The sequence below is a fragment of the Citrobacter enshiensis genome, from assembly GCF_029338175.1.
GTDB lineage: Bacteria > Pseudomonadota > Gammaproteobacteria > Enterobacterales > Enterobacteriaceae > Citrobacter_D > Citrobacter_D enshiensis.
Window position 1 is genome coordinate 3,564,997 of sequence record NZ_CP119862.1, and the last position, 115,343, is coordinate 3,680,339.

Annotated in this window: 110 protein-coding genes and 1 other RNA gene (2 of these 111 only partly in view); 45 read left to right on the forward strand and 66 right to left on the reverse strand. The window is 53.3% G+C overall.

Going from position 1 to position 115,343, the window contains the following annotated elements:
• The 3 genes from dnaX to P2W74_RS17100 all read right to left on the reverse strand — a co-directional run.
• Positions 1 to 214, reverse strand: partial view of a DNA polymerase III subunit gamma/tau gene (gene dnaX / locus P2W74_RS17090; protein ID WP_276292551.1) — the 5' end (the start) only. 1,715 nt of this gene lie to the left of the window's left edge; the window shows 214 of its 1,929 coding nt (coding positions 1-214); it begins with the start codon at positions 212 to 214; the stop codon falls past the left edge of the window.
• A 271-nt stretch (positions 215 to 485) separates the two neighbouring features.
• Positions 486 to 1,037 (reverse strand): adenine phosphoribosyltransferase, encoded by a 552-nt coding sequence (gene apt, locus P2W74_RS17095; protein WP_203358637.1) that lies wholly within the window; start codon positions 1,035 to 1,037, stop codon positions 486 to 488.
• Positions 1,038 to 1,188: 151 nt separating this feature from the next.
• Positions 1,189 to 1,566, reverse strand: a complete 378-nt coding sequence (locus P2W74_RS17100; RefSeq protein ID WP_203358638.1) for a DUF454 family protein — start codon at positions 1,564 to 1,566, stop codon at positions 1,189 to 1,191.
• 69 nt (positions 1,567 to 1,635) lie between these two features.
• On the opposite strand from P2W74_RS17100, the gene priC reads away from it, so the two are divergent.
• Positions 1,636 to 2,163 carry a primosomal replication protein N'' gene (gene priC / locus P2W74_RS17105; protein WP_276292552.1) on the forward strand — a complete coding sequence of 176 codons (528 nt, stop codon included), beginning with the start codon at positions 1,636 to 1,638 and terminating at the stop codon, positions 2,161 to 2,163.
• 14 nt (positions 2,164 to 2,177) lie between these two features.
• Positions 2,178 to 2,333, forward strand: coding sequence for a pleiotropic regulatory protein RsmS (gene rsmS / locus P2W74_RS17110; protein ID WP_276292553.1), 156 nt, complete (start codon positions 2,178 to 2,180; stop codon positions 2,331 to 2,333).
• Between the two features lie 30 nt (positions 2,334 to 2,363).
• Here the strand turns inward: rsmS and mscK are convergent, their stop codons facing one another.
• Positions 2,364 to 5,726, reverse strand: a complete 3,363-nt coding sequence (gene mscK / locus P2W74_RS17115; protein WP_276292554.1) for a mechanosensitive channel MscK — start codon at positions 5,724 to 5,726, stop codon at positions 2,364 to 2,366.
• A gap of 119 nt (positions 5,727 to 5,845) precedes the next feature.
• Positions 5,846 to 6,499, reverse strand: coding sequence for a multidrug efflux transporter transcriptional repressor AcrR (gene acrR / locus P2W74_RS17120; protein ID WP_276292555.1), 654 nt, complete (start codon positions 6,497 to 6,499; stop codon positions 5,846 to 5,848).
• A 139-nt stretch (positions 6,500 to 6,638) separates the two neighbouring features.
• Between acrR and acrA the strand changes: the two genes are divergently transcribed.
• From acrA to P2W74_RS17150, 6 genes are all read left to right on the forward strand, one after another.
• Complete coding sequence (gene acrA, locus P2W74_RS17125) at positions 6,639 to 7,832, forward strand: multidrug efflux RND transporter periplasmic adaptor subunit AcrA (RefSeq protein WP_276292556.1); 1,194 nt, start codon at positions 6,639 to 6,641, stop codon at positions 7,830 to 7,832.
• 22 nt (positions 7,833 to 7,854) lie between these two features.
• A complete protein-coding gene (gene acrB, locus P2W74_RS17130) occupies positions 7,855 to 11,004 on the forward strand; it encodes an efflux RND transporter permease AcrB (protein ID WP_276292557.1) in 3,150 nt (1,049 codons plus the stop codon).
• 501 nt (positions 11,005 to 11,505) lie between these two features.
• Complete coding sequence (gene tomB / locus P2W74_RS17135; RefSeq protein WP_012133514.1) at positions 11,506 to 11,880, forward strand: Hha toxicity modulator TomB; 375 nt, start codon at positions 11,506 to 11,508, stop codon at positions 11,878 to 11,880.
• Between the two features lie 27 nt (positions 11,881 to 11,907).
• Positions 11,908 to 12,126, forward strand: coding sequence for an HHA domain-containing protein (locus tag P2W74_RS17140; RefSeq protein WP_002892050.1), 219 nt, complete (start codon positions 11,908 to 11,910; stop codon positions 12,124 to 12,126).
• Positions 12,127 to 12,309: 183 nt separating this feature from the next.
• A complete protein-coding gene (gene maa, locus P2W74_RS17145) occupies positions 12,310 to 12,861 on the forward strand; it encodes a maltose O-acetyltransferase (protein ID WP_276292558.1) in 552 nt (183 codons plus the stop codon).
• A gap of 114 nt (positions 12,862 to 12,975) precedes the next feature.
• Entirely contained in the window at positions 12,976 to 13,446 is a 471-nt protein-coding gene (locus tag P2W74_RS17150; RefSeq protein WP_276292559.1) for a YlaC family protein, read from the forward strand.
• A 72-nt stretch (positions 13,447 to 13,518) separates the two neighbouring features.
• On the opposite strand, the gene ykgO is transcribed toward P2W74_RS17150, so the two are convergent.
• Together ykgO and P2W74_RS17160 are read right to left on the reverse strand one after the other, a co-directional pair.
• Positions 13,519 to 13,659 (reverse strand): type B 50S ribosomal protein L36, encoded by a 141-nt coding sequence (ykgO, locus tag P2W74_RS17155; RefSeq protein WP_192611404.1) that lies wholly within the window; start codon positions 13,657 to 13,659, stop codon positions 13,519 to 13,521.
• A 1-nt stretch (position 13,660) separates the two neighbouring features.
• Complete coding sequence (locus P2W74_RS17160) at positions 13,661 to 13,921, reverse strand: type B 50S ribosomal protein L31 (RefSeq protein ID WP_203358647.1); 261 nt, start codon at positions 13,919 to 13,921, stop codon at positions 13,661 to 13,663.
• A 214-nt stretch (positions 13,922 to 14,135) separates the two neighbouring features.
• On the opposite strand from P2W74_RS17160, the gene P2W74_RS17165 reads away from it, so the two are divergent.
• On the forward strand, positions 14,136 to 15,686 hold the full coding sequence (locus P2W74_RS17165; protein ID WP_276292560.1) for an EAL domain-containing protein: 1,551 nt from the start codon (positions 14,136 to 14,138) through the stop codon (positions 15,684 to 15,686).
• Positions 15,687 to 15,725: 39 nt separating this feature from the next.
• Here P2W74_RS17165 and P2W74_RS17170 read toward each other — a convergent pair whose 3' ends face one another.
• A complete protein-coding gene (locus P2W74_RS17170; protein ID WP_192611401.1) occupies positions 15,726 to 16,079 on the reverse strand; it encodes a DUF1428 domain-containing protein in 354 nt (117 codons plus the stop codon).
• Positions 16,080 to 16,144: 65 nt separating this feature from the next.
• On the reverse strand, positions 16,145 to 16,774 hold the full coding sequence (gene yczE, locus P2W74_RS17175) for a membrane protein YczE (protein ID WP_276292561.1): 630 nt from the start codon (positions 16,772 to 16,774) through the stop codon (positions 16,145 to 16,147).
• An 85-nt stretch (positions 16,775 to 16,859) separates the two neighbouring features.
• Here yczE and yczR point away from each other — a divergent pair, with 85 nt between their 5' ends.
• Positions 16,860 to 18,287 (forward strand): MocR-like transcription factor YczR, encoded by a 1,428-nt coding sequence (gene yczR / locus P2W74_RS17180; RefSeq protein ID WP_276292562.1) that lies wholly within the window; start codon positions 16,860 to 16,862, stop codon positions 18,285 to 18,287.
• A gap of 28 nt (positions 18,288 to 18,315) precedes the next feature.
• Here yczR and ffs read toward each other — a convergent pair.
• An RNA gene (ffs, locus tag P2W74_RS17185) (signal recognition particle sRNA small type) lies at positions 18,316 to 18,412 on the reverse strand.
• An 84-nt stretch (positions 18,413 to 18,496) separates the two neighbouring features.
• On the opposite strand from ffs, the gene P2W74_RS17190 reads away from it, so the two are divergent.
• Positions 18,497 to 18,886 carry an MGMT family protein gene (locus P2W74_RS17190; protein ID WP_276295216.1) on the forward strand — a complete coding sequence of 130 codons (390 nt, stop codon included), beginning with the start codon at positions 18,497 to 18,499 and terminating at the stop codon, positions 18,884 to 18,886.
• Positions 18,887 to 18,918: 32 nt separating this feature from the next.
• On the opposite strand, the gene P2W74_RS17195 is transcribed toward P2W74_RS17190, so the two are convergent.
• Positions 18,919 to 19,440, reverse strand: coding sequence for a YbaY family lipoprotein (locus P2W74_RS17195; protein WP_276292563.1), 522 nt, complete (start codon positions 19,438 to 19,440; stop codon positions 18,919 to 18,921).
• 211 nt (positions 19,441 to 19,651) lie between these two features.
• Between P2W74_RS17195 and tesB the strand changes: the two genes are divergently transcribed.
• On the forward strand, positions 19,652 to 20,512 hold the full coding sequence (tesB, locus tag P2W74_RS17200; RefSeq protein WP_276292564.1) for an acyl-CoA thioesterase II: 861 nt from the start codon (positions 19,652 to 19,654) through the stop codon (positions 20,510 to 20,512).
• Positions 20,513 to 20,589: 77 nt separating this feature from the next.
• On the opposite strand, the gene amtB is transcribed toward tesB, so the two are convergent.
• From amtB to decR, 5 genes are all read right to left on the reverse strand, one after another.
• A complete protein-coding gene (gene amtB, locus P2W74_RS17205; protein WP_276292565.1) occupies positions 20,590 to 21,876 on the reverse strand; it encodes an ammonium transporter AmtB in 1,287 nt (428 codons plus the stop codon).
• A gap of 32 nt (positions 21,877 to 21,908) precedes the next feature.
• The gene (gene glnK / locus P2W74_RS17210; RefSeq protein ID WP_192611395.1) at positions 21,909 to 22,247 is read right to left on the reverse strand and encodes a P-II family nitrogen regulator; all 339 of its coding nucleotides are present in this window, start codon (positions 22,245 to 22,247) and stop codon (positions 21,909 to 21,911) included.
• Between the two features lie 244 nt (positions 22,248 to 22,491).
• A complete protein-coding gene (locus P2W74_RS17215; RefSeq protein ID WP_276292566.1) occupies positions 22,492 to 24,270 on the reverse strand; it encodes a SmdB family multidrug efflux ABC transporter permease/ATP-binding protein in 1,779 nt (592 codons plus the stop codon).
• Positions 24,263 to 26,035, reverse strand: a complete 1,773-nt coding sequence (locus tag P2W74_RS17220) for a SmdA family multidrug ABC transporter permease/ATP-binding protein (RefSeq protein WP_276292567.1) — start codon at positions 26,033 to 26,035, stop codon at positions 24,263 to 24,265. Before P2W74_RS17220 ends, P2W74_RS17215 begins: the two co-directional genes overlap by 8 nt.
• A 44-nt stretch (positions 26,036 to 26,079) precedes the next feature.
• Entirely contained in the window at positions 26,080 to 26,538 is a 459-nt protein-coding gene (gene decR / locus P2W74_RS17225) for a DNA-binding transcriptional regulator DecR (RefSeq protein ID WP_276292568.1), read from the reverse strand.
• A gap of 115 nt (positions 26,539 to 26,653) precedes the next feature.
• On the opposite strand from decR, the gene P2W74_RS17230 reads away from it, so the two are divergent.
• On the forward strand, positions 26,654 to 27,706 hold the full coding sequence (locus P2W74_RS17230) for a PLP-dependent cysteine synthase family protein (protein ID WP_276292569.1): 1,053 nt from the start codon (positions 26,654 to 26,656) through the stop codon (positions 27,704 to 27,706).
• 59 nt (positions 27,707 to 27,765) lie between these two features.
• Here P2W74_RS17230 and cof read toward each other — a convergent pair whose 3' ends face one another.
• The gene (cof, locus tag P2W74_RS17235) at positions 27,766 to 28,584 is read right to left on the reverse strand and encodes an HMP-PP phosphatase (protein WP_276292570.1); all 819 of its coding nucleotides are present in this window, start codon (positions 28,582 to 28,584) and stop codon (positions 27,766 to 27,768) included.
• Positions 28,585 to 28,682: 98 nt separating this feature from the next.
• Between cof and P2W74_RS17240 the strand changes: the two genes are divergently transcribed.
• Positions 28,683 to 30,419: an SgrR family transcriptional regulator gene (locus P2W74_RS17240; RefSeq protein ID WP_276292571.1), complete on the forward strand. Its 1,737-nt coding sequence runs from the start codon at positions 28,683 to 28,685 to the stop codon at positions 30,417 to 30,419.
• A 26-nt stretch (positions 30,420 to 30,445) separates the two neighbouring features.
• Positions 30,446 to 31,141, forward strand: coding sequence for a 7-cyano-7-deazaguanine synthase QueC (gene queC, locus P2W74_RS17245; RefSeq protein WP_276292572.1), 696 nt, complete (start codon positions 30,446 to 30,448; stop codon positions 31,139 to 31,141).
• A 100-nt stretch (positions 31,142 to 31,241) separates the two neighbouring features.
• On the opposite strand, the gene P2W74_RS17250 is transcribed toward queC, so the two are convergent.
• The 9 genes from P2W74_RS17250 to bolA all read right to left on the reverse strand — a co-directional run bounded on the left by P2W74_RS17250 (position 31,242) and on the right by bolA (position 41,597).
• The gene (locus P2W74_RS17250; protein WP_276292573.1) at positions 31,242 to 31,640 is read right to left on the reverse strand and encodes a YbgC/FadM family acyl-CoA thioesterase; all 399 of its coding nucleotides are present in this window, start codon (positions 31,638 to 31,640) and stop codon (positions 31,242 to 31,244) included.
• A 104-nt stretch (positions 31,641 to 31,744) separates the two neighbouring features.
• Positions 31,745 to 32,119, reverse strand: a complete 375-nt coding sequence (locus tag P2W74_RS17255; RefSeq protein ID WP_276292574.1) for a helix-hairpin-helix domain-containing protein — start codon at positions 32,117 to 32,119, stop codon at positions 31,745 to 31,747.
• A gap of 145 nt (positions 32,120 to 32,264) precedes the next feature.
• A complete protein-coding gene (ppiD, locus tag P2W74_RS17260; RefSeq protein WP_276292575.1) occupies positions 32,265 to 34,139 on the reverse strand; it encodes a peptidylprolyl isomerase in 1,875 nt (624 codons plus the stop codon).
• Between the two features lie 202 nt (positions 34,140 to 34,341).
• Positions 34,342 to 34,614, reverse strand: coding sequence for a nucleoid-associated protein HU-beta (gene hupB, locus P2W74_RS17265; protein ID WP_003021629.1), 273 nt, complete (start codon positions 34,612 to 34,614; stop codon positions 34,342 to 34,344).
• Between the two features lie 208 nt (positions 34,615 to 34,822).
• Complete coding sequence (gene lon, locus P2W74_RS17270) at positions 34,823 to 37,177, reverse strand: endopeptidase La (RefSeq protein ID WP_276292576.1); 2,355 nt, start codon at positions 37,175 to 37,177, stop codon at positions 34,823 to 34,825.
• A 184-nt stretch (positions 37,178 to 37,361) separates the two neighbouring features.
• The gene (gene clpX, locus P2W74_RS17275) at positions 37,362 to 38,636 is read right to left on the reverse strand and encodes an ATP-dependent protease ATP-binding subunit ClpX (RefSeq protein WP_276292577.1); all 1,275 of its coding nucleotides are present in this window, start codon (positions 38,634 to 38,636) and stop codon (positions 37,362 to 37,364) included.
• Between the two features lie 126 nt (positions 38,637 to 38,762).
• A complete protein-coding gene (clpP, locus tag P2W74_RS17280) occupies positions 38,763 to 39,386 on the reverse strand; it encodes an ATP-dependent Clp endopeptidase proteolytic subunit ClpP (protein ID WP_003021624.1) in 624 nt (207 codons plus the stop codon).
• A gap of 247 nt (positions 39,387 to 39,633) precedes the next feature.
• Positions 39,634 to 40,932, reverse strand: coding sequence for a trigger factor (gene tig, locus P2W74_RS17285; protein ID WP_276292578.1), 1,299 nt, complete (start codon positions 40,930 to 40,932; stop codon positions 39,634 to 39,636).
• A 347-nt stretch (positions 40,933 to 41,279) separates the two neighbouring features.
• The gene (gene bolA, locus P2W74_RS17290) at positions 41,280 to 41,597 is read right to left on the reverse strand and encodes a transcriptional regulator BolA (protein ID WP_276292579.1); all 318 of its coding nucleotides are present in this window, start codon (positions 41,595 to 41,597) and stop codon (positions 41,280 to 41,282) included.
• 319 nt (positions 41,598 to 41,916) lie between these two features.
• On the opposite strand from bolA, the gene P2W74_RS17295 reads away from it, so the two are divergent.
• The 8 genes from P2W74_RS17295 to P2W74_RS17330 all read left to right on the forward strand — a co-directional run bounded on the left by P2W74_RS17295 (position 41,917) and on the right by P2W74_RS17330 (position 50,777).
• Positions 41,917 to 42,495: a lipoprotein gene (locus P2W74_RS17295; RefSeq protein WP_162378947.1), complete on the forward strand. Its 579-nt coding sequence runs from the start codon at positions 41,917 to 41,919 to the stop codon at positions 42,493 to 42,495.
• 43 nt (positions 42,496 to 42,538) lie between these two features.
• The gene (ampG, locus tag P2W74_RS17300) at positions 42,539 to 44,014 is read left to right on the forward strand and encodes a muropeptide MFS transporter AmpG (protein WP_276292580.1); all 1,476 of its coding nucleotides are present in this window, start codon (positions 42,539 to 42,541) and stop codon (positions 44,012 to 44,014) included.
• Between the two features lie 456 nt (positions 44,015 to 44,470).
• On the forward strand, positions 44,471 to 45,418 hold the full coding sequence (cyoA, locus tag P2W74_RS17305) for a cytochrome o ubiquinol oxidase subunit II (RefSeq protein WP_276292581.1): 948 nt from the start codon (positions 44,471 to 44,473) through the stop codon (positions 45,416 to 45,418).
• A gap of 19 nt (positions 45,419 to 45,437) precedes the next feature.
• Entirely contained in the window at positions 45,438 to 47,429 is a 1,992-nt protein-coding gene (gene cyoB, locus P2W74_RS17310; RefSeq protein ID WP_276292582.1) for a cytochrome o ubiquinol oxidase subunit I, read from the forward strand.
• On the forward strand, positions 47,419 to 48,033 hold the full coding sequence (locus P2W74_RS17315) for a cytochrome o ubiquinol oxidase subunit III (protein WP_276292583.1): 615 nt from the start codon (positions 47,419 to 47,421) through the stop codon (positions 48,031 to 48,033). Before cyoB ends, P2W74_RS17315 begins: the two co-directional genes overlap by 11 nt.
• Positions 48,033 to 48,362: a cytochrome o ubiquinol oxidase subunit IV gene (locus tag P2W74_RS17320; protein ID WP_162378952.1), complete on the forward strand. Its 330-nt coding sequence runs from the start codon at positions 48,033 to 48,035 to the stop codon at positions 48,360 to 48,362. The genes P2W74_RS17315 and P2W74_RS17320 overlap by 1 nt, the downstream gene beginning before the upstream one ends.
• A gap of 11 nt (positions 48,363 to 48,373) precedes the next feature.
• Positions 48,374 to 49,264, forward strand: coding sequence for a heme o synthase (gene cyoE, locus P2W74_RS17325; RefSeq protein WP_162378953.1), 891 nt, complete (start codon positions 48,374 to 48,376; stop codon positions 49,262 to 49,264).
• 148 nt (positions 49,265 to 49,412) lie between these two features.
• Positions 49,413 to 50,777, forward strand: a complete 1,365-nt coding sequence (locus P2W74_RS17330) for an MFS transporter (protein WP_276292584.1) — start codon at positions 49,413 to 49,415, stop codon at positions 50,775 to 50,777.
• A gap of 98 nt (positions 50,778 to 50,875) precedes the next feature.
• On the opposite strand, the gene P2W74_RS17335 is transcribed toward P2W74_RS17330, so the two are convergent.
• Positions 50,876 to 51,367 (reverse strand): YajQ family cyclic di-GMP-binding protein, encoded by a 492-nt coding sequence (locus P2W74_RS17335; protein WP_276292585.1) that lies wholly within the window; start codon positions 51,365 to 51,367, stop codon positions 50,876 to 50,878.
• Positions 51,368 to 51,480: 113 nt separating this feature from the next.
• On the opposite strand from P2W74_RS17335, the gene panE reads away from it, so the two are divergent.
• From panE to P2W74_RS17350, 3 genes are read left to right on the forward strand one after another with little or no spacing between them, the layout of a single operon-like run.
• Positions 51,481 to 52,392 carry a 2-dehydropantoate 2-reductase gene (gene panE, locus P2W74_RS17340; protein ID WP_276292586.1) on the forward strand — a complete coding sequence of 304 codons (912 nt, stop codon included), beginning with the start codon at positions 51,481 to 51,483 and terminating at the stop codon, positions 52,390 to 52,392.
• A complete protein-coding gene (yajL, locus tag P2W74_RS17345; RefSeq protein WP_203358673.1) occupies positions 52,355 to 52,945 on the forward strand; it encodes a protein deglycase YajL in 591 nt (196 codons plus the stop codon). The genes panE and yajL overlap by 38 nt, the downstream gene beginning before the upstream one ends.
• 49 nt (positions 52,946 to 52,994) lie before the next feature.
• Positions 52,995 to 54,074, forward strand: coding sequence for a hypothetical protein (locus P2W74_RS17350; protein ID WP_276292587.1), 1,080 nt, complete (start codon positions 52,995 to 52,997; stop codon positions 54,072 to 54,074).
• Between the two features lie 86 nt (positions 54,075 to 54,160).
• Here P2W74_RS17350 and P2W74_RS17355 read toward each other — a convergent pair whose 3' ends face one another.
• The 3 genes from P2W74_RS17355 to P2W74_RS17365 are packed head-to-tail and all read right to left on the reverse strand — an operon-like array spanning position 54,161 to position 57,844.
• Positions 54,161 to 54,949, reverse strand: a complete 789-nt coding sequence (locus P2W74_RS17355) for a dimethyl sulfoxide reductase anchor subunit family protein (RefSeq protein WP_276292588.1) — start codon at positions 54,947 to 54,949, stop codon at positions 54,161 to 54,163.
• A 10-nt stretch (positions 54,950 to 54,959) separates the two neighbouring features.
• Complete coding sequence (locus P2W74_RS17360) at positions 54,960 to 55,508, reverse strand: 4Fe-4S dicluster domain-containing protein (protein ID WP_328517915.1); 549 nt, start codon at positions 55,506 to 55,508, stop codon at positions 54,960 to 54,962.
• A gap of 2 nt (positions 55,509 to 55,510) precedes the next feature.
• A complete protein-coding gene (locus P2W74_RS17365; protein WP_276292589.1) occupies positions 55,511 to 57,844 on the reverse strand; it encodes a molybdopterin-containing oxidoreductase family protein in 2,334 nt (777 codons plus the stop codon).
• Between the two features lie 171 nt (positions 57,845 to 58,015).
• Here P2W74_RS17365 and P2W74_RS17370 point away from each other — a divergent pair, with 171 nt between their 5' ends.
• Positions 58,016 to 58,711 (forward strand): IclR family transcriptional regulator, encoded by a 696-nt coding sequence (locus P2W74_RS17370; RefSeq protein WP_276292590.1) that lies wholly within the window; start codon positions 58,016 to 58,018, stop codon positions 58,709 to 58,711.
• Positions 58,712 to 58,747: 36 nt separating this feature from the next.
• On the opposite strand, the gene thiI is transcribed toward P2W74_RS17370, so the two are convergent.
• On the reverse strand, positions 58,748 to 60,196 hold the full coding sequence (gene thiI, locus P2W74_RS17375; RefSeq protein ID WP_276292591.1) for a tRNA uracil 4-sulfurtransferase ThiI: 1,449 nt from the start codon (positions 60,194 to 60,196) through the stop codon (positions 58,748 to 58,750).
• A 193-nt stretch (positions 60,197 to 60,389) separates the two neighbouring features.
• Between thiI and xseB the strand changes: the two genes are divergently transcribed.
• The 4 genes from xseB to yajO all read left to right on the forward strand — a co-directional run bounded on the left by xseB (position 60,390) and on the right by yajO (position 64,498).
• Positions 60,390 to 60,632: an exodeoxyribonuclease VII small subunit gene (xseB, locus tag P2W74_RS17380; protein WP_192611365.1), complete on the forward strand. Its 243-nt coding sequence runs from the start codon at positions 60,390 to 60,392 to the stop codon at positions 60,630 to 60,632.
• A 4-nt stretch (positions 60,633 to 60,636) separates the two neighbouring features.
• On the forward strand, positions 60,637 to 61,536 hold the full coding sequence (gene ispA / locus P2W74_RS17385) for a (2E,6E)-farnesyl diphosphate synthase (RefSeq protein ID WP_162378961.1): 900 nt from the start codon (positions 60,637 to 60,639) through the stop codon (positions 61,534 to 61,536).
• Positions 61,537 to 61,604: 68 nt separating this feature from the next.
• Positions 61,605 to 63,467 (forward strand): 1-deoxy-D-xylulose-5-phosphate synthase, encoded by a 1,863-nt coding sequence (dxs, locus tag P2W74_RS17390; protein WP_276292592.1) that lies wholly within the window; start codon positions 61,605 to 61,607, stop codon positions 63,465 to 63,467.
• A 56-nt stretch (positions 63,468 to 63,523) separates the two neighbouring features.
• A complete protein-coding gene (gene yajO, locus P2W74_RS17395) occupies positions 63,524 to 64,498 on the forward strand; it encodes a 1-deoxyxylulose-5-phosphate synthase YajO (RefSeq protein ID WP_276292593.1) in 975 nt (324 codons plus the stop codon).
• 104 nt (positions 64,499 to 64,602) lie between these two features.
• Here yajO and pgpA read toward each other — a convergent pair whose 3' ends face one another.
• From pgpA to nrdR, 6 genes are all read right to left on the reverse strand, one after another.
• Positions 64,603 to 65,118: a phosphatidylglycerophosphatase A gene (gene pgpA / locus P2W74_RS17400; RefSeq protein ID WP_192611362.1), complete on the reverse strand. Its 516-nt coding sequence runs from the start codon at positions 65,116 to 65,118 to the stop codon at positions 64,603 to 64,605.
• Complete coding sequence (gene thiL / locus P2W74_RS17405; protein ID WP_276292594.1) at positions 65,096 to 66,073, reverse strand: thiamine-phosphate kinase; 978 nt, start codon at positions 66,071 to 66,073, stop codon at positions 65,096 to 65,098. Before thiL ends, pgpA begins: the two co-directional genes overlap by 23 nt.
• Positions 66,074 to 66,149: 76 nt before the next feature.
• Positions 66,150 to 66,569 carry a transcription antitermination factor NusB gene (nusB, locus tag P2W74_RS17410; protein ID WP_192611360.1) on the reverse strand — a complete coding sequence of 140 codons (420 nt, stop codon included), beginning with the start codon at positions 66,567 to 66,569 and terminating at the stop codon, positions 66,150 to 66,152.
• A gap of 19 nt (positions 66,570 to 66,588) precedes the next feature.
• Positions 66,589 to 67,059 (reverse strand): 6,7-dimethyl-8-ribityllumazine synthase, encoded by a 471-nt coding sequence (gene ribH / locus P2W74_RS17415; protein WP_203358681.1) that lies wholly within the window; start codon positions 67,057 to 67,059, stop codon positions 66,589 to 66,591.
• Positions 67,060 to 67,147: 88 nt separating this feature from the next.
• On the reverse strand, positions 67,148 to 68,251 hold the full coding sequence (ribD, locus tag P2W74_RS17420; protein ID WP_276292595.1) for a bifunctional diaminohydroxyphosphoribosylaminopyrimidine deaminase/5-amino-6-(5-phosphoribosylamino)uracil reductase RibD: 1,104 nt from the start codon (positions 68,249 to 68,251) through the stop codon (positions 67,148 to 67,150).
• A 3-nt stretch (positions 68,252 to 68,254) separates the two neighbouring features.
• Positions 68,255 to 68,704 (reverse strand): transcriptional regulator NrdR, encoded by a 450-nt coding sequence (gene nrdR, locus P2W74_RS17425; protein WP_162378968.1) that lies wholly within the window; start codon positions 68,702 to 68,704, stop codon positions 68,255 to 68,257.
• Positions 68,705 to 68,857: 153 nt separating this feature from the next.
• On the opposite strand from nrdR, the gene P2W74_RS17430 reads away from it, so the two are divergent.
• On the forward strand, positions 68,858 to 69,397 hold the full coding sequence (locus P2W74_RS17430; protein ID WP_192611358.1) for a SadB/YajI family lipoprotein: 540 nt from the start codon (positions 68,858 to 68,860) through the stop codon (positions 69,395 to 69,397).
• Positions 69,398 to 69,697: 300 nt separating this feature from the next.
• A complete protein-coding gene (locus P2W74_RS17435) occupies positions 69,698 to 70,576 on the forward strand; it encodes a nucleoside-specific channel-forming protein Tsx (RefSeq protein ID WP_276292596.1) in 879 nt (292 codons plus the stop codon).
• A gap of 125 nt (positions 70,577 to 70,701) precedes the next feature.
• Here P2W74_RS17435 and yajD read toward each other — a convergent pair whose 3' ends face one another.
• The 3 genes from yajD to P2W74_RS17450 all read right to left on the reverse strand — a co-directional run bounded on the left by yajD (position 70,702) and on the right by P2W74_RS17450 (position 72,217).
• On the reverse strand, positions 70,702 to 71,049 hold the full coding sequence (gene yajD, locus P2W74_RS17440) for an HNH nuclease YajD (RefSeq protein ID WP_192611356.1): 348 nt from the start codon (positions 71,047 to 71,049) through the stop codon (positions 70,702 to 70,704).
• 85 nt (positions 71,050 to 71,134) lie between these two features.
• Positions 71,135 to 71,827: a helix-turn-helix transcriptional regulator gene (locus tag P2W74_RS17445; RefSeq protein WP_276292597.1), complete on the reverse strand. Its 693-nt coding sequence runs from the start codon at positions 71,825 to 71,827 to the stop codon at positions 71,135 to 71,137.
• A gap of 24 nt (positions 71,828 to 71,851) precedes the next feature.
• Positions 71,852 to 72,217 carry a VOC family protein gene (locus P2W74_RS17450; protein ID WP_276292598.1) on the reverse strand — a complete coding sequence of 122 codons (366 nt, stop codon included), beginning with the start codon at positions 72,215 to 72,217 and terminating at the stop codon, positions 71,852 to 71,854.
• Positions 72,218 to 72,551: 334 nt separating this feature from the next.
• Between P2W74_RS17450 and P2W74_RS17455 the strand changes: the two genes are divergently transcribed.
• From P2W74_RS17455 to P2W74_RS17465, 3 genes are read left to right on the forward strand one after another with little or no spacing between them, the layout of a single operon-like run.
• Positions 72,552 to 73,589 (forward strand): extracellular solute-binding protein, encoded by a 1,038-nt coding sequence (locus P2W74_RS17455; RefSeq protein ID WP_276292599.1) that lies wholly within the window; start codon positions 72,552 to 72,554, stop codon positions 73,587 to 73,589.
• Positions 73,573 to 75,261 (forward strand): ABC transporter permease, encoded by a 1,689-nt coding sequence (locus P2W74_RS17460; protein WP_276292600.1) that lies wholly within the window; start codon positions 73,573 to 73,575, stop codon positions 75,259 to 75,261. Before P2W74_RS17455 ends, P2W74_RS17460 begins: the two co-directional genes overlap by 17 nt.
• Positions 75,262 to 75,271: 10 nt before the next feature.
• Complete coding sequence (locus tag P2W74_RS17465; RefSeq protein WP_203358687.1) at positions 75,272 to 75,955, forward strand: ABC transporter ATP-binding protein; 684 nt, start codon at positions 75,272 to 75,274, stop codon at positions 75,953 to 75,955.
• A gap of 169 nt (positions 75,956 to 76,124) precedes the next feature.
• Here the strand turns inward: P2W74_RS17465 and secF are convergent, their stop codons facing one another.
• The 5 genes from secF to queA form a co-directional block, all read right to left on the reverse strand.
• Entirely contained in the window at positions 76,125 to 77,096 is a 972-nt protein-coding gene (gene secF / locus P2W74_RS17470) for a protein translocase subunit SecF (RefSeq protein WP_276292601.1), read from the reverse strand.
• Positions 77,097 to 77,106: 10 nt separating this feature from the next.
• Positions 77,107 to 78,954, reverse strand: coding sequence for a protein translocase subunit SecD (secD, locus tag P2W74_RS17475; protein ID WP_276292602.1), 1,848 nt, complete (start codon positions 78,952 to 78,954; stop codon positions 77,107 to 77,109).
• 27 nt (positions 78,955 to 78,981) lie between these two features.
• Entirely contained in the window at positions 78,982 to 79,314 is a 333-nt protein-coding gene (gene yajC, locus P2W74_RS17480; RefSeq protein WP_203358689.1) for a preprotein translocase subunit YajC, read from the reverse strand.
• A 22-nt stretch (positions 79,315 to 79,336) separates the two neighbouring features.
• Positions 79,337 to 80,464 (reverse strand): tRNA guanosine(34) transglycosylase Tgt, encoded by a 1,128-nt coding sequence (tgt, locus tag P2W74_RS17485; protein WP_276292603.1) that lies wholly within the window; start codon positions 80,462 to 80,464, stop codon positions 79,337 to 79,339.
• A gap of 91 nt (positions 80,465 to 80,555) precedes the next feature.
• On the reverse strand, positions 80,556 to 81,620 hold the full coding sequence (gene queA / locus P2W74_RS17490; protein WP_276292604.1) for a tRNA preQ1(34) S-adenosylmethionine ribosyltransferase-isomerase QueA: 1,065 nt from the start codon (positions 81,618 to 81,620) through the stop codon (positions 80,556 to 80,558).
• A 217-nt stretch (positions 81,621 to 81,837) separates the two neighbouring features.
• On the opposite strand from queA, the gene acpH reads away from it, so the two are divergent.
• Complete coding sequence (acpH, locus tag P2W74_RS17495; protein WP_276292605.1) at positions 81,838 to 82,419, forward strand: ACP phosphodiesterase; 582 nt, start codon at positions 81,838 to 81,840, stop codon at positions 82,417 to 82,419.
• Between the two features lie 200 nt (positions 82,420 to 82,619).
• Positions 82,620 to 83,222 (forward strand): peroxiredoxin, encoded by a 603-nt coding sequence (locus tag P2W74_RS17500; protein WP_003021524.1) that lies wholly within the window; start codon positions 82,620 to 82,622, stop codon positions 83,220 to 83,222.
• A gap of 49 nt (positions 83,223 to 83,271) precedes the next feature.
• Here P2W74_RS17500 and P2W74_RS17505 read toward each other — a convergent pair whose 3' ends face one another.
• The 5 genes from P2W74_RS17505 to P2W74_RS17525 form a co-directional block, all read right to left on the reverse strand.
• Positions 83,272 to 84,666: a DUF3999 domain-containing protein gene (locus P2W74_RS17505; RefSeq protein WP_276292606.1), complete on the reverse strand. Its 1,395-nt coding sequence runs from the start codon at positions 84,664 to 84,666 to the stop codon at positions 83,272 to 83,274.
• Positions 84,663 to 87,278: a DUF2339 domain-containing protein gene (locus tag P2W74_RS17510; RefSeq protein ID WP_276292607.1), complete on the reverse strand. Its 2,616-nt coding sequence runs from the start codon at positions 87,276 to 87,278 to the stop codon at positions 84,663 to 84,665. The genes P2W74_RS17505 and P2W74_RS17510 overlap by 4 nt, the downstream gene beginning before the upstream one ends.
• 145 nt (positions 87,279 to 87,423) lie before the next feature.
• The gene (locus tag P2W74_RS17515; protein ID WP_276292608.1) at positions 87,424 to 89,292 is read right to left on the reverse strand and encodes an amidohydrolase; all 1,869 of its coding nucleotides are present in this window, start codon (positions 89,290 to 89,292) and stop codon (positions 87,424 to 87,426) included.
• Between the two features lie 21 nt (positions 89,293 to 89,313).
• Complete coding sequence (locus P2W74_RS17520; RefSeq protein WP_203358696.1) at positions 89,314 to 89,862, reverse strand: antibiotic biosynthesis monooxygenase; 549 nt, start codon at positions 89,860 to 89,862, stop codon at positions 89,314 to 89,316.
• A 49-nt stretch (positions 89,863 to 89,911) separates the two neighbouring features.
• The gene (locus P2W74_RS17525; protein ID WP_276292609.1) at positions 89,912 to 90,553 is read right to left on the reverse strand and encodes a hydrolase; all 642 of its coding nucleotides are present in this window, start codon (positions 90,551 to 90,553) and stop codon (positions 89,912 to 89,914) included.
• 273 nt (positions 90,554 to 90,826) lie between these two features.
• Between P2W74_RS17525 and P2W74_RS17530 the strand changes: the two genes are divergently transcribed.
• A complete protein-coding gene (locus tag P2W74_RS17530) occupies positions 90,827 to 91,729 on the forward strand; it encodes a LysR family transcriptional regulator (protein WP_276292610.1) in 903 nt (300 codons plus the stop codon).
• On the opposite strand, the gene malZ is transcribed toward P2W74_RS17530, so the two are convergent.
• From malZ to phoB, 5 genes are all read right to left on the reverse strand, one after another.
• Positions 91,723 to 93,540 carry a maltodextrin glucosidase gene (gene malZ, locus P2W74_RS17535; RefSeq protein WP_276292611.1) on the reverse strand — a complete coding sequence of 606 codons (1,818 nt, stop codon included), beginning with the start codon at positions 93,538 to 93,540 and terminating at the stop codon, positions 91,723 to 91,725. The two genes, P2W74_RS17530 and malZ, sit on opposite strands and share 7 nt — an antisense overlap.
• A 181-nt stretch (positions 93,541 to 93,721) precedes the next feature.
• The gene (gene proY / locus P2W74_RS17540) at positions 93,722 to 95,095 is read right to left on the reverse strand and encodes a proline-specific permease ProY (RefSeq protein WP_276292612.1); all 1,374 of its coding nucleotides are present in this window, start codon (positions 95,093 to 95,095) and stop codon (positions 93,722 to 93,724) included.
• 82 nt (positions 95,096 to 95,177) lie between these two features.
• On the reverse strand, positions 95,178 to 96,497 hold the full coding sequence (gene brnQ / locus P2W74_RS17545) for a branched-chain amino acid transporter carrier protein BrnQ (RefSeq protein ID WP_276292613.1): 1,320 nt from the start codon (positions 96,495 to 96,497) through the stop codon (positions 95,178 to 95,180).
• A 408-nt stretch (positions 96,498 to 96,905) separates the two neighbouring features.
• Positions 96,906 to 98,201, reverse strand: a complete 1,296-nt coding sequence (gene phoR, locus P2W74_RS17550) for a phosphate regulon sensor histidine kinase PhoR (protein ID WP_276292614.1) — start codon at positions 98,199 to 98,201, stop codon at positions 96,906 to 96,908.
• 56 nt (positions 98,202 to 98,257) lie between these two features.
• Positions 98,258 to 98,947, reverse strand: a complete 690-nt coding sequence (gene phoB, locus P2W74_RS17555) for a phosphate response regulator transcription factor PhoB (RefSeq protein WP_162380135.1) — start codon at positions 98,945 to 98,947, stop codon at positions 98,258 to 98,260.
• 192 nt (positions 98,948 to 99,139) lie between these two features.
• On the opposite strand from phoB, the gene sbcD reads away from it, so the two are divergent.
• Both sbcD and sbcC read left to right on the forward strand, forming a co-directional pair.
• Positions 99,140 to 100,342: an exonuclease subunit SbcD gene (gene sbcD / locus P2W74_RS17560; protein WP_276292615.1), complete on the forward strand. Its 1,203-nt coding sequence runs from the start codon at positions 99,140 to 99,142 to the stop codon at positions 100,340 to 100,342.
• Entirely contained in the window at positions 100,339 to 103,482 is a 3,144-nt protein-coding gene (gene sbcC / locus P2W74_RS17565) for an exonuclease subunit SbcC (protein ID WP_276292616.1), read from the forward strand. Before sbcD ends, sbcC begins: the two co-directional genes overlap by 4 nt.
• A 51-nt stretch (positions 103,483 to 103,533) precedes the next feature.
• Here the strand turns inward: sbcC and mak are convergent, their stop codons facing one another.
• Positions 103,534 to 104,442 (reverse strand): fructokinase, encoded by a 909-nt coding sequence (gene mak, locus P2W74_RS17570; protein ID WP_276292617.1) that lies wholly within the window; start codon positions 104,440 to 104,442, stop codon positions 103,534 to 103,536.
• 249 nt (positions 104,443 to 104,691) lie between these two features.
• On the opposite strand from mak, the gene rdgC reads away from it, so the two are divergent.
• Entirely contained in the window at positions 104,692 to 105,603 is a 912-nt protein-coding gene (rdgC, locus tag P2W74_RS17575; protein WP_276292618.1) for a recombination-associated protein RdgC, read from the forward strand.
• A 39-nt stretch (positions 105,604 to 105,642) separates the two neighbouring features.
• On the opposite strand, the gene ppnP is transcribed toward rdgC, so the two are convergent.
• The 5 genes from ppnP to P2W74_RS17600 all read right to left on the reverse strand — a co-directional run bounded on the left by ppnP (position 105,643) and on the right by P2W74_RS17600 (position 108,318).
• Positions 105,643 to 105,927 (reverse strand): pyrimidine/purine nucleoside phosphorylase, encoded by a 285-nt coding sequence (gene ppnP, locus P2W74_RS17580; RefSeq protein ID WP_203358707.1) that lies wholly within the window; start codon positions 105,925 to 105,927, stop codon positions 105,643 to 105,645.
• A 71-nt stretch (positions 105,928 to 105,998) separates the two neighbouring features.
• On the reverse strand, positions 105,999 to 106,676 hold the full coding sequence (locus P2W74_RS17585) for an AroM family protein (RefSeq protein WP_276292619.1): 678 nt from the start codon (positions 106,674 to 106,676) through the stop codon (positions 105,999 to 106,001).
• 234 nt (positions 106,677 to 106,910) lie between these two features.
• Positions 106,911 to 107,102, reverse strand: a complete 192-nt coding sequence (locus P2W74_RS17590; RefSeq protein WP_276292620.1) for a YaiA family protein — start codon at positions 107,100 to 107,102, stop codon at positions 106,911 to 106,913.
• Between the two features lie 30 nt (positions 107,103 to 107,132).
• Positions 107,133 to 107,678, reverse strand: a complete 546-nt coding sequence (aroL, locus tag P2W74_RS17595; RefSeq protein ID WP_276292621.1) for a shikimate kinase AroL — start codon at positions 107,676 to 107,678, stop codon at positions 107,133 to 107,135.
• A 181-nt stretch (positions 107,679 to 107,859) separates the two neighbouring features.
• A complete protein-coding gene (locus P2W74_RS17600) occupies positions 107,860 to 108,318 on the reverse strand; it encodes a YaiI/YqxD family protein (RefSeq protein ID WP_276292622.1) in 459 nt (152 codons plus the stop codon).
• Positions 108,319 to 108,467: 149 nt separating this feature from the next.
• On the opposite strand from P2W74_RS17600, the gene proC reads away from it, so the two are divergent.
• Positions 108,468 to 109,277 (forward strand): pyrroline-5-carboxylate reductase, encoded by an 810-nt coding sequence (proC, locus tag P2W74_RS17605; RefSeq protein WP_276292623.1) that lies wholly within the window; start codon positions 108,468 to 108,470, stop codon positions 109,275 to 109,277.
• A 15-nt stretch (positions 109,278 to 109,292) separates the two neighbouring features.
• Here proC and adrA read toward each other — a convergent pair whose 3' ends face one another.
• The 4 genes from adrA to iraP all read right to left on the reverse strand — a co-directional run bounded on the left by adrA (position 109,293) and on the right by iraP (position 112,819).
• The gene (gene adrA / locus P2W74_RS17610) at positions 109,293 to 110,408 is read right to left on the reverse strand and encodes a diguanylate cyclase AdrA (RefSeq protein ID WP_276292624.1); all 1,116 of its coding nucleotides are present in this window, start codon (positions 110,406 to 110,408) and stop codon (positions 109,293 to 109,295) included.
• Between the two features lie 111 nt (positions 110,409 to 110,519).
• Entirely contained in the window at positions 110,520 to 110,840 is a 321-nt protein-coding gene (gene psiF / locus P2W74_RS17615; RefSeq protein WP_276292625.1) for a phosphate starvation-inducible protein PsiF, read from the reverse strand.
• A 152-nt stretch (positions 110,841 to 110,992) separates the two neighbouring features.
• A complete protein-coding gene (phoA, locus tag P2W74_RS17620; protein ID WP_276292626.1) occupies positions 110,993 to 112,408 on the reverse strand; it encodes an alkaline phosphatase in 1,416 nt (471 codons plus the stop codon).
• A 150-nt stretch (positions 112,409 to 112,558) separates the two neighbouring features.
• Positions 112,559 to 112,819 carry an anti-adapter protein IraP gene (gene iraP, locus P2W74_RS17625; RefSeq protein WP_276292627.1) on the reverse strand — a complete coding sequence of 87 codons (261 nt, stop codon included), beginning with the start codon at positions 112,817 to 112,819 and terminating at the stop codon, positions 112,559 to 112,561.
• Positions 112,820 to 113,419: 600 nt separating this feature from the next.
• Between iraP and ddlA the strand changes: the two genes are divergently transcribed.
• A complete protein-coding gene (ddlA, locus tag P2W74_RS17630) occupies positions 113,420 to 114,514 on the forward strand; it encodes a D-alanine--D-alanine ligase (protein WP_276292628.1) in 1,095 nt (364 codons plus the stop codon).
• Between the two features lie 77 nt (positions 114,515 to 114,591).
• Here the strand turns inward: ddlA and P2W74_RS17635 are convergent, their stop codons facing one another.
• Positions 114,592 to 114,807 (reverse strand): DUF2754 family protein, encoded by a 216-nt coding sequence (locus P2W74_RS17635; RefSeq protein ID WP_276292629.1) that lies wholly within the window; start codon positions 114,805 to 114,807, stop codon positions 114,592 to 114,594.
• Positions 114,808 to 115,068: 261 nt separating this feature from the next.
• Here P2W74_RS17635 and P2W74_RS17640 point away from each other — a divergent pair, with 261 nt between their 5' ends.
• Positions 115,069 to 115,343, forward strand: the 5' portion of a protein-coding gene (locus tag P2W74_RS17640) for a YaiY family protein (protein WP_276292630.1). 34 nt of this gene lie beyond the right edge of the window; the window shows 275 of its 309 coding nt (coding positions 1-275); the start codon lies at positions 115,069 to 115,071; its stop codon lies beyond the right edge, outside the window.

Genomic DNA, 115,343 nt, shown 5'->3' on the forward strand with positions numbered 1-115,343 from the left:
GGGTGGCGGTAATGCCGGTTTCACAATTCAGCCCTTTCGCCAGCAAACGGGCGATAGAGGTTTTCCCGACGCCACGGGTGCCGGAAAAAAGATAAGCATGATGAATACGCCCTAACGACAAGCCGTTCGCCAGTGCGGTCAGCACATGTTCCTGGCCGACGACGTCAGCAAAGGTTTGTGGGCGCCATTTTCGGGCTAAGACCTGATAACTCATTGGCAGGCTCTGAAACGCTGGAAGGTGGATTCACGAAGGGGTAATGCTAACACAACCTCGCAGATACAGCGAGGTTGACAGGTGATATTCAGGCGTTATCGTTGCAGCCAGTTTGGTTACGGACAGCGCGCAGAAACCGGAGCGTACACGCAGTACGTGAGGATTTATTCGCTACGCTCACCCTTTCGGGCCGCCGCAAGCGCCGTTCAAAACGCAAATGCGTTTTGTCGAGCACTGCCCGGGGCCAAAATGGCAAATAAGATAGCCTGAATCAGTGTCCCGGGAAAGGCACCAGGCTATAGCAAGTTAGTCCCTGTTTTTCCAGGCGCTGCTCGCCGCCGAGATCGAACAGATTGATGATGAACGCCGCATCTGTCACTTCACCGCCCAGACGACGGATCAGTTTTACGGTCGCTTCAATGGTTCCACCTGTTGCCAGCAGATCATCAACGACCAGAACTTTGTCGCCCGGTTTGATGGCATCTACGTGAATTTCCAGCTGATCGGTGCCGTACTCCAGTTCATAGCTTTCAGCGATCGTTTCACGTGGCAATTTACGTGGTTTACGTACGGGAACAAACCCAACGTCCAGGCCCAGTGCTACCGGCGCGCCAAACAGGAAGCCACGCGCTTCGGTGCCGACGACTTTGGTGATGCCCGCATCTTTGTATCGCTCAACCAGCAATTCAATGCTAAGCGCGTACGCTTTCGGGTCTTCCAGTAAGCTGGTGACATCACGGAAAAGAATGCCCGGTTTTGGGTAGTCGTGAATGCTTTTGATGCTATTTTTAAGAAACTCAAGCTGCTGTGCAGTCGCGGTCATGGATGTATGCCTGCTAAGAACGGTGTTACTCACGGCGCAATCATATCAGGTCAAGGTAACGATTGTTTAACCTTTGACCGCCTGCGCCTGTGCTCGAAAACGGTCGAATTTACTGGCTGTTGGCAACAATTGCAACAGCGATTATGGTGCTTCAGTGCTTTTGTTGCTTTTCATCAATCACCGGGATCCGCCACAGAAAAATCAGCAGACAGCTTAAGATTGCCAGTAACAGTATCCGGACCCACATCATATTGACCAGCCACAGAGAAACGCCGAAGGTGATCAAAATAAGGATGATCGCCCGTGGCTTAGCGCCAGGAGGCATCGCGTGATGCTGTTGCCAATAGCGAAGGTATCCGCCAAACCACGAGCGATAGAGCAACCAGTCGTGAAAGCGTGGCGATGAACGGGCGAAGCACCAGGCCGCCAGCAAGATAAAAGGCGTGGTGGGCAACAGCGGCAGTACAACACCCAATGTTCCCAGCACTACCGCCAGCCAGCCAATAATGATTAAAATAATACGTTGCATAATAAGAGTATCTGGAACACCTGAATGCTACTTTAGCATAACGGTTATCATTTTCATCGGAGTGTTAAATTGAAAACCGACATGCTGTTACAGAAGCTGGAAGAGCAACTCATAAACCTGCGCCAGCGTTGCGCTCCGCAGGCGTTGCATGCAACCCTCAGCCCTCGCTTTGACCGCCATCTTTTTCATACACGCAGCACATTGCTACAGGCCTATCTGGAGGAAGCCGGGGAAAACCTGACCGCCCTGCGTCATGCTGTTGATCAGCAGCAGTTGCCCCAAATCGCCTGGCTCGCCGAACATCTTGCCTCCCAGATGGAAGCGATTTCACGTGAAACCGCCTCGTGGTCACTCCGGGAATGGGACAGTGGCTCTCCGGCACTCACCCGCTGGCAACGCAAACGTATTCAGCACCAGCAATTTGAGCGCCGTCTGCTGGAAATGACGCAAGAGCGTAAAGCCCTGCTCGCCAGGGCCACCCGCCTGGATGAACAACAGAAATTGCATCGTGAAGTTGAAGCCTATGAGGCCCGTCTGGCACGCTGTCGCCACGCGCTGGAAAAAATAGAAAACGTTCTGGCACGTTTAACCCGCTAACCCCCGGAGAATCTATGTCGCTTGAAAACGCCCCTGATGAGGTCAAACTGGCCGTTGATTTGATTATGTTATTAGAAGAGCACAACGTCGCACCCGACACGGTACTGAAAGCGCTGGAGATTATAAAGCGGGACTATGAAAGGAAAACTCAGCAGCTCGCCTCCTCGTAGGAAGAGAGCCGCTGAAAGAAGAGAACTTGTTTACCCTATCGCTGGCGTCGGATCGTCGCCTTTGATCTCGCGTTTCACTTCTGTCACCTCATCCCCCTTCTCGTTGCGCAGATGCACTTCAAGCTGGTTAAAGGCGATGTCGATATTGTTTTCACGGCACAGACGATCGATCGCACGGTTCAGCTCATCTACCGTATGGCTACGATCGCGCAGTTCACGCACATATAAGCGCAGCTCGTGATCCAGCGTGCTGGGGCCAAAGGTGGTAAAGAATACCGCCGGTTCCGGATCGTGCATCACTTTCGGGTGTTCCGCCGCTGCCTGCAACAGCACTTTTTTCACTTTGTCCAGATCCGAACCGTAGGCCACACCAAGGCGGATCACCAGACGCGTGGTGGTATCCGAGAGCGACCAGTTGATCAGACGCTCGGTCACAAACGCTTTGTTCGGGATAATCACTTCTTTACGATCAAAGTCGGTAATGGTGGTGGCGCGAATGCGGATCTTGCTTACCGTTCCCGAGAAGGTACCGATCGTGACCGTATCCCCAATACGTACCGGGCGTTCGAACAGAATAATCAGACCCGAAACAAAGTTACCGAAGATCTCCTGCAAACCAAAACCAAGACCGACCGACAGAGCCGCTGCCAGCCACTGCAGTTTGTCCCACGATACGCCGAGCGATCCAAACACCGTCATTGCGCCAATGGCAATGATCGCATAATTGAGGATCGTGGTGATGGCGTAAGACGCGCCCTGGCGCATTTTCAGGCGCGAAAGCACCAGCACTTCCAGCAACCCCGGCAAGTTTCGGATCAGCGCCCAGGCCACCATGGAGGCAATAATGGCAAACAGCAGACTGCCCATGGTGACGTTTTTCACCACCGCCGCACCCGCTTCCGTGCCGTTGTAATGCCAGAGCGTAATGCTATCGAGATAGCTGAACACGGTAATCAAATCAGACCAAATTGCCCAGAACAGCACGCCGAACAGCGCGATCATCAGCAACATGGTGATACGCAGCGTTTGCTGGTTAACCTGTTCGAGCGCAATGGTCGGCTCTTCCTGCGGTTCGGCACCTTCCGCGCCTTCTTTGACCAGATTCTGACGACGCGCCAGCGCGCGACGCCAGGCAATACGGCGGGCGGCAACGCTCAATCCACGCAATACCGTCTGATACAGCAGATTCCAGATAATCACCAGATAGACCGTTTCAATCCAGCGGCCAGACAGACGCAGCGTCGTATAGAAATAACCAGTCGCCGTTAAGACCATCAGCGCAATAGGCACGATTGATAACACCGTGATGGTGACCAGTCGCAGCCCGTGCGATTCCTTGTCGCGCCAGCTTTCACGGCACATCGGCCACACCAGGAAAGCAATCAGCAGCAGGTTCAGGAAAATGACTACCTGACCCAGCACATCGTCCATCAGATGCAGCGGTGAGAGTTCCGCCACCACCGACCAAAAATTCAGGGGTAGTAGCGCGAGGCTGATACGCACGATCTGGCGACGCCAATGGCTGGTCAGTTGTGCTGGCATACCAAAGTGGCGTACTGCGACGCCCTCTTTCTCCAGCACTTTCCAGCACAATCCAAACACCAGCCAGAAAAGCGCCATTTTTTTACTGAACGCCCACAGGAGATCGCTGATGTTAAGCTGCATGGTGAGCAGGATCAGACCGGCGGCAAGGATGACCAGACACACCGGTAAGGCGCGGATCAGATCAATGAGAATCGCTTTTGGCGTGTTGAGCTGGCTGTCATTACGTAATGACCCCACCGCTGCGGCTAATTTCTGCTGGTACGCTTTGAGCCATCCCAGCCGCCAGCGTATCAGTCCGGCGATCAGTAATAACGGTAATCCCGCCAGAAAAGCAATAAACACCGCAGGCCAGGCCTTTTCCCAGTTTACGGTGATTTTCATCGACTTAAACTGATCTTTCAGCGTCTGCGGGAAGGCTTTAATCCAGTCCCAGTCCATCGGACGGTTACTGTTAACCCAGAAAATTTGCTGGGTGAGGATCTCTTTCAGGTTTTTGGAGACGCTCATTAACTGCTGCTGATTGATCTGCAGGTTAATGGCCATCATCAATTGATTGCCGAGCTGTTTGTTCAGCTGATCGAGCAGTTCGCGGCGCATTTCGACCACCTGTAGCAGCGCGTCGTGAACTTCATCATTAATTTCTTTGGCGTGCCCTTCTTCCAGTTTGGCGACAAAGGCATCGCTCTGAAACAGCGCGTCACGCTGCTGGTTGACTTCAAATTGCTCAAGACGCAAATCCGCAATGCGGTTGGTCATATCTTTCAATTCGTCGGCTGACGGCAGGGTTTGCTGTTGCTGATAAAGGATACGAGACAACAGCAGGCTGCCTTTGAGGACCGCGATTTGTTCCTTAATATTGCGTTCCGATTGCAGCGCGCGGTCAAGCCAGTTTTTGACCTTAATATTTTGCTGCATCAGCGAGTTGCCGTTTTCCGTGGCAGAAATCAGCCGCTGGCTCAGTTGGTGGTTGATCTCCAGCTCCTGATTCACCAGCGGGTTCGTCTGGATACGCGCTGTCTCATCCGGAGTGACCGCTTCCTGCGCCGTTTTCTCCGTTAACGTAAGGCGTTTGCTGTTTACCGCTTCCTGTAAGAGCTGAAGCTGATGTTCCAGTCGGTTGCTGTTTGCCGTCACATAATCGCGCTGCTTTTGCAGGGTATCCTGCAAGACTGTATTGCCTTCCAGACTCTTACGCTGTTGATCTATCTGCGCATTGAGCAACACCTGCTGCGTCAGGAGCAACACCTGCTGGCTTGGGCGTAGCGCCGCTTCGCCCACATTGGTACCATCCAGGCGATTACGAATTTGCTGCAGTTGCTGAGAGGCGGTGTACATGGCGTTTTGCACCCGCTCTGGCTGTGTCTGGAGGGAGACGAGTTGGCTGTTATAGGTCGCCAGATCGTTTTGCGCGCTTTGCAAATCATCCAGCACTTGCGCAACGCGCAATTCAAGCTGACGCAATGAAAGTGTGCTTAATGTTTTTCGCGTTTCATCATCATTGTCGACGTCGCTCAGCGCATTGAGCGCATCAGACGCCTGGCGCATTTTCTCCGGCGCCTGCGCCACTTTCTGACGCAACTGAACGGTTTCGTCTTTCACCCGCTCAATTTTGTCGAGCGTCTCCAGTGTTTCAAGGAGGTCCTGCTGTACCAGTTTGTCCTGTGCGGTGAGGTCTTTTTGTTTGCTCAGCGCATCCAACTGGCTTTGCACATCGGCTTTCGTCGGCAGGTCACCATTCGATTGCGCGCGCGCAAATGCAGATGACTGGCAGGACAGCAACAGGATGAAGAAAAAAGTCGTTATAAAAACAAGATGCTGTAAACGTTTATTAAGCTGCAACATAGTCATGAGAATGAAGGTTTCTGAACCGGAAGAACGACCGAAAATAGCCAGAGCGCAAGAATATCACGGCTCACACAGACAAAATAGCAGGATGGAAAGCGTCCAGGAAAAATCCTGGGATGGCATCAGGAGCTTTCACCAGATAACGGTACGCGCAGCGTTGGACAGAATTGATACATCTCCAACAGAATAGCGACATAATCGCGCGCCTCCTTTTTAAGGTCAAAGGACTGCGGGGCGAATAACCAGTTTTCCATTATGCCAGAGATATAACTGCGCATTAATATCGCCGCCCGGCGGGTGTTAAGATTTTCGGGTAACATTTGCGCATGAATACAATGCGTTAGCGTTTGTTCAATGCGATCATAACTTTCCAGACAGAGGCTTCGCTGCGCCTGTTGAACGACAAACATCTCCCCAACGAACTCGCATTTATGGAATATAATCTCCATCAGCAACCGTCGGCGCTCTTCTGTCACAGTGGCTTCAAGAAGATAGACTAGAATCTCTCTTAATACTGATAGTGGATCGTCGGGGAATTTTGCCTGATACTCAATCTCAAGCTCACCAATATTGGATTCTGATAGTTCCCAGATTTCGCTAAATAAATCCGACTTGTTTTTGAAATGCCAATAGATTGCACCGCGTGTGACGCCAGCAGCTTTTGCAATCTCCACGAGCGAGGTGGATGATACACCTTGTTGCGAGAACAAACGCAGAGCTACATCCAGTATGTGTTGTCGTGTTACCAGCGCTTGTTGTTTGGTTTTTCGTGCCATATGTTGGTGAATTTACAGGCGTTAGATTTACATACATTTGTGAATGTATGTACCATAGCACGACGATAATATAAACGCAGTAATGGGTTTATGGGCTAGACCATTGATCAATTTGAAATCGGACACTCGAGGTTTACATATGAACAAAAACAGAGGGTTAACGCCTCTGGCGGTCGTTCTGATGCTCTCAGGCAGCTTAGCGCTAACAGGATGTGACGACAAAGAGGCCCAAAAAGGGGGCCAGCAGAAGCCAGAAGTTGGAGTTGTGACGCTCAAAACTGAACCTCTGCAAATCACGACTGAACTCCCGGGTCGCACCAGCGCTTTCCGTATTGCGGAAGTTCGCCCTCAGGTAAGTGGCATTATCCTGAAGCGCAATTTCACGGAAGGCGGTGACGTCGAAGCGGGTGTGTCTCTCTATCAGATTGATCCTGCGACTTATCAGGCCGCTTACGAAAGTGCAAAAGGTGATTTAGCCAAAGCGCAGGCAGCGGCGAACATCGCACAGCTGACCGTTAAGCGTTACCAGAAACTGTTGGGTACCAAGTACATCAGTCAACAGGATTACGATACCGCGCAGGCGGATGCGCAACAGGCGAACGCTGCTGTTGTTGCCGCAAAAGCTGCCGTCGAAACCGCACGTATCAATCTGGCCTACACCAAAGTGACTTCGCCTATCAGCGGTCGCATTGGTAAATCGTCTGTCACGGAAGGTGCATTGGTACAAAATGGTCAAGCCACTGCGCTGGCCACCGTCCAACAACTCGATCCTATCTATGTTGATGTGACACAGTCGAGCAATGACTTCCTGCGTCTGAAGCAAGAGCTGGCAAATGGCACGCTGAAGCAAGAGAACGGAAAAGCCAAAGTCGATCTGGTCACCAACGACGGCATTAAATTCCCGCAGTCCGGTACGCTGGAGTTCTCTGACGTGACCGTTGACCAAACCACTGGGTCGATTACGCTGCGCGCCATCTTCCCGAACCCGGATCACACCTTGCTGCCAGGCATGTTCGTTCGCGCCCGTCTGGAAGAAGGGACGAATCCAACCGCACTTCTGGTTCCGCAGCAGGGTGTAACGCGTACCCCGCGTGGTGAAGCCAGTGCACTGGTTGTTGGGGCGGATGACAAAGTGGAAACCCGTCAGATCGTCGCCACTCAGGCGATCGGCGACAAGTGGTTGGTGACAGAAGGTCTTAAGTCGGGCGACCGCGTGATTGTAAGTGGGCTGCAAAAAGTGCGTCCTGGCGCGCAGGTAAAAGCACAAGAAGTGACGGCTGATAACGAACAGCCAGCCACGAGCGGAAGCCAGCCTGAACAGTCTAAGTCTTAACTTAAACAGGAGCCGTTAAGACATGCCTAATTTCTTTATCGATCGCCCTATATTTGCGTGGGTGATCGCCATCATCATCATGTTGGCAGGGGGACTCGCGATCCTCAAGCTGCCGGTAGCGCAGTATCCTACGATTGCGCCGCCAGCAGTATCGATATCCGCGACCTACCCTGGCGCGGATGCCAAAACAGTGCAGGATACTGTGACACAGGTTATCGAACAGAATATGAACGGTATCGATAACCTGATGTACATGTCCTCAAACAGTGACTCCACGGGTACCGTGCAGATCATCTTAACCTTCCAGTCTGGTACCGATGCGGATATCGCACAGGTTCAGGTGCAGAACAAACTGCAGCTGGCAATGCCGTTACTTCCTCAGGAAGTTCAGCAGCAAGGTGTTAGCGTTGAGAAATCATCCAGTAGCTTCCTGATGGTAGTGGGCGTCATCAACACTGACGGCACCATGACTCAGGAAGACATCTCGGACTACGTCGGCGCCAACATGAAAGACGCCATCAGCCGTACTTCCGGTGTGGGTGACGTTCAGCTGTTCGGTTCTCAGTACGCGATGCGTATCTGGATGGACCCGAACAAACTGAACGATTTCCAGCTGACGCCGGTTGATGTGATTACCGCGATCAAAGCGCAGAACGCCCAGGTTGCAGCCGGTCAGTTGGGTGGTACGCCGCCGGTGAAAGGCCAGCAACTTAACGCATCAATTATCGCGCAAACGCGTCTGACCTCCGCTGATGAGTTCAGCAAAATTCTGCTGAAAGTGAATCAGGACGGTTCTCAGGTTCGCCTGCGTGACGTCGCGAAAGTGGAGCTTGGCGGTGAGAACTACGACATTATTGCGAAGTTCAACGGCAAACCGGCTTCCGGTCTGGGGATCAAACTGGCGACCGGCGCAAACGCGCTGGATACCGCTGCGGCGATCCGTGCCGAACTGAAAAAGATGGAGCCGTTCTTCCCATCGGGTCTGAAGATTGTTTACCCGTATGACACCACCCCCTTCGTGAAGATCTCTATTCACGAAGTGGTGAAAACACTGGCGGAAGCTATCATCCTCGTGTTCCTGGTAATGTATCTGTTCCTGCAGAACTTCCGCGCGACGTTGATTCCGACCATTGCTGTTCCGGTGGTGCTGTTGGGTACCTTTGCCATCCTCGCGATATTCGGCTTCTCGATAAACACCCTGACGATGTTCGGGATGGTGCTCGCCATCGGCCTGTTGGTGGATGACGCCATCGTGGTGGTCGAGAACGTTGAACGTGTTATGGCGGAAGAAGGCCTGCCGCCGAAAGAAGCCACGCGTAAATCCATGAGCCAGATTCAGGGCGCACTGGTCGGTATCGCGATGGTGCTGTCTGCGGTATTTATTCCGATGGCCTTCTTTGGCGGCTCCACCGGTGCAATTTATCGTCAGTTCTCTATCACCATCGTTTCGGCAATGGCCTTGTCGGTACTGGTGGCCTTGATCCTGACGCCAGCCCTGTGCGCCACCATGCTCAAACCTATCGCCAAAGGCGATCACGGCGAAGGCAAGAAAGGCTTCTTCGGCTGGTTTAACCGCATGTTTGATAAGAGTACGCACCATTACACCGACAGCGTAGGCAACATTCTGCGCAGTACTGGTCGTTATCTGCTGCTCTATCTGCTCATTGTGGTCGGTATGGCATACCTGTTCGTTCGCCTGCCAAGCTCCTTCTTACCTGATGAAGATCAGGGCGTATTCATGACGATGGCCCAGCTACCGGCGGGTGCGACACAGGAGCGTACGCAGAAGGTGCTGGACGAAGTCTCGGACTACTATCTGACCAAAGAAAAAGACAACGTTGAATCGGTCTTTGCCGTTAACGGCTTCGGTTTTGCGGGTCGTGGTCAGAACACCGGTATCGCGTTCGTCTCTCTGAAAGACTGGAGTCAACGTCCGGGTAAAGAGAACAAGGTAGAGGCAATTACGGGTCGAGCCATGGGGGCGTTTTCGAAGATTAAAGACGCCATGGTATTTGCCTTTAACCTGCCTGCGATTGTTGAACTGGGTACAGCGACCGGCTTTGACTTCCAGCTGATTGACCAGGCGGGATTGGGTCACGAGAAACTGACCCAGGCGCGTAACCAACTGTTTGGCGAAGTGGCTAAGCATCCAGATTTGTTGGTTGGCGTACGTCCTAACGGTCTGGAAGATACCCCGCAATTCAAGATCGACATCGATCAGGAAAAAGCGCAGGCGCTTGGCGTTTCCATCAGTGACATTAATACAACGCTTGGCGCAGCATGGGGCGGAAGCTATGTAAACGACTTTATCGACCGTGGTCGTGTGAAGAAAGTTTACGTCATGTCTGAAGCCAAATACCGTATGTTGCCGGAAGATATTGGTAACTGGTATGTGCGTGGTAGCAATGGACAGATGGTGCCGTTCTCCGCCTTCTCCACTTCTCGTTGGGAATACGGTTCACCGCGTCTGGAACGCTATAACGGCCTGCCTTCAATGGAAATTCTCGGCCAGGCAGCAGAGGGCAAGAGTACCGGTGAAGCCATGGCGTTGATGGAACAGCTGGCCAGCAAACTGCCATCTGGTATTGGTTATGACTGGACGGGTATGTCTTATCAGGAACGCTTGTCAGGCAACCAGGCCCCTGCCCTGTATGCGATTTCACTGATCGTCGTGTTCTTGTGTCTGGCAGCGCTGTACGAGAGCTGGTCAATTCCGTTCTCCGTTATGCTGGTGGTTCCGCTGGGTGTTATCGGTGCATTGCTTGCCGCCACCTTCCGCGGCCTGACCAACGACGTTTACTTCCAGGTGGGCCTGCTAACAACCATTGGGTTGTCGGCGAAGAACGCGATACTGATCGTCGAATTCGCCAAAGACTTGATGGATAAAGAAGGCAAAGGTCTGATTGAGGCAACGCTGGACGCCGTTCGTATGCGTTTACGCCCAATTCTGATGACGTCTCTGGCGTTTATCCTGGGTGTTATGCCGTTGGTTATCAGCTCCGGCGCAGGCTCCGGCGCGCAGAACGCCGTCGGTACAGGCGTAATGGGCGGGATGGTTACTGCAACCGTGCTGGCAATCTTCTTCGTACCGGTCTTCTTTGTGGTGGTTCGCCGCCGCTTTAGCCGCAAGAATGAAGACCTTGAACATAGCCATTCGGTAGAGAATCACTAATTCATCGTCTTAACAAAGGCCGCGCAAGCGGCCTTTTTATTGGATAAAATTCATAAAAAGCGCTTATTGTCAGTTCATTTATTTTATCCAGGATAAATAAGGCATATAATCCACAGATCGCCAAAGGCTATTCCTGGCCTGTCTGGTAATTTCTTATTTTCTCATTAATTAAGAAATATTAAGACTATTCCTGGTACTTTCTACGTTGCGACAGGCAGTTACCGCAGGTTGTGACGACCAAAAGGGATAACTTGATGAATTACAAAAGTAATAAAGATTTTCCCTCATTCCGCGCCAGCGCATATGTCTGCTAAAACGCGTAAAATTGGCTACAGTGGCCTAATTCACCCTAATTGTAATTTTTCGTAATATGACGATGAAATCTTTTTTAGAGTGGATTATAGTTAAATCATCAGGAGAGAGGGTAAGTTCCAGGTCAGTTAGTTGTATCCATCCCGAAAGGTGTTCGGTTAGTTAAAGCCACTAAGAAGGGGATGCGTTATGGATGAATACTCACCCAAAAGACATGATATCGCACAGCTTAAGTTTCTCTGTGAAACCCTGTATCATGACTGTCTTGCAAACCTTGAAGAAAGCAACCATGGCTGGGTTAACGACCCAACATCGGCGATCAATCTTCAGCTTAATGAGCTGATAGAGCATATTGCAACCTTCGCACTTAATTATAAAATTAAGTACAATGAGGACAATAAGCTGATTGCGCAGATAGATGAATATCTGGACGATACGTTTATGTTGTTCAGCAGTTATGGCATTAATGCGCAGGATCTTCAGAAATGGCGAAAGTCGGGAAACCGCCTGTTTCGCTGTTTTGTGAACGCCACCAGGGCTAATCCTGTTAGTTTGTCTTGTTAAAAACTATTACAATCATAGGTAAGATTTATGTCCGATAAACCATTAACTAAAACTGATTATTTGATGCGCTTGCGACGCTGTCAGACTATTGACACGCTTGAACGTGTTATTGAGAAAAATAAATATGAATTATCTGACAATGAATTGGCTGTATTTTACTCAGCAGCAGACCACCGTCTCGCAGAATTGACGATGAATAAGCTTTACGACAAGATCCCCACCTCGGTCTGGAAATTTATTCGTTAATTGGTTATGCATTTTTCAGGGAAGATTTGCGTGCAGCCAGACCGGCTGATTTTCCGTATTTACTGTTAATTCTTACGTTTATTCACGTGAGCGGGATCACACCAGCTTAATGGGAACGTTCCCTTTCGACGTGTTGCGTTTTACTGTATTGCGACATTCAGGCAACCCACAGGAGAGCGCGAGATGAGTGAAGAAAAACAAAAGATGATTGCTGGCGAGATGTATCGCCCGGCAGACGAGACCTTACGCAGAGACAGCCTGCGGGCGCGTCAGTTAACCCATCGATACAATCACACCGCGCCTGATGAAAAGCATGAACGTCAGGCAATCCTGAATGAACTATTGGGGCGCGCAAATGGCGCCTGGATCGAACCCTCGTTTCGCTGCGACTACGGCTATAACATTTTTCTCGGGAAAGATTTCTACGCTAACTTCGACTGCGTGATGCTTGATGTCTGCCCCATTCATATCGGCGATAACTGCATGCTTGCGCCCGGCGTGCATATCTACACGGCCACACACCCTCTGGACGCGACTGAACGCAACAGCGGCAGGGAACTGGGGAAACCCGTCAGCATCGGAAATAACGTCTGGATCGGCGGACGCGCCGTGATCAACCCTAGCGTGACCATTGGCGATAATGTGGTTGTTGCGTCAGGCGCGGTGGTGACTAAAGACGTTCCGGCAAATGTGGTTGTTGGCGGTAATCCTGCTCGCGTCATCAAAACACTGTAAAGTGAAATGTAACTGTTATGCTAAATTGAGGTTAATCTGTTACTTTTTTCATCCGGCACACCCTTTTAAAATGGGCTGTTCCCCTGAATGTTGCTGATATCACGAAGGCAAAAGATGAAAGAAATACAACGCCTGCTTACCGAAACCATTGACGATCTCAACACGCGTGAAAAGCGCGATAACAGACCGCGTTTTAGCATTAGCTTCATTCGCAAACATCCTGGACTGTTTGTGGGCATGTATATCGCCTGGTTTGCCACGCTGGCCGTGATGCTCCAGTCCGAAACGCTGGTGGATTCCGTCTGGCTGCTGGTGGTCCTGTTTGTATTGTTAAACGGCTTTTTCTTTTTTGACGTCGCGCCACGCTACCGTTACGAAGATATCGACGTGCTGGATTTTAGAGTTTGTTATAACGGTGAGTGGTATAACACACGCTTTGTCCCTCCGACGCTTATCACCGCCATTCTTCATTCACCGCGTGTAGACAGCGATCATAAAGCGCAATTGCAAAAAATGATATCGCGTAAAGGTGAACTCTCCTTCTACGATATTTTTACGCTTACACGCGCTCAGGCAACCCCGTAGCCCTCCTGCTGCCAGAAAAAGTGCGCCCCTTCCCTGGTGCGCACCGGATTCCCTGAAATGTTGGCAAAACCGTTAACGTCTTTTTTTACGCCCCTGTACCGCTTTAAAACGCGGATTCGTTTTACAAATCACATACACGCGTCCTTTGCGTCTGACAACCTGGCAATCCGGATGCCGTTGCTTTGCACTGCGAAGTGAATTCACTACCTTCATCTTATCCCCGCTTTGTTCCAATAAAATGCCCAAAACGTTTCTGGAAACGCGCTGCGCTGCCCTCATTGTCGAACGTTTTCTGTTTTCCGGTGTAGTACGGATGTGATTTGGAAGAAACATCAATAGTGACATACGGGTATGTCACGCCCTCCAGTTCGATTTCCCGTTCGGTTCGGATGGTCGAACCGACTTTAAAATATGCATTCACGCTGGTGTCATGGAATACCACGGTGCGATAAACAGGATGAATTTCAGGTTTCATAGTCGCCCTCATATTTAATGTTATAACATAACAATACTCTGTCGGCAGCGGCAATTCAACCTTGCTAAATCAGGGGGAATTAAACCAAAATGACGCTTTCTCTGGCGATGGAAGACAAGTTATCCAAAAAAATCATAGAATAACGATATCAACGAAAGGAGATCTTTCGCGATCAGATATACTTTGCCTACGCTTCGTAAATAGAGGTAGCAACGTGACGACACGACATCTGGCCGGCCTGGTGACGGGTGTGCTTATTATATCTGTCCTTGTTCCTGTTGGATTAAGCCTTTGGCTGGCACATCGTCAGGTTGAACAGAAATTTATTGAAGAGCTGAATACCTATTCATCACGTGTCGCTTTACGTGCAGATAAAGTCGCCTCTCAGGGAAAACTCGCGCTAAAGCAGATGGAGCGCTTCGAGGGCGAGCCTTGCAGCAATGCGCATTTACTGGCGATGCGCCGGGTATCCTATAGCAACCGTTACATTCAGGAAGTCTTATATATTGAAAATAATGTTCCTGCCTGTTCATCGCTGGAGCAAAAAAGCCACGCCGCCGCACTGCCTGAACCCGGAAAAATCTTCCGCGGCGGCTACCGTGCATGGCTAACGGCACAGAATGATTTAGGGATAAAACGCTATATGGTTGCGTTGGGCACAGATCGCTACATCGTGATGATTGACCCTGCATCATTCATTGACGTGATCCCCTTTGGTTCCTCGCAAATTGATGCGGCCATTATTGGGGAAGCGCACAACATCGTGATCGCCAGCAGCGATCGCCTCAAACCCGAGATTATTCAGCAATTGCAGCAGGCCGCGAGCCCGCATATGGAAAATAACGGGACGCTCTATAATATCCAGCCTTTCCCAGAAATGCGTATTTCTATTGTGACCTGGTCTTCCGCGCTTTCGCTGCAAAAAAACTGGTATCGTCAGGCCTTTATTTGGCTCCCGGTAGGTCTGGCGATAGGTCTACTGAGCGCCGCGTTTATTCTGCGCATTCTGCGCCGTATACAATCGCCCCGCCATCGCCTGCAAGATGCCATTCAAAACCGCGACATAAAGGTCCACTACCAGCCGATTGTTTCATTAAGTAGCGGTAAAGTTGTCGGCGCCGAAGCGCTGGCTCGTTGGCAGCAAACCGATGGCAGCTACCTCTCGCCAGACATTTTTATCGCGTTGGCAGAAGAGACCGGACTGTCAGAATCGCTCAGCCATCTGATTATCGACACGGTATTTGAGGAGATGGGAAAATGGTTGCACCAACATCCAGGCCAGCATATTTCGATAAACCTGGAGCCCAGCGATCTGGCCTCGCAGACGCTGCCATCGCATTTGAGCAAGCTGCTAAATCGGCATCACGTTGCCCCATCGCAAATCGCACTGGAGCTGACAGAACGCGAATTTGCCGACCCGAAAACCTGCGCGCCGATCATTACCCAATACCGTAAAGCGGGACACGCAATCTATATCGACGATTTTGGTACTGGCTACTCCAGCCTCAGCTATTTGCAGAATCTGGAAGTGGATATCCTGAAGATCGACAAGTCGTTTGTCGATGCGCTGGAATATAAGAATGTCACGCCGCACATCATTGAAATGGCAAAAACCCTCAAACTGAAGATGGTAGCCGAAGGTATTGAGACTCCCCGTCAGGAGAGCTGGTTGCGTGAGCACGGCGTGCAGTACGGTCAGGGTTGGCTCTACAGTAAAGCCCTCCCCAAATCAGAGTTTATCCTGTGGGCTGAACAACATCTGTGATGTCGGGATGGCTGGCGGCACGCCGCACAGCCAGTCACATCAGTCATCCAGAATGGGAGAGAATCCACCGTAAATCATGCGCTTGCCATCAAACGGCATCGACTCGCCAAACTCTTTCATTCGTGGATCCGACATCATCTTTTGATTCGCCGCGTCGCGAACCTCTTTCGAGGGGTATTCAATCCAGCTAAAGACCACTTCCTCATGCTCCTCCGCTTTCACCGCCATCCGAAAATCGGTCAGTTTGCCGTCCGGAACGTCATCGGCCCAGCACTCAACCACGCGTAATGCCCCAAATTCCTTAAAGAGCGGGACAGCTTTTGCCGCCATTGCCACGTAGGCCTCCTTGTTTTCGGCAGGTACGGCAACCACAAAACCATCAACATACTTCATGAGATAAACCTCCGAAGTGTTACTGCACGGCAAGACAATTCTGGCCGTGTCAGTCGCAGTTAAGTTTAGTCGCCATCGCGGCACTGTGCCGTAGATGCATTGCGCGGCGGAATGCGCGCCGCTGGCGAATAACGAAACCAGGGCAGACAAATCTGGATCAACGGTCCAATCGCCAGCGCATACAGCACTGTTCCGACACCCAGTGCGCCCCCAAGGAGCCAGCCGCTCAACAAGACGGAAACCTCAATCGCAGTACGAATAGAGCGCACGGGCCACCCGGTGCGTGCATGAATCCCTGTCATCAGGCCGTCACGCGGACCGGCACCAAAGCCTGCGCCAATATACATACCGGTTGCCAGCGCATTGACGATCACCGCAGAGACTAACAAAACAGTGCGCACAAGCAGAGATTCAAATCCCGGCAGGATCGCCAGAGCGGCATCTGCCGCCAGGCCTATCACAATAACGTTACTCAGTGTTCCAAGCCCTGGACGTTGGCGCAAGGGTATCCACAACAGCAAGACCAGAACGCCAACGCCAATCATCACAATGCCGATGTTCATCGACAGCAGATTCGCCACACCGAGATGAAAGACATTCCAGGGGTCGGCGCCTAAATCCGCGCGCACAAACATAGCCGTCGAGACACCGTAAAGCGCCAGCCCCAGATACAATTGAACCAATCGACGCAGCATAATTTCCCCCTCCTCGCCAGATAACGTTCATCTTCTCCGCAATTGGCACTATGATTAATGTCCAGTTTTCAGAAAGTGGACTGTTATGTCATCTCGCCGTCATGGAAGCCAATCTCTGCAGCGCTTGCTCGGACACTGGCAGGAAACCGCTTCACGTATCCCTCTCTGGCGTCAGCTTGCGAGTGCGCTGCGTCTGCTCATTCTGGATGGTCGTCTGGCGCTTGATAGCCGTCTTCCCGGTGAGCGCGAACTGGCCGCCGTGCTGAACGTGAGCCGAACCACCATTGCCAGCGCGCTGGCGCAACTGCGTGAAGAAGGTTATCTGGAAAGCCGCCAGGGGAGTGGCTCGCGAGTCATCCTGCCAGAACATATCCACCGGGTTCCCACCCGCACCAGCACCAGCATGGCGCTGGATCTTTCCACCGCCGCGCTGAGTGCCGGCCCCGAAATTCATCAGGCCTACCACCAGGCGCTGTGTGCCATGCCCCAGCATCTGCTGAGTTCGGGCTATTTACCGCAGGGATTATTGTCGCTACGCGAAACCATTGCCGGGCACTACTGCGAACGAGGGTTGCCCACCCACCCGGATGAAATAATGGTCGTCAATGGTGCGGTGAGTGGTCTGGCGTTAATTTTGCGTCTGCTGACAGGGCCAGGCGATCGTGTCGTTGTGGATCACCCCACCTACCCGCTCGCCATCGCTGCCATTCAGGGCGCGTCGTGTCGTCCGGTGGGCGTCTCTTTACCTGAGCAAGGCTGGGACACCGCCGGTCTGGTCGCCACTATCGCGCAGACTTCGCCAAGAATGGCTTATCTGATGCCGGATTTTCATAACCCAACCGGGCGCTGTATGGATGACGCGACACGTCAGACAGTGGCGGATATTGCCGCCAAAACGCGCACCACCCTGGTGGTGGATGAAACGATGGTGAATCTTTGGTTTGATGCCCCGCCGCCGCCGCCGCTCCCCTGCTACAACGCCGATGCGCCCATTATTATGCTGGGATCAGCAGGTAAGAGTTTCTGGGGAGGACTGCGTCTGGGCTGGGTTCGCGCATCGTCACGCACCATTGCCGCGCTGGTGCAAACCCGTGATACGTTCGACCTGGGTTCACCCGTGCTGGAACAACTGGCGACCGCCTGGCTGATTGAAAACGCCGGAACCTTCCTTCCTGAACGGCGGCAACAACTGGCCAGGCGGCGCGCGTTATGCGGTGAACTGATGCGTACTCACTTTCCGGAATGGACGTTTTCTCAGCCTGCAGGAGGACTCTCTTTTTGGGTGGAATTGCCTGATACCTTAGCCACTCAGTTCGCCACGCATGCCGAAAGCGCAGGTATTCAGCTCGGCACGGGCACCCGCTTTGGTCTGGCCGGTGCTTTCGATCGCTTCTTGCGGATGCCGTTTACCCACCCGGACGACACATTACGCGCGGCATTTAGCACGTTACAGCCCCTGTGGGACGGATTGCGTTTTCAAACTGGTGTGGGAAAAATGCGTAAGATTATTTGACCTGCCGGACGGCAGAATTGGGTGGGGGCCCTGCCAGCTACATCCCGGCACACACGTCGTCTGCTCTGGCTGCTTCCTTCCGGATCTGACCTGGTAAACAGAGTAGCGTTGCGGGAGAACCAACAGAGCCCCCATTGAGAGCGTTGTTAACCAACGCGCAGGCGCATTATCACTGCTGTCCCCTGTAAATGCAACCTATCCTTCATCGGATGCTGTTTTCTTGTGCAATGTGGCTTCACTCCGCCTCTATTGAGGATTATGCTGAAGGATTAGCGCAGGAATATACCATGGATATACAAGACTCTTTCCCCCAACGCGTCTGGCAAATTGTCGCCTCTATTCCCGAAGGATTTGTGACCACTTACGGTGATGTCGCACGGCTCGCGGGTTCACCCCGTGCCGCTCGCCAGGTCGGCGGCGTGTTAAAACGCTTGCCGGAAGGCAGCACCCTCCCCTGGCACCGAGTCGTCAATCGCCACGGCGCAATCTCGTTGACAGGTCCTGACCTTCAGCGTCAACGCCAGGCTTTATTGTCGGAAGGGGTGATGGTTTCAGGGAGCGGGCAGATCGATTTACAACGATACCGCTGGGTGTATTAACCCTCTCCGTGTCAAAGAGGGTTTATTTCAGATCAGTAATCTGTAGGTGGCGTTGCTATCGCCCCACTGCCAGCCTGCACCGGCACTGCCGTTTGCTGGACCGGTACCAACGTCAGATCGGCCTTTGTCCCCCCCCGATTAATCACTTCCTGGACGGTATCGGTAATGAATACCAGTTTGTCATTAACGGTGATCGCTGCACTCAGCAGGATCCGGGCGTTTGGCTGTACATCTGCCGGGTTGAACGGGAGAACGAAGCTAAACGGCGCCTGTTTGCCTTCAGTACGGACCGCCTGCTGCGACAACACTTTTGACGGCGCATCGGCCAGTGAGGCATCCGACAGTGTCACGGTTAATACGGCATCCGGTGGCAAGGCCACTTTCTGACGGATCCAGACGGTACCTGAAACCGAGGGTTGCTGAATTGCAGGCTGTGTAGCCACACCTGAAGTGCCCGGGTTCGGCGCGGGTGTCTGAACATCTGCGCTTTTGCCTGCGCAGGCCGCCAGAGCAACCGCCATCGCTAACCCGCTTACCATGTGCACAAGTTTCATTAAATTCTCCTTCTCACCAGTGCTCCAGCAAGTTTTTTACTCGCCAGAGTACGGTTAACAAACACATAACGTGATTAAGTTTGGCACAAACTACCTATTTTTTCCTGAAATAAGTCAGTTATTCAGACTATTGCACCCATCGGACCACTTTTAAAATTGCGTTATACTGTGGCTATCTCGCTGCGGCGCCGTCATTACCTGGAGAGTAAGTATGAGTCAGGCACTGAAAAATCTGCTGACATTGTTAAATCTGGAAAAAATTGAAGAAGGACTCTTTCGGGGACAAAGTGAAGACCTGGGGTTACGACAGGTTTTTGGTGGACAGGTTGTCGGCCAGGCGCTGTGTGCCGCCAAGGAGACCGTCTCCGAAGAACGCCATGTCCACTCTTTCCACAGCTATTTTTTACGTCCGGGCGATAGTCAAAAACCGATTATTTACGATGTAGAAGTGCTGCGTGATGGCAACAGTTTTAGCGCCCGCCGGGTGGCCGCGATTCAAAATGGGAAGCCCATCTTTTACATGACCGCCTCTTTCCAGGGCCAGGAAGAGGGATTTGAGCACCAGAAAAAAATGCCCGCCGCACCTGGGCCTGAATCCTTGAAATCGGAAACCGAAATTGCCCGCTCGGTGGCGCATTTGCTGCCGCCGATGTTAAAAGAGAAATTTCTCTGCGATCGTCCCTTAGAGATTCGCCCGGTCGAATTTCATAATCCGCTAAAAGGCCATGTTTCGGAGCCAACACGTCAGGTCTGGATCCGCGCAAACGGCACGATGCCGGACAGCCTCCGCGCGCATCAGTATTTGCTGGGCTATGCCTCCGATCTTAATTTCCTGCCCGTGGCGTTGCAGCCTTACGGTATTGGTTTTCTCGAAAAAGGGATCCAGATTGCCACCATCGATCATTCCATGTGGTTCCATCGTCCTTTCAATATGAATGAATGGCTGCTGTACAGCGTAGAGAGCACCTCTGCCTCCAGCGCCCGCGGCTTTGTGCGCGGTGAGTTTTACACGCAGGACGGCGTGTTGGTTGCGTCTACCGTGCAGGAAGGGGTCATGCGTAATCACAATTGAAAAAAGCCGGATGGCGCTGACGCTTATCCGGCTTTTTGTAGGCCCGGTATGGCGACAGCGCCACCGGGCAATCTGCGTTACGCGTTATAGGCATTCTCGCCGTGGCTGTTCACATCCAGTCCTTCGCGCTCTTGTTCTTCCGGTACGCGCAGCCCCACGGTTAAATCCGCCAGTTTGTAACCGATAAACGCGACCACGCCGGACCAGAGGATTGTAATGCCGATACTTTCTAACTGCACCAGCACCTGATGTCCCATCGTGACGCCTTCGGCAAAGCCCACGCCGCCGAGCGAGCGAGAGGCGAAGACCCCGGTCAGGATACACCCAACGATGCCGCATACGCCGTGAACGCCGAACACATCGCAAGGATCATCAACGCGCAGCAGCCGTTTAAGCATTGTCACGCCCCATAATCCTGCCAGCCCCGCCACAACGCCAATAATTAACGCGCCGCCGACCCCGATGTAGCCACAGGCAGGCGTAACCCCAACCAGACCGGCAATGGCGCCAGAACAGGCCCCCAGCAGAGACGGTTTACCGCGTAGCGCCCATTCGCCAAATATCCATCCGAGGATCGCCGCCGCCGTTGCAACCACGGTGTTGACGAAAGCCAGCGCCGCGATCTCGTTCGCCGCACTGGCGGAACCGGCGTTAAAACCGAACCAGCCAACATACAGGATCGCCGTACCGGTAAAGACCATCGGCAGGTTATGTGGTTTAAACGCCTCTTTGCCAAAACCGACGCGCTTGCCAATCAGATAAGCCCCAACCAGACCGGCAATCGCCGCGTTAATATGCACCACGGTACCGCCCGCGAAATCCAGCGCGCCATGCGATGCCAGCAAACCGCCGCCCCACACCATGTGCGCAATAGGAATGTAGGAAAGCGTCAGCCAGACCACCACGAAAATCAGCACCGCTGAAAAACGAATCCGCTCAGCCAATGCCCCCACGATCAGCCCAACGGTGATACAGGCGAACGAGCCCTGAAACGCAACGTGAATATACTGATAGAAACTGCCCATCACCGCCGTCAGTTCAATATTCTTCAGCATCGTCCAGTGGAAGTTACCGAAGAAATTGTTACCTTCACCAAAGGCCAGCGAATAGCCGTAAACAACCCATAAAATACAGACCAGCGCGAACGTCACGGTGACCTGGGTGAGCATTGACAGCACGTTCTTTCCACGAATCAAACCGCCGTAGAACAGGGCAATGCCGGGGATCGTCATGAACAGCACCAGCGCGGTACAAATCATCATAAAGGCATTATCGGCTTTGTCGGCGACCGCAGGAGCCGCCATCGCCAGACCTGGCAGCAGCGCCAGTGAAGCCAGGCCCGTTTTCATCGTTGCTATCTTCATTTTTTCGTTCCTATCACTGTGTAGCCTGAAAGTTACAGTGCCGCTTCGTCGGCTTCACCGGTACGAATACGAATAACGCGTTGCAACTCAGCGACGAAAATTTTGCCGTCGCCAATTTTTCCGGTCCATGCCGACTTGCTGATGATATCGATCACCTCCTCAAGCTGATCGTCAGCGATGGCCACATCAATTTTTACCTTTGGTAGAAAGTTGACGCTGTATTCCGCGCCGCGGTACAGCTCGGCATGCCCTTTCTGACGCCCGAAACCTTTCACTTCGGTGACCGTCAACCCCTGAATGCCTATGGAAGACAACGCTTCACGAACGTCTTCCAGTTTGAACGGTTTGATTACCACGGTAACCAGTTTCATAGATCCCCTCCTGTCAGAAATGGGTAATAACTGCAGCGACACGAGAGAACTATTGCAAGGGGTGTGCCACATTGAGAAATGCGCCAATCCGGCACGCAATTGCACAAAAAACAGGCAACAAAACAGGAGGAGAGAAATGTGAAGTGCGTCGGAAGCGAAGCGGGAAACGAAAAACGCACCATGCCAGTGCATGATGCGTTTCATTTTTGCACCGCCCGCGGGAGTGGCGGGCAACGCTGGTGCATCAGGCGGTAAGCGATTCCTCGCGCGCGCTGGCGGCCAGCTCTTCCCCGGCTAACTGTAATTGATACATTTGCCAGTAACGCCCCTGCGCTGCCAGCAATTGTTGATGGGTGCCACGTTCAACCGCCTGACCGCGATGCAGCACCAGAATGGTGTCAGCCTCGACGATCGTCGACAACCGGTGCGCAATCACCACCAGCGTGGTGTGCTCACGAACGGCCGCCAGCGCCTGCTGAATCGCTTGTTCGGTCCCCGAGTCGATGCTGGCCGTCGCTTCATCCAGGATCAGCACCTGCGGCGTCTCAACCAGCACGCGCGCCAGCGCCAGGAGTTGCTTTTGCCCCACCGACAAGGTGTTTCCCTGCTCGCCCAGACGCGTATGGATACCGTCGCTCAGGCCGCGCGCCAGTTCCGCCAGTTGGACGGTTTCCAGCGCCTGCCAGACGCGCGCTTCCGAGATATCGCGGCCCAGCGTGACGTTTGCCAGGAAAGTATCTGCCATCACCACCGGATCCTGCTGCACCATCGCCACGCCCTGACGCAGAACGCTGTGACCCAACGTAGAGAGGGGCCGCCCGTCCAGGCGAATCTCGCCCTGAGTCAGCGGATAGTAGCCCATCAACAGGCTGGCGAGCGTACTCTTACCGCTCCCGGTATGCCCGACCAATGCCACAAAACCGCGGGAAGGCACTGACAGGCTGACATCCTGCAGCACCAGATTATTGTCACGGTAGGAGAAAGAAACATGATCCACGTCGATTCGCCCGCTTCGCAGCGGTCTGTTATCTTCACCATAACGTTGGCGAGGGCCATCCATCAGTTCAAAAACGCGCTCACCTGCCACAACCGCCTGCTGCAACATGGATTGTTGCGTCGTCAGTTCAATCAACGGCTCGTTCAGCCGCCCGAGGTAGCTGATAAACGCATATAACACCCCGACTTCGATGGTTCCCGCCGAGGTGAAGCTGAACAACATCAGCAGCCCACACAGAATCAGCGCCGAGAAAAGACTCAGCAACGGGCGCAGTAAAAAACCATCCAGCCTCAGAGTCTGCATTCGCGCCATGTAGTGCGAACGGCTGGCTTCTCCCATGCGTTCCCCGAAGCGCGCCTGTTGGCGAAACTGCTGAATGACGCTCATGCCGTTGATAACTTCATTGAAACCGTCATTGATATCCGCCAGATACGCTCTCACACGGCGTACGATCGGCGTGCTGTAACGCTGGTAAATCACCATCACCACCAGCACGGCAGGGAAAATCGCCATCGCCACCAACGCCATGCGCCAGTCCAGGCTGAACATCGCCACTAACATCGCGCCAATCAACGCGGCGCTGCGCAACACCGTCGCCACCACCGTAACGTAAAGGTCGCGGATCACTTCGGTATCATTGGTCACCCGGGAGATCAACTGCCCGACAGGCTGGGTATCAAACTCGCTCAACGGCTGACGGAGCGCAGCATCCATCACGTCGGTCCGCAGTTGTTGTACGACGCCAACGGCGGCCTGATTAAACAACAGCGACTGCGCATAATGCAGCCCGGCCGCCAGCAGCTGTAAGCCAATGTAGGCCGCGATCAACCCCGCCACCATTGCCAACGGCAGATTGTTTTTCGCCACCAGATGGTCAATGAAATAGCTGATAAGCAGCGGTCCACTCACTTCCGCCACCGCGGCGACCCAGAGCATGACTACCGCAATGGAAAGCGGTTTTCGCCACGGAGAACCGTACGCCAGCAGCCTTTTCAACGTTGGCCATAACTGTCCAAAACTACGCATTCGCCGCCTCCTCTGGCATTTCAGGAGCGTCAGTCAGCGCGGCCTCTAACTGCTGATAGCGGTACATGTCGCGATACCAGCCGGATTGCAGGACCAAATCGTCATGCTCGCCTCGCTGAGCAATGTGCCCATGCTGCATCACGATAATTTCGCTGGCTTCCGTCAAGGCTGACAAGCGGTGCGCGCTAATGATCACCGTACGCCCTTCTCCCCACTGGCGCAGGTTATGTAAAATCTGATGTTCCGTACGGCCATCCACGGCCGACAGGGCGTCATCCAGAATCAGGATCTCCGCATTGAGCAACAACGCACGGGCAATGGAAATACGCTGTTTTTGCCCGCCGGAAAGCATGACCCCGCGTTCGCCGACCTCGGTGTCGTAACCCTGTGGCAGACGTAAAATATCCTCATGAACGCTGGCTAAACGTGCAACATGTTCAATTTCGTCCTGCGTCGCGTTTGGGCGCCCCAGCGCAATGTTGTTGGCGACCGTATCTGAAAACAGAAACGGTGTCTGGCTGACGACAGCCAGTCGGCTACGCCAGCTATCCAGTTGTAAATGCGTTAGCGGAATACCGTGAAAACGAATATCGCCTTGCGTGACGTCAAAATGACGCTGGATCAACGAAAGTACCGTGCTTTTCCCGGCACCGGTAGGTCCACAAATCCCCAGCATTTGGCCGGGCTTGAGGTGAAAATGGACCTCACCCAGCGCAGAATGCGCCGCCTGCGGATAACGAAACTCGCTAATCGCCGCCGTCAGTTCACCGCGCCCTTCCGGTACGGGCTCTGCGCCGTCATTCACCACCGGTGCTTCTGCCAGCATGGCGCGAATTCGACTGTAGGCGGCGCTGCCTCGCTCAACGATATTAAACATCCACGCCAGCGCCAGCATCGGCCAGATCATCAGGCCGAGGTACATCATGAAGCTGGTCAGTTGTCCGAGCGTTAATGCGCCATGGACTACCATCCAACTGCCACCGCCAATCGCCAGCAGATTTGCCATACCAATGGCAATATAAATCGTCGGATCAAATCGGGCGTCGATACGGGCGACCCGCAGGTTTTTCTTGCCGGTATCCGCCGCGTCGGCCGCAAAAAGCGCCGACTGTCGGTCCTCCAGACCAAACGCTTTGATCATCCGAATGCTGGTCAGGCTCTCCTGGGTCCGATTGTTAAGGCTGGAAAATGCCGCCTGCGCAAGTTTGAAACGCTCGTGTAGCCGATCGCCGTAGCGCTTAATCATGAGCGCCATAATTGGCATCGGTAACAAGGCAAACAGCGTCAGCTGCCAACTGATTTGCGTGGACATCACAATCAATACGGCACAGCCCATGACCAATGAGTCCACCAGCGTTAACACCCCTTCCCCGGCGGCAAACACCACGCGGTCCACGTCATTGGTGGCGCGCGCCATTAAATCCCCGGTGCGATGTCGTAGATAAAATTCAGGATGCTGACGACTGAGTTGACGGTAATAATCTTCACGCAACTCCACGGCCAGTTGATAAGACGCCCCAAACAGCAGAACGCGCCAGACGTAACGTAATAGATAGACCACGGCGGCAATCAGCGCGATGGTTCCCACCCACATCAACACCTGCTGAGGGGTAAAGCGTTGTGCGCTTACGCCATCCACAACAATGCCGACCACCTTGGGCGGGATCAGTTGCAGGATAGCAATGATGATAAGCAGGGCAACAGCACCGAGATAGCGACGCCACTCCCGGCGAAAGTACCAGCTTAATTGAACAAATAATCGCACGTATTCTGTCCTGACATGATTTCCGGCAATCAGCGCCGGGAGAATTATTCAATGGGTAGAGCGGTAGTGTATTTAATCTGTTCCATCGCAAAGCTGGATGTGACATCTGACAGTCCGGGAACACTGTTCACCAGGCGTTTGTAGAAGTCGTCATAGCGTTTCATATCCGCCACCTGGACCCGCATCAGATAGTCGTATTCACCCGCCATGCGCCAAAAACCCAGAACTTCCGGCATCCCGGTGACTTCGGTCACGAATCGACAGTACCATTCGCTGCTGTGATGCTGCGTTTTTATCAGCACAAAGGCCGTTAAGCCCAGCCCCAATTTTTCGGGGTCCAGCAACGCGACTTTTCCTATCAGAACGCCGTCATCTTCCAGGCGTTTTAGTCGTTTCCAGCAGGGTGTGGTGGTCAGATTAACGGCATCGGCCAGAGCCTGCAAAGAGAGGGTACAGTCCTGCTGCAGCAAGGCGAGCAGCTTACGGTCAATTTTATCTAACATGCCCACCTCACAGAGAAGAATTTTCTCTCTACATTCTATTTTAAAGGTTAAATGGCAACAATTTTTTCCGTGCTTTTCGCTAATCTGGGCACAAAATGACAAATGGAAAACACCGATGAATAACGCCTGGGTTAAAAACGCCATCAATGAAATTAACGCTGACTACCAGCGTTCAGCAGATACGCATCTCATCCGGCTGTCGCTGCCTGCGTTTCCGGGGATTCAGCTCTATCTGAAAGATGAAAGTACGCACCCCACCGGCAGTCTGAAACATCGGCTGGCGCGTTCACTGTTCCTGTACGGACTGTGCAACGGCTGGATCAAAGAAGGCACCCCAATCATTGAATCATCATCGGGTTCAACAGCGGTTTCCGAGGCTTATTTCGCTCGCCTTCTGGGCCTGCCCTTTATCGCCGTCATGCCTTCCTGTACGGCAAAACGCAAAGTCGAACAAATAGAGTTTTACGGCGGTCGCTGCCATTTTGTACAAAGCGCCTGCGAGATTTACGCCGCCTCAGAGCAACTGGCGCGTGAACTGAACGGTCACTATATGGATCAGTTCACCTATGCTGAACGCGCTACCGACTGGCGCGGGAATAACAACATTGCCGACAGTATTTTTCGCCAGATGCAGTGCGAGCCAAACCCGGTACCCAGACACATTGTCATGAGCGCAGGCACTGGCGGGACCTCTGCCACCATTGGCCGCTACATTCGCTGCCAGGGCTACGACACCCGTCTGATGGTCGTTGACCCGGAAAACTCGGTCTTTTTACCCTACTGGCAGGAACGTGATGCCACATTGCGCAGTGCGGTCGGCAGCAAAATCGAAGGTATCGGCCGTCCACGTGTGGAGCCGTCTTTCATTCCGGATGTGGTGGATGAGATGTTGCGCGTGCCGGATGCTGCCAGCATCGCGACCGCGCACTGGCTGGAAACGCAGTTGGGTCGGAAAGTGGGCGCCTCAACCGGCACCAATATGTGGGGAACGCTGCAACTCGCGGCCCGTATGCGCGAAGCCGGAGAAACAGGTTCTCTCGTTACATTGCTGTGTGACAGCGGCGAACGTTATCTCGACACATACTACAATCCGGCCTGGGTCAGCGCGCAGATCGGCGATTTAACGCCGTGGCAGGCTGAACTTGCCCGGATGCTGAACGTCCGCTAAAGCAGTATAAAAAAAGCCAGACAATGACTGTTCATGTCTGGCTTGCTGGAAGGGATCTCTCATTCGGGGGAATAAGGTAGATGTGGATTATCCAGCCAATGCGTTAAATAGTGAGAGACGGCCTGATTACGACAATGCCCAATCACTGATAAATGAGGCAGCTCGGCAATCAGTTGCGGCATGGCGTTACCCATGATCAAACCGCGTCCGACGCTCCCCAGCATTTCACGATCGTTCATGGCATCGCCAAACGCCATACACTCAGCCATTGTAAAACCCAGATGATTGCTCAGTACCTTCAGGGCGGCACCTTTATTGCAGCCTAACGGCAAAACTTCCAGGCAATCGACTGCGGAAAAACAGAGGTTTGCCCGCTCGCCCAGCGCGTCGTTCAATTGAATACCAAGCCGGATCAGATCATCGTGATCGCCACAGAAACAGATCTTCGTCACCTGGTGGGCCGGGAGCCGTTTGACATCCACGACCTGATAATGAAATCCGCTATAGACGTGCGCGTGCAACATCGCCGGAATTTCCTGCCCGGTGAACCAGCCGTTGTCATTGAAAACATGCATGCTGGCCTGCGTGTCCCACGCCTGCTGCAGCACAATATCCGCGATGGCCGGATCAAGATCCTGACGATGCAACACCTCGCCCTCCAGTGAATGCACTCGCGTACCGTTACCGGTGATCAGAAAGGCTTCCAGCGAAAACGCGCCCAAAATATGCTGCATCTCCAGCACATGTCGACCCGTCGCAAATGTCAGGGTAATGTTGCGTTCGCGCAACCGCGCCAGCGTTGAAAGGGTTTCATCGCCCAGATGGTGGTTTGGCATCAGTAGCGTGCCATCCATATCAAATGCTGCCAGACGAGCCATCTCTTTCTCCACTTTGTGACACGGTTAACTTGTGGTTCAGTATCACCTGAGATATACGGAAGTAATAGTGAATAGATAAAAGGAATTGTTCCGGGTTTATGCGACTTCTCAATCGACTCAAGCAATACCAGCGCCTCTGGCAACCTTCCGCCGGTGAACCTCAGTTTGTCACAGTGAGCGAACTGGCAGAACGCTGTTTTTGTAGCGAACGTCATGTGCGGACGCTGCTTCGCCAGTCGCAGGAAGCAGGATGGCTGACGTGGGAGTCGCAGTCCGGGCGTGGAAAACGCGGGCAGCTCCGTTTTTTGGTCACGCCGGAATCATTGCGCAATACCATGATGGAGCAAGCGCTGGAGAAAGGGCAGCAACTCAATGTGCTGGCGCTGGCGCAGTTAGCGCCTGGTGAACTGCGCGCAATGTTGCAACCGTTTATGGGCGGGCAATGGCAAAACGATACGCCGACGCTGCGTATTCCCTATTATCGTCCTCTTGATCCGCTCCATCCGGGATTCCTCCCCGGACGCGCGGAACAACATCTTGCCGGACAAATTTTCTCCGGATTAACCCGCTTCGACAGTCATAATCAACGCCCTTGCGGAGACCTGGCGCATCACTGGGATATCTCCCCCGACGGTTTACGCTGGGATTTTTATATTCGCTCGACACTTTACTGGCACAATGGCGATGTGGTGGCAACCTCGCAGCTACATGAACGGCTGCTCATGCTACTCAACCTCCCGGCGCTCAATAAGTTGTTCATTAGCGTGAAGCGTATTGAGATCAGCCATCCGCAATGTCTGACATTCATTCTGCATCGACCTGATTACTGGCTGGCGCACCGTCTGGCGAGCTACTGCAGCCATCTGTCACATCCACAGCAACCGCTGGTCGGTACCGGTCCTTTCCGGCTGGCGTTATTTACGCCGGAGCTGGTCCGCCTGGAAAGTCACGATCATTTTCATCGGAGCCACCCGCTGCTAAAGACGGTTGAATACTGGATAACACCGCAGCTTTTCGCACAAGACCTGGGGACCAGTTGTCGTCACCCAGTGCAGATAGCAATCGGGAAACGAGAAGAACTGACCACGCTCAGCCAGGTGAGCAGCGGTATCAGCCTCGGATTTTGCTATTTAACACTCAAGAAAGGACCGAGGCTGAATCTGCAACAGGCGAGAAGATTGGTGGATATCATCCATCACACATCGCTACTGCAAACGCTGCCTGTTGATGAAAATTTGATTACGCCGAGCCAGGCATTGTTACCCGACTGGACCATGCCCCAGTGGGAAAGTCTGGATGAGGTGGAACTGCCGGCAAGGCTCACGCTGGTCTACCATCTGCCCGTTGAACTGCATACCATGGCAGAACAGCTCAAGCACTATCTGGCCACGCTCGGCTGTGAATTAACGATTATTTTTCATAATGCTAAGAACTGGGACAACAGCGCTGTTCTGGCGGATGCCGATTTGATGATGGGCGACAGACTCATTGGCGAAGCGCCAGAGTACACGCTTGAGCAATGGCTACGCTGCGATCAGCTCTGGCCGCATGTCTTAGACGCTCCGGCCTTTTCCCATCTACAGGCAACGCTGGATGCGCTACAGATTCAGCCCGACGAGGGCGATCGTTATGCCGCACTTGCGCTGGTGTTCGCAAATCTGATGAATGATGCCACCCTCACACCGCTCTTCAATTACCACTATCGCATTAGCGCGCCGCCGGGCGTCAATGGGGTCCGACTGAACGCACGTGGCTGGTTTGACTTCACCGAAGCATGGCTTCCTCCCCCTCGCAATGAAGAAGCTGGTCGGCGTCCCCCTCAGACGCTACCATAGCGTTTTATCATTTGTCAGGATAAGCCATGAAACGTGCCGTCGTAGTATTCAGTGGGGGTCAGGACTCCACAACCTGCCTGGCGCAAGCGCTGCATCAATATGATGAAGTCCATTGCGTCACCTTTGATTATGGTCAGCGCCATCGTGCTGAGATTGATGTCGCACGTGACCTGGCCTTAAAACTCGGCGCGCGTTCGCACAAAGTGCTCGATGTAACGCTACTGAACGAACTGGCGATCAGCAGCCTGACTCGCGACAACATTCCTGTGCCGGACTACGAACCGGACGCGGATGGCATTCCCAACACCTTCGTGCCAGGGCGCAATATTCTGTTTTTGACGCTGGCGGCCATCTACGCCTACCAGGTAAAGGCCGAGGCCGTGATCACCGGTGTTTGTGAAACGGATTTTTCCGGTTATCCCGATTGCCGCGATGAGTTTGTCAAAGCGCTAAATCACGCTGTCAGCTTGGGTATGGCAAAGGATATCCGCTTTGAAACGCCGTTAATGTGGATTGATAAAGCCGAAACCTGGGCGCTGGCTGATTACTGGGGCAAACTGGATCTCGTACGTCAGGAGACGTTGACCTGCTATAACGGGATCAAAGGCGACGGCTGTGGGCAGTGTGCTGCCTGTACCCTGCGAGCCAACGGACTGACCCATTATCTGGCGGATAAACCTGCGGTGATGGCGGCGATGAAGCAGAAAACCGGACTGAAGTAATTTCTGTCGGTTTTGCCGGGTGACGGCGTAAACATCTTATCCGGCCTACGAATCATGATCCCGTAGGCCTGTAAGCAAAGCGCCATCAGGCAATCACGCCTTACTTAACCATTTGTTCCAGCTTTTCGCGTAACTCTCCCTCCAAAGGCAGCGCTTTTTGCGTTTTCAAATCAATACACACAAAAGTAATCTGCGCATCCACCACGACTTGCCCTTCTGGCTCCAACGTAATGATCTGACTTAACACACCGCTCTTACCGTTGATTTGCTGCACCTGACTGGTCACGGTCAGCAGGTCACTCAGCACCGCCGGGCGACGGTAGTTAATATTGATGTTTACCACCACAAAAGCGATGTTATGGGCCGTCATCCACTGAAAGCTGTCGCTGTTTTCCAGGCCGTCCCAGCGCGCCTCTTCCAGAAACTCAAGATAGCGGGCATTGTTGACATGCTGGTAGACATCGAGATGATAACCACGGACTTTAATCTGTGTTTGCATAGGGGCAGGAACCTTAGTGTGTTTTTATCGGTAAGACGACTGTATAGAGGTCACAACTGGTATGACCTCTATAGCATGGCAAATTTTTGCCACTACGCAAGTTATTAAAGTGTTAAAACCGCCAGGTTACGTTCCACCAGCGAACTCCCCATCCCAGGCACCTGTTTTAAATCATCAACCGTTTTAAACGGGCCGTACTCTTCCCGGTAGCTGACGATGGCCTGCGCCTTTTTCAGCCCAACGCCATTCATTGCCCGCGCTAACTCCTCTGCTGAAGCGGTATTAATACTCACCCGGGTACCCTCTTCATCACTGGCTTTCGCAGGGACTGACGCTTTAGTTTGCGCCGTAGCAGGTGCCTCAGCCTTAGTTTGTACTGCCGGACTTTTTGCCGCTGACTCTGCGGCCAGCGCGCCGCCTGTCACGCCAGTACAGGTCAGGGACAGCGCTACCAGCAAAGTTTTGATTCCACGTTTCATACTGTTTCTCCTTGTTTATTAACAGCGAAGCCACGATAACGGGGCGAAGAAACAGGAACAAATGGCAAATATCAGAAATGGAAAAGGCCGCGAAAGCGGCCTTTGGGGATTACAACTTTTTGCAAATTTTTGCGAAGCGTCTCGATTACTGCTGCTGTTCCAGCGCATCACCCACTTTAATTTTCGCCGCTTTACGCAGGTTACTCATCAGTGCTTCAAAGACAATTTGAGCGTTATTCTGGGTGATCCCCTGAACCATCGCTTTTTTCTGTTCTTCCGGCATTGAGCCCGCTTTCACGGCATCCAGCGCCAGCAGAACCACGTTGCCCTGCATGTCATTGGCAACACCGTAGACGGGCTTATCTTTCGCTGGCAGGCTCAGACCAAACGCGGCCTGACTTACCGGATCCTGACCCGTACGGCTCAGCGTTTTAGACTCACCAAAGCTCAGACCAGCTGCTTTCATCGCCTCATCGCCTTTACCGGCTTTCAGCTCAACCAGCAGTTTGTCCGCATCCAGTTTTGCCTGTTGTACCGCTTTGTTGTGCTTAACCAGCGCAGTTACCTGTTCCTTCACCTCAGCCAGCGGTTTAACCGCTTCTGCTTTGTGCTCGGCAACACGCAGTATAAAGGCACGATCGCCATCAACAGTGATGATGTCGGAGTTGTTACCCGGCGTACCGTTCTGCCCCACCAGGCCACCATTAAAGATCGCATCAGAAACCGGTTTGAAATTCAGTTCTTCCGGCAAGCTGTCGCGGTTGAACCAGCCTGTCTCAACGGCTTTCATGCCAGCGGCCTGTTCTGCGCCAGCCAGAGATTCGTTGTCATTGCTCGCCGCGTCGCTCACTTTCTGCTGCAACGCATAGTACGCATCCAACGCTTTTTCTTGCTTCACTTTCGCGGCAATGTCGTTACGCGCTTCGCTCAGCGGTTTGACTTTCGCAGGCTGGATGTCATCCAGACGAGCCACCAGATAACCGACAGACGATTTGATGACGCCGGACAACTGACCTTTTTCTTTCAGGCCGGCATTTTTCAGCTCATCCGGGGTCGTGGCATCTTCCAGCCACCCCATATCGCCACCGTTACGGGCCGAAATGATGTCAGCGGATTTCTCTTTCGCCAGAGCAGCAAAATCACCGCCTTTGTTCAGCGCATCCAGTACCGCTTTCGCGTCATCTTCCGTTTTGGTCTGAATGATGCTGTAACGGTTACGCTGCGGCTGAGTGAACTGATCCTGGTGCTGGTCATAATAAGCCTGGATATCGGCATCGCTGGCCGTCTCCTGCATCGCAGCAGCATCCAGCTTGATGTAGCTCACACGGAACTGCTCCGGCATCATAAAGCTATTTTTATTCTGCTCGTAGTAGCTGGAAACTTCTTGATCGGTCACCTGCTGCTTCGCCGCCAGGGCATTCACATCGATCGTCGCTTCACGAACGACACGCTGCTGGGCAACCAATTCCGCCAGTTCATCAGTTTCGCCCTTCAGCATAAACTCGGTGCCTGCAACGCCGTTGATCACCTGTTGCGTCGTCAGTTGGTTACGCAGCGCCTGCGCGTACTGATCGGCCGTCATTCCCATCTTGTTAACAATCGCATTGTAGCGGTTGTTATCAAATTTACCGTCGACCTGGAAGGCCGGCGTTGCGAAGATAGCCTGCTTGACCTGCTCATCGCTGATATTCAGTTTGAGTTCGCGTGAATACTGGTCCAGCAGCGCTTCGTCGATAAGACGGTTCAGCGTCTGCTGACGCAGCGTTTTCATGTAGCTTTCGTTCGCCGCCAGTTCAGAGAACTGATCGCCTAACTGTTGCTGCATGCGGTTGCGTTCATTGTTAAACGCATTCTCAAACTGCCCGCGGCTGATTTCCTGGCCATTCACTTTTGCGGCGTAGTTATTGCTTCCGCCAATCAGGTAACCACTCACGCCGGTCAAAATGAACGACACGATAATGATACCGAAAATAATCTTGAGCACGAGACTGTTAGCAGCCGTGCGTAAGCTGTCCATCATGGTGTAACCACACTCCGCTGTAGGTGATGTATAACCTCACGCAGCATAGCGTTTCCAGAACGCTGCGCGGAAAGGCCTATTGTGACAAGAAACGGGGGCAATTGTCAGCCCACAACGTGTAGAAAGTCCCGGATCACAAATAAAAAAGGCACATCTGATGATGCGCCCTTGTACTTTGTCACATCCCCTGGGGGGATCACTCTTAGTTTACCGCGTCTTTCAGCGCTTTACCTGCACGGAAACCCGGCACTTTAGCAGCAGCGATGGTGATCTCTTTACCTGTTTGCGGGTTGCGACCAGTACGGGCAGCACGCTCTTTAACAGCAAAAGTACCAAAACCTACCAGTGCAACATCATCCCCTTCTTTCAGAGATTCAGTAACAGAAGCAATAATTGCATCTAACGCACGTCCAGCCGCAGCCTTAGAGATATCAGCCCCTGCAGCAATTTTGTCGATCAGTTGAGATTTATTCACTCTTCTCTTCCTCTTTATAATTTATATCGCACCTGAATCCTTCAAAGTGCGACCGCGCAGCAGTTATATCAGGCCTGCCATGCCCTTACAACACCCGTTAATGATGGCAAGCCTAATTCAACATCTAAGTTAGCGATACAAAAAAAGGCTGGCAAGTCCGAAATAGCCTGCCAGCCCTGTTTTTATTAGCGCTCTTTGCGCGAGGTCACTATTTTGCGGTTACAACTTGTATTCCAGAGGGTTCATTTTGCAGCGCAAGCGCCAGAACTTCCTCAATACGTTTCACCGGGTGAATATCAAGATCCGCAATGACGTTGTCCGGAATCTCTTCCAGGTCACGTTTATTTTCGTCAGGAATTAACACGGTTTTAATCCCGCCACGGTGTGCGGCCAGCAGTTTTTCTTTCAAACCACCGATAGGCAGCACCTGACCACGCAGGGTGATCTCACCGGTCATTGCCACATCAGCGCGAACCGGGTTACCGGTCAGACAGGAAACCAGGGCTGTACACATCGCAATACCGGCACTCGGACCGTCTTTCGGCGTCGCACCTTCTGGCACGTGAACGTGGATGTCGCGTTTCTCGTAAAAGTCCGGATTAATCCCCAGTTTTTCCGCTCGCGCGCGCACCACGGTCAACGCAGCCTGAATGGACTCCTGCATGACTTCGCCCAGAGAACCCGTATAGGTGAGTTTCCCTTTACCCGGTACGCAGGCCGTTTCGATGGTCAGCAGATCGCCGCCCACTTCGGTCCATGCCAGCCCCGTCACCTGACCCACGCGATTTTCGCTGTCCGCGCGACCATAGTCGAAGCGCTGTACGCCGAGGTAATCGTGCAGATTGTCGCCATTGATCACAATGTGTTTCAGTGACTTATCCAGCAGTAACTGCTTAACGGCTTTACGACACAGTTTGGAGATTTCACGCTCCAGACTACGCACGCCCGCTTCACGGGTGTAGTAACGAATAATGCCAATAATGGCGCTATCATCGACCGTCAGTTCGCCTTTTTTCAGTGCGTTACGTTCAATTTGCTTCGGCAGCAGATGACGCTTCGCAATGTTCAGCTTCTCGTCTTCGGTATAACCGGACAGACGGATCACTTCCATACGATCCAGCAGCGGCGCCGGAATGTTCATGGAGTTAGAGGTCGCGACAAACATCACGTCACTGAGATCGTAGTCCACTTCCAGGTAGTGATCGCTGAACGCCACGTTCTGCTCAGGATCCAGCACCTCAAGCAGTGCGGAAGCAGGATCGCCACGCATGTCAGACGACATTTTGTCGATTTCATCAAGCAGGAACAGCGGGTTTTTAACCCCCACTTTCGCCATTTTCTGGATCAGTTTGCCCGGCATAGAACCGATGTACGTACGACGGTGACCGCGAATTTCAGCTTCATCACGCACGCCGCCCAGCGCCATACGGATGTATTTGCGACCGGTCGCTTTCGCAATAGACTGACCCAAAGAGGTTTTACCTACCCCCGGCGGTCCAACCAGACACAGGATTGGCCCCTTGATTTTGTTCACACGGCTTTGTACCGCAAGATACTCAAGGATGCGGTCTTTCACTCGCTCCAGACCGTAATGATCGGTGTCGAGGATTTCCTGCGCCTGACGCAGATCTTTTTTGACCTTGCTACGCGCATTCCACGGTACCTGCACCATCCAGTCGATGTAGCCGCGCACCACGGTCGCTTCTGCCGACATCGGAGACATCATTTTCAGCTTCTGCAGTTCTGCTTCCGCTTTCTCCTTTGCCTCTTTCGGCATTTTCGCCGCGTCGATTTTGCGTTTCAGCGCTTCGTTTTCATCCGGCGCGTCGTCCATTTCGCCGAGTTCTTTCTGAATGGCTTTCATTTGCTCGTTCAGATAGTACTCGCGCTGGGATTTCTCCATCTGCTTTTTCACACGGTTGCGAATACGCTTCTCAACCTGCAGCAGATCGATTTCGGACTCCATCATCGCCATCAGATATTCCAGACGTTCGTTGACGTCGGACATTTCCAGCACGGATTGCTTGTCTGCCAGTTTCAGCGGCATGTGTGCAGCGATGGTGTCAGCCAGACGGGCAGGATCGTCAATACTATTGAGCGATGTAAGCACTTCTGGCGGAATTTTTTTGTTCAGTTTGATGTAGCCTTCGAACTGGCTAATCGCGGTGCGTACCAGCACTTCCTGCTCGCGCTCGTCAATGGCTGGCGACTCAAGGTACTCTGCCTTCGCAGAGAAATGCTCGCCATTGTCAGACAGGGCAGAAATACGCGCGCGCTGTAACCCCTCAACCAGTACCTTTACGGTACCGTCAGGCAGTTTCAGCATTTGCAAAATAGAGGCCACGGTCCCGACGGTGAAAAGATCGTTTACACCCGGCTCATCCGTTGATGCTTCTTTCTGGGCGACCAGCATGATTTTTTTATCATGGTCCATAGCCGCTTCCAGACAACGGATAGATTTTTCCCGCCCTACAAATAAGGGTATGACCATGTGCGGATAAACCACCACATCGCGCAACGGCAATACGGGGATTTCAATGCGTTCAGAACGCTCAGGATTCATAGAGCTCTCTCTTAGTTTAGTGTCCGCCAGGTAATCTGGTTATGTGACTGTGTTTCACACGACCATTAACATGTAAGCAGTATATGGGGATGTTTCCCACACATTCAACGGCGTGTTTACAGGAAAAATAAAAGGGGGGATAAAATCCCCCCTTTTTGATTAACTGATTGTATGAAGTGGTTAATTATTCACCAGATGCTTGCTGCGCTTCTGGCTTACCATAAATCAGCAACGGCTTGCTCTGGCCGCCGATGACGGACTCATCGATCACCACTTTTTCAACATCTTCCATTGAAGGCAGATCGTACATCGTGTCGAGCAGAGCGGCTTCTACGATAGAACGCAGACCACGCGCCCCCGTTTTACGCGCCATTGCTTTACGGGCGATAGCGTCCAGCGCTTCATCACGGAACTCTAAATCCACACCTTCGAGGTTAAACAGCGCCTGATACTGCTTGGTCAGCGCGTTTTTCGGCTCTTTCAGAATTTGGATCAGCGCTTCTTCGCTCAGTTCGTTCAGCGTTGCAACCACCGGCAAACGCCCAATGAACTCAGGGATCAGACCAAATTTGATCAGATCTTCTGGCTCAACCTGCGACAGCAGTTCGCCTTCGCTCGCCTTATCAGACTTGGCTTTCACCGTCGCGCTAAAACCAATGCCCGACCCGGTTTCCACACGATGGGAGATAACCTTATCCAGCCCCGCAAACGCACCGCCGCAGATAAACAGAATCTTAGAGGTATCAACCTGCAAGAATTCCTGCTGCGGGTGTTTACGACCGCCCTGCGGCGGAACCGCGGCAACCGTCCCTTCGATCAGTTTCAACAGTGCCTGCTGTACGCCTTCACCGGAAACGTCACGGGTAATAGACGGGTTGTCTGATTTACGAGAAATCTTGTCGATTTCATCGATGTAGACAATACCGCGCTGCGCTTTCTGCACGTCGTAGTCGCATTTCTGCAACAGCTTCTGAATGATGTTCTCAACATCCTCACCCACATAACCCGCTTCGGTCAGGGTGGTGGCATCTGCCATGGTGAACGGTACGTCCAACAGGCGCGCCAGCGTTTCGGCCAGCAACGTTTTCCCGGAACCCGTTGGACCAATCAGCAGAATGTTACTTTTGCCCAACTCGACGCCATTGCTGGTGTCGCCGTTACGCAGACGTTTGTAATGGTTGTATACCGCGACCGCCAGCACTTTTTTCGCCTGCTCCTGGCCGATAACATAATCGTCCAGGTGATTGCGAATTTCATGCGGCGTCGGCAGCGCACTACGCTCACGGTGCGGTGCCACTTCCTTAATCTCTTCGCGAATGATGTCGTTACATAAATCAACACATTCGTCGCAGATATACACGGATGGACCGGCGATCAGCTTACGCACTTCATGCTGGCTTTTGCCGCAAAAAGAGCAGTACAACAATTTGCCCGAGCCATCTTTGCGTTTATCTGTCATGAGTCAAAACCTCTTCTTTGTTCTTTGTGCCGCACACGACGACGCAAATGCCATTCTCAGGCGCAAGCCGCTTATCAGCGTTGTGCCGCCCTTAGATATTATAGCGGTACACTTGCGCCCTGGGCATCAATTACGATGGGTCAAAATCGAGTCGACTAATCCATACTCCACCGCTTCAGAAGCGGAGAGGAAGCGATCGCGCTCAGTATCACGTTCAATCTGCTCAAGAGATTGACCCGTATGGTGCGCCATAAGTTCATTCATGCGCCCTTTCACTTTCAGAATTTCACGGGCATGAATTTCAATATCCGTCGCCTGGCCCTGGTAACCGCCCAGAGGCTGGTGGATCATGACGCGAGAATTCGGCAGGCAGAAACGTTTACCTTTTGCGCCTGCAGTCAGCAAGAACGCGCCCATTGAGGCCGCCTGGCCCATACAAATGGTGCTGACATCCGGCTTAATGAACTGCATGGTGTCATAGATAGACATCCCTGCGGTAATCACCCCACCAGGGGAGTTGATGTACAGATAGATATCTTTTTCCGGGTTTTCCGCTTCCAGGAACAGCATCTGCGCCACAATCAGGTTAGCCATGTGGTCTTCAACCTGGCCGGTCAGAAAAATGACACGTTCCTTAAGTAGACGAGAATAGATATCAAAAGAGCGCTCACCACGTGAAGTCTGTTCAATGACCATCGGCACCAGCGCCATATGGGGTGCAAAGTTATCTCGTTCGCCGCTGTATGACATTTCCGTCTCCTGGATAAAAAATGAAAAAACCTGCTGTACCGATTGTAACCTTATGGACGGATTATCAGCTAGTCCCTCTGTTATGGGTACGGCATCGCCATAATTCAAGCATAACAATCTTTTGTTGTAACGCTAACACTGAAACGCTGTTTTCGCACTCTTCCCATGCAAAATGCGTGACAAAAAAAAGCCCGCCACCGGGCGGTGACGGGCTTTTGTGCGAATTTCGTGCTAATTAAGCAACGAATTACGCCTGCTGGTTCATCAGCTCGTTGAAGGAAGTGGCTTTTTCAGTCACATTCGCTTTCGCCAGAACGGCTTCAACAGCTTGTTCTTCCAGAGCGACGTTACGCATGTTGTCCATCAGCTCTTTGTTTTTGCTGTAGAACTCAACAACTTCTGTCGGATCTTCGTAAGCGGAAGCCATCTCTTCGATCAGGCCTTTAACACGCTCTTCGTCAGCTTTCAGCTCGTTGGTACGAATCACTTCGCCCAGCAGCAGGCCAACAACAACGCGGCGCTTAGCCTGTTCTTCGAACAGTTCACGCGGCAGTTCCAGAGCTTGTTTCTCGTTGCCGCCGAAACGCTGAGCAGCCTGACGACGCAGAACGTCGATTTCGCTGTCGATCAGTGCAGCAGGAACATCGATGTCATTCGCTTTTACCAGACCTTCGATAGCCTGAGATTTAACACGGTTACGTACCGCGCCTTTCAGCTCGCGATCCATGTTTTTACGAACTTCAGCACGCAGACCTTCTACGGAACCATCTTCAACGCCGAAACGTTTGATGAATTCAGCAGTCAGTTCCGGCAGCTCACGCTCTTCAACTTTTTTCAGGTTGATAACGAATTTAGCCGCTTTACCTTTCAGGTTTTCAGCGTGGTATTCTTCCGGGAAGGTCACGTCGATGGTGAACTCTTCGCCCGCTTTGTGACCTTTGATACCGTCTTCAAAGCCCGGGATCATACGACCCTGGCCCATCGCCAGTACGAAGTCAGTCGCTTTGCCGCCTTCGAATTCTTCACCGTCTACAGAACCGGTGAAATCGACAGTAACACGGTCTTCTGCATCAACAGCGCCGTCTTTGTCTTTCCAGGTCGCCTGCTGCTTACGCAGAGTATCCAGCATCACATCAACGTCAGCGTCGGTCACTTCAACAACCGGTTTTTCAACTTCGATTGCGTCCAGACCAGTCAGCTCGACTTCCGGATAGACTTCAAATTCTACCGCGTAGGTGAAGTCTTCGCCCAGCTTGTATTCTCCCGGAACATAGTTCGGAGCACCAGCCGGGTTGATTTTTTCTTTGATGATCGCGTCAACGAAGTGACGGCTCATCAGATCACCCAGAACGTCCTGGCGAACAGAAGCGCCATAACGCTGAGCAACAACATTCATCGGTACTTTGCCCTTACGGAAGCCGTCAATACGTACTTTCTTCGCTACGTTGACCAGCTCGCTTTTCACAGCGGTCTCGATGCTGTCAGCAGCGATTGTAATCGTTACACGGCGGCCAAGGCCTTGAGTGGTTTCAACTGAAACTTGCATCTTGTTACCTCAAAAAATCACAGTGCTCGGTCAACTCTACTCCGCAAGCACAGGTTGTTGGCTTCGCGGAACTGGGATGTTCTCTTAATCAATCACATTCCCTGTCGTCAGAATCATCCCGAAGACATTCCGAAAAATAAGACGCCGCATTATAGCGGCATCACTTTTATGAGTCGAGAACGGTTATCGCGCGTTGCTGCGGCTTTTTTCACAATTCCCGGCTAATTTTTGTCTGAATACTGCACTACCCGTTCAAAATTCAGACAAAACAAAACGGCCCGCAGGCCGTTTTTACATAATCTGTAGCAACATACTGGAAAAGCGTCAGCTGTTGCAAATGCGTTTTTCTACGCGATGCTTCCCGCTCCACGACAAGGAGGCGATGCGAAGATCGTATCGTGCAACCCTTCCCACTCCTTTATGGTGTAGGTATGCAGTGCCAGCGCATGTACGGTTGTGGAGAGTTCCGCCGTTAACGTACCGTAAATCATCCGATGACGATTAAGAAAACGTTCGCCAATGAAGCGATCGCTGACCAGCACAACTTTAAAATGGCTTTCAGAGCCTGCCGGAACATTGTGACGATAGCTTTCATCCACAACTTCAAGGAACACGGGTTGGAACGTTGTCCTTAATTTTTCTTCTATTTGCTCACGTATCATCATGAAATGTCTCCTCCGACAACGCTGAGATGTCACCCATCCCTTTAAATACTAGCCGCTTTTACCGCTTCCATTACACTCTTACAACAAAAATTTAGCGTTCGTCTGATTTTCTCATTCAAACGTATGAAGTTTACTGACTTATCTGCCCATTTGATTGTTAAAAACCCGGGTATTGTGCCCCGAGGGTCAGAAAACCGACAACGCAATGAATTTACATGCGTTGAGCTCTTCCCCTCGCCGTTGGCGATGTTATGATGGCGTGAATTTTTTCTATCACGCTTAATTTCTATCACGCTTAAGAGTCACTGAGAGTTCGAACATGTTAAAAAAAATCCTCTTTCCGTTAGTTGCTCTGGTTATGCTGGCAGGATGCGCAACACCGCCAACAACGATTGATGTCTCTCCCAAAATTTCCCTGCCGCAGCAGGACCCGAGTCTGATGGGAGTTACCGTCAGCATTAACGGCGCCGATCAGCGTCCGGATCAGGCGCTGGCAAAAGTGACCCGCGACAACCAAATGGTTACCCTGACCGCTTCCCGCGATCTGCGTTTCTTGCTGCAAGAAGTTCTGGAAAAACAGATGACCGCGCGCGGCTACATGGTAGGACCGAACGGTCCGGTTAACCTGCAAATCATTGTTAGCCAACTGTACGCCGATGTTTCTCAGGGCAGCGTCCGTTACAACATCGCGACCAAAGCCGACATCGCGATCATCGCGACCGCGGCAAACGGGAACAAGATGACCAAAAACTACCGTGCCAGCTACTCTGTCGAAGGCGCACTGCAGGCCTCTAACAAAAATATCGCTGACGCCGTTAACAGCGTGCTGACCGACACCATCGCTGATATGTCTCAGGACACCAGCGTTCACGATTTCATTAAGCAGAACGCCCGTTAATTTCTGCCCTCAGGCCCGGCATACGCCGGGCCCGTAGAAGCCCATGTCCAGTCACTATTTACGTATATTTCAGCAACCGCGCTCCGCTATCCTGTTGATTCTGGGGTTCGCTTCCGGTTTACCTCTCGCGTTGACGTCAGGCACACTTCAGGCCTGGATGACCGTTGAGAACATCGACCTTAAAACCATTGGTTTCTTTTCCTTAGTGGGACAGGCCTACGTTTTTAAGTTTCTCTGGTCGCCGATCATGGACCGCTACACGCCGCCTTTTTTAGGTCGTCGTCGCGGCTGGCTGCTCACCACACAGTTTCTGTTGCTGATTTCAATTGCGGCAATGGGTTTCCTGGAACCCGGTACGCAATTGCGCTGGATGGCCGCGCTGGCGGTTGTTATCGCCTTCTGCTCGGCGTCGCAGGATATTGTTTTTGATGCCTGGAAAACCGATGTGTTACTCGCCGAAGAGCGCGGGACTGGCGCGGCGATCAGCGTGTTGGGCTATCGCCTGGGCATGTTGGTTTCCGGTGGTCTGGCGCTCTGGATGGCAGACCGCTGGCTCGGCTGGCAAGGCATGTACTGGCTGATGGCGGCCTTACTGATCCCCTGCATTATTGCCACACTGCTCGCCCCCGAACCCACAGATAGCATCCCGGTGCCCAAAACGCTGGAACAGGCGGTCGCTGCGCCATTGCGTGATTTTTTTGGTCGCAACAACGCCTGGCTGATTTTGCTGCTCATCGTGCTCTATAAACTGGGCGATGCCTTCGCCATGAGCCTGACCACCACCTTTTTGATTCGCGGCGTCGGTTTTGACGCCGGTGAAGTTGGCGTAGTGAATAAAACGCTGGGATTGCTGGCAACGATTGTCGGCGCGCTGTACGGCGGAGTATTGATGCAGCGTCTTTCGCTGTTTCGCGCGTTATTGATCTTCGGCATGCTTCAGGGCGCTTCAAACGCCGGGTATTGGTTACTCTCTGTCACCGATAAGCACATGTTCAGCATGGGCGCGGCCGTGTTTTTCGAAAACCTGTGTGGCGGTATGGGGACGGCGGCATTTGTCGCGTTGCTCATGACATTATGCAACAAGTCATTTTCAGCCACCCAATTTGCCCTTCTCTCAGCGCTCTCTGCGGTAGGCCGCGTCTATGTCGGCCCCGTCGCGGGCTGGTTTGTAGAGGCCCACGGCTGGCCAACGTTCTATCTTTTTTCCGTCGTTGCCGCCGTTCCGGGGCTGCTGCTGCTGCTGGTTTGTCGTCAAACGCTGGAACACAGTTGGGAAAGCGAACACTTTATTCCGCGAACGGAATATCGCAGAGCCTATAGTCTGGCCTTGCTCACACTGACAACAGGCTGTTGCTTACTGGCGGTGTGGCTGCTGTTGTTCACAATGAATGCCGCAGATTACACCAATTTCTCGTTCCTGCCTGCAATGCTGGAAACGGGCGTTGTGGTCGCCGTGTGCGGCATTGTGTTCGGCGGATTGCTCGATTATCTGGCGCTACGGAAAACACGCTTGCTGTAAAGAAAATATTATTTGCCGTTGTAATAACATGCCGTAATTATAACGGTCAAATAACCACCAGTTGATAAAAATTATATTTGTTCTTTTGTGCTCAATAGAATTTGGAAATTATTGACAATTTCACCGCACCCTATTTCCCTTACACGATTCAGCCGATGAGTCTTTAATTTTTCGTTTTTAACTGTCCATTTATTGATAATGAATTGTTAATTAATTGTTTTATTTTTACATTGGTTATACCAATTGCCCTCCCTGCTTCAGTGGATCACCCACTTTCGTTATAACGTCATGTTGCAACAGGTTCTTAAAGCCAACCCGACATACATTGCAACATATGTGACATGCACGGCAGAACCCGGCAACACAGATCCAATGATGTTTACAGTAATGTAACCTTCCCGTAAAATGCCCTCACACTTTAAACGCCACCCGGTCCCGTGGAATTGAGGTCGTTAAATGAGACTCAGGAAATACAATAAAAGTTTGGGATGGTTGTCATTAATTGCAGGCACTGCATTACTCAGTGGCTGTAATTCTGCGCTGCTTGACCCTAAAGGACAGATTGGACTGGAACAACGTTCATTGATACTGACGGCATTTGGCCTGATGTTGATTGTCGTTATTCCCGCCATCTTGATGGCTGTTGGTTTTGCCTGGAAGTACCGTGCAAGCAATAAAGATGCGAAGTATAGCCCGAACTGGTCACACTCCAATAAAGTGGAAGCTGTGGTCTGGACGGTGCCTATTCTAATCATCATTTTCCTCGCCGTACTGACCTGGAAAACCACTCACGCACTTGAGCCAAGCAAACCGCTGGCGCATGACGAGAAGCCCATTACCATCGAAGTGGTTTCCATGGACTGGAAATGGTTCTTCATTTATCCGGAACAGGGTATCGCTACCGTGAATGAAATCGCCTTCCCGGCGAACACTCCGGTTGAATTCAAAGTGACATCCAACTCCGTGATGAACTCCTTCTTTATCCCGCGTCTGGGTAGCCAGATCTATGCCATGGCCGGTATGCAGACTCGACTGCATCTGATCGCCAACGAAGTCGGTACCTATGATGGTATTTCCGCAAGCTACAGCGGACCAGGCTTCTCCGGCATGAAGTTCAAGGCTATCGCAACAAAGGACCGCGCCGAATTCGACCAATGGGTTGCTAAAGCGAAACAGTCCACGAACACCATGAGCGACATGGCTGCGTTCGATAAAGTGGCTGCACCAAGCGAATACAACCAGGTGGAATATTTCTCCAACGTGAAACCGGATTTGTTTAAAGACGTTATTAACAAATTTATGGCTCACGGTAAGAGCATGGACATGACCCAACCAGAAGGTGAGCACAGCTCACACGAAGGAATGGAAGGCATGGACATGAGCCACGCGGAATCCGCTCACTAAGGGGCCGAGGAAGAATACGATGTTCGGAAAATTGACACTGGATGCAGTCCCGTTCCATGAACCAATCGTCATGGTTACGATCGCTGCCATTATCATCGGTGGGGCGGCCTTACTGGGCCTCATTACTTACTTCGGTAAGTGGACCTACCTGTGGAAAGAGTGGCTAACTTCGGTTGACCACAAACGCCTTGGCATCATGTATGTCATCGTCGCTATCGTCATGCTGCTGCGTGGCTTTGCGGATGCCGTCATGATGCGTAGTCAGCAGGCGCTGGCTTCGGCCGGGGAAGCAGGCTTCCTGCCGCCTCACCACTACGACCAGATCTTCACGGCGCATGGCGTGATCATGATCTTCTTCGTGGCAATGCCATTTGTTATCGGTCTGATGAACCTGGTGGTTCCGCTGCAGATCGGCGCACGCGACGTTGCCTTCCCGTTCCTGAACAACCTGAGCTTCTGGTTCACCGTTGTCGGCGTCATTCTGGTTAACCTGTCTCTGGGCGTCGGTGAGTTCGCACAGACCGGTTGGCTGGCGTATCCGCCGCTCTCGGGAATAGAGTACAGTCCAAGTGTCGGGGTAGATTACTGGATCTGGAGTCTCCAGCTCTCCGGTATCGGGACGACGCTGACCGGTATCAACTTCTTCGTTACGATTCTGAAGATGCGTGCGCCGGGTATGACCATGTTCAAGATGCCAGTATTTACCTGGGCATCGCTGTGTGCGAACGTGCTGATCATCGCTTCGTTCCCTATTCTGACAGTCACCATCGCGCTGCTGACCCTGGATCGCTATCTGGGCACCCATTTCTTTACCAACGATATGGGCGGCAACATGATGATGTACATCAACCTGATTTGGGCCTGGGGCCATCCGGAAGTGTACATTCTGATTCTGCCAGTGTTCGGGGTGTTCTCCGAAGTCGCAGCAACCTTCTCGCGTAAGCGCCTGTTTGGTTACACCTCACTGGTGTGGGCAACCGTGTGTATTACCGTACTGTCGTTCATCGTCTGGCTGCACCACTTCTTCACCATGGGTGCGGGTGCGAACGTCAACGCCTTCTTCGGTATCACCACAATGATTATCGCCATCCCGACCGGGGTGAAGATTTTCAACTGGCTGTTCACCATGTACCAGGGGCGTATCGTATTCCACTCAGCGATGCTGTGGACCATCGGTTTTATCGTCACCTTCTCTGTGGGTGGTATGACCGGTGTTCTGCTGGCGGTTCCGGGTGCCGACTTCGTTCTGCATAACAGCCTGTTCCTGATTGCCCACTTCCACAACGTTATCATCGGTGGCGTGGTCTTCGGTTGCTTCGCGGGTATGACTTACTGGTGGCCAAAAGCGTTTGGCTACACGTTGAACGAAACCTGGGGTAAACGCGCATTCTGGTGTTGGATCATCGGCTTCTTCGTGGCATTTATGCCGCTGTACGTGCTGGGCTTCATGGGGATGACCCGTCGCCTCAGCCAGCAGATTGACCCACAGTTCCACACCATGCTGATGATTGCCGCCTGCGGTGCCGCGCTGATTGCGCTGGGTATTCTGTGTCTGGTCATTCAGATCTACGTTTCTATTCGTGACCGCGACCAGAACCGTGACCTGACTGGCGATCCATGGGGTGGCCGTACGCTGGAGTGGGCAACCTCTTCCCCGCCTCCGTTCTATAACTTTGCCGTTGTGCCGCACGTTCACGAGCGTGATGCCTTCTGGGAAATGAAAGAAAAAGGCGAAGCGTACAAACAGCCTGCGCACTATGAAGAAATTCATATGCCGAAAAACAGCGGTGCGGGCATTGTCATTGCCGCCTTCGCGACCCTCTTCGGTTTCGCCATGATCTGGCATATCTGGTGGCTGGCGATTGCAAGCTTCGCAGGCATGATCATCAGCTGGATTGTGAAAAGCTTTGACGAGGACGTGGACTACTACGTACCAGTCCCGGAAGTCGAAAAACTGGAAAATCAGCATTTCGATGAGATTTCTAAGGCAGGGCTGAAAAATGGCAACTGATACTTTAGCGCACGCGACTGCCCACGCGCACGAACACGGGCACCACGACGCAGGCCAGACCAAAATCTTCGGATTTTGGATCTACCTGATGAGCGACTGCATTCTGTTCTCTATTCTGTTTGCAACCTATGCCGTTCTGGTGAACGGCACTGCCGGTGGCCCAACAGGTAAGGACATTTTTGAACTGCCGTTCGTTCTGGTAGAAACGTTCCTGCTGTTGTTCAGCTCCATCACCTACGGCATGGCGGCGATCGCCATGTACAAAAACAACAAGAGCCAGGTCATCTCCTGGCTGATGCTGACCTGGCTGTTTGGCGCAGGCTTCATCGGGATGGAAATCTATGAATTCCATCACCTGGTTGTTGAAGGTATGGGTCCGGATCGCAGCGGCTTCCTGTCCGCGTTCTTCGCGCTGGTCGGTACGCACGGTCTGCACGTCACCTCCGGTCTTATCTGGATGGCGGTGCTGATGGTGCAAGTCGCCCGTCGCGGTCTGACCAGCACTAACCGTACCCGCATCATGTGCCTCAGCCTGTTCTGGCACTTCCTGGATGTGGTGTGGATCTGTGTGTTCACTGTTGTTTATCTGATGGGGGCGATGTAATGAGTCATTCTACCGAACACAGCGGCGCGTCCCATGGCAGCGTAAAAACCTACATGACAGGGTTTATCCTGTCGATCATCCTGACGGTCATTCCGTTCTGGATGGTGATGACGGGTTCTGCCTCTCCAGCCGTAATTCTGGGGACGATTCTTGCGATGGCAGTGGTACAGATTCTGGTGCATCTGGTGTGCTTCCTGCACATGAACACTAAATCTGATGAAGGCTGGAACATGACGGCTTTCGTCTTTACCGTGTTGATCATCGCCATCCTGGTTGTGGGCTCCATCTGGATTATGTGGAACCTCAACTACAACATGATGATGCACTAAGAGCGGCGAGTATGATGTTTAAGCAATACCTGCAAGTAACGAAACCAGGCATCATCTTTGGCAACCTGATCTCGGTGATTGGGGGGTTCCTGCTGGCCTCAAAAGGCAGCATCGATTACCCCCTGTTTATCTACACGCTGATCGGTGTGTCACTGGTTGTGGCGTCGGGTTGTGTATTTAACAACTACATCGACAGGGATATCGACAGGAAGATGGAAAGGACCAAGAATCGGGTGCTGGTAAAAGGCCTGATTTCTCCTAACGTCTCGCTGGTGTACGCCACCCTGCTGGGTATTGCTGGCTTCATGCTGCTGTGGTTTGGCGCTAACCCTCTGGCCTGCTGGCTGGGGGTGATGGGCTTCGTGGTGTATGTTGGCGTCTATAGCCTGTACATGAAACGCCACTCCGTTTACGGCACGCTGATTGGCTCTCTCTCCGGCGCTGCGCCGCCGGTGATTGGCTACTGCGCCGTAACGGGTGAGTTCGACAGCGGCGCATTGATTCTGCTGGCGATCTTTAGCCTGTGGCAAATGCCGCACTCTTATGCCATCGCGATTTTCCGCTTTAAGGATTATCAGGCGGCCAATATCCCGGTTCTGCCAGTGGTCAAAGGCATTTCGGTCGCGAAAAACCATATCACGCTGTACATCGTGGCGTTCGCGATCGCCACCCTGATGCTGACCCTCGGCGGCTACGCAGGTTACAAGTACCTGATCGTCGCAGCGGCGGTAAGCGTCTGGTGGCTCGGCATGGCGCTGCGCGGTTATAAAGTGGAAGATGATAAGGTCTGGGCGCGTAAGCTCTTTGGCTTCTCCATCATCGCCATCACCGCGCTCTCCGTGATGATGTCCGTCGACTTTATGGTGCCGAATTCGCAAAACCTGCTGACGTATGCCTGGTAAGTAAAACATCGCACAAAAAGGGCGCTCCGGCGCCCTTTTTTATTCACGTAACAAATTAATTAGCCGCGTAATATTTTCTCATTAACCGCGTATTTACCCCGCTGGCGTACCGCTTTACACTAGTCGCGAATTTTATACAGAGGTGGGAATGAACGATTATAAAATGACGCCAGGCGAGTTGCGCGCCACCTGGGGTTTAGGGACCGTATTTTCACTGCGCATGCTCGGCATGTTTATGGTCCTGCCTGTTCTGACCACTTACGGCATGGCGCTACAAGGCGCCAGCGAAGCCTTGATTGGATTTGCCATCGGCATCTACGGGCTGGCGCAAGCTGTCTTCCAGATCCCCTTCGGATTGCTCTCCGACCGTATTGGTCGCAAACCTCTGATTGTCGGTGGCCTGGCGGTGTTTGTCGCCGGTAGCGTGATCGCCGCCCTCTCCGACTCTATTTGGGGAATCATTCTGGGGCGTGCGCTGCAGGGGTCTGGCGCCATCGCCGCCGCCGTCATGGCTCTGTTATCGGATTTAACCCGCGAGCAAAATCGCACCAAAGCGATGGCGTTTATCGGCGTCAGTTTTGGTATTACCTTCGCCATTGCGATGGTGCTTGGGCCAATCATCACCCACGCCCTGGGGCTGAATGCCCTGTTCTGGATGATCGCGATACTGGCCACCCTCGGTATTATCCTGACTGTCTGGGTGGTGCCGAACAGTACTAACCATGTGCTGAACCGCGAATCCGGGATGGTGAAAGGCAGCTTCAGCAAAGTGCTGGCCGAACCCAAACTGCTAAAGCTCAACTTCGGCATTATGTGCCTGCACATCCTGTTGATGTCTACCTTCGTCGCCCTCCCCGGTCAGCTTACCGCCGCAGGTTTTCCCGCCGCCGAGCACTGGAAGATTTACCTGGTCACCATGTTGATCTCTTTTGGTTCAGTGGTGCCTTTCATTATCTACGCCGAAGTAAAACGCCGGATGAAGCGGGTATTTGTGTTGTGCGTGGCGCTGATCCTGATAGCGGAAATTGTGCTGTGGGGAGCGAACGTCCATTTCTGGGGACTGATTGCCGGGGTTCAGCTTTTCTTCCTCGCCTTCAACCTGATGGAAGCCCTCCTCCCCTCACTCATCAGCAAAGAGTCCCCCGCCGGTTATAAAGGAACCGCAATGGGCGTCTACTCCACCAGCCAGTTCCTGGGCGTGGCGATTGGCGGTTCGTTGGGCGGCTGGGTCGATGGGATGTTTGACGGTCAGGCGGTGTTTCTTGCGGGAGCACTGCTCACGGCAGTGTGGCTGGCCGTTGCCAGTACCATGAAAGAACCGCCGTATGTCAGCAGTTTACGTGTCGAAATCCCAGCAGATGTTGCCGCTGATGACGACCTTAAACAGCGCCTGATGGCAAAAGATGGGGTGAGTGAAGTGCTGATTGTGGCGAGCGAACATTCCGCCTACGTGAAGATTGACAGCAAAATCACCAATCGGTTTGAGGTTGAGCAAACCATCAAACCGGCGTAATTCTTCATTACGCCGGATGGCGGCTATCAGCCTTATTCGGCCTACAAATCACGCTGAAAGTGTAGGCCTTAACGCTGTGCGCCATCCGGCATGACGACTTAATCGCGGAAGTTTTTAAACTGGAACGGCTGACCCAGATCGCCGCCGCGCACCAGCGCCATCACGGACTGCAGATCGTCGCGCGCCTTACCGGTCACACGAATTTCCTCGCCCTGAATCTGCGTCTGCACCTTCAGCTTGCTGTCTTTAATCAGCTTGACGATTTTCTTCTGCACGGCGCTCTCAATGCCCTGCTTCAGTTTCGCTTCCACAAACCAGGTTTTACCGCTGTGGATGAAGGTTTCCGGCACGTCCAGCGACGTCCCTTCAATGCCGCGTTTCAGCAGCTTGGCACGCAAAATATCCAGCAACTGATTGACCTGAAAATCAGATTCGCTCAGCACCTTAATCGTCTTATTTGTCTCGTTCAGCTCAAAAGTGGCCTCAACGCCCCGAAAATCAAAGCGTGACTCAACTTCGCGGCTCGCATTATCAACTGCGTTACGCGCTTCCTGAAGATCAACTTCAGACACAATATCGAAAGATGGCATCTTTTCCTCTCCCTCTGTTTTTGATGCGAAGCATAATACCTGCAAAGTTCCCTGACAGACAGCGCTATACTATGTGGAAGAACGCCCGGTGCTGTTGCGGGTGAGGAGGAAGAATGAAAATAACCGTATTGGGATGCGGAGCCTTAGGGCAACTTTGGCTTACAGCGCTGTGCAAACATGGACATGAAGTACAAGGCTGGCTGCGGGTGCCGCAACCTTATTGCAGCGTGAACCTGATCGAGACCGATGGTTCGATTTTTAATGAATCCCTGACGGCGAACGACCCCGATTTTCTCGCGAAAAGCGATCTGTTGCTGGTGACACTCAAAGCCTGGCAAGTCTCGGACGCCGTGAAAGGGCTTGCGGCAATTCTGCCGGTGACCACGCCGATTCTGTTGATTCACAATGGAATGGGTACCATTGAAGAGCTGCAAAGCATTTCTCAACCGCTGTTGATGGGCACCACCACCCATGCAGCAAGGCGCGATGGCAACATTATTATCCACGTCGCCAACGGGACAACGCGCATTGGTCCAGCGCGTGAACAGGATGGGGATTACAGTTACCTCGCCGATCTGCTGCAGAACGTGCTGCCCGATGTTGCCTGGCACAACAATATTCGAACCGAAATGTGGCGCAAACTGGCCGTAAACTGCGTAATAAATCCGCTCACCGCCCTGTGGAACTGCCCAAATGGCGAGCTACGGCAACACCCTGAACAAATCCTGCTGATCTGTCAGGAGGTGGCGGCGGTTATCGAGCGTGAAGGGCACCATACCTCAGTGGATGATTTACGCTATTATGTTGAGCAAGTGATTGACAGTACGGCACAAAACATCTCATCCATGCTGCAGGATATTCGTGCTCTGCGCCATACCGAGATCGATTACATTACCGGCTACTTATTAAAACGCGCCCGCGCGCATGGTATTGCCGTTACGGAAAACGCCCGTCTGTTTGAAATGATAAAGCGAAAGGAAAGTGAGTATGAGCGCTCAAGCACTGGTATGTCTCGCCCCTGGTAGTGAAGAGACCGAAGCGGTCACCACTATCGATCTATTGGTTCGTGGCGGTATTCAGGTCACTACGGCGAGCGTGGCCAGCGACGGCTCCCTGACCATCGTCTGTTCGCGTGGTGTGAAGCTGCTCGCGGACGCACCGCTGGTGGAAGTGGCTGACGGCGATTTCGACATCATTGTGTTACCGGGCGGTATAAAAGGCGCCGAATGTTTTCGCGACAGTCCGTTGCTGGTTGAAACGGTCAAACAGTTCCATCGCTCCGGACGTATCGTCGCGGCAATCTGCGCGGCGGCGGCAACAGTTCTGGTTCCGCACAATATCTTCCCGCTCGGCAATATGACCGGATTCCCCGCGCTGAAAGATAAAATCCCGGCTGAACAGTGGCAGGACAAACGTGTAGTTTGGGACCCGCGCGTTAACCTGTTGACCAGTCAGGGGCCAGGGACATCCATCGACTTTGGCCTGAAAATCATTGACCTGCTGGTCGGGCGCGAAAAGGCCCATCAGGTCGCGTCACAGTTAGTTATGGCGGCAGGCATTTATAACTACTACGAGTAATTACAAGGCCACTCCAGCGGCCGGCTTAATCTTAATAAAGGAATAACTGATGAAGGGATGTCTGACCGGAGTGGCTTTATGGTTGTTTTCTGGCTGCGTGATGGCGACGCAGTTAGACATTAAGAACCTCAGCTTCAACTATCCTGAGAGCACGGAAATTCAGTATCGTCTCCCCTGGTTCACCTCAGCGGATAACCCACAAGCCGCAAAACGCATCAACGATTTTATCTTCTCCCGTTTTTTGAACCAGTTGCCGGGTAACGATCCGCAGGCCACGTTGAATAAACTGGCAAAAAGCGGCATTGATGCCACCGCCAATCTGGACTACACCGTCGAATATCGCGACAGCAAAATACTGACATTAAACCTTTTTGTGGAAGGCTGCGGCGCCTATTGCGAATCTTATAATGTTCCACTGAGCTTCGATTTAGCGAGTGGCGCGAATATCACCCTCGACGATCTGTTTTCCCCGGCCAGCATTGCCCAGTTAAACACCCGCGTCAGAAAAGATATTCGCTCCCAGATAACCGCCTTTGTTGATAAGCATAAGTCCGAGTCGTCAGAGCAAATCAAAGCGGAAAAAGGCGAAGATTTTAATTACGAAGAGTTCTATGCCTCATGCGCGACGTATGAGGGCGGGCTGTACTATGTTGATAATTTCTCGCTTCAGAAAGGCGATCTCGTCTTCATTAATGGACGTTGCAGCAACCATGCAAGCCGCGCGCTGGATGAGCTCGGTGATTTCACGACGAAAATCGCCGCCTCAACGTTACACGACCAACTGACCCCCTACGGGAAGTCACTGATTTCCGGTAACAGTGAAAAACCCCTCTCCCCTGCCCCCTCGCTTAACGGCAAGTTAGTCTACGGCACGTTGGGAAAAAGTATGCGCATCGTGATGAATATCACCTGTAATGAAGCATCGGCCAGCGGAGCCTATTTTTATGAAAAATACGGCTCACCTATCGAACTTACCGGCAAATGCGGCACAGAGAATCACCCGCACTATGAGCTGAGAACGAGCGTTTCTGCTGAAACCGAAGAGAAGATCACGCTGGATTTAAACAATGGCGTCTATCAGGGCGTCTGGGAATCGAACGGGAAAACGCTCCCCGTCCGCTTTGAATAACATTGTCATATTGCCGGATGACGGCGTAACACTCCGTCATCCGGCCTGCAAAAACACCGGGTTAGAAGAGGGAAAAGCATACCCGCTTAGAACCATGGCGCTCCGCTCATGACATTACTGTAAAACAGCATTCTTCCCGCCAGTTCGCCCGTCACAATAACGGCCCCCCACGCGTAAGCGCTTACCCCAACATTCAGGCGAGAAATGCCCCATACGGCAACACCGATACTGGCGAATAGCTGCCACCAGAACAGAGGACTTGAGGCATCGGCTCCCGGAACCTGGAAGCGGATCCACAACGCACCTGCGCTTAACAAAATTCCGATGATGATCCCCGCTTTGCATAAGATCGGGAATGCGTTATGCCAGTAGCCAAACGCCACTGCCACACTCACAAAACCGAGCAAAATAGCGGTTGCCAAAAAGCCGACCGGTGTGGCAATCGAAGACCAGAGCGGATGCAGCGCCATCTGATAATAAACCTGCGAAGACACCAGTATGGATACCAGACCCACAAGCGCAGTCATTCCCCCCAGAAGGCCAACGGCATGATGCTCAGGCTTAAACCAGCACAGCACGAACCAGCAGAACATCACGCCATTCAACGCAATAAACATCACCACTTCCCGACTGAGCCAGGACACACTTAATCCTGCCAGGGAGCGGTAAGCGCCTCCGGGAGATCCCAGATGCACCAACGACGCAAAAGAACCCAGCACTGTGATAATCCAGAACAACAGCGCCAGCATACGGTACTGTGTTGCACTGAATTTCTGCACACTGAAATGCTGACACAGCGTTAACGCCAGCACGCCACCGATTCCCCACTGCGCGAAGACGGTAAAAAAGACCAATGGCAATTCATAATGTCCCATTTTTCTCTCCTCAATCCTTTGGTGGAATAATGACAATGTTGGGCTGACTGATCGTGTGATCGGGCAGGTTGTAGCGTTTTTCCAGTGCCGCCCACTGCGTCGTATGTTCCTTACGCAACTCCGCTATCTCACCAAAGCGTAATACACCTGCCGGACAGGACTCCACACAACGTGGCTGTAAACCCTCATCAAGGCGTTCGGCGCACAGGTTGCATTTACTGGTTTTGCCTTCTTCGGGATCGTAAACCGGCGCACTCCACGGGCAAGCCATGATGCACATCCGACAGCCAATGCAGCGCTCGTGATCCTGTATCACGATGCCATCAGCCCGCTTCGTATAGGTTCCCGCTGGACATACTTTCATACACTGCGGATCATCGCAGTGATTGCACGACATGCTAATAAACGCCTGGGTGTTGGGTTCATCCGAATGACGTTCGCGAACCCGACGCCATAACACCCCAAGAGGGGTCATATTTTCCGATTTGCAGGCCATACTGCAGGTTTTGCAGCCATAGCAATTCTGCATATCAATAAGAAATCCATATTGTTTCATCACGATTATGCCTCCCTTCTCACATCCACCAGCGTACTGTTGCAACAGTGTCCATTCCCCAACACTTCCACCTGATCGTTAGTGACATGGCTGCTGCTTCCGCCCTGTTGTTCCCACCAACCGTTATCCAGACTCACCACCCCGCGTTTGATATGCGTGGTCACGTCGGCAATCGCCCGATGTTCACCGCGATGATTGAACACCACGACCCACTCTCCAGACTGAATCTGACGCTGACGGGCGTCTTCAGGGTGAATCATCACGTTCGGGCGGTTACGTTGAACCTCAAGGATCCATTCGTTCATGCCGTGACTGGAGTGCACGCTACGCGCCAGTTTGCGCTGCACCGCCATTAGCGGATACTGACGCGCCAGATCAGGCGAACCTTTTACCGACTCTTTCACCTGTTTCCAGGTCACCACGGGTAGGAAATTCTTTTTCGCCCACTCCTCTATGTACAAGTGCGCTTTGCCGGTCGACGTGCGGAACTGCCCGTCTTTAAACGGGATCCACTCTTCTTCAACAGGACATACCGGCCCTTTTTTCAACATTTCACGGGTAATGCCCGAGCCTTTAAGGCAGGTATCGATGTAGTGTTCAATGGGCTGGTTAAAGACCTCACCAAAGCCAAAGCGCTCGGCCAGGCGGGCAAAAATCCAGTAATCGGGTTTTGCTTCTCCCGGCGGCTCCACCGCTTTTTCCATCAATTGCACATAGTGACTGCGCACGCCCGCCATTAAGCTGACATCTTCAAAAATGGTCGTGACCGGGAGCACCAGATCGGCATACAACGCAGACGAACTCATGAGATTGTCGGCTACCACCACAAACGGCACTTTTTTAAAGGCTTCTCTGACCTGATTGGTATTCGGCAGTTGTGTCATGGCCCCCAGCGTCATGTTCCACCAGAACTTAATCGCGTGCGGTTTCTCGTTAACAACCCAGTCACCGATTTTAGGAATAGGAATGGAGGGAATTTTGGCGGCATTGGGGGCCGGAGGGACGATGGGCGAAAATTTTGCCATCTGTCTGACGCCACCAGCATCGCAAACCCCCGCCCCGGCTTTGCCGATATTGCCGGTGATCAGCGCGAGGTAAAACTGGCTGGCCGCAACGTAAGTGCCAAATTCGGTTCTCTGCGCGCCGGACATGTTCTGGACAATCATCGCCGGCTGCGTTGACGCGTAATCTCGTGCCAGGCGTAGCACCGTCTGCGCGGGTACATCGGTTTCTTCCTCTACCTTCTGCGCCGTCCAGGGCTTCGCCTGTGCCCATACGTTATCAAGCACGGTGGTAAAATCACTGCTGGCGGGCAATTCATCACTCAGCAATGCAGGCATGACGCCGGGTGCATCGTGGCGTTTCAGGGTCTGGGTCAACGTATCGAACACCAGATAGCTGTCCGCTTCCTTGGGGTCGGCACGCATCAACTGCTGCTGTTTGTCCACCAGATAAACCGCACCGGTATGCGCACGCAGGAAATCAGCGTCATAGCGTTTCTCCTGCATGATGATGTTGATCATCCCTAGCGCCAGCGCGATGTCGGTACCAGGCACAATCGGCACCCACTCGTCGGCTTTCGCCGCCGTTTCGTTAAATCGGGGGTCGATCACCACCAGTCGCGCGCCGTTGCGTTGCGCCTGTGAGTAATGTTTAAAATAGGCGTGCATGGTGACCGCCGGATTGTTTCCCCAGCACAGGATATAGCGGCTGTCCGCTATCGTGTCGCGGGTATCGGCATAGCGCAGGCCAACCATCGGCATCATGGCGGCGGTGACTGCGGCGCAACATAACGAGCCAGCCGTTTTTGTACTGCCACCGAGATAATCGAAGAAGGCTTTGCCCATATCATTCTTGATGGAGTCCATGTTCCCGGAAGCGGCGGTAAGGAGTAAACCTTTATTGCCGTCAGTGGCGATCGTTTCCCTGATTTTCTGTTCAATAAGATCCAGCGCGGCATCCCAGCTGATCGGCTTAAATTTACCTTCGCCTTTTTCGCCCGTACGCAGCAGCGGTTGCGTTAAGCGTAGCGGGTGGTAGACCCATTTCGTTCGGCTAATTCCCCGCAAACAGCACTTCACATTGAAGCCTTTCGTCGCTTCAATTTTCATTAAACGGTCTTTCCAGACATACGCCGTCAGGTTGCAGTGCAAACATTCCATCGCACAGGTCGACCGAAACGTCTGGTAATCCGCTTGCTTAAGACGAAATCGGGGTAAAGGAGAGCCGTTGGCCTGGCGTAGCGTCAGAAACGTCGATCCCAATGAGGACAACCCCACCACACCTAACCCTTTTAACAGGGTTCTTCTTTTTAATCGGATATTGCTCAATGCGTCCATGTTCTTGCCTCCCAGAAAAGTTCACCATTAGTTAATCCAGGTACACCATTAATTAACCTGATACAGGTCAACACCTAACCATTTAGGCGTGGAAATCTTTTTAAATTGCGAAGGCAGTAAGGATTTCAGCCGCGATGGTATACTCGCGGAGGATCAAAAAAGAGAACGCATATGGCTGAAACATCGCAAGGGGTAAATTCGGTTGATATCGCTGTCAACATTCTGACGTTTGTTGCCAGTCAAAACGGTCAGACGCGGGCAATAGATATCGCCACCGGATGCAATCTGTCCAAGAGTCGTTTACATAAGTATCTGGTTTCGCTCTGTCGAACCGGCATGCTGTATCAAAACGAGAAAGGACTTTATTCTCTGGGGACCACTACTTTGCAGCTGGCGGGGAATCAGGTTTACGAACGCGATCCTATCCGTCAACTTAATGATGTATTAATTGCTTTTCGTGATACCTATAACCGCTCAACCGGCGTCGTTGTTGCGACAAACGAAGGATTGGTGCTGAAACACTACAATCGCAGTTTCCGTAACGTGGATATAGATTTTCTGCCCAATACGCCCGTTCCGCTTGATGCCAGTTCAGCAGGGCAAGTGTTCATGAGTTACTCCCGCTATCAGGCGCAGAATCAGACGCAAGCGCAACTCATTGAACAGATACGGTCTCAGGGCTATGCGGTACGCCATAATCCGACGCAAGGGATCCCTGGCGCACAGTCGATTGCTTGCCCGCTACGGAATAAAAATGGAGAGCTGGTTGCGATTGCGGTGACGATGGGATTTTTCAGTACAGAAGCCATCCCGCAGATTGCCGACCAGTTGGTGAGAAGCGTCGCGGCGCTTCATTTGCAGGATTAAGTTTACCCCGGCGCAGATGGCCGGGGTAAACAACGATTACGGGCGATAGACCTTCACGTTCTCGAAGCCTTGCTCGCGCAGATACAGCGCCTGCAAACGACTCATCACACCGCGTTCGCACCACAGCAGCCAGGTTTTACTCTGGTCGAGATCGCCGAATTTGGTGCTCAGTTTGTAGAATGGCAGAGACACCACATCCACACCTTCAACTTTCAGCGGCTTGTCATCCTGCTCATCGATGGAACGAATATCCAGAATCACATCGTTAGGGCTAAAACCGCTGACGGTCTCAACTTCCACAACGTCTTGCTGGGTCTGCTGCGCAATATCGCGAATATCGACATTGTTCGCTTCTTCGACCACTTTATCGAGGATGCTAAAATCGAAATTCTCTTCTTCCGCTTCAATCTTCGCTTTGATCGCTTTCACCGTCGGGCTTTTCGAGATCACGCCGCAGTATTCCGGCATGGTCCGCGCAAAGTCTTCAGTACCAATCTGGCGCGCCAGGTTGATGATGTGCTCTTTATCGTAAGAGATAAGCGGGCGCAGGATCAGCGTGTCGGAGACGTTATCAATCAAACGCAGGTTGGTCAGCGTCTGGCTGGACACCTGGCCCAGCGCTTCGCCGGTCACCAGCGCCTGTACGCCATAACGTTCAGCCACTTTCGACGCCGCACGCACCATCATGCGTTTAAGTACCACGCCCATCTGGCCGTCATCCACTTTCTCGAGGATCTCGCCAACGACTGGTTCAAAGTTGATCGCAACAAAACGTACGCGGTGCGAACTGCCAAAGCGATTCCACAGATAATGAGCAACCTGACGTACGCCGATTTCATGGGCCGCGCCGCCGAGGTTAAAGAAGCAGTAATGCACGCGGCAGCCGCGACGCATCAGCATGTAGCTGGAAACGCCGGAGTCAAAACCGCCAGAAATCAGTGACAGGACATCTTCCTGGGTACCAATCGGGTAGCCGCCAATACCTTCGTAACGACCTTTGATCAGCAGCAGACGATCGTCTTCCACCTCCAGATGTACCGTCACATCCGGGTGGGTCAGTTTCACACGCGCGGACTCAATGTGCTGATTCAAACCACCGCCGACATAACGTTCGACTTCAATAGAGCTGAAGGGGTGTTTACCACGACGCTTGACGCGGACGCAGAAGGTTTTGCCTTCCAGTTGGTCGCGATACTGGACCAGCGCCTTCTCGAAGATATCGTGCATGTCGGTGAACGGCACGTCTTCCACTTCGAGAATATGGTGGATACCCGGAATGCGGGTCAGCGCGTCGCGGATCGCCAGACGCTGGTTTTCATCTTTGGCGCGAACCTCGATATTGTCCCAGTGGCGGACAACGGCAAGCGTCTCGTCATAGTGCTTTAAAACGTTACGGATGTTTCCGGTCAAAATTTTTATAAAGCGCAAACGCACAGATTGGCTTTTGATGGTGATTTCCGGGAACAATTTAATGATAAACTTCATGGCGGCAATGGTTCGTTGGCAAGTCTAAAGGACTTGTTATGGGAAAAATACAGCAGCCCACACCTGCGGCTGCATCCAGGGGCGCAAGTATACCACCATCGCGCGCCTCCTGCGCACATTGCGCGTTATTTGATAATTGCCCTGAGTCCGTTACCATGGTGGGGCTGAAAATATTGAGAGTCAGACATTCATTATGCCGAAGAAAAACGAGGCGCCCGCCAGCTTTGAAACAGCGCTGAGCGAGCTGGAACAGATTGTTACCCGTCTGGAAAGTGGCGACCTGCCGCTGGAAGAGGCGCTGAACGAATTCGAACGTGGCGTGCAACTGGCACGTCAGGGGCAGGCTAAGCTGCAGCAAGCTGAACAGCGCGTGCAGATCCTGCTGACTGATAATGAAGACGCCTCACCCACGCCTTTTACACCGGACAACGAGTAAGTAAATGGATTTTACGCAGCAGTTACAGGCTTGCGTTGAGCAAGCAAACCAGGCGTTGAGTCGTTTTATCGCACCACTGCCCTTTCAGAACACTCCCGTGGTTGAAACCATGCAGTATGGCGCACTATTAGGCGGTAAGCGCCTGCGCCCGTTCCTGGTTTACGCGACCGGTCAGATGTTTGGCGTCAGCATCACTACGCTGGATGCCCCGGCAGCCGCCGTTGAGTGCATACATGCATATTCATTGATCCATGATGATTTACCGGCGATGGACGACGATGATCTGCGTCGCGGTCTGCCGACCTGTCATGTAAAATTTGGTGAAGCCAATGCGATCCTGGCCGGTGATGCCCTGCAAACCCTGGCATTCTCCATCATCAGCGACGCGCCGATGCCGGAAGTGGCCGATCGCGACCGTATCGCCATGATCTCAGAACTGGCGAACGCAAGCGGCATCGCGGGCATGTGCGGCGGCCAGGCATTGGATCTTGATGCCGAAGGAAAACAGGTCCCGCTGGAAGCGCTGGAACGAATCCATCGCCATAAAACCGGCGCCCTCATCCGCGCCGCGGTTCGTCTCGGTGCCCTAAGTGCCGGAGAAAACGGACGAAATGCCCTGCCGATACTCGATAAATACGCAGAAAGTATCGGCTTAGCCTTCCAGGTTCAGGATGACATTCTGGATGTGGTGGGCGATACTGCAACGTTGGGTAAACGTCAGGGGGCTGACCAGCAACTTGGCAAAAGTACCTATCCTGCACTTTTGGGTCTTGAGCAAGCCCGCAATAAAGCCCAGGATCTGATTGATGACGCGCGCCAGTCTTTACGTCAACTGGCCGCATTATCACTCGATACTTCGGCACTGGAAGCGCTAGCGGACTACATAATCCAGCGTGATAAATAATTGACTACCCTGAGCAATGAATTGCCGTGGACACACGGCAATTTGGGTAAACAAACGATGAGTCTCTGATGAGTTTTGATATAGCCAAATACCCTACCCTGGCACTGGTCGATTCCACCCAGGAGTTACGCCTGCTCCCGAAAGAGAGCCTGCCGAAACTCTGCGACGAGCTGCGCCGCTATTTACTCGACAGCGTAAGCCGTTCGAGCGGACACTTCGCCTCCGGGCTGGGCACGGTGGAACTGACCGTGGCATTGCACTATGTCTACCATACCCCGTTTGACCAGTTGATCTGGGACGTGGGGCATCAGGCTTATCCGCACAAAATTCTCACCGGTCGCCGCGATAAAATCGGCACCATTCGCCAGAAAGGCGGTTTGCACCCCTTCCCATGGCGCGAAGAGAGCGAGTACGACGTATTGAGCGTCGGTCACTCTTCCACCTCCATCAGCGCCGGAATTGGTATTGCCGTTGCCGCTGAAAAAGAGGGTAAAGACCGCCGCACCGTCTGTGTGATTGGCGACGGCGCCATCACCGCAGGGATGGCGTTTGAAGCAATGAACCATGCGGGCGATATCAAGCCGGACATGCTGGTCATTTTGAACGACAACGAAATGTCGATCTCCGAGAATGTCGGCGCACTGAACAATCATCTGGCGCAGCTGCTTTCCGGCAAGTTGTACTCTTCTCTGCGTGAAGGCGGAAAGAAAGTCTTCTCCGGCGTACCGCCGATTAAAGAGTTACTCAAACGCACCGAAGAACATATCAAAGGTATGGTCGTCCCCGGCACGCTGTTTGAGGAGCTGGGCTTTAACTACATCGGGCCGGTCGATGGTCACGACGTCGTCGGACTCATCACCACGCTGAAGAACATGCGCGACCTGAAAGGACCGCAGTTCCTGCATATCATGACCAAGAAAGGTCGTGGTTACGAACCCGCAGAAAAAGACCCGATTACCTTCCACGCCGTCCCTAAATTTGATCCTTCCAGCGGTTGTCTGCCCAAAAGCAGCGGCGGCCTGCCGAGTTACTCGAAAATCTTCGGCGACTGGTTGTGTGAAACGGCGGCCAAAGACAACAAACTGATGGCCATCACGCCGGCGATGCGTGAAGGTTCCGGGATGGTGGAGTTCTCGCGTAAATTCCCCGATCGCTATTTCGATGTGGCGATTGCTGAACAACACGCGGTGACCTTTGCAGCCGGTCTGGCGATTGGCGGTTATAAGCCGGTGGTGGCGATTTACTCTACCTTCCTGCAACGCGCCTACGATCAGGTGCTGCACGATGTCGCGATTCAAAAACTGCCGGTCCTGTTTGCTATCGACCGGGCGGGGATTGTGGGTGCTGACGGACAAACACATCAGGGGGCGTTCGATCTCTCCTTCCTGCGCTGCATTCCGGAAATGGTCATCATGACGCCGAGCGACGAAAACGAATGTCGCCAGATGCTCTTCACCGGCTATCACTACAGCGAAGGTCCTGCCGCCGTACGTTACCCACGCGGTAATGCGGTAGGCGTTGAACTGACGCCGCTGGAAAAATTGCCGATAGGCAAAGGGATCGTCAGACGCCACGGTGAAAAACTGGCGATTCTGAATTTCGGTACGCTGATGCCAGAAGCGGCCAAAGTGGCGCAGTCACTCAATGCGACCTTAGTCGATATGCGTTTTGTAAAACCACTGGATGAAACGTTGATTCTGGAAATGGCGGCTCGCCATGAGGCGATGGTCACCCTTGAAGAGAACGCCATCATGGGCGGCGCAGGCAGTGGTGTCAACGAAGTGCTGATGGCGCATCGTAAACCCGTGCCGGTGCTTAACCTCGGTTTGCCAGACCATTTCATCCCACAAGGGACCCAGGACGAAGCCCGCGCAGAACTGGGGCTCAACGCTGAAGGTATTGAAGCCAGAATCAAAGCCTGGCTGGCGTAACTCCCCCCTCACTCCTGCTATGCTTGAAAGATGAACAGCAAAGCAGGAGTGGTATCATGCAATACAATACGTTAGGAAAAACGGACCTCCGGGTCTCTCGCCTCTGCCTGGGCTGCATGACGTTCGGTGAACCGGATCGCGGCAATCACGCCTGGACGCTGCCGGAAGAAAGCAGTCGCCCCATCATTCAACGCGCACTGGCTGGCGGCATTAATTTCTTCGATACCGCCAACAGTTATTCCGACGGGAGCAGCGAAGAAATTGTCGGTCGCGCCCTGCGGGATTTTGCCCGTCGCGAAGACGTTGTGGTCGCGACCAAAGTCTTTTATCCCGTCGGCGACCTGCCGGAAGGATTGTCCCGGGCGCAAATCCTGCGTTCAATTGATGACAGCCTCACCCGCCTTGGTATGGACTATGTCGATATCCTGCAAATTCACCGCTGGGACTACAACACGCCCATTGAAGAGACGCTGGAAGCCCTGAACGACGTGGTAAAGTCCGGCAAGGCACGCTACCTCGGCGCCTCTTCCATGTACGCGGCGCAATTCGCTCAGGCACTGGCACTGCAAAAACAGCATGGCTGGGCGCAGTTCGTCAGCATGCAGGATCACTACAACCTGATCTATCGTGAAGAAGAGCGCGAAATGCTGCCGCTGTGTTACCAGGAAGGCGTGGCGGTGATCCCCTGGAGTCCGTTGGCGCGTGGACGCCTGACGCGGCCCTGGGGTGAAACCACCGCCCGTCTGGTCTCCGATGATGTAGGCAAAAATTTGTACAATGAGAGCGATGAAAATGACGCGCAAATCGCCGCACGTCTGGCTGGCGTCAGTGAAGAGCTTGGCGCGACGCGTGCCCAGGTCGCACTGGCCTGGCTGCTGAGTAAACGTGGCGTCGCTGCACCGATTATCGGTACCTCACGCGAAGAACAACTCGATGAACTGCTGAATGCCGTGGACTTAACGCTGCAACCAGAACAGATTGCCGAACTGGAAACACCGTACAAACCGCATCCGGTGGTGGGGTTTAAGTAATGTGATAATGCCCGGTGGTGCTACGCTTACCGGGCCTACGCTGGCGCGGTGCAAACCCGTAGGCCGGATAAGGCATTCATGCCGCCATCCGGCAATATACGCGCTTAAATCAACCCAATCGGCCAGTGATGTCCGATGAAATACAGGATCCCGGCGGAAATCACGCCCGCGACGATATCATCGACCATAATTCCCATCCCGCCATGGACGTTGCGGTCAAACCAGCGGATCGGCCAGGGCTTCCACATATCGAGAATACGAAAAATCACAAACCCTGCGGCCACCCACTGCCAGGCCGTGGTGGGCAACGCCATCAGGGTTATCCACATCCCGATAAACTCGTCCCATACAATGCTGCCGTGATCGTGCACGCCCATATCTTTCGCCGTCTGATGGCAAAGATAAACACCGATACAGATCCCCAGCATCACCACCAGAGAATAAAGCTGCCAGGGTAAAAATGTCATCAGATACCAAAACGGGATCGCCGCCAGCGATCCCATGGTACCCGGCACGACAGGACTAAGCCCGCTGCCAAATCCTGTCGCCAATAAATGCCACGGATTACATAGCGTTAACCGACTTTTCGCGACATCTTTATGGCGTGGCAAAATGGTCATATCCTTTCCAGTCAAAGGTGACAGGATTTCCGTCACGCACAAAATTCATGCCTTCCACATCTGCGCTCATTTGCCCGATGCAGGTAAACGGTACGCCAAGCTGACCAATGGCCACATCCAGCGCACCCCGGTTAATTTCCGGGACGGTAAAGCATAACTCGTAGTCTTCACCGCCAGAGAGCGCCCAACGCAGAGCCTGATCTGGTGCCACATGACGGGAGAGCGCATCGGAGTACGGTAACGCGTCCACCTCAACGCGAGCCCCACAGCCGCTGGCCGTGACGATATGCCCCAAATCGGAGATCAGTCCATCGGAGAGATCGATAGCCGCGCTCGCCAGATCGCGCAGCGCCTGGCCGATCAAAATACGCGGCATGGGGCGTAAATGACGCTTCAACAGATACTCTGCGTCATTCGCCTCTGCGACCTGTAATCGATTCTGTAAAATCGCCAGCCCTGCGGCACTGTCACCCGGCGTCCCGGTAACGTAGATCCAGTCGCCCGGTTTTGCGCCAGAGCGTTTTAAGGCTCGCCCCACGGGGACATAACCATGGATACCCAGCGTCATCGACAACGGTCCACGTGTGGTATCGCCGCCGATCAACTGCATATCGTAATAATTGAGTTGTTCAAACAGGCTGTCACTGAAGGCGGCAAGCCACGCTTCATTCACCTCGGGGAGCGTCAATGCCAGCGTTAACCAGGCGGGGTCGGCCCCCATCGCAGCCAGATCGCTTAAGTTTACCGCCAGCGCCTTATAGGCCAGATCGGCAGGATCAATATCAGGAAGGAAGTGGTTACCCGCCACCAGCGTATCGGTGCTGATCGCCAGGGTCTGTTTTTCAGGGATATTCAGGAGAGCGCAATCGTCACCAATGCCGGTCTCGACATCGAGACGAGAGCTTCTTACACGATCAAAATAACGGGCAATCAGGGAGAACTCGCCGCATGCCATACGTTATGCCTCAGCAGGAAAAAAGAAAAGGCCGCCAGGCAAACGGAAACATCCCGCTCTTCTGACGGCCTGCAGATTACTTTTTGTTGGGGCGAATCACAGGTGCTGCTTTATCCAGTACGCCGTTGACGAACTTGTGGCTATCTTCGGCACCGAAGGTTTTCGCCAGCTCGATAGCTTCGTTAATGGCCACTTTGTATGGCACATCCTGACGTTTGGACAGTTCAAACAGCGCAATGCGCAGCACCGCTTTTTCTACCTGACCCAGCTCTTCCAGCAGGCGGGACAGGTACGGCTTCATCAGACCGTCGAGATACGCGCTATTAGTCGCCACTCCCGACAGCAGTTCACGGAAGTACAGGACGTCAACGTCTTTGACGTCTTGTTCCGCCAGGAACTGGTATTCAACATCAGCGATGTCGTTCTGGGACAACTGCCAGGAGTAGAGCGCCTGGACGGCACACTCACGGGCGCGGCGACGAGCAGCAGGTTTCACGGATTTCCCCTTACAAAAATCAGGCCTTAATGGCTTTCAATACATTAATCATTTCAAGCGCGGTCAGTGCAGCTTCAGCGCCCTTATTACCGGCTTTAGTGCCAGCACGTTCAATAGCTTGTTCAATACTTTCAGTGGTGAGAACACCAAAGGCTACCGGGATTCCGCTTTCCTGAGCGACATGCGCCAGGCCATTGCTTGCCCCGCCAGCGACATATTCGAAGTGTGCAGTACCGCCACGGATAACCGTACCCAGCGCAATCACCGCGTCATATTTACCGGTTTTTGCCAGTGCGCCTGCCGCCAGCGGCAACTCATACGCGCCCGGAACCCAAACGACAGTAATGTTTTCATCTTTTACCTGGCCAATACGTTTCAGGGCGTCAATCGCACCTTCGAGCAGGCTGTCATTGATAAAGTTGTTGAAACGCGCAATGGTGATGGCGACGCGAGCGTCCGGGGTAGCAACGTTAGCTTCAATAATGTTCATACTCTTCCTTCGGGTTCATTTGTGGCCCCGCAGGGGGGCGGATTTTATCATAATATTTTGTGCGCTGCTTCCCTTTCGAACCGGGAGATCATGCGCCCACTAAATGCAGGCAAATATCCGGACCTACATGGCGTATCTCGTTGAATTTAAAATGGGGGGCCTCACTTAATTTCTCAAGCCCCGGCAGTACACATAATCCTCGGGCGTCGCTTCCTAACAGTTTAGGTGCAACATAGACGATAAGCTCATCCACTAATCCGGCCTGTAACAATGCCCCTGCCAGCGTCGGCCCCGCTTCGACCCAGAGACTGTTAATCTGCTGTTTGCCGAGCTGCATCATCAGCAGGACAAGGTCAAGATGACCGTTGTGCTCTGGGGTAATGATTGACTTCACGCCTTCCGGCCAGTGGCGATCGTCGCTGTGCGTACGGGCAAACCAGGTTTCACCCGGCTGCTGCACAATGCGATGTTCGGGGGTGACACGGTTCTGACTGTCGATAACAATGCGCACCGGCTGGCGCAGATATTCCTGCGGATAAACCGCCTGCGTATCCGCGTCCAGTTCATCCCAGCGCACCGTTAATGCCGGATCGTCAGCCAGTACCGTCGCACTGCTGGTCAGAATCGCATGGCTTTGCGCGCGCAGACGCTGCACGTCACGCCGCGCCTGTGGCGAGGTGACCCACTGGCTTTCGCCGCTGGCCATCGCCGTACGGCCATCGAGCGAGGCGCCAAGCTTCAGCTGGATATACGGAAATCCCGTGCGCATCCGCTTGAGAAAACCTTTATTCAACGCTTCCACGTCGCTCATCATCAGCCCGTGGCTCACGTCAATGCCTGCCTGTTGCAGACGATACAGTCCGCGCCCGGCAACCTGCGGGTTGGGGTCCTGCATGGCCGCGACGACGCGGGTGACACCTGCTGCCACTAACGCGTCACAGCATGGCGGCGTACGGCCATGATGGCTGCACGGTTCCAGCGTGACATACGCGGTGGCGCCTTTGGCTTTCTCACCCGCCATGCGCAGCGCATGGACTTCAGCATGAGGTTCACCGGCGCGGTGATGATAGCCTTCGCCGACAATCTCGCCCTCTTTGACAATCACGCAACCGACGTTCGGGTTGGGATGCGTGGTAAAACGCCCGCGCGCAGCAAGTTTCAGCGCTCGCGCCATGTAAAACTCATCCAGCATGGCTTAGTCCTGTAGGCGAGCGATCTCTTCGCCGAATTCTTTGATATCTTCAAAACTGCGGTACACGGAGGCAAAACGGATATAGGCAACTTTATCGAGCTTTTTCAGTTGCTCCATCACCAGATTGCCGATCATCTTACTGGGGACTTCACGTTCCCCGGTGGCGCGCAGTTGCGATTTAATGTGATTTAACGCCATTTCTACGTCATCGGCGCTGACCGGGCGTTTTTCCAACGCTCTGAGCATACCGCTACGCAGTTTCTCTTCGTTGAACGGTTCACGGACATCGTTACTTTTTATCACGCGCGGCATCACAAGCTCCGCGACTTCAAACGTGGTGAAACGTTCATTACAGACCAGACACTGCCGACGGCGGCGTACTGAAGAGCCCTCGCCGACAAGACGAGAGTCAATAACCTTAGTGTCTACGGCGAAACAGAATGGGCAATGCATACGGCGTCCTGTACCTCAGTGGTTAACGAAATCTATTTTACCCTGAACTGACGTGACAACAAAGGCAGAGCGCTTTTGAGACAAAGGATCTATGCCTTTGCTCACGTAGAGACCTACCATTAGGTTATCCCGACGATGAAGGAAATAATCTACATGACAAGACGTTACCTAAGAATTCTCCTGGTGGGAAGCCTCTTTAGTCTCAGTGCCTGCGTGCAGCAGAGCGAAGTACGCCAGATGCATCACAGCGTCAGTACGTTGAGTGCAGAAATGACCCAGTTGAACCAGGAAACCATAAAAATAACGCAGCAAAACACGTTGAATGCGAAATCCTCCAGCGGCGTTTACCTGTTACCGGGTTCCAAAACGCCAGCCCGTCTGAACAGCCAGATTGGCACACTGCGCATGTCGCTTATCAATATTGCCCCCAACGCCGACGGTACGCGTCTGACGCTACGTATTCAGGGCGAGTCTAACGATCCCTTGCCGGCATTCAGCGGCACGGTGGAATATGGACAGCTCCAGGGAACGACTGAAAATTATCAGGAAGTGAACGTGCATAATCAGTTGATTAACGCCCCTGCCAGTCTTCTTGCACCCAGCGACATTGATATTCCGTTACAGTTAAAGGGATTGACACCGGACCAGCCAGGTTTCATTCGCATCCACGACATCCAGCCTGTGACGCAATAAACCCCCCAGCGGAACGTTTTGTTCGTTCCGCAACATATCCCTCTTCAGTTTTGTGATTCTCCTTACATGACTCTCACTTTTAGTGAAAATTGGCTACATTCATGAAAGCCAGTACACTCTCATCGCTAAAAGTACGCAAACGTGAACGCAATCGATTACGTGAATGATAGAACTGTGAAACAAGACAGATTTTTGTGAGCAAGGGTTTTTATAATAGGTTCCGCAGAAACACGAAATATTTAGAAACGCAATTTGCGCCTTTTTCACTCCCGTAAGGGATTTTTAAACAGTGGCATACATATGAAAAAAACATTACTTGCAGCCGGTGCAGTGCTGGCGCTCTCGTCGTCTTTCACCGTTAATGCAGCTGAAAACGACAAACCGCAATATCTTTCTGACTGGTGGCACCAGAGCGTAAACGTGGTCGGCAGCTACCACACGCGTTTCGGACCGCAGATCCGTAACGATACCTATCTGGAATATGAAGCTTTCGCGAAAAAAGACTGGTTTGATTTCTACGGTTACGCGGATGCACCGGTATTCTTCGGTGGTAACACCGATGCGAAAGGTATCTGGAACCACGGTTCTCCGCTGTTTATGGAAATTGAACCGCGTTTCTCTATCGATAAGCTGACCAATACTGATCTGAGCTTTGGTCCGTTTAAAGAATGGTACTTCGCGAACAACTATATCTACGACATGGGTCGTAACAAAGATGGTCGCCAGAGCACCTGGTACATGGGTCTGGGTACCGACATCGACACTGGTCTGCCGATGAGCCTGTCCATGAACGTCTATGCGAAATACCAGTGGCAGAACTACGGCGCTGAAAACGAAAACGAGTGGGACGGCTACCGTTTCAAAGTGAAATACTTTGTACCAATCACCCAACTGTGGGGCGGTAACCTGAGCTACATCGGCTTCACCAACTTCGACTGGGGTTCCGATCTGGGCGACAAGAGCCAGTATGCTGAAAATGGTATTAAACAGCGTACTAACGACTCCATCGCGTCAAGCCACATCCTGGCACTGAACTACGATCACTGGCATTACTCTGTCGTTGCCCGTTACTGGCATAACGGTGGTCAATGGAATGACGATGCCGATCTGAACTGGATGAAAGAGAACGTCCGTTCTACCGGTTGGGGTGGATACCTGGTAGTCGGTTATAACTTCTAATCGCGCTAAGTAGCCGGATGGCGGCGCAAATGCCTTATCCGGCCTGCGTGATTATCGTAGGCCCGGCAAGCGAAACGCTACCGGGCAAAAAAAGCACCGAACGAAAATAGCGTCGGTGCTTTTTTTTATTTCTTCTTATCCATCATCGCTTTCAGATCAGCGAACGGATTGTACTTTGCTTCCCCGACATCCTTCTGCGCATCTTCCCCGGCAATGACCGTGGAACCATACAGATCGGCTTCAGTGTATTTTGAATGCTCATGATCGTGGCAGTAGAGGCAAAGCAGTTCCCAGTTACTGCCATCTTCCGGATTATTGGTGTGATCGTGATCCATATGGTGCACCGTCAACTCACGCAGGTTCGAGTAGACAAACTCGCGTGAGCAACGCCCACAGACCCAGGGGAAGAGTTTCAGCGCCTTTTCACGATAGCCGCTTTCCAGCCGCGCATAATTTTTGGGGATTATCGCCATGATGATGAAGTACCAGGGTTAACTATAAGGTCATGTGCAGTTTCCCGCGAAGCTGACTTTTTATCAATCCCGGAGAGAGGACTATTTACGTCCTTTCTTCACATTGCACTTTACGCAAGAAATCACTCAACGAGCGGTTAGCGTCTTCACGGAAACGGCGGTCAAGCGGGGTAATCTGCAGGCAACGGTCAACGCGAAAACAGCGGTAATCTTCACGTCGCTCACACCAGGCAATCAACAGCCAGTGTTCTGCCCAGAAGAACATCCCGAGCGGCTGCACGTCCCGCCAGCTGAGATGTCCGGCTTCATCGCGATAATGCAACGCCAGTACCTGCTGCGCCGACACCGCCTGATGAATGAGATCAAAAGCACTGCGGGAATGCGGCTGCGTACCAAAGTCTGGCGCAAAAATCCTCGTCTGTTCAGCCCGACGGCGGCTCTCTTCCGGCAATATCGCCAGCACCTTCTCCTGCGCGGACTCCAGTTCCCGCGAAAGGGAATCCCCTCCCCATGTTTTCAGCAAACGAATGGCCACCATCAACGCTTCTGATTCGCGGTGCGTTAACATCAGCGGAGGGAGATCAAAGCCTGCCATTAAGCGATACCCGATCCCCGCTTCGCCTTCCACAGGTACGCCTGATAATGAAAGGTCGCGGATATCGCGATAAATTGTCCGCTCGGAAACCTCAAGCCGTTCGGCCAACAGCGCCGCCGTTGTCAGTCGCCTGCCACGCAGGATTTGCACAATCTGAAACAAGCGGTCGGCGCGTCGGGTCATTTTTACTCTCTGTGTTAGCGATGATTACACGGGTTGATGCAGGCCAACACGATTGCCTTCGCTGTCGGTAAACAGCGCAATAGTGCCAATATTCTGCCCCAGGTCGAGCGGCCCGAAGATACACTCACCGCCAGCAGTAGTGACGCGTTCAAGTGATGCCGCCAGATCTGCCGTATGCAGATAAATAATAGCGCCCTGCGTCGATGGCGTAATCCCATCAAATTTTGCCAGTGCGCCCCCGGTCGCCGGTTCGTCATAGGGGAAAACGGCCAGATCGGCACTGTCCATTTTTTCACGGCGTAGCGACATCTGCATCACCGGCTCATAGAACGCAATGGCGCGCTCCATATCCGCAACCGGGATTTCAAACCAATTAATAATGCTTTTCATGATTCCTCCTGCCTGTATGGGTGAGTTCAGGAGAAATCATAAAGCAGGGCTACTGACAGCATACTGTCAGTAGTGATCGCCGTTTTACATTCAGCCGTTCCCATCAGCGAAGGCGGCAACCCGCGGCGATATGAGAAAACTGCGGCCCCATTTTTAGATATCGACGACGCCGACCCCTGCTATATCACATCATTGATTAAAGTTTTGTAAATGTGAATCAGTTGCATTTCCCCATAATTGTCACTGCTACTGATTATCATTTATTGTATGCGCGCCTGAAGAACAGGCTCCTGTTCGGATCACGATTAGTTCCAATTACTCCGGGATAAAAACGATGAATGCTCTGCCCAGCATCAGACTGCACCGAATCACTCTTGCATCAGCTCTGGCTCTCTGTTTCAGCGCCCCCGCGTTGGCCCAGGAAACGTTAACCCTCTACACCACGCGTGAACCAGGCCTGATTCAGCCATTGCTCGATAGCTGGACACAATCCAGCGGCGTAAAAGTGAGCACGGTTTATATTAAGGATGGCATGCTCGAACGCGTAAAAGCGGAGGGTGAAAACTCCCCTGCTGACCTGCTGATGACCGTCGATGCCGGTAATCTCATCGATTTAGTCGAAGCGGGCGTCACACAGCCAGTGCAGTCAGAAGTGCTTAAGGCAGCAATCCCGGCCAATTTACGCGGTGAAGATAATCAGTGGTTTGCGTTGTCTATGCGCGCCCGTGTGCTCTACGCGGATAAATCCCTGCCCATTGATAACTGGCATTACGAACAGCTTTCCAGCCCGGAATACAAAGGCAAAGTGTGTATCCGTTCCGGGCAGCATCCTTATAACACGGCGCTGATTGCCGCCATGATTGCCCACCACGGTGAAGCGAAAACCGAAGAGTGGCTGCGCGGCGTGAAGGCGAACCTGGCGCGTAAAGCCACCGGCGGTGACCGTGACGTCGCCCGGGATATTCTCGGCGGCATTTGTGATATCGGTCTGGCGAACTCCTATTACGTCGGCCACATGAAAAATGCGAAAGAAGGCAGCGATGCGCGCCGCTGGGGTGACGCTATTAAAGTCGTTAAGCCGACCTTTGAGCAAGGCGGCACGCATGTAAATATCAGTGGCGCCGCAGTGGCCCGCTACGCGCCGAATAAAGCAGAAGCCATAAAACTGATGGAATACCTGGTGTCTGCGCCAGCCCAGCAGCTTTACGCCAAAGCAAACTTTGAATATCCGGTGTTGAAAGGCGTCACGCTTGATCCTGTGATCAGCGCGACCATTGGTGAGATTGACGTCGACAAAGTCCCGTTAACTGAAATTGTGAAATACCGTAAACAAGCAAGCCTCCTGGTTGATAAAGTTGGATTCGATCAATAAGTCACTTCATCTGACAACGTTACGCGGCCTGGTTTCCGGGCCGCAGTCGTTATTAACGCCGCTGCATCTTGGCGCGCTGTGTATTGCGCTGGGCGTACTCACCCCTATTGTGGCGCTTCTCTGGCAGGCAACGCAGGCTGACTTCTCCCACTGGGATAATCTCATCACCTTTGTACTGCCCTCAGTACTGAAAAATACCGTGCTGTTGCTGGCGGGGGTGGCGGTGATGGTGGGCGTCATTGGCGTCGGCAGCGCATGGGCGGTCACAGCATGGGACTTCCCCGGGCGCAAGATCCTCAGTTGGGCGCTGCTGCTGCCGCTGGCAATGCCGACCTACATTGTGGCATTCGCGTGGCTCGATTTAATGCATCCCATCGGCCCGCTGCAAACATTCATCCGTTTTTTATTGGGGTTTGACAGCCCGAGACAGTTCCGTCTGCCTGATGTGCGTTCACTGACAGGCGCCATTATTCTGCTCGGTTTAGTGTTGTACCCTTATGTCTACCTGACGACCCGGGCGATGTTTATTAGCCAGCCTGCACACTTGCTGGAGGCTGCCCGTACGCTGGGCTGTGGGGCTGCTGGTACTTTCTTCCGCGTTGCTCTGCCGCTGGCCCGCCCGGCGCTGGCAGTGGGAATCAGTCTGGCGCTACTGGAAACGCTGAACGATATTGGCGCGTCGGAGTTTCTGGGCGTGCAAACCTTAACCGTCACCGTATATACCACCTGGATTTCTCGCTCTGATTTGGCATCCGCTGCGCAAATCGCCTGCATGATGCTGATGTTTATTTTCTGCATACTGACGCTGGAATTTTATGGCCGCAGAAAACAAGGATTTAGCAGCCGCAGCCAACGGGAAATTCAACCCACGCGCGTACACGGCTGGCGAGGATGGCTTCTCGGCGCGATCATTGCGCTGCCGGTGATTCTCGGGTTTCTGGCCCCGGTCCTGTTTTTGGTCTGGGAAAGCCTAAAACGTTTAGGTGAAGAAAATCCGCTGTCCGCCTCGTTACTTTCGGCATTGCAAAACACCCTGTCACTGGCAGCGGGAACCACCCTGGTGGTCGTGTGCGTCAGTTTGATGGTGGCGTGGAGCGCGCGCCATAGCGCCGCTGACAACGCGATGCCTGGATTTCGTCGCGGCGTAATGCGCCTCGCCTCCCTGGGCTACGCGGTTCCGGGGACCATTCTGGCGATTGGATTCCTGACACCGGCGATGGCGGTCGATAAATGGCTGGCGGATTTGCTGGAAATTCGCGGCTTGCCGTTGATGTCTGCGGGCATATTGCTGGTTATCTGCTGTGCAATGCGTTTCCAGGCGATTGCCATCGGTGCACTGGATTCCGGGTTGGGCCGCATCCCCCCTTCCCTTGAACAAGCCTCGCGTTTGTTAGGGGAAAATGGCGCAGGAACGTTTGCCCGGGTTCACTTCCCGTTATTGCGCCCGGCGTTGGTGAGTAGCGCATTGTTAGTCTTTGCCGATGCGATGAAAGAGTTGCCAACGACGCTGCTTTTACGTCCGGTCAACTTCGAGACGCTGGCAACGTTGCTTTATGCAGAAGCCGCTCGCGGAACCTATGAGGAAGGGGCAATTGCCGCCTTAATGATTGTTCTTGCAGGCACACTGCCGGTTATTTTGCTGGTGCGTCATCAACTGACGCGCCGCCACTAAAGGAACGACAATGTCAGAAATTGCATTACGCCTGGAGGATGTGCATGTTGCCTACGGCAACAGCCAGCAATCGGTGCTGAACGGGTTTTCAATGTCCTTGCGTAAAGGTGAACTTGCCTGTCTGCTGGGGGCCTCCGGCTGCGGAAAAACCACCGTGCTACGTGCCGTTGCCGGGTTTGAACGGCTGCGAAGCGGTGAGATTTATGTTTCACAACGACGTGTCGCCGGACCGGGCATACATCTGCCGCCAGAGAAACGTCACGTCGGGATGGTATTTCAGGAATATGCGTTATTCCCCCATCTGACGGCACAACAAAACGTGGCGTTTGGTTTACGACGGATGCCGCGTGAGGCGCAACAGGCCAGAGTGACGGAGCTGCTAAGAATGGTGGAATTGCACAGCCATGCGGGTCGCTATCCCCATGAACTTTCAGGCGGACAACAACAACGCATTGCGTTAGCCCGTGCGCTGGCGCCGCATCCAGACATCCTGCTGCTGGATGAACCCTTTTCCAGCCTGGATAAAAAAACGCGCGAGCGCCTCGGCACAGAGGTTCGGGATATTTTGCGGGACGCGGGGCAAACCGCACTGCTGGTGACGCACAGTGAGCACGAAGCGCAGTTAATGGCTGACCATATTGGTTATGTCCAGATGGGCCAATATCAAAAGAACAGAGACGCACAGTTCAACTGACAGAAACAAAAAAATAGCCCTTTCATCCTGATGGCATAAAAGCGCCATCACGCGCAGGCGGTAACACATCCCCCAGGAACAATGGGTTTCACTTCCGCAAATTCAAACGGATAAGCAAAAAAAATCCCGGTCATTTGACCGGGATTTCTATGACAGCATGAACGTCTGCTTAAGGCAGAATTGACGGCTGATCCGCCCCTTCTTTCTCGACTTTCTGCTGCAGCATGTGCTCGCGCTTCATCCCCAGTTTCAGCGCCAGTGCAGACGCAACGTAGATAGATGAAGCCGTACCGATAGACACACCGATAAGCATGGTCAGCGAGAAGCCTTCCAGTACCGGACCACCGAACAGGAACAGCATCAGGATAACCATCAAAGTGGTACCGGAAGTGATCAAGGTACGGTGCAACGTCTGGGTCAGGGAGACGTTAAAGATCTCGTAAGGCGTGCCGCGACGAATCTTACGGAAGTTTTCACGAATACGGTCCGAGACCACGATGCTGTCGTTCAGCGAGTAGCCGATAACCGACATCAGCGACGCCACGATGGTTAAATCAATCTCAATGTGAAAGAGAGAGAGAATGCCCATGGTGATCACCACGTCGTGCGCAAGAGCGATAACCACCCCCGCCGCCAGACGCCACTCGAAGCGGAAACCAACGTAGACCAGGATGGAGATCAGCGCCGCCAGCAGCGCCATCGCCCCACTCTGCGCCAGATCTGCCCCGACGCTCGGCCCAACAAACTCAATGCGCTTGATTGCCGCGCTCTGATCGGTGGACTGGTTAATGACCTCCAGCACTTTGCTGCCCAACACCTGGCTGCCGCTCTCGGTTTTCACCGGAGGCATGCGCACCATGATGTCGTGGCTGCTACCAAAGTTCTGCACCTGTGGTTCGACGAAGCCCGCTTTTTCAAGCGACGCTCGCATCTGATCCATATCCACTGGTTTTTCCAGCGTGATCTCAATAACCGTACCACCGGTGAAATCCAGCCCCCAGTTAAAGCCGCGCACGCCCATAATCACAATGGCCGCGATCAGCAAAAGACCTGAGATGCCGAAAGCCCAGTAGTCCCAGCGCATAAAGTCCCAGACTTTACGGCCATGGTTCAATTGTTCAACAGTATATTCCTGTGCCACAACGCACTCCTCAGATTGACAGCTTGTTGATGCGTTTGCCGCCATACAACAGGTTTACGATGGCACGCGTACCGACAATTGCGGTAAACATAGACGTTGCTACACCAATACCGGTGGTGATAGCGAAGCCTTTGATTGCGCCGGTGCCGACTGCATACAGGATCAGGACTTTAATCAGCGTAGTGATGTTCGCATCAAAGATGGAACTGAATGCACCCGCATAACCTTCGTTGATCGCCTGCTGCACCGAACGCCCGTTGCTCAACTCTTCTTTGATACGCTCGTTGATCAGTACGTTGGCGTCGACCGCCACCGCAAGGGTTAGCACGATACCCGCAATACCCGGCATACTCAGCGTGGCCCCTGGCAGCAGCGACATAATGCCGACAATCAGTACCAGGTTAGCAATCAGCGCGCTGGTTGCGATCAGACCGAACTTCTTATAGAAGAAGATCATGAACAGAATAGAAACCGCCAGCCCCGCCAGACACGCTTCCAGACCCTGTTTGATGTTCTGCATACCCAGCGTTGGGCCGATGGTACGTTCTTCAACAATCTGAATCGGCGCAATCAGCGCACCGGCACGCAGCAGCAGAGAGAGCTGGCGCGCTTCGTTCGGGTTGTCGATGCCGGTAATACGGAAGCTGTTGCCCAGGCGAGACTGGATGTTGGCGATGTTAATCACCTCTTCCTGCTTCACCAGAACCGAACGACCGTTAGCATCTTTCTTACCGCTGTCTTTGTACTCCACAAACAGGGTCGCCATCGGTTTACCGATGTTGTCCTTGGTGAAGTTAGACATGATGTTGCCACCCGCGCTATCCAGCGAGATGTTAACCTGCGGCTGGTTGTATTCGTCCTGGCTGGAAGTGGAGTCGGTGATATGGTCACCAGTCAGGATCACACGTTTGTACAGCACAACAGGCTGACCTTCGCGGGTCTGTTTCACTTCGGAATCGCCCGGTACACGCCCGGAAGCGGCAGCAGACTGGTCTACGTTGGTGTTGACCAGACGGAACTCCAGGGTCGCGGTGGCGCCCAGAATCTCTTTCGCACGCGCAGTATCCTGAATACCCGGCAGCTCAACGACGATGCGGTCTGCACCCTGACGTTGTACGACAGGCTCAGCAACACCCAGTTGGTTAACACGGTTACGCAGGATATTGATGTTCTGCTGCACCGCGTATTCGCGGGCTTCGCTCAGGCGAGCATCAGTCATTACCGCACGCAGTACATTGCTACCCTGGCTGGTGATCACCAGATCGCGATGGCGGGGCGTCAGATAAGCGATCGCCTCATCGCGGGCCTTGTCATCACGGAACGTAATGCTCAGACCGTATTTGTCTTCTTTGCGTACAGTCGTATAAGGAATGCCTTTATCACGCAGTTCGCTGCGCAGGCTATCGATATTTTGCTCCTGCAGCTTACCCAGTGCGGTGTCCATATCTACTTCCATCAGGAAGTGAACGCCGCCACGCAGGTCGAGACCGAGTTTCATCGGTTCTGCGTGAATAGCAGCCAGCCAACGCGGGGTCGCTGGAGCAAGGTTTAGCGCCACGACGTATTTATCACCCAGCACGCCCACCAGCGCTTCACGTGCGCGCAGTTGAGTGTCGGTGGAGTCGAAGCGCGCAAGAATAGCGCCCTCTTCCAGTGCCACAGACTTAGCAGTAATTTTTTCTTCTTGTAACGTTTTCTGGACCTGGATCAGCGTTTGCTCACTGGCGGCGACACCGCGCGCGCCAGTGATTTGAACAGCCGGATCCTCACCATACAGGTTGGGAAGTGCGTAAAGCAGGCCGACGACAATCACGACGACCAGCATAATGTACTTCCACAAAGGATAACGGTTTAACACGGCAGTTCCCTTTGGGAAAACAATAAATTACAGCGCCTTCATGGTGCCTTTCGGCAGAACGGCAGCTACGAAGTCACGTTTGATAACCACTTCAGTGGTGTCGTTCAGCGCGATAACAATGTAGCCAGACTCAGCTACTTTGGTCACACGACCCACCAGGCCACCATTGGTCAGTACTTCATCGCCTTTCGCAATGGAGCTCATCAGATTTTTGTGTTCTTTGGTACGCTTCTGCTGTGGGCGAAGGATCATGAAGTAGAAAATCAGACCAAACACCACCAGCATCAGAATCAGAGACATCGGGCTGCTCTGCGCCGGAGCACCTGTTGCCGCTACCGCATCAGAAATAAAAAAGCTCATTCAAATTCCCTCATTATTAAAATTAATCAACGTTCAAAGGTGGAACAGGTCGACCCTGGCGTTGGTAAAAATCGGTCACGAAGCTCTCTAATTTACCCTCTTCAATAGCCTTGCGTAAACCCGCCATCAAACGCTGGTAGTAACGAAGGTTATGAATGGTATTGAGTCGCGCGCCCAATATTTCGTTGCAACGGTCAAGATGATGCAAGTAAGCGCGCGAATAATTGCGACAGGTATAGCAATCACACTCGGCATCGAGTGGGCTAGTGTCGCTTTTATGCTTCGCATTACGAATTTTCACCACGCCGTCAGTCACGAACAAGTGACCGTTACGGGCGTTTCGCGTTGGCATCACGCAGTCAAACATATCGATACCACGACGCACGCCTTCAACCAGATCTTCTGGTTTGCCGACGCCCATCAGGTAACGCGGTTTATCCGTCGGGATTTGCGGGCAAACATGCTCCAGAATACGGTGCATATCTTCCTTTGGCTCACCCACAGCCAGACCGCCGACAGCGTAGCCATCAAAGCCGATATCTACCAGACCTTTGACGGAGATATCACGTAAATCTTCGTAAACGCTGCCCTGAATGATGCCAAAAAGCGCATTTTTATTGCCAAGGCCGTCAAAACGGTCACGGCTACGCTTGGCCCAACGCAAAGACATCTCCATGGAGCGTTTAGCATAGTCCCAGTCCGCCGGATAGGGAGTACATTCGTCGAAAATCATCACGATATCGGAACCGAGATCGTATTGAATCTCCATAGACTTTTCAGGATCAAGGAAAATCGGATCGCCATTGATCGGGTTGCGAAAGTGAACGCCTTGTTCGGTGATCTTGCGGATATCGCCCAGACTGAACACCTGGAAACCGCCGGAATCGGTAAGAATCGGGCCTTTCCACTGCATGAAATCGTGCAGGTCGCCATGCAGTTTCATGATTTCCTGACCCGGGCGCAGCCACAGGTGGAAGGTGTTGCCGAGAATAATCTGCGCGCCGGTGGCTTCAACTTCTTCCGGCGTCATCCCTTTGACGGTGCCGTAAGTGCCAACAGGCATAAAAGCAGGCGTTTCCACTACGCCACGATCAAACACCAGGCGGCCGCGACGAGCGCGTCCGTCGGTGGTATCCAGTTCGAATTTCATTTTTTCTCCTGCATCAGAGAAACAGTCTGATGATTACACATTCACCCTGGAATCACTCCACGGTGGCAAAATGGTACGTGAGAGAGCGTTCTCACGGTTGCTCAAAAATAGCCTGCGGATTGTACGTGATAAACATGGCATCACCGTAACTAAAAAATCGATATTCCGCTTTTACTGCTTCGTGATAGGCGTGCATGGTGTGTTTATAACCCGCAAACGCCGAAACCAACATAATCAACGTTGATTCAGGCAGATGGAAGTTAGTCACCAGCGCATCAATCACTTTGTATTGATAACCAGGATAAATAAAAATCTGCGTATCGCCGAAGAACGGTTCGATGAGGCCGTTTTTTGCCGCCTGCGCCGCGCTTTCCAGCGAACGCACGGAAGTCGTACCTACCGCAATCACCCGGTTGCCGCGCGCTTTCGCAGCCAGCACCGCATCCACAACGTCTTGCGGCACTTCGGCGTATTCGGAATGCATGATGTGGTCTTCAATGGTGTCCACACGCACAGGCTGGAACGTCCCGGCGCCAACGTGCAGCGTGACGAACGCCATCTCGATGCCTTTGTCACGCAGTTTGGCGAGCAAAGGATCGTCAAAATGCAGACCTGCGGTTGGCGCGGCAACGGCACCGGGTTTTTCACCGTAAACCGTCTGATACAGCTCACGATCGGCGTCTTCATCCGGACGGTCGATGTACGGCGGCAACGGCATATGGCCGATCGCATTGAGAATATCCAGTACCGGACGTTCGTCGTTAAATTCGACTTCAAACAGCGCGTCATGACGCGCGGTCATGGTGGCCTTGATACTCTCATCATCGCCCAGCAGTAATTCAGCGCCTGGCTTCGGCGCTTTAGAGGCGCGAATATGCGCCAGAATACGCTTGTCATCCAGCATGCGCTCAACCAGCACTTCAATCTTGCCGCCGCTGGCCTTACGACCGAACAGACGCGCCGGGATCACGCGGGTATTGTTAAAGACCAGCAGATCGCCAGGGTTGAGCTTGTCGAGTAAATCGGTGAAAGTACCATGCGTCAGCGCGCCCGTCGGCCCGTCTAATGACAGCAAGCGGCAACTACTGCGCTCAGGCATCGGATAGTGGGCAATCAGGGACTCGGGTAATTCAAAGGAAAAATCGGCAACGCGCATGACACTGACTCTGACTAAAATAAGAGGCGGGTAGTCTAGTGCCGGGGCGCTCTCCCTGCAACCTTTACCCCTCTGGATTAATCACATAATCTATACACAAAATCATTCAAGATGCATCGAGGCGGCAACTGAGTGAGTCCCCAGGAGCTTACACAAGTAAGTGACTGGGGTGAGTGAAGGCAGCCAACAAAGAGGCAGTTTGAAGGATGAAGTGTATATGAATTTTCTTGCTCACTTACACCTGGCGTACCTCGCCGAAAGCTCACTTTCCGGCAATCTGCTGGCCGATTTTGTGCGGGGGAATCCGCAAGCGAACTATGCGCCCGATGTGGTGGACGGTATTTTTATGCATCGTCGCATCGACGTGCTCACCGATAATCTGACGGAAGTGAAAGAGGCAAAAGAGTGGTTTCGCCCCGAAACCCGTCGCGTAGCGCCCATCACGCTCGACGTGATGTGGGATCACTTTCTGTCGCGTCACTGGGCGCAACTCTCCCCGGACTTCCCCTTACAGGCCTTTGTGCGTTACGCCCATGCCCAGGTCGAGATTATTCTGCCGGAATCGCCGCCACGCTTTGTGAATCTGAATAACTATCTGTGGTCAGAAAAGTGGCTGGAGCGTTACAGTGAAATGGATTTCATACAGGATGTCCTGAACGGAATGGCCAGTCGTCGCCCCCGCCTTGATGCCCTTCGCGACTCCTGGTATGACCTGGATACCCACTACGATGCCCTGGAAGCGCGTTTCTGGCAGTTTTATCCACGCATGATGGCGCTGGCCAGGCAGAAAACGCTCTGATACCTGTTGGTATCCGTAGGTCGGATAAGGCGAAGCCGCCATCCGGCAATTTGCCCACGGCCACTTACCGGCCCTGCTGGGATATTGATAGGTAAAAGCTCACTGAACGATTGTCAGCGCCTCTTTGTCTTATTGCCGAACACTCTCTATACTGGCCCGCGTTGCGTTCCAAAAAACCCTTAACTTTGCAGGAGAATTATATGGTACTGGTTACTCGTCAGGCTCCGGATTTCACAGCAGCTGCGGTACTGGGTAGCGGTGAGATTGTTGAAAACTTCAACTTCAAACAGCACACCAACGGTAAAACAACCGTTCTGTTCTTCTGGCCGATGGATTTCACCTTCGTTTGCCCATCAGAACTGATCGCGTTCGACAAACGTTACGAAGAATTCCAGAAGCGCGGCGTTGAAGTGGTTGGCGTTTCTTTTGACTCTGAATTTGTCCACAACGCATGGCGTAACACCCCTGTCGACAAAGGCGGCATCGGTGCAGTGAAATACGCAATGGTTGCTGACATCAAACGCGAAATCCAGAAAGCCTACGGCATCGAGCACCCGGAAGCAGGCGTGGCGCTGCGTGGTTCTTTCCTGATCGACGCGAACGGCGTTGTTCGCCATCAGGTGGTTAACGACCTGCCGCTGGGTCGTAACATCGACGAAATGCTGCGTATGGTTGACGCGCTGCAGTTCCACGAAGAGCACGGTGATGTTTGCCCGGCGCAGTGGGAAAAAGGGAAAGAAGGTATGAACGCCTCTCCGGACGGCGTTGCAAAATACCTGACCGAAAACGTCTCCAGCCTGTAATTGGCATGAATTAAGAAAAGGCTCGCCACGGCGAGCCTTTTTTATTGTGTTACGCCGCGCCGCCCTTCTTCACTTCACGCCAGATTCGCCACACCATCGTCAGCAGAACCGCCACGCCAAGAATTAACGCTCCCCAGACCAGCAATGTTTTCCACAGCCGCTGTTGTTCAGCCGCTGAGGTCGCCGTTAACCGCGCCTCGCCCCCCAGAATCACGCGGGTATGCGGGAAAACCCTCGGCAGAGCGTCAATCTTCTGCCTTTCACGCAATGCTTTCGGGATCAGCATATCCATGCTGACATCCGCCTTGACTGCCGCCCCGTTTCCCCACGCCAGCATGTAAGGACTTGTCCCCTGGGCATTGAAAATCACCTGATAGCTGTCACGAACGCCTCTCACCACCGGGAGTGTCTCCGGCAATTTGGCATTCAGGGTGGTCATGCGAACCGCCTCGACCAACTCACCAGAGAGGGGAATACTGTCAGAAAACTGCCCATCCAGCCAAAAGAGTACCGTCTTGCTCAACGGTCGCCATGCCGCTTTTTCGCTGCTGCGCCACTCCAGCTCGACAGGTAAAATCCCTTTATCGTCCAGAATGATGTCCAGCGCCGTCAGCGGTTGGGGATGATCCCATCGCCAGATAGCCTCAGTAGGCGAAACTTTACTGCCACGGGCATTCAGCAAGACGCGCTCGGCGGCAGGTGGGTTTGTGTCGGTGAGTGCGCTTACGCCGTTCAGCACCAACGCCGGGCTTTGCGAATCCAGGATCACCAGCAGATAAGCGATGCCATCCGTTGACAGCGTGATGTCTGCACGGAGGGTGTCGATTTTCAGTCGATCATCGCCACGTTTCAGATCCATAAGCTGCGAGGCATCCTGAAGCTCATCCCAACGATGTAAGTCACGACTGTAATACACCGAGGCTTTCCCCTGCCAGTTTTCCGCGGGATCGCGCCAGTCCAGGCGCAACCGGGAAACCTGCAGGGATTCCACCCCATTTTCCGGCAGCGTCAGCAGAAAACTTTGCCCTATCGCTTTGGCATCTTCGCTCTCAAAATGGATTTCCAGCCCGCTTTTCGAACGCAGCAGAACCGTCTGCGTGCCGCTATCGTCATTCGGTTTCACCGGGACAGGTGATGCATCAAACGCAAAGAGTCGAAGCGGAACGGCTTTTGGCTCCGTGGCCTGCGATTTCTGCACCTCAAGCGCGAAAGGCACCACGTCGCCCTGGCGGTTAAACACGCGCACATCGCGTAAATCCGGCCAGGCGCTGGTGGCATAGACCTCCATTGGGAGCGGAACGCGATACCAGGGCGATTCTCCGTGTGTCTCCAGCGTCATCCCCACCGCGTAATCCTGTGGCGTCTCCGGTGCCTCGTCGCGGCTGAACGCCGGAAACGTCATCCCTACCAGGACGCTCCATAATACCCCTTTCATCCCGTTCATTTTTCGTCTCCTGCCCTGGGCGGTAACGGTGAGAAGTACCCCACGATTAATACCAGAATCGCCACGCCAATAAAGGCGACGGCGCGTGCTAACCCGCCGCCATTCGCACTGTCCACCAGCATCAGTTTAATGATAACGATGCCCAGAAAGGCCGCGCCACAAAACCATTCCCGTCGCGAACCACGTCGCGTTGCGCGAATCATGACAATTAGCGCCGTGAGCATCCAGAACAGGGCAAAACAGGTCTGGATCAAACGCGAATGCCACAACGCATCACTGCTCCACACGACGTCGCCATACCACGACAGCGCGCGCATCAGCGCCCCATTCAGCCACCAAAATGCCAGCGCCGCCAGCGCAACAGGTCCCCACGAACGGTACGCCGCAAGCGGCGCAGGTAATACGCGAAGAGAGAAACGAACAAGAATATACAGCCCCAACAACGCGAAGGCCGCCCCCTCTTCAAGCGGGTTAACCCCAGGAATGTAACGCTGATGGAGAACCACGCCATCTTCCAGGTTAGCCAACAGCAGATACAACAGCAAAATAACGGCCAACGGCGCTAATGCGATAGCGCCATACAGAACAGGCCAGTTCGCGAACGGCCACAGTTTGCGGCGAAGCGCCGTATGTACCAGCAGGATAACGATCCCGCCCGCCGCCATCATCAGGCCGCTGCGCCAGGCGTCCATTCCCCACGGCAATGCCTGCGTAAACCAGAATAATTCCATGGCTAACGCCAACAAGCTCATCCAGAACAGAGAAAGATGCAGCGCCTGCGAGAGCCGTGGCAACAAACGTGGACTATCGCGATACAGCATGAGCACCGCGCAAGGCAATGCCACGCACCACGCCAGATTTTGCCAGCCAGCGGCAAAAATCTGCTTTAGATCTATTTGATAAATCAGCAATAACAGCATGGCGGGCCACAGCAGCCACTGGCTGTACCCCAGCTCTCGCCATGCGAACCGCCCGCTCAGATAACGCCAAAGCGCGCAAGATACGGTCATCAGCGCCAGCGCGCCAAACCATTCAGAACCTGAGTCTTCAAGCGCCAGTTGTGATGCGCCCACAATGGCGACGATCCAGAATGCCACGCCCCCTGCCAGCAGCGCCCAACTGATCTGCACCTTTTCACTACGCCACAGCCACGCCCCAGCCAGCCAACACAGACTCAGCACCGAGAAGATCATCATCACTGATAGCGCCGCAGCATTTTCTGCCAGCGCCCAGCCCCCGCTGACCACCGCCAGCAGCATCAATGCGGTGCCGCTGTAGCTCATCCGCCGCTGTTGTTGCTGAATGCCCAGCCACAACACGCCCAGTCCTTCGAGCGCCCAGGCCATTGCCGTCCAGCGTGCGGAAAGCGCCAGCGGGATGGCCAGCGTAGCAAATGCCCCGCCAAGCGCCAGCGCCGCCAGCGCCAGTGGACGCCCCATCGACGGAAAACGGCGTAATGCCAGCCATGCCAGCACCATGTAGAAACCGCCAAATCCCAGCGCGCTGAGGGCCGGGCCGTATTCCAGATGCTGGGTCATGGCATACTGCATGCCAAATCCAATCACCGGAGGCGCAAACACCAGCACGCCGTCAATAATACGCTTGCCCTTCTCCTGCGCCCGCAGCGAGAGCGCCACGCTCAACACGCCAAAAATGAGGATGTTGGCAATCAGGAAAAGCTGGCAATTGAGCCAGTACTCAGGCCGGTAATTACTCAGCCCCCACAGCCCACCGACTCCAAAGGTAAACAGCAGCCCCAGCAGATTGAGCTCACGCCAGTGCTGCCAGATGCTGATGGCGAGAATGCCGAGCGAAAGCAGGAGGTAAAACGAGAACAACGCGACATAGTTGCCGCTCCCGGTGGAAAGCAACAGCGGGGCAAGATAGCCGCCGATACTTGCCAGCATCGCCAGACTCAGCGCTTTTTGCAAAATCGCGAGCCCCACGCTTGCCGCGCAAATTAGCACCAGCAGTGCAAAAGCCAGCGTGAGCGGCAACATTTGCCACAGCCGGAATGCGCCAAAGACAGTCAAATAAAGCGCGCCAGTCGCCCCCCCTTGCAGAATTAAGGCATAGACGGGCTGTTTGTGCCGCAAGCGCCAACCCACCGCGAGCAACACCACGGCAAACAGCGCCGCCGCCACAAGGCGCAGCTCAAGGGGAAACAGGGAATGTTCAACCGTATACCGCAGCAGGAATGATAAACCGAAGAAGAGCAGCAAGATCCCCAGTTTGGCCAGCGGATTTCCCTGCATAAACCAGCGTGCCAGTGAAGAGAAAACGCCGCCAAAGGCAGAGGGTTTCTGCGGTTTCACAGGCGGCGCGTCGACTTTTTCAGGCATGACGATGGAGAGTTGAGGACGTTCAACCCCTGACGCGACGGCGGTAACCACAGACTCTGATATCGGCTCCACGGGGATAACAGGCTCAGGTGTCGCCTGTTGAACCGGCGCAGTGCCCGCGCCACGTTGTTCAAGTTCCTCAACCCGTCGGCGCAGAATGGAGAGTTCATAACGGAGCACGGAGGTGCGATTCAGCGCGACAATCGCCAATATCGGCACCACCAGTCCAAAAAATAGAGCAATGCAGCCAAGGATTACAAAATCATCCATGTTTCCACCTTCACTGTACAAGACGCGCGTAGATTGGCACACAATGTTGCATTTGTGCCATCCCTGTAAGCTCAATGAAAACAATTCTAGAAAAGATCGGCGGGTTTTGCCGGATGAACGTGAGCGCCATCCGGCATGTCGAACATCAAAATGCGAAGCAGGAACAGCCGAGCGCCCCCCAGAAGGCCTGGTCATCTGACACCGGGATCCCCGATTTGCGCGCGATATCGTGCTGATGCCCATGAACGCCACAGCTGCCACAACACTGGTGCATCTGGACAATGGCCCCCACTTTAGCGGCGGCGGACGGCGCGGAACGGTAGTGGCCTGGGACGTTTACCACCGGCGACCAGTCAGGAACCACCGGGATCGCCGGTGGCGCCAGCGGCGTGAAATGTCCCGCGGCGTAGACCACTTTGCCATCGACAACCGTCATCACCGACTCAATCCCTTTGATCTCCTCTTCCGCCACGCTGAAGTAATCTTTCGACAGCACCACCAGGTCGGCGAGCTGTCCCTGTTCAATCCGCCCTTTTTTCCCCTGCTCACTGGAAAACCACGCGCTGCCCGCCGTCCACAACTCCAGCGCCACGTCACGCGGCAGACGGTTGTTATCGTCATACATTGCCGTCCCCCCGACGGTACGCCCGGAAACCAGCCAGTACAGCGCCGTCCACGGGTTGTAGCTGGCAACACGCGTGGCGTCAGTACCGAGTCCGACAGGAACGTCCGCCGCCAGCATTTTTGCGACCGGTGGCGTGTGTTTCACCGCCTCTTTGCCATAGCGATCGATAAAATACTCGCCCTGGAAGGCCATCCGGTGCTGTACGGCAATCCCACCACCGAGCGCTTTTACACGGTCGATGTTGCGTTCGGTGATGGTCTCCGCATGGTCGAAGAACCAGTGTAATCCGTTGAACGGAATGTCGCGGTTGACCTTCTCAAAGACATCCAGCATGCGGCTGATGGATTCGTCGTAGGTGGCATGCAGGCGGAATGGCCAGCGATGTTCGACAAGATGGCGCACCACGCGCTCCAGCTCATCTTCCATTCCTTCAGGCAGGTCCGGGCGCGGTTGCAGAAAGTCTTCGAAATCCGCCGCCGAAAAGACCAGCATTTCCCCTGCGCCGTTAGCGCGATAAAAATCGGTCCCTTGCCCCGGTTTGAGCATGTCAGTCCAGCGCTCAAAGTCCCCCAGCTCTTGCTTCGGCCGTTGGGTAAACAGGTTGTAGGCAATGCGTATCGTCATCTGATTGTTGGTGTGCAACTGCTCAATAATCTCGTAATCTTCCGGGTAGTTCTGGAAGCCGCCGCCCGCGTCGATGGCGCTGGTCAATCCCAGACGGTTCAGCTCGCGCATAAACTGTCGGGTCGAGTTTACCTGCATCTCCAGCGGTAACTTTGGCCCTTTCGCCAGCGTCGAGTACAGGATCATGGCGTTCGGTTTGGCGATCAGCATCCCGGTTGGGTTGCCGTTGCTGTCGCGGACAATCTCACCGCCGACCGGGTCCGGCGTCGCTTTGGTATAGCCCACCGCTTTCAACGCTGCCCGATTGAGCAGCGCGCGATCGTAAAGATGCAGCACAAACACCGGTGTATCCGGCGCCGCGTCGTTCAGTTCTTCCAGTGTCGGCATGCGGCGTTCAGCAAACTGAAACTCACTCCAGCCCCCCACCACGCGAACCCATTGCGGTGATGGCGTTCGATCCGCCTGATCTTTTAACATACGCAGCGCGTCCGCCAATGACGGCACGCCTTCCCAGCGTAATTCCAGATTGTAATTGAGGCCGCCGCGAATCAAATGCAGGTGGGAGTCGTTTAAACCGGGGATCACCGTGTGACCTTTTAGATCAACAATTTGTGTCCCGTCAGCGGCAAAGCTCATGATCCTGTCATGAGTACCGGTCGCCAGAATTTTTCCGTCTTTGATCGCCACGGCTTCCGCCTGTGGGTATTGCCGATCAAGGGTATGGATTTTTCCGTGCGTCAGAATAAGTGTGGCAGTTTGAGACATAACAATCTCCTGAAAAACCGATCAGGCTTTTTTCAGCCATCCGGCAAACAGACGGGTTACGATGGGCATCCAGAGCCAGACCACCAGCGCAACCACACAGGCATCATTAATCAGATGCAATAGCATTGACCCCTTCAGTGCGGGAAGGATCATGCCGGTTATCCACGGCACCAGATTGGTGCTGGGAAAAATAACCAGCAGGGTTATCAGAAACTGTTTCCAGCGCAGCGGCTGGCGGACGTGGGGCGCTGGTGGCGTAAACCAGAACGCCGCTTCGGTGCGGACTTCTGTTTTATCACCTTCCGCCAGCAGCGGGGCTATTTCCTCCACCAGTACCCGACGCGTATCCGACTGGGTCCAGTTGTAGAGATGCTCCAGGGTGTCGAAACGAATAATAATGTTCCACAGAGTTTGTCCGTCAGCGGGACGAATAACGTTGGCCCCCAGATGCCCGGGAAACTCCGCCGCCACCGGCATAATTTTCCCCAGCCATTGCTCATAGCGCTCCGCCTGGTTGGGCTGCAATGTATGCGTAATGACCAGCGTCACGTGTTTATTTTGTTGCGCCATGGAAGGTTCCTTGCACAAGGAGAATGGCGGGATTACCCCGCCATTGGCATTACGCTTTGCGTTCAGGCGCGCCATGCACCAGGGTGTAGGCGTAATCCACGCCCATACCGTAGGCGCCGCTGTGTTCGCGCACCAGATCCATGACGGCGTCATAGGTTTCTTTACGGGACCAGTCGCGCTGGTATTCCAGTAACACCTGCTGCCAGGTTACGGGAACCGCGCCTGCCTGCACCATGCGGTCAATCGAACGCTCATGCGCGTCAACAGAAGTACCGCCGGAGGTGTCGGTGACCACATACACTTCGTAACCCGCTTCCAGCGCCATCAACGCCGGGAATGTCAGGCACACTTCAGTCCACAACGCAGAGATAATCAATTTCTTACGACCGGTCGCTTCTACCGCTTTTACAAACGCCGCATCTTCCCATGAATTCATTGAGGTACGTTCAATGGGTTTCACATCAGGATGCACCGCCAGTAATTCTGGCCAGATATAACCGCTAAAACTTTTCGTTTCAACAGAAGTATAAATGACCGGAACTTTAAATATTTTCCCGGCTTTCGCTAACGCAACGGTATTATTTTTCAGGGCTTGACGATCAATATTTGCCACACCAAATGACATTTGCGGCTGATGGTCAATAAAAATAAGCGTAGAATTCTCAGGATTAATGAGTTCCCGAATAGACATATCACACCTTCTTAATCAATGAGTTAAAAGGTGACGGTCTGTATCTTCCGTCAGTAGTAAGATCCTGAATCAGAAAGCCTGTTGAGTATAGCGGGAAATTTCTAATGAGTTATTAAAGAAAACTTACCATTCAGTGACAATAATAATTTCGTATTGAGTAATATCGCAGACATCATCAAAAAATTTACAGATTCCGCTCTAAAATATTAACTGGTATTGTTTTTCTCTATTCGGTACAACTGAGTTGTTTAATTTTCAGGATATTTTCAGCCCATGCGAATCAATCTGGACGTTTTGCTTATCCTCGACGCACTCGACAAACATGGCTCGTTTGCCGCCGCGGCCGAATCACTTTTTAAAACCCCGGCGGCGCTCAGCTACATGATTCAGAAGCTTGAAAATGATCTGAATATTGAGCTACTCGACCGTTCCGGTCACCGGGCGAAATTTACCGACACCGGACGGATGATGCTGGAAAAGGGACGATTACTGCTCAGTGCGGCAAAAGACCTGGAAAAGCAGGCTGTTCAGTTAAGTTCTGGCTGGGAAAAAGAGCTGGCTATCGCGCTCGACGATTCGTTTCCTTTTGAGGTGTTACTCCCGCTCATCGAGGAGTTCGACGCGCTCAACAAGCAAACGCGCCTCAACTTTACCCATCATACGCTGGCGGGCTCCTGGGAGGAGCTAACGCATAATGGCGCGGATATTATTCTTGGGGCCATCAATGAGCCACCCACCTCTGCCGCATGGTCGTACAAAATGCTTGGCACGCTGGATAATGTGTTTGTCGTCGCCCCTTCGCACCCCCTGGCAAGCGCGTCGGATCCGTTGACCAATGAGCAACTCTGCCTGCATCGGGCGGAGGTGATCAGCGACAGTGCCCGCTATTGTCAGCCGTTACAATCTAATTTGATGGATGAACAGGCGCAAATTCGCGTCGACAGTTTTAGCAGTAAAGTCACGCTGTTACGTGCGGGCATCGGCTGCGGATTCCTCCCCCGGCATATCGCCAGACCGTGGCTGACCAGTGGGGAGCTGGTGGAAAAATCCGTGATTTCATTTCGTGAAAAGGACGTTGCCTACATGGCATGGCGCAATCACAGCGACGGTCTTGCGCAGCGCTGGTGGCGTGAAGCGTTACTCACCAGCACTGAAATCGCAAAACTGTATCAGTGACTGACCCACACAGAGGCTGAAATGGCCGGCAGGCTGAGAATATCCTCCGCAAGCTGGCCTTTCCCTTCATGGCATTGCCATTGCGTCACATTGAGCAGCGGCGAATCGGCTAACACCACTTCGCATGCCTCGCCCCGGTTAATCGCCACCAGCACCCGCTGCTGATGTAAGACCCGGACAAAGACCACCACATTCTCTTCGGCATAAATGACCTGGCAGCCGCCATGACGTAGCGCTTGGCTGCGATGGCGCAGTTTCGCCAGCCGTTGATACAATGCCAGTAATTCACCATCCTGTTTTTCTGCCTGCCACGGGAAGGGTTTACGGCAGAACGGATCGTTATTGCCGTCCAGACCCACTTCATCGCCGTAATAGATACAGGGGACCCCAGGCCAGGTAAATAACCAGACCACCGCCAACGGTAAGCGCGCTACGTCCTTACCTAACAGAGACTTAAAGCGGGCGGTATCGTGACTGTCCAGCTGATTAAACATGCGCAACTGCTGTTGGTGCGACAGACTGGCGCGATAGTTGTCCATCCATGCCATACAGGTCTGGGCATCGATATGCTGCGGATCGTAAGAGATGTCGGTATTGGCGAGAAATCCCCAGAGCGGAAAGGTAAAACCGCGATAGTTCATCGCCGCATCTTCGGCATCGACCTGTAACCACTGGCGCGCATCGCCAAAGTGCTCTCCAACAATATAGGCCTCTGGCTGCGTCTCTTTTGCCGCCTGCGTAATACCGGCGACGTGCTGAAGGTTATTACGCGCGCCGCCACCTTCACCCAGCATATGCACCACATCCAGACGCCAGCCATCCATATTCCACGGCGCTTTAAGCCAGTGCCGAACAATACTGTCCTCGCCCCGGTAAATTTCATTCACCAGCGCTTCTGACTGAAAATCCAGCTTCGGCAAACTCGGATACCCCAGCCAGCCCTGCGCCACGCCATCTTCAGAGAAGTGATACCAGTCGCGCCACGGCGACTCCGGATTGTGGCAGGCACCGCCGGTTCCCCGATTATGCCTGTCAAACCAGGCATGCGAGTCGCCGCTGTGGTTAAACACGCCATCCAGTACCAGCCGCATGCCGTGGCGCTGCGTATTATGCCGCAGCCGCAGCAACGCCTGATCGCCGCCAAACTGCGGATCAACATGACGATAATCTTCGGTGTCGTATTTATGTACGCTCGGTGCGGTAAAGACAGGATTCAGGTACAGCGCCGTCACGCCCAGTTTTTTCAGGTACGGCAGCTTTTCACTAATGCCGTCCAGATCGCCGCCATAGAACGTGGATCCCCCCGCCTGCGCGGTGATCGGGGAGTCCCAGTCATTCAGCACGATATCCTGCCCGGCGGCATGATGATAATAGACATTGTCCTGATCCGCCCCGCGCGGCTGACTGCGGGCGAAACGATCGGGGAATATCTGATAAAAAATCTGATCGGCGACCCACTGCGGCCCCGTATCGGGAGCGTCTATCGCGAACTGTTCCAGGCGTGCGGGCGGGAAGCGGCTAAACCCTTGCGGGGTAAACCAGCACTGACGATCGTGCCAGAGCAGTTTAAAACTGTAGCGGCGACGGGGTTGTCCGCCAGAGAGATCAATCGCCGCGCGCCAGGCCGTGACGCCGGGCTGTGGCTGCGTGCGAAGCGGGTGCATGACCAGCGAAATTTCTTCGTTGTCATTCTCTGCGCGTAGCGTTACGCGTTGAGGAGGATTTTCCCCGCGCAACCATAACGTAATGGCCAGTTTATCTTTGTTTTGCTTAACAAATGGGGCAACCGGAAGGTGCCAGGCGTTCAACATCACGTATCCCCTTTGATGAAAATAAAGTCACCTTGCCATAGCGCAATGCCGGATAACTCATCATCTTACTGTTTATTGGGGGAGGAGCCAGGGGGAGGAGATTTCGCCGCACGGCGCACGCGTATCCGGCCTACCTGCTCACAAGTAGGCCGGATACGGTATAGCCGCCACCGGGCAAAAATTACTGCGCTTGTGCCAACTGACGATCGTAACGACGTTTAAACATCCAGCCAACCAGCAGCAGCGCAATCCACGCGAAACCGACGTACAGCGAGATACGCGTCTCCGGATGGTAGCCGATAAGCGCGATGATAAAGACCAGGAAGATCAGTCCCACAACGGTCGTTGCCACACCGCCAGGCACTTTAAATTTCAGCGCCTTGACCTCTTCCGGCGACAGGCGACGACGGAAGGCGATCTGCGACAGCAGGATCATAATCCACACCCACACCGTGGCGAAGGTCGCCAGCGACGCAATCACCAGGAAGACGTTCTCCGGCATGATGTAGTTCAGCCAGGCCGCAAACAGCAGCGCAATCGTCATCACCAGGACGGTGACCCAGGGAATACCACGACGCGAGGTTTTCGCGAACACCTTCGGCGCACTCCCCTGCTCCGCCATACCGTGCAGCATACGCCCCACGCCAAACACGTCAGAGTTGATGGCGGAAAGCGACGCCGTCAACACCACGAAATTGAGGATACTGGCCGCAAAAGCGATGCCCAGATGCTGGAACGTCAGCACAAACGGGCTACCGTTGGTGCCCACCTGGTTCCACGGGTAAATAGACATAATGACGAACAGCGTACCGACATAGAACACCAGAATACGCATCGGAACGGAGTTGATAGCACGCGGAATCGACGTCCCCGGGTCTTTCGCTTCCCCGGCGGTGATACCAATAATCTCAATCCCGCCGTAGGCAAACATCACCATTTGCAGTGACATCACCATGCCCAGCCAACCGTTGCTAAAGAAGCCGCCGTTACTCCACAGGTTGTGGATCCCGGTCGGTTGCCCGCCGTTGCCAATACCCCAGATAATGATGCCGAAACCGGCAGCAATCATGACAATGATGGTGGCAACTTTAAAGAACGAGAACCAGAACTCCAGTTCGCCGAACACCTTCACGCTCATCAGGTTGACGGCGCAGATAATCAGCACCACGCTGAGAACCCAAATCCAGTGCGGTACGGCAGGGAACCAGACGCCCATATAGATGCCAAATGCCGTCACATCCGCGATGGCCACAATCAGAATTTCAAAACAGTAGGTCCAGCCGGTAATGTAGCCAGCGAGAGGACCGAGGTTCTCCTGCGCATAGCGTGAAAATGAACTGGCAGAAGGGTTATGCACGGACATCTCGCCCAGTGCGCGCATAATAATGTATGCAGCAACCCCACCAATAATGTAGGCCAGCAGCACACTGGGACCGGCCATCTTGATGGCATCTGCCGAGCCATAAAACAATCCGGTGCCAATTGCTGAACCCAATGCCATAAAGCGAATATGCCGGGTGCTTAGCCCACGCTTTAGCTTGTTATTACTTTCCATTGATTCCTAACCCATCAACACAATAAAAAAACCACGGGGCCATCAAAAATAGCCCCGTGGTTAAAACATACTGTCAGTGAATTTAGTGAGCGCTTGAGGTCACTTGTCGACCCGAAACGCGATCCCAGATAACCGCCAGGAGCACCATCACGACTGTTGGCATCAACCACGCCAGCCCTTGTTCCGCCAGCGGTAAACGCTGGGTCCAGGCCGGTAATACGTCACCAATTGCCGATGCTTTAATGCCGTCAAGGATACCAAAAATCAGGCTGATAAACATCGCAGGTGCAATGACGCGGGAAGAATTATGCCACCATGAGCGGGTAAAACTTAATACAACCAGTGCGATACATGGCGGATAAATCGCCGTCAGCACCGGAATAGAGACCTGAATCAAGTGGCTGAGGCCCAGATTCGATACCACCATCGAGAAACCGCCGAGGATGAACACCAGCGTACGATAAGACAGTGGAATGTATTGCGCGAAGAACTCAGCGCACGCACAGGTCAGGCCAACCGCCGTCACCAGACAGGCGAGGAAAATCAGCCCCGCCAGCATCAGGCTACCCGCACCACCGAAGGTGTGCTGCACGTAAGCATGCAGGATAGCCGCGCCATTTGCAGACTGGTCAACCAACATCGCACTGTCTGACCCCAGACGGAACAACGCGAGATACAGCAGGGTTAACCCTACGCCCGCCATCAGACCCGCCCACACGGTGTAACGCGTCAGTAAACGCGCTTCCGTCACGCCACGAGAACGCGCTGCGTTGACAATGACGATACCAAAGACTATCGCGCCCATCGTATCCATGGTCAGGTAGCCGTTCACAAAACCATTCGAGAACGCGGATTTTTGGTACGCCTCCATCGCATCGCTGATCGGACCTGCTGGCCAGACAATCGCAGCAACAGAAAGCACCGTCAGTGCAATGATCTTCAACGGGGCCAGGAAGTTACCTACGGTATCCAGCAATTTCCCCGGATAGAGCGACACCAGAATCACAATGGCGAAGTAGACCACGCTGTAGATAAACAGCGGCATAGGGGAGTTGCCGGTCAACGGTGCAATCCCTACTTCAAAGGAAACGGTCGCAGTACGCGGCGTGGCGAACAGCGGACCTACGGCCAGATAGCATACGGTGGCCAGCAGGAGTCCTGCCACTTTACCAATTGGCGAACTCAGGCTGTCTACGCCACCACCGACTTTCGCCAGCGCCACAATCGTAAGAACCGGCAAGCCAACGGCGGTGATAAGAAAGCCGAGCGCTGCAACCCAGACGTGCTCGCCTGCCTGCAGACCCACCATAGGAGGAAAAATAATGTTGCCTGCGCCAACGAACAGCGCAAATGTCATAAAGCCCAAGGCGATAATATCGCGCGATTTTAACTGATGGGTCATAAAATTTTACTGCCTGTGGATGTGGTGTTGAAAACGTTAAATTTTCTGCCTTTCCCTGGGGGACAATACAGCGGAATTTTTAATCAATTCCAGCGGGATATGCTCCCGACCTGGCGCGGCGAAGAATAGTTTTTCGATTTACCGCATTAATGCAGTCTCTATGACAGCATCTGAGGCGCAATTTAAACGCTTATAACGTTTTAAAGCAAGATGGGATCCAAAAACCAGAACAATATACCAGGATGAATATACGGCTTAGAACAAAACACCATCCATAAGAAAAAGTCATGGCTAATCATGCGAACAAAAAAGCATCAGACGTTGAAAAATTCAGCGGGTGAATCTTTACCGCAAAGAAAAAAAGCCAGCATTCGCTGGCTTATGGAAAGATAATCTTACATTGCAACATTAAGCATTATTTTTGGCAATTAAACGTTCCGGCAGAACAAAACTAAACCGCGTTCCTTTCCCCACGGTGCTGTCGATAATCAATCGACTGTCGTGATGATTTAATGCGTGCTTAACAATCGCCAGACCCAAACCGCTGCCGCCAGTTTGCCGTGATCGCGCCTTATCCACCCGGTAAAAACGTTCAGTCAGACGCGGGATATGTTCAGGGGCAATGCCCGGCCCATCATCCTGCACGCTGAACTCCACGCCCTGCGCGGCGAGCTGCCAGCGCACGGTGATATGCGTCCCCGCCGGGGTGTGATTCACCGCGTTATACACCAGATTCGAAATCGCACTACGCAACTGATCATCATTGCCCAGCACGCAAAGCTGACTGTCGACCTCAAACGTGAAGCTATGCTTCTGCTGACTTAACGTTTGCGCCTCGCGTTCAACGACGCGCAGCATCATCGGTACGTCCACGCGTTCGTTGAGCAGCAGTACAGGCGCAGCCTCAATTTTCGACAGCGTCAGTAACTGTTTCACCAGCCCTTCCATGCGGTGCGTTTGCTCGCGCATCGTATGCAGCGCTTTTTCCCGCGTGGCCCCCTCCAGAGACTGTTCCTGCATCATCTCCAGATAGCCCTGCAACACGGTGAGCGGCGTACGCAGCTCATGGCTGACGTTGGCGAAAAAGTTTCGCCGAGCCCCTTCGAGCTGGTGCATTTGCGTCACATCACGCGCCACCATCAACAACTGCTTGTCGGTGTAGGGCATCACCCGAATCTCCAGATGCCGTCCGGTGTTTAACACCAAATTGAGCGGTCGGGTGAAATCGCGTGTTTTCAGATACTGCGTAAATTCCGGATAACGCAGCAAGTTGAGGATGTTCTGCCCACTGTCATCAGGCCAGCGTAATCCCAGCACCTGTTGCGCCAGGCCGTTACACCAAAAGATGCCCCCTTCCTCCGTGGTCAGCACCACCGCATCGGGCAGCGATTCCGCCCCGCTGCGAAAACGTTTAATGAGATTCCCCAGTTCACGGCGGCGTTTCTTGTTACGCAGCTGCATTTGATGCAGGCCGTACAGCAGCGGCTCCCAGCTTCCGCTTCCCGGTGGCGGCGTCATACTTCTGTCGACCCACAACCACCAGGAGAGACGTAATAAATTCCAGAAATGCCAGATGAGCAGTCCCGTTACCGACGCCAGTAAAAACCAGGGCAGATAACCAAAAAATACACTAAGGATAAACGCCGGGAGGCAGCAAAGTATCAGCTCCAGCACCAGCCTTTTCCATGACAGCCGTTCCAGCACGCGTCACACTCCATTCACGATTTGAAAGCCTTGCCAGCCTGACCGGCGGCAAGGCGTCAGAAGCGGGTCGAAAAGCGATACCCTGTCCCACGTACGGTTTGTACCATGCGGTCATGACCGCTATGTTCCAGCGCTTTACGCAGACGGCGAATATGGACGTCGACCGTACGGTCCTCCACATACACGTTGGTGCCCCAGACGTGGTTTAGCAGTTGCTCACGACTGTAGACGCGTTCGGGATGCGTCATAAAGAAGTGCAGCAATTTGAATTCGGTAGGTCCCATATCAAGCGGGTTTTCCCCGGTCATCACCCGGTGCGATGTCGGGTCGAGGCTCAGTCCTTGCATCTCAATCACCTCTTCGACCGCCATCGGTGAAATGCGTCGCATGACCGCTTTGATCCGCGCGACCAGCTCCTTGGGCGAGAACGGTTTTGTGACATAGTCGTCCGCCCCCGTTTCCAGTCCACGTACGCGGTCTTCCTCTTCCCCTCTTGCCGTTAGCATAACGACAGGAATCTCGCGGGTCATCGCCTCACGTTTGAGATGCTTGATGAACTGAAGGCCAGAACCGCCCGGCAACATCCAGTCCAGCAGGATCAGATCTGGCCAGGGTTCATTCAGTTGGTTCACTGCACTGTCATAATCTTCGGCTTCGACTGGCTGAAAGCCATTTTGCTCAAGCACGAAACAGACCATTTCGCGAATTGGAGCTTCATCTTCTACGACCAGAATACGTCTCGCCATGATTTGCCCTGTTATAGAGTTGCTAGTCATCATTATCAATGCGGCGCCATTATGCGTCAGATTTATGACAGATTTATGAAAAAAAGCGTCAATCCCCACGCCAGATTGTTGATTTATGACACCCCATAAACAAGATATTAACCTCCCTGAAAGGTTATAATCCCGTTCACGCTTTTTCGCCATGGAACTGTTATGCGCATCCTACACACCTCTGACTGGCATCTCGGCCAAAACTTCTACAGTAAAAGCCGCGCCGACGAGCACCAGGCCTTTCTTGACTGGCTGCTGGAAACGGCGCAATCCCGGCAGGTGGATGCGATCATTGTTGCAGGCGATATTTTTGATACGGGCTCGCCGCCAAGCTATGCCCGCGAGCTGTACAACAGTTTTGTCGTCAATTTACAGCAAACAGGCTGTCATCTGGTGGTATTGGCCGGAAACCATGATTCTGTCGCCACGCTCAACGAGTCACGCGAAATTCTGGCGTTTCTGAACACCACCGTGGTCGCCAGCGCGGGACATGCGCCGCACTATCTTCACCGTCGCGACGGTACGCCAGGCGCCGTGCTGTGCCCAATTCCTTTTTTACGTCCGCGTGACATCATCACCAGTCAGGCCGGTCTCAGCGGTCGCGAAAAACAGCAGCATCTGCTCACCGCCATCACCGACTATTATCAGCTGCAATATCAGCAAGCCTGCGAACTGCGCGGCGAACAACCGCTGCCGATTATTGCCACCGGGCACCTGACGACCGTCGGCGCCAGTAAAAGTGACGCGGTACGTGACATCTACATTGGCACCCTGGATGCCTTTCCGGCACAAAATTTCCCCCCTGCCGATTACATCGCGCTGGGGCACATTCACCGAGCGCAGGTGATTGGCGGGACGGAACATATTCGCTACTGCGGTTCTCCCATCGCGCTGAGCTTTGATGAGTGCGGAAAAAGCAAATGCGTTCATCTGGTGAGTTTCGAAAACGGAAAACTGCATTCAACAGAGATCCTCACCGTTCCGGTCACCCAGCCGCTGGCGGTGCTGAAAGGCGATTTAGCGGCCATTACCGAACAACTTGCGTCGTTTAAGAACGCCGCGCAACACCCCCCAGTGTGGCTGGATATCGAAATCACCACCGACGAGTACCTGCACGATATGCAGCGAAAAATTCAGGCGTTAACTGACGATCTCCCGGTAGAGGTCCTGCTGGTGCGGCGTAGTCGGGAACAACGTGAGCGGAGCATAGCGAATGAGCGACGCGAAACCCTGAGCGAACTGAGCGTGGAAGAGGTTTTTGAGCGTCGTCTGGCGCTGGAAGAGCTGGAGGTTCCCCAGCGTGAACGCCTCAACCAGTTGTTCAGCACTACCTTACACACTCTCGCCGGGGAACATGACGCATGAAAATAATCAGCCTGCGCCTGAAAAACCTGAACTCCCTGAAAGGGGAATGGAAAATCGATTTTACGGCGGAACCGTTCGCCAGCAACGGACTGTTCGCCATTACCGGCCCGACCGGTGCCGGGAAAACCACCCTGCTGGATGCCATTTGCCTTGCGCTGTATCACGAAACGCCGCGCCTGAGCACACTCTCGCAGTCACAAAACGATCTGATGACCCGCGACACCGCAGAATGTCTGGCGGAAGTCGAATTTGAGGTCAAAGGCGAAGCCTACCGCGCGTTCTGGAGCCAAAACCGCGCCCGCAATCAGCCAGACGGTAATTTGCAGACGCCTCGCGTGGAGCTGGCGCGCTGCGCAGACGGAAAAATTCTCGCCGATAAGGTCAAAGACAAGCTGGAGATGACCGCCTCGCTGACCGGGCTGGATTACGGGCGCTTTACCCGTTCTATGCTGTTGTCGCAGGGGCAGTTCGCCGCGTTCCTGAATGCCAAACCCAAAGAGCGCGCCGAACTGCTGGAAGAGCTGACCGGCACCGAAATTTATGGCCAGATTTCGGCAATGGTCTTTGAGAAACACAAAACCGCCCGCACCGAACTGGAGAAACTGCAGGCGCAGGCCAGCGGTGTCGCCCTGCTCGCCCCGGAGCAACTGCAGGCGCTCACAGAACGTTTGCAGGTACTTACTGACGAAGAAAAACAGTCCCTCACGCGCCAGCAAATACAACAGCATCACCTGCAGTGGCTGACACGCCAGAGTGAGTTGCAGACGGAAGTCACTCGTCGCCAGCAGGCGTTACAGTCGGCGCAAGAGGCACTGACAAACGTTCAGCCGCAGTTAGCGGCGCTGAAGCTGGCGCAACCGGCGCGGCAACTACGACCCTTGTGGGAGCGTATTGAAGAACAAGCCGCTACCGTTACCCGAACGCGTCAGCAGATTCAAGAAGTGAACACTCGCTTACAGAGTTCATTATCGCTGCGCAATCGCCTTCGCGCCCATGCCCAGCGCCAGTCTGCTGAACTGCACGCCACACAGCAGACGCTAACGGCATGGCTCACCGAACACGACCGTTTTCGCTTATGGGGCAGTGAACTGGCCGGGTGGCGCGCGCTGTTTGCACAGCAGTCCGGTGACAGAACGCAGTTGCTCAAATGGCAACAGCAGCAGGAAAGCGACACCCGTAAGCTTGACGCGCTTCCGCTGCAATCGCTGGATCTGTCTGCCGATGACGTAACGCAAGCGCTGGCGCAACACGCCGGACTTCGCCCGTTGCGCCAGCGCCTCGCCTCGCTCCACGGACAAATCGCGCCAAAACAGAAACGGCTGGCACAGCTACAGGCCGCGATTCAACACAGCCAGCAGGAACAGGCTCAGCGTAATACCGCACTGGCGGAAAAACGGCAGCGTTATAAAGAGAAAAATCAGCAATTCATTGATGTCAAAACGATTTGTGAGCAGGAAGCGCGGATCAAAGACCTCGAGAGCCATCGCGCGTTACTGCAGTCCGGCCAACCGTGCCCGCTGTGTGGCTCCACCGAACACCCTGCCGTAGAGGTCTATCAGGCTCTCGAACCCGGGGTGAATCAGGCACGGCGCGATTCGCTGGAAAAAGAGGTCAAAACGCTGGCAGAAGAAGGCGCCACACTGCGCGGGCAACTCGACACCCTCACGCAGCAATTACAGCGTGACGAAAGCGAAGCGCAGGCGCTGTTAAAAGAAGAGCAAGCACTTACTCAGGAATGGCAAACGCTGTGCGCCAGCCTGCATATTTCGCTGCAGCCGCAGGACGATATTTCGCCCTGGCTGACCGCGCAGGATGATTACGAACACCAGTTGCATCAACTGAGCCAACGACACGTCCTGATGGCGCAAATCGCGGCAGATACTCAGCAGGTGATGCAATTTGAACAGCAGATCGCGCAACGCCACGCGTCGCTATTAGCCGAAGTGACGCGCTACGCGCTGTCACTGCCTGGCGAAGGCGAGGAAGAATCCTGGCTTAGCGCAAGGACGCAGGAAGCGCAAACGTGGCAACGCCGCCAGACGGAACTGACCGAGCTGCAAACGCGAATCGCCCAATTAACCCCACTGCTGGATACGCTGCCGGCGACCGATATCGCCATCGACGACAGCGCCCCTCTGTCTCTGGAAAACTGGCGACAGGTGCATGACGAGTGCGTTTCGTTACAGAGCCAATGGCAAACGTTGCAGCAGCAGGAAGCGCAGGAAACACAGCGAGCCGCAGACGCTCAGACCCATTTCAACACCGCGTTGCAGGCCAGTGTCTTCGATGACCAGGCCGCGTTCCTCGCCGCCCTGCTGGACGATGAAACCGTTAGCCGTCTTGAGCAACTCCGGCAGTTACTGGAAAACCAGTTACAGCAGGCGCAAACATTAGCCGCACAAGCCGCCCAGACGCTCGCGGATCACCAGCAGCAACCTCCCGACGCGCTGGACCCCACCCAAACGGTGGAACAGATCCAACAGGAACTGGCGCAGGTCAACGCCCAGTTGCGGGAAAACGCCACCCGCCAGGGCGAAATCCGCCAGCAGCTTAAGCAGGATGCCGACAATCGTCAGCAGCAGCAGTCACTGATGCTGGAGATAGAAAAAGCCGCGCAGCAGGTGGAAGACTGGGGCTATCTCAATGCGCTCATCGGCTCTAAAGAGGGCGATAAATTCCGCAAATTCGCCCAGGGACTCACGCTGGATAATCTGGTCTGGCTGGCGAACAATCAGCTGACACGCCTGCACGGACGCTACTTACTGCAACGTAAAGCCAGCGAAGCGCTGGAGCTGGAAGTGGTCGACACCTGGCAAGCCGATGCCGTGCGCGACACCCGTACGCTTTCCGGCGGCGAGAGTTTCCTCGTGAGCCTGGCGCTGGCGCTGGCGTTGTCGGATCTGGTCAGCCACAAAACGCGAATCGACTCCCTGTTCCTTGATGAAGGATTCGGCACCCTGGACAGCGAAACGCTGGACACCGCGCTGGATGCACTGGATGCACTGAACGCAACCGGTAAAACCATCGGGGTAATAAGCCATGTCGAAGCGATGAAAGAACGGATCCCCGTGCAGATCAAAGTGAAGAAGATTAATGGGCTGGGCTACAGCAAGCTGGACAGGATGTTTGCAGTGGAATAATCCGTGTGTTGCCGGAGGCGTATCAGCGCCATCCGGCAACGTGTTAAACTATCACGTTTGCGGCCACAGCCAGGCCGCCCCGCGCACGCCGCTGGAATCACCATGCAGCGCTTTACGAATCGGCGTCTCGCACTCGCCGCCAAAAACAAACGGTTTGATTAACGACGGCACCGTTTGGTACAGCCTGTCGACATTACTCATCCCGCCGCCCAGAACAATGACGTCCGGGTCTAGGATGTTCACCACATGCGCTAACGATTTCGCCAGCCGCAGCTCATAGCGACTCAGCGCCAGTTCCGCGGTTGCGTTCTGTTCTTCCGCCAGGCGAATAATTTCGCTGCCTTTCAGCGGGTTGCCGCTCAAACGATGGTAATCCGTAGCAAAACCGGTGCCGGAGATAAACGTTTCAATGCAGCCTTGTTTACCACAATAACAGGGGACTTCTGCACGATAGCGAAGCTCGTCTTCGTCCATCCACGGCAGCGGATTATGCCCCCACTCGCCCGCCGTCCCATTTCCACCAATATGCGCGCGACCATTCAGCGCCACGCCGGAACCGCACCCGGTACCGATAATCACGGCAAAAACCGTGTGTGCACCCGCCGCCGCGCCGTCCACGGCTTCAGACACCGCCAGGCAGTTGGCGTCATTTGCTAGCCGGACTTCACGGTTAAGACGCACACTCAGATCGTGGTCAAACGGCTGACCGTTAAGCCAGGTGGAGTTGGCATTTTTCACCACCCCGGTATACGGAGAAATGGAACCCGGAATCCCCATTCCCACCGTTCCCGTCTGGCCGGTCGCCTGTTCAGCCATTTCCACTAAGCTAGCAATGGTCTCAATCGTTTGTCGATAATCGTCGCGCGGCGTGGGCAGACGATGGCGAAACAACTGTTCCCCCGCATCACCGAGCGCAATCACCTCTGTTTTGGTCCCACCCAAATCAATACCTATACGCACACGACGCTCCTCATTTTATGAAATATCAACAGAGTAGAAGCGAGCTTCCTGATTGGCAATGCAAGCCCGTCGACAATTCGTTATTATACCCGGCATCCTTCAAGTTGCAGATGCGTCGGCTTTCCTCGCTTCCCCCAGTCACTTACTTCAGTAAGCTCCCGGGGCTCTCTGCGTTGCCGCCTTCCTGCAACTCGAACTCTTTGGGTATAACTACCCGCTGGATTTAACGACAAGGCCGTGGAAATTATCATGCTGTGGTTCAAAAATTTAATGGTTTACCGTCTTAGCCGCGACGTTTCTTTGCGTGCTGAGGAGATGGAAAAACAGCTATCCTCGATGACGTTTACCCCTTGCGGTAGCCAGGATATGGCAAAAATGGGCTGGGTACCGCCGATGGGATCGCACAGCGATGCATTAACGCATACCGCCAATGGCCAAATCATTATTTGCGCGCGCAAAGAAGAGAAGATCCTGCCTGCGCCGGTGATCAAACAGGCGCTGGAAGCGAAAATCGCCAAACTGGAAGCCGAACAGGGTCGCAAGCTGAAGAAGACCGAAAAAGATTCGCTGAAAGATGAAGTGCTGCACTCCCTTCTGCCGCGCGCCTTTAGCCGTTTTAACCAGACAATGATGTGGATAGACACGGTGAATGACCTGATCATGGTCGACTGCGCAAGCGCCAAAAAAGCGGAAGATACGCTGGCGCTGCTGCGTAAATGCCTCGGTTCCTTGCCGGTGGTTCCGCTGACGCTGGAAAACCCTATCGAATTAACGCTCACCGAGTGGGTACGTTCCGGTACGGTTGCCCAGGGATTCCAGTTGCTGGATGAAGCCGAACTGAAAGCCATGCTCGAAGATGGCGGCGTGATCCGCGCGAAGAAGCAGGATCTGGTCAGCGCCGAAATCGCCAATCACATTGAAGCGGGTAAAGTGGTCACCAAACTGGCGCTTGACTGGCAGCAACGGATCCAGTTTTTGATGTGTGACGACGGCTCGATCAAACGCCTGAAGTTCTGCGATGAGCTGCGCGATCAAAACGAAGATATCGACAGGGAAGATTTTGCCCAACGTTTTGATGCCGACTTTATCCTGATGACCGGCGAGCTGGCGGCGTTAATTCAAAACCTGGTAGAAGGACTGGGTGGCGAAGCGCAACGCTAGTTGCACAGTATTCCCTCTCCTGACGGAGAGGGAATTACATTACAGATAGCGGCAAAGATAAGAGGTCGGCTCTGCCACCTGCAGATGGAATTCGCTATTGCCGGGAACGTTAAACACCTCGCCTGCGGCAAACACTTTCCACTGGGTCTCGCCCGGTAGCAGAACATTCAGCGCACCGCTGACCACCGTCATTTCTTCAGGGGCCGCGGTACTAAAGGTATATTCACCTTCCGCCATAACGCCGACACTGGCGCGACCAGTACTGCTGCTGGTAAAACCGATTGATTTCACTTTGCCGGAAAAGTACTCATTGCTTTGTAGCATACAACTGGCCCTGTTTCATGATTAAGTTAATCCTCAATATAGGGGCCTGACCTTCTGCCTGTCACGCAAAATTAAACAAGTAATTCCGACGCCAGTCGCGCAATCAACACATTAGAAAGTAAAACCGGAACATCCAGCGCTTTTTGCAGTAAATCACGATGACGCTGGTTAAAACCCAGGCAATCCAGCATGATCACATCAGCGCCTTGTTCCAGCAACGCCTTCCCCGCATCAATCAATTGCTGTTCAGAACCGTGGATTGGGTTAGCCAGCGAAAAGACCGGCGGCGTTTGTAATACCTGCCATTTTTTGGTCTGGGCATCCAGTAACTCCTCAACCGGAACAATCACCCCAACCTGATGCCCATCGACAATCGACGCCACCAGCGGAGGGATAATGCGCAATGGTTCAAGCAAAATCGTATTACGGGCCGTCATGTTGTTGATCGACGAGGTGCTCATTAACAGGATCACGTCGTAACCCTGGTTATCCAGCACTTCAACCACACTTTGCAGATCCCGTTCCACTTTCTGGCGGGATACATGAGCAAGTTGATTATCACTGAGCAACGTCAGCAGGGGTTCATCACCTGGCGCCACAGCATAATCCGCCATCACATCCTCACGAGACATTTTGCCCAGCAGGCTATGGTGAGAGATATGTTGCTCGTCGATATACTCGGTTAAGAGAGGTAAGACTTCACTCATTGGCACAACACCAATAGTGAGAATAGCCAACGACGCACTCATTTTTATGCTCCGCCTTCTTATACTTCTTCGTTAATTCCCGGTAAATATGCGAACACTTACCTGCGCTACAAATGCCAAAAAGCGTAGCAGCAGTTACGCAACGCATTGTGTAAAGATTCCAATTAATTCCAGTACTATATTGTTATCGTTTAATTTTCAGTTTTAGCAGAACGCCACAGAGCGTGATAAATGTGATCCAGGCACACTCAGATTCCTTTCTGAGTCATGATGGCATCAGGTTTTATCAGGGTCTTCATAGCGTTTTTTGGCATCCAGTGCGTCTTCTTCGCTGGCGTGCTCGCTGATCAAAGAGTCTGGTTTGGGATAATCGGCCCGAAGCTGGTAGCGGAGCACCGTCTGGCCTGGCGTCCCTTTTTCAAGGGTGACAATCCAGGCTTTTCGCGGATAGAGGGGATTGTTCGGCATGGTTCCTCCTTTTTTACAACGGGATGAACTTTAAGTATAGACGCCGCCCTGCTGACGTAGTTGCGCTTGCGACAGTGCCGCGAGAATTTCACCCACCACCTGGTCCGGATGTTTAGTCGCATCAACAATGTAATGCGCCGCTTCACGGTACAGCGCGTCGCGTTGTTCAAGCACGTCCCGCACCTCTTCGCTCAACGGTTTGCCCGTTAAGGTAGGACGCAGTCCCTCTTCCGGCGCCGCTTCCAGGCGATCAACCAATACCGACACCGGTGCGCATAAGTAGAAAACAATGCCGTTATTACGCATGTAATGACGGTTGTATTCCGTAAGAATAATCCCGCCACCGGTAGCCACCACCGTTGACGGTGCGGTGACCGCCTCAAGCGCAGTCGTTTCCCTAGCGCGAAAGCCGTCCCACCCTTCTCTCTCGACCATTTCTGCCACAGTCATTTGCACGTGCGATTGCAACCACTGGTCGGTATCAACAAACTGGTAATCGGTCGCCTGAGCAAGCGTCATACCGGTTGTTGTTTTACCACAGCCCCGTGGGCCAACAAGAAAAAGAGGTTGCGTCATAACGGGAGTTCCCAGGAGAGCCGCAAACATGCGGGATCTGATGTCGTTAAAGTAATAATCATACCACCAAACTAGTACATCGTTAAGTGTAAATAAATCATTCCAGCGAGAATGTGATATACCGTACGTCCTTACTATAACAAGAAATCGCAGGTAATGAAGTGTAAAGATAAAATTGCAGCTACCGTGCCCTGCGCTGGACTTCCAGCCACCACTTATCCAGTTCAGCGGCGAAGTGTTGGCGATCGCGTGGAGAAAGACTATCCGGGCCGCCGGTCTGGATCCCACTGGCACGTAAGGTGTCCATAAAATCACGCATCGTCAGACGTTCACGGATGGTTGCTTCGCTATACCGTTCTCCGCGCGGGTTTAACGCCGCAGCCCCTTTTTCCAGGACTTCGGAAGCCAACGGAATGTCTGCTGTGATAACCAGATCGCCGGGTTCACACTGGCGTACGATCTCATTATCCGCCACATCGAAGCCGGCAGGTACGCGCAATGTGCGGATAAGTCGTGATGGCGGGACACGTAAACTCTGGTTGGCGACCAGAATCAACGGCATCTGCATCCGCTCAGAGGCACGGTATAAAATTTCTTTGATTACATTCGGACACGCGTCAGCATCCACCCATATTGTCATAACCGCTCCTTACTGATGTGCATTTTTACATTGTCTCGTGCTTTTGCCTTCCGTCAAAGTGCTGTTTCTCCTTCTGAACATGCTCATTCCGCGTTAAGCTACGCTTTACTCATCAAAACAATGAATATCACCCAGGGGGGAGTGACGCGATGGAGAAGAAAATCGGTTTTATCGGTTGTGGCAACATGGGAAAAGCGATTCTTGGCGGCCTGATTGCGAGCGGCCAGGTTCTCCCGGGGCAAATCTGGGTATATACCCCATCCCCCGACAAAGTTGCCGCCCTGCATGAGCAGTACGGCATTAACCCGGCGCAGACCGCGCAAGAAGTGGCGCAGGTTGCAGATATCGTCTTTGGCGCCGTAAAACCCGGCATTATGATTAAAGTGCTGAGTGAAATCACCTCCAGCCTGAGCAAAGACTCGCTGGTCGTCTCGATTGCAGCGGGGGTCACCCTCGACCAGCTCGCCCGGGCGCTGGGACACGATCGTAAAATTATTCGCGCGATGCCAAACACGCCTTCGCTGGTGAATGCCGGTATGACCTCCGTGACGCCGAATGCCCTGGTCACCCCGGAAGACACCGCCGATGTGCTGAATATTTTCCGTTGCTTTGGCGCAGCAGAAGTCATTGCAGAACCCATGATCCACCCAGTCGTCGGCGTCAGCGGGTCTTCGCCAGCCTATGTCTTTATGTTTATTGAAGCGATGGCGGATGCCGCTGTACTGGGAGGGATGCCGCGCGCTCAGGCGTATAAATTCGCGGCGCAGGCCGTCATGGGATCGGCGAAAATGGTTCTGGAAACCGGTAAACATCCTGGTGAGTTGAAAGACATGGTGTGTTCACCGGGAGGCACCACCATTGAAGCGGTTCGGATCCTCGAAGAGCGTGGCTTTCGTGCCGCCGTTATCGAAGCCATGACGAAGTGTATGGAAAAGTCGGAGAGTCTCAGTAAATCCTGAGGATATCGCTGGACGTCAGGCCGCCACTTCGGTGCGGTTACGTCCGGCGTTCTTTGCTTTGTAAAGCGCAATGTCCGCGGATTTCAACCACTCCCGATAGTGCCCAAGTTGTGAGGTCAATGGCGCAATCCCCACGCTAATACGTAACGTGACCTGCGGCGCGCATGGCAAACGCAATGAGCCTAACTTTTCGTGTACCCGCGACATCGCGGCAATGGCGTTTTCCGCAGGGGTTCCGCACATGATGACCGCAAATTCATCTCCGCCGAAGCGACCAATAACATCGCTGCCGCGCAGGGTCATCTGCAGTTGTCGCGTCAGGGCAACAATCGCTTCATCGCCGACATCGTGGCCCCAGGTGTCATTGATGCTCTTAAAGTGGTCGATATCGATGATCAGCAACGTGGCGTCACGGTTATAGCGGCGACAATTATCGAATTCGTTGCGTAATAAAATCTCCCAATGACGCCGATTATAGACGCCCGTCATGCCATCCCGTGTACTCATCACCTGCAACCGGCGCTTATGCTCCGCCAGTTTCGTCGCCGTCTGGTAACTGACCCAGGCAAACAACAACGGGTACATCACAATCACAGGCAGGCAGAGCCACCATTCCAGCTGCGCGCTGCCAAAAGCCACAGTGATACCGGTGAGTTGTAATGTCACCAGGCTAGAAACAAGCATCAATACGATCCCGGCGACGAACAGCCGCACACCGCCGGCCCCCATCAGATTCATACACATCATCATCAGTAATGCCGTCGAGGGGAGGATATTGACGCCCATCACGCCAACCCAAACCCCCGCAAGAATCGCGTCGGCTTTTAAGTTGTATATTTCCCGGCTTAAAGGATCGATGGCTTTGCTCGCCAGCTGCCATGCCAGATGCGGCCAGACAAAAGCCCACCCCACCAAAAATAGCCACCATCCTCCCGCGACAGACTGATCAACCAGAGCGGCAGAAATGGGGAAGAACATCCATCCCAGTCCTACTGCTCGCGGCAGCCTGACACGCCGGGCGAAGCGCAACCCGGAACGCTGGTGGTCATTGGGAGGCGGTATGGCGGGCTCTCCCCCCGGCGCTACCGTTTTTTTGTAAAAGCTTTCATCATTCATAATTTTTGGGAACATTCTGAAACAATTTTCCCAAATTATAGAGACGAAGCTTGCAGTGAAAGTATGATATTTCGGGTGAGTGATTTTCTCATCTCACCCGTTAGCACTACAGCTTACCGTATTGTACTACGCGGATTTTTTCAGGCAGGCACTCATAAACTTATTGCGATCGTCGCCTTTCAGAGATTGTTCTGTCGCCTGGACATTGCACTCACGCATTTTCTGCTGCTGGGGAGTCAGACTTTTCTCGCCTGGCGCAGACGTGCTGTTCTTCAGGCAATCGCTCATATAGGTCTTGCGGGCGTCCCCTTTCAGCGCTTCGGCTGTCGCCTGCTGATTGCAGGTCGTCATACGCTGTTGTTGCGGCGTTAAGGTTTTCTCGGCAGCACCGACGGTCGTTAAAAACACCAAACCAAAAAGCAGGGCAACCAGTAATGTTATTTTCATAGCACCATCCTTTTGTGGATATTCACACACTTAATCCATCAGAAAACCTGAATTATTTAGCCTGTGCAATCTGAAGGATTTCGTGCCATTAAGTCTGGCTGCTTACGACGAAATTACCACCCGACGGTAAAAGTATTACCGCCAGGCGTCGTTTACTTCAGGCCCAGGGCCGCTTTCATGGTGTAAAACAGATCGGTTTGGTCCGTCAGCCCCACCACATTGGCTGCGTGCGGGCCGTAGGCGGCAATACGCAGCTGGCTTCCGGTATGTTCCTGAGATTCTTCTTCAGAGTTTCCGTAGCTCAACACCATCACCGCGCCGTCTTTGGTGTTCAGCGCCTGCGTCAGGCCCGGCGCTTTGGTGTCCGGCGCAACAATCTGACTGGCGTGAGCATGATCGGCAGTCACCACCACCAGCGTGTTGCCATCCTTCTTCGCAAATTCCAGCGCGCGCTGCACGGCTTCATCCAGATCGACCGTCTCGCCAATCTGTCCGCACGGGTTAGCCGCATGATCCTGTTTGTCGATGGATGCCCCTTCCACCTGCAGGAAGAACCCCTTCTCATTTTTACTCAGCAGTTCGATCGCTTTGTCTGTCATCTGCGCCAGTGTTGGCACGGTGTCGTTACGCTTCACATTTGGCGTACAGGTCACTGCTGGTTTATCAATATTGCCATGGTATGACGCTTTCGGCCCTTCCCAGCGCACGGGCATGTTGCCGTCGGAGAATAATCCCAGCAGCGGTTTGTCCTGGTTGGCTTCGCTAACAGCAGCCAGCGTCGCGGCATCGCTGACTAACTGATAGCCGCGAACCTGCGCCTGTTCACGCAGCGTTTTTCCCTGCCATTCGCCTGCCGTCGCCGTTTCAGTAAACGTTTTTGCGCCGCCGCCAAGCGTGACGTCCGCGCGTGCATTCAGTAATTGTTCAGTGATGGAGCCTTTGCCGCCCTTTTCCAGGGCATTTGTCGGGCATTTTTCGCTGGTGACGACAGGGCCGTAGCATTTACGGGAGGTCACATGCGCTACCAGCGCCGCTGGCGTCGCATCCTGTAATTCTGCCGTGGAGACATTCCCCGTTGCCAGTCCCGCCGCTTTTGCCATTTCCAGAAGGGTGGTGTGATCTTTTTCGTGGATATCGACGCCCAGCGCGCCGTTATAGGTTTTTACGCCTGTCGTCCAGGCCGTGGCGGAGGCCGCAGAGTCCGTCACATAATCGGGTTTGCCGGTTTTTTTATCCAACGCATAATGGGTGTACTGCCCCGTCAGAGGTAACGCATCAATGCCTTTAAAAAAACCACCCGCCCCTTCAGCATAATTTCGCGCGGCGGTTATTTCCGAGTCCCCCATACCATCGCCAATCAGCAGAATGATATTTTTAGCGGGTTTATTACTCAGTGAGTCGCGCAGAGCGGAGGTTTGATCGGCCACTAAACGGCGAGCCCCGCCCGGGGTCGTAATATCCCCCTGCGCCGCACGATTCTCCAACACGGCCACGGATGAAGACCCGGCATACGTCGCGGGGATAAAAAACAGAGAGACCAGGGCAATAGCAATAGCGCTTTGTTTCACTTTATTTTCTCCATGTATAAATACATTAAAAGATGCTCTTAATAATTCGAATTGCAGTAGATGCAACCTGAAGTATGACAAGCATAAAAACAAAGTGACTATAGGTATCTGATATGACAGCAATATGACAGTTATTGCCCCTGAATTCGATCAGCTACGAGGATGCCTCAATAACTTTTTTACATACTGGCGCAGCAATTCCGTATCGTTATCCGGAACGCTGGCATCCGGCTTTACGCCTTCGAGTGCGCCCTCTATCTGATGAATCAACGTTTGCTGCTCAGCCTGCGCCATATTACGCAGCATTGCGGTGACAATAATCTCTAACGCTTCTACCTGAGCCACCAGCTCTTTCGACTCTTCTTCTTTTTGGGCGAGTTTAAGCAACAACTCTGAAATGAGGTTTTTCATAAACGTATTTCCTTATCCGAAGTAAGCTGACGTTATCATTATGATTCATCACTGCCTAGAGGATGAAAGTAGTATTTTTATGATTAAAGAAAGACTTTGTGTTAATAATCACATTGAATTAAACAGCGAAACGTTTCTCAGGTCAGAATAATTTCATAATAAGAAAGCCTGAAACTCAATAGTCACGCAGCACCATAATATAAAGTTATGATAAACCCGCCTGATTTCACTTAATGTGCAGAACAATAATAAGTGTTGATGTTGACAAGCATTATTGTCGAGCCCGATAAGGCACGAACAGTGCGGAACAACCTGTGCGTCTGAAGATGATCTGTGACGTCCCCTTCGGGTCGGCCTGAAGAGCGCAACAGTGGAACCCATGGCACGGATACCCGCCACTGATATTTTATCTCCCCGTTCATCAGATTTGTGAAACACATCACACCAATCCCCCGTAATTCGCAGGGAATTGTGCTTTGACCGGCGTGTGGCGGCGTCCTTGTCTCGTACCTCTTCAAAACAATATGGCAGAAGCGCGCGAAACCCTCGTTTTGTCGTGGTAATGTATACGCTTTGCGTTTCATGGAATGGGTTTTTAAGATGGCGAAATTGCGGGTAGGAATCGTATTTGGTGGTAAGTCGGCGGAACATGAAGTGTCTTTGCAATCGGCAAAAAATATTGTCGATGCCATCGACAAGACCCGCTTTGATGTTGTGCTGTTAGGCATTGATAAACAAGGACAATGGCACGTTAACGATGCCAGTAACTATCTGCTGAACGCAGATGACCCTGCTCATATTGCGCTGCGTCCTTCAGCCACAAGCCTGGCGCAAGTGCCCGGCAAACATGAGCACCAGCTCATTGACGCGCAGAACGGCCAACCGCTGCAAACGGTTGATGTGATTTTCCCTATCGTTCATGGAACGCTGGGTGAAGACGGTTCGCTACAGGGCATGCTTCGTGTGGCAAATTTACCGTTCGTCGGTTCTGATGTGCTCGGCTCTGCGGCCTGTATGGACAAAGATGTCACTAAGCGCCTGCTGCGCGATGCCGGGTTGAATATCGCCCCCTTTATGACGCTCACTCGCACCAACCGCAATACGGTTAGTTTTGCAGAGGTAGAAGCGCGTCTCGGCCTGCCGCTGTTTGTTAAACCGGCGAACCAGGGCTCCTCAGTTGGCGTCAGCAAAGTCACCAACGAAGCGCAGTATCATCAGGCCGTGGCACTGGCGTTTGAGTTTGATCATAAAGTGGTGGTTGAGCAAGGCATCAACGGTCGCGAGATCGAATGTGCCGTTCTCGGCAACGATCATCCGCAGGCCAGTACATGTGGTGAGATTGTCCTGAACAGCGATTTTTACGCCTACGACACCAAGTACATTGACGATAACGGCGCTAAAGTCGTGATCCCTGCGGCGATCGCCCCTGACGTGAACGAAAAGATCCGTGAGATCGCCATTCAGGCGTATCAAACACTGGGCTGCGCGGGTATGGCGCGCGTCGATGTTTTCTTAACGCCAGACAATGAAGTGGTGATCAACGAGATCAACACGCTGCCTGGGTTTACCAATATCAGCATGTATCCGAAACTGTGGCAGGCAAGCGGTTTGGGTTATACCGATTTGATCAGCCGTTTGATCGAGCTGGCGCTGGAACGCCACGCGGCTAACAATGCGCTGAAAACCAGTATGTAAACGGCGCATCGTCATACGTCGAACGGTACCTTCTGCCACCCGACGTTTTGACGCAAATAAAGCCCGATAACTGCGCGTTATCGGGCATCTTCCGCTTCATCTTCCACGCGGCGGCGAATAATCAGCCCGGCGAGCCAAAAACTGATCACCCATGTGACCAGCCCTACCGCATAGGTCTGCCACCCTTTGGCTTCAAAACCCAATAACCCCACCACCCCATTCAGGATGAAGATAAGCCCAATAGCAAAGGCATAGTAGTGCCAGTCACGGCGAATTTTTACAGGCAAGTTCATGACAGCTCCGGGGACAGGGCATAAAAGAACATCCTCGCACATTTACGCCTGACGGTCTGTGGCGGACGCGGAATTTCTGAATTGTTACGCAACTTAACGTAAAGATCGTATTTTGTGACAGCGAACAGAAATCTGCAATCCAGGAGTAATCCCTGGGCGAAATTACCATCATTCTGATATTGACAAATCCGATGACCTGCCAGAATTACTGCGAGCCGCTGGTATGACGCCAGAGTTGCAGAATTCCCCCCGGAGGTCTTTATGGCTGATTTCACTCTCTCAAAATCCTTGTTTGGCGGGAAGAAGCGGGATACTACCTCCACTTCCGGTAACATCGCTTACGCCGTATTTGTGCTGTTTTGCTTTTGGGCAGGAGCGCAGATTTTAAATCTGCTGGTTCACGCGCCGGGCGTCTATGAACATTTAATGCAGGTACAGGAAACCGGACGCCCTCGTGTCGAGATCGGTTTAGGCGTCGGCACCCTTTTTGGTCTGGTGCCGTTCCTCGCGGGATGCTTGATTTTCGGTGTAATTGC

Excerpts from the sequence above, each read along its gene's own strand:
- bolA (WP_276292579.1), bottom strand. The coding sequence starts at position 41,597 with ATGATGATACGTGAGCAAATAGAAGAAAAATTAAGGACAACGTTCCAA.
- P2W74_RS17365 (WP_276292589.1), bottom strand. The coding sequence starts at position 57,844 with ATGGACGCATTGAGCAATATCCGATTAAAAAGAAGAACCCTGTTAAAA.
- cyoB (WP_276292582.1), top strand. The coding sequence starts at position 45,438 with ATGTTCGGAAAATTGACACTGGATGCAGTCCCGTTCCATGAACCAATC.
- panE (WP_276292586.1), top strand. The coding sequence starts at position 51,481 with ATGAAAATAACCGTATTGGGATGCGGAGCCTTAGGGCAACTTTGGCTT.
- P2W74_RS17215 (WP_276292566.1), bottom strand. The coding sequence starts at position 24,270 with ATGCGTAGTTTTGGACAGTTATGGCCAACGTTGAAAAGGCTGCTGGCG.
- dxs (WP_276292592.1), top strand. The coding sequence starts at position 61,605 with ATGAGTTTTGATATAGCCAAATACCCTACCCTGGCACTGGTCGATTCC.
- yajL (WP_203358673.1), top strand. The coding sequence starts at position 52,355 with ATGAGCGCTCAAGCACTGGTATGTCTCGCCCCTGGTAGTGAAGAGACC.
- acrB (WP_276292557.1), top strand. The coding sequence starts at position 7,855 with ATGCCTAATTTCTTTATCGATCGCCCTATATTTGCGTGGGTGATCGCC.
- P2W74_RS17370 (WP_276292590.1), top strand. The coding sequence starts at position 58,016 with ATGGCTGAAACATCGCAAGGGGTAAATTCGGTTGATATCGCTGTCAAC.
- P2W74_RS17330 (WP_276292584.1), top strand. The coding sequence starts at position 49,413 with ATGAACGATTATAAAATGACGCCAGGCGAGTTGCGCGCCACCTGGGGT.
- P2W74_RS17600 (WP_276292622.1), bottom strand. The coding sequence starts at position 108,318 with ATGACAATATGGGTGGATGCTGACGCGTGTCCGAATGTAATCAAAGAA.
- sbcC (WP_276292616.1), top strand. The coding sequence starts at position 100,339 with ATGAAAATAATCAGCCTGCGCCTGAAAAACCTGAACTCCCTGAAAGGG.
- ykgO (WP_192611404.1), bottom strand. The coding sequence starts at position 13,659 with ATGAAGGTAGTGAATTCACTTCGCAGTGCAAAGCAACGGCATCCGGAT.
- P2W74_RS17435 (WP_276292596.1), top strand. The coding sequence starts at position 69,698 with ATGAAAAAAACATTACTTGCAGCCGGTGCAGTGCTGGCGCTCTCGTCG.
- P2W74_RS17355 (WP_276292588.1), bottom strand. The coding sequence starts at position 54,949 with ATGGGACATTATGAATTGCCATTGGTCTTTTTTACCGTCTTCGCGCAG.
- psiF (WP_276292625.1), bottom strand. The coding sequence starts at position 110,840 with ATGAAAATAACATTACTGGTTGCCCTGCTTTTTGGTTTGGTGTTTTTA.
- P2W74_RS17100 (WP_203358638.1), bottom strand. The coding sequence starts at position 1,566 with ATGCAACGTATTATTTTAATCATTATTGGCTGGCTGGCGGTAGTGCTG.
- malZ (WP_276292611.1), bottom strand. The coding sequence starts at position 93,540 with ATGTTGAACGCCTGGCACCTTCCGGTTGCCCCATTTGTTAAGCAAAAC.
- ppnP (WP_203358707.1), bottom strand. The coding sequence starts at position 105,927 with ATGCTACAAAGCAATGAGTACTTTTCCGGCAAAGTGAAATCAATCGGT.
- P2W74_RS17320 (WP_162378952.1), top strand. The coding sequence starts at position 48,033 with ATGAGTCATTCTACCGAACACAGCGGCGCGTCCCATGGCAGCGTAAAA.
- P2W74_RS17250 (WP_276292573.1), bottom strand. The coding sequence starts at position 31,640 with ATGCAAACACAGATTAAAGTCCGTGGTTATCATCTCGATGTCTACCAG.
- yczE (WP_276292561.1), bottom strand. The coding sequence starts at position 16,774 with ATGCTGCGTCGATTGGTTCAATTGTATCTGGGGCTGGCGCTTTACGGT.
- iraP (WP_276292627.1), bottom strand. The coding sequence starts at position 112,819 with ATGAAAAACCTCATTTCAGAGTTGTTGCTTAAACTCGCCCAAAAAGAA.
- P2W74_RS17505 (WP_276292606.1), bottom strand. The coding sequence starts at position 84,666 with ATGAACGGGATGAAAGGGGTATTATGGAGCGTCCTGGTAGGGATGACG.
- ppiD (WP_276292575.1), bottom strand. The coding sequence starts at position 34,139 with ATGATGGACAGCTTACGCACGGCTGCTAACAGTCTCGTGCTCAAGATT.
- tgt (WP_276292603.1), bottom strand. The coding sequence starts at position 80,464 with ATGAAATTCGAACTGGATACCACCGACGGACGCGCTCGTCGCGGCCGC.
- rsmS (WP_276292553.1), top strand. The coding sequence starts at position 2,178 with ATGTCGCTTGAAAACGCCCCTGATGAGGTCAAACTGGCCGTTGATTTG.
- P2W74_RS17230 (WP_276292569.1), top strand. The coding sequence starts at position 26,654 with ATGAATAACGCCTGGGTTAAAAACGCCATCAATGAAATTAACGCTGAC.
- tesB (WP_276292564.1), top strand. The coding sequence starts at position 19,652 with ATGAGTCAGGCACTGAAAAATCTGCTGACATTGTTAAATCTGGAAAAA.
- P2W74_RS17335 (WP_276292585.1), bottom strand. The coding sequence starts at position 51,367 with ATGCCATCTTTCGATATTGTGTCTGAAGTTGATCTTCAGGAAGCGCGT.
- clpP (WP_003021624.1), bottom strand. The coding sequence starts at position 39,386 with ATGTCATACAGCGGCGAACGAGATAACTTTGCACCCCATATGGCGCTG.
- nrdR (WP_162378968.1), bottom strand. The coding sequence starts at position 68,704 with ATGCATTGCCCATTCTGTTTCGCCGTAGACACTAAGGTTATTGACTCT.
- cyoA (WP_276292581.1), top strand. The coding sequence starts at position 44,471 with ATGAGACTCAGGAAATACAATAAAAGTTTGGGATGGTTGTCATTAATT.
- phoB (WP_162380135.1), bottom strand. The coding sequence starts at position 98,947 with ATGGCGAGACGTATTCTGGTCGTAGAAGATGAAGCTCCAATTCGCGAA.
- sbcD (WP_276292615.1), top strand. The coding sequence starts at position 99,140 with ATGCGCATCCTACACACCTCTGACTGGCATCTCGGCCAAAACTTCTAC.
- amtB (WP_276292565.1), bottom strand. The coding sequence starts at position 21,876 with ATGAAGATAGCAACGATGAAAACGGGCCTGGCTTCACTGGCGCTGCTG.
- P2W74_RS17465 (WP_203358687.1), top strand. The coding sequence starts at position 75,272 with ATGTCAGAAATTGCATTACGCCTGGAGGATGTGCATGTTGCCTACGGC.
- P2W74_RS17525 (WP_276292609.1), bottom strand. The coding sequence starts at position 90,553 with ATGTCTATTCGGGAACTCATTAATCCTGAGAATTCTACGCTTATTTTT.
- P2W74_RS17150 (WP_276292559.1), top strand. The coding sequence starts at position 12,976 with ATGAAAGAAATACAACGCCTGCTTACCGAAACCATTGACGATCTCAAC.
- tomB (WP_012133514.1), top strand. The coding sequence starts at position 11,506 with ATGGATGAATACTCACCCAAAAGACATGATATCGCACAGCTTAAGTTT.
- ddlA (WP_276292628.1), top strand. The coding sequence starts at position 113,420 with ATGGCGAAATTGCGGGTAGGAATCGTATTTGGTGGTAAGTCGGCGGAA.
- P2W74_RS17520 (WP_203358696.1), bottom strand. The coding sequence starts at position 89,862 with ATGGCGCAACAAAATAAACACGTGACGCTGGTCATTACGCATACATTG.
- ispA (WP_162378961.1), top strand. The coding sequence starts at position 60,637 with ATGGATTTTACGCAGCAGTTACAGGCTTGCGTTGAGCAAGCAAACCAG.
- P2W74_RS17160 (WP_203358647.1), bottom strand. The coding sequence starts at position 13,921 with ATGAAACCTGAAATTCATCCTGTTTATCGCACCGTGGTATTCCATGAC.
- P2W74_RS17295 (WP_162378947.1), top strand. The coding sequence starts at position 41,917 with ATGTTAAAAAAAATCCTCTTTCCGTTAGTTGCTCTGGTTATGCTGGCA.
- cyoE (WP_162378953.1), top strand. The coding sequence starts at position 48,374 with ATGATGTTTAAGCAATACCTGCAAGTAACGAAACCAGGCATCATCTTT.
- acrR (WP_276292555.1), bottom strand. The coding sequence starts at position 6,499 with ATGGCACGAAAAACCAAACAACAAGCGCTGGTAACACGACAACACATA.
- ribD (WP_276292595.1), bottom strand. The coding sequence starts at position 68,251 with ATGCTGGATGAGTTTTACATGGCGCGAGCGCTGAAACTTGCTGCGCGC.
- yczR (WP_276292562.1), top strand. The coding sequence starts at position 16,860 with ATGTCATCTCGCCGTCATGGAAGCCAATCTCTGCAGCGCTTGCTCGGA.
- P2W74_RS17430 (WP_192611358.1), top strand. The coding sequence starts at position 68,858 with ATGACAAGACGTTACCTAAGAATTCTCCTGGTGGGAAGCCTCTTTAGT.
- apt (WP_203358637.1), bottom strand. The coding sequence starts at position 1,037 with ATGACCGCGACTGCACAGCAGCTTGAGTTTCTTAAAAATAGCATCAAA.
- thiI (WP_276292591.1), bottom strand. The coding sequence starts at position 60,196 with ATGAAGTTTATCATTAAATTGTTCCCGGAAATCACCATCAAAAGCCAA.
- aroL (WP_276292621.1), bottom strand. The coding sequence starts at position 107,678 with ATGACGCAACCTCTTTTTCTTGTTGGCCCACGGGGCTGTGGTAAAACA.
- P2W74_RS17590 (WP_276292620.1), bottom strand. The coding sequence starts at position 107,102 with ATGCCGAACAATCCCCTCTATCCGCGAAAAGCCTGGATTGTCACCCTT.
- P2W74_RS17350 (WP_276292587.1), top strand. The coding sequence starts at position 52,995 with ATGAAGGGATGTCTGACCGGAGTGGCTTTATGGTTGTTTTCTGGCTGC.
- clpX (WP_276292577.1), bottom strand. The coding sequence starts at position 38,636 with ATGACAGATAAACGCAAAGATGGCTCGGGCAAATTGTTGTACTGCTCT.
- P2W74_RS17445 (WP_276292597.1), bottom strand. The coding sequence starts at position 71,827 with ATGACCCGACGCGCCGACCGCTTGTTTCAGATTGTGCAAATCCTGCGT.
- P2W74_RS17585 (WP_276292619.1), bottom strand. The coding sequence starts at position 106,676 with ATGAGTGCGTCGTTGGCTATTCTCACTATTGGTGTTGTGCCAATGAGT.
- P2W74_RS17530 (WP_276292610.1), top strand. The coding sequence starts at position 90,827 with ATGCGAATCAATCTGGACGTTTTGCTTATCCTCGACGCACTCGACAAA.
- decR (WP_276292568.1), bottom strand. The coding sequence starts at position 26,538 with ATGTTAGATAAAATTGACCGTAAGCTGCTCGCCTTGCTGCAGCAGGAC.
- proY (WP_276292612.1), bottom strand. The coding sequence starts at position 95,095 with ATGGAAAGTAATAACAAGCTAAAGCGTGGGCTAAGCACCCGGCATATT.
- lon (WP_276292576.1), bottom strand. The coding sequence starts at position 37,177 with ATGAATCCTGAGCGTTCTGAACGCATTGAAATCCCCGTATTGCCGTTG.
- yajC (WP_203358689.1), bottom strand. The coding sequence starts at position 79,314 with ATGAGCTTTTTTATTTCTGATGCGGTAGCGGCAACAGGTGCTCCGGCG.
- P2W74_RS17500 (WP_003021524.1), top strand. The coding sequence starts at position 82,620 with ATGGTACTGGTTACTCGTCAGGCTCCGGATTTCACAGCAGCTGCGGTA.
- pgpA (WP_192611362.1), bottom strand. The coding sequence starts at position 65,118 with ATGACCATTTTGCCACGCCATAAAGATGTCGCGAAAAGTCGGTTAACG.
- yajD (WP_192611356.1), bottom strand. The coding sequence starts at position 71,049 with ATGGCGATAATCCCCAAAAATTATGCGCGGCTGGAAAGCGGCTATCGT.
- cof (WP_276292570.1), bottom strand. The coding sequence starts at position 28,584 with ATGGCTCGTCTGGCAGCATTTGATATGGATGGCACGCTACTGATGCCA.
- mscK (WP_276292554.1), bottom strand. The coding sequence starts at position 5,726 with ATGACTATGTTGCAGCTTAATAAACGTTTACAGCATCTTGTTTTTATA.
- ampG (WP_276292580.1), top strand. The coding sequence starts at position 42,539 with ATGTCCAGTCACTATTTACGTATATTTCAGCAACCGCGCTCCGCTATC.
- acrA (WP_276292556.1), top strand. The coding sequence starts at position 6,639 with ATGAACAAAAACAGAGGGTTAACGCCTCTGGCGGTCGTTCTGATGCTC.
- yajO (WP_276292593.1), top strand. The coding sequence starts at position 63,524 with ATGCAATACAATACGTTAGGAAAAACGGACCTCCGGGTCTCTCGCCTC.
- tig (WP_276292578.1), bottom strand. The coding sequence starts at position 40,932 with ATGCAAGTTTCAGTTGAAACCACTCAAGGCCTTGGCCGCCGTGTAACG.
- P2W74_RS17635 (WP_276292629.1), bottom strand. The coding sequence starts at position 114,807 with ATGAACTTGCCTGTAAAAATTCGCCGTGACTGGCACTACTATGCCTTT.
- P2W74_RS17450 (WP_276292598.1), bottom strand. The coding sequence starts at position 72,217 with ATGAAAAGCATTATTAATTGGTTTGAAATCCCGGTTGCGGATATGGAG.
- P2W74_RS17455 (WP_276292599.1), top strand. The coding sequence starts at position 72,552 with ATGAATGCTCTGCCCAGCATCAGACTGCACCGAATCACTCTTGCATCA.
- glnK (WP_192611395.1), bottom strand. The coding sequence starts at position 22,247 with ATGAAACTGGTTACCGTGGTAATCAAACCGTTCAAACTGGAAGACGTT.
- thiL (WP_276292594.1), bottom strand. The coding sequence starts at position 66,073 with ATGGCATGCGGCGAGTTCTCCCTGATTGCCCGTTATTTTGATCGTGTA.
- P2W74_RS17255 (WP_276292574.1), bottom strand. The coding sequence starts at position 32,119 with ATGAAACGTGGAATCAAAACTTTGCTGGTAGCGCTGTCCCTGACCTGT.
- P2W74_RS17190 (WP_276295216.1), top strand. The coding sequence starts at position 18,497 with ATGCTGTTTTCTTGTGCAATGTGGCTTCACTCCGCCTCTATTGAGGAT.
- P2W74_RS17515 (WP_276292608.1), bottom strand. The coding sequence starts at position 89,292 with ATGTCTCAAACTGCCACACTTATTCTGACGCACGGAAAAATCCATACC.
- rdgC (WP_276292618.1), top strand. The coding sequence starts at position 104,692 with ATGCTGTGGTTCAAAAATTTAATGGTTTACCGTCTTAGCCGCGACGTT.
- P2W74_RS17240 (WP_276292571.1), top strand. The coding sequence starts at position 28,683 with ATGCGACTTCTCAATCGACTCAAGCAATACCAGCGCCTCTGGCAACCT.
- adrA (WP_276292624.1), bottom strand. The coding sequence starts at position 110,408 with ATGTTCCCAAAAATTATGAATGATGAAAGCTTTTACAAAAAAACGGTA.
- P2W74_RS17510 (WP_276292607.1), bottom strand. The coding sequence starts at position 87,278 with ATGGATGATTTTGTAATCCTTGGCTGCATTGCTCTATTTTTTGGACTG.
- xseB (WP_192611365.1), top strand. The coding sequence starts at position 60,390 with ATGCCGAAGAAAAACGAGGCGCCCGCCAGCTTTGAAACAGCGCTGAGC.
- P2W74_RS17315 (WP_276292583.1), top strand. The coding sequence starts at position 47,419 with ATGGCAACTGATACTTTAGCGCACGCGACTGCCCACGCGCACGAACAC.
- proC (WP_276292623.1), top strand. The coding sequence starts at position 108,468 with ATGGAGAAGAAAATCGGTTTTATCGGTTGTGGCAACATGGGAAAAGCG.
- ribH (WP_203358681.1), bottom strand. The coding sequence starts at position 67,059 with ATGAACATTATTGAAGCTAACGTTGCTACCCCGGACGCTCGCGTCGCC.
- acpH (WP_276292605.1), top strand. The coding sequence starts at position 81,838 with ATGAATTTTCTTGCTCACTTACACCTGGCGTACCTCGCCGAAAGCTCA.
- queC (WP_276292572.1), top strand. The coding sequence starts at position 30,446 with ATGAAACGTGCCGTCGTAGTATTCAGTGGGGGTCAGGACTCCACAACC.
- maa (WP_276292558.1), top strand. The coding sequence starts at position 12,310 with ATGAGTGAAGAAAAACAAAAGATGATTGCTGGCGAGATGTATCGCCCG.
- P2W74_RS17195 (WP_276292563.1), bottom strand. The coding sequence starts at position 19,440 with ATGAAACTTGTGCACATGGTAAGCGGGTTAGCGATGGCGGTTGCTCTG.
- brnQ (WP_276292613.1), bottom strand. The coding sequence starts at position 96,497 with ATGACCCATCAGTTAAAATCGCGCGATATTATCGCCTTGGGCTTTATG.
- queA (WP_276292604.1), bottom strand. The coding sequence starts at position 81,620 with ATGCGCGTTGCCGATTTTTCCTTTGAATTACCCGAGTCCCTGATTGCC.
- P2W74_RS17140 (WP_002892050.1), top strand. The coding sequence starts at position 11,908 with ATGTCCGATAAACCATTAACTAAAACTGATTATTTGATGCGCTTGCGA.
- P2W74_RS17170 (WP_192611401.1), bottom strand. The coding sequence starts at position 16,079 with ATGAAGTATGTTGATGGTTTTGTGGTTGCCGTACCTGCCGAAAACAAG.